At 69.2% G+C, this 115343-nt stretch carries 87 protein-coding genes and 2 riboswitches (1 of these 89 running past the window's edge); of the genes, 39 read left to right on the forward strand and 48 right to left on the reverse strand.

Annotated elements, in window-relative coordinates; all coding sequences use genetic code 11:
• Nucleotides 1-305: 305 nt before the first annotated feature.
• Nucleotides 306-2690 (forward strand): TonB-dependent receptor, encoded by a 2385-nt coding sequence (locus ACFFJC_RS15690; RefSeq protein WP_379488428.1) that lies wholly within the window; start codon nucleotides 306-308, stop codon nucleotides 2688-2690.
• 171 nt (nucleotides 2691-2861) lie between these two features.
• Nucleotides 2862-3194, forward strand: a complete 333-nt coding sequence (locus ACFFJC_RS15695) for an SWIB/MDM2 domain-containing protein (protein ID WP_379488429.1) — start codon at nucleotides 2862-2864, stop codon at nucleotides 3192-3194.
• Between the two features lie 55 nt (nucleotides 3195-3249).
• Here ACFFJC_RS15695 and ACFFJC_RS15700 read toward each other — a convergent pair whose 3' ends face one another.
• Entirely contained in the window at nucleotides 3250-3816 is a 567-nt protein-coding gene (locus tag ACFFJC_RS15700) for a PRC-barrel domain-containing protein (RefSeq protein ID WP_379488537.1), read from the reverse strand.
• A 186-nt stretch (nucleotides 3817-4002) separates the two neighbouring features.
• Between ACFFJC_RS15700 and ACFFJC_RS15705 the strand changes: the two genes are divergently transcribed.
• From ACFFJC_RS15705 to ACFFJC_RS15740, 8 genes are all read left to right on the forward strand, one after another.
• Nucleotides 4003-5148 carry a fumarylacetoacetate hydrolase family protein gene (locus ACFFJC_RS15705; RefSeq protein ID WP_379488430.1) on the forward strand — a complete coding sequence of 382 codons (1146 nt, stop codon included), beginning with the start codon at nucleotides 4003-4005 and terminating at the stop codon, nucleotides 5146-5148.
• Between the two features lie 11 nt (nucleotides 5149-5159).
• Nucleotides 5160-5921 carry a D-xylose 1-dehydrogenase gene (gene xylB, locus ACFFJC_RS15710; RefSeq protein WP_379488538.1) on the forward strand — a complete coding sequence of 254 codons (762 nt, stop codon included), beginning with the start codon at nucleotides 5160-5162 and terminating at the stop codon, nucleotides 5919-5921.
• Between the two features lie 19 nt (nucleotides 5922-5940).
• Nucleotides 5941-6318, forward strand: coding sequence for an SMP-30/gluconolactonase/LRE family protein (locus ACFFJC_RS15715; RefSeq protein WP_379488431.1), 378 nt, complete (start codon nucleotides 5941-5943; stop codon nucleotides 6316-6318).
• Nucleotides 6319-6351: 33 nt separating this feature from the next.
• Nucleotides 6352-7764, forward strand: coding sequence for a sugar porter family MFS transporter (locus ACFFJC_RS15720; RefSeq protein ID WP_379488432.1), 1413 nt, complete (start codon nucleotides 6352-6354; stop codon nucleotides 7762-7764).
• Entirely contained in the window at nucleotides 7764-8624 is an 861-nt protein-coding gene (locus ACFFJC_RS15725; RefSeq protein ID WP_379488433.1) for an aldose 1-epimerase, read from the forward strand. Before ACFFJC_RS15720 ends, ACFFJC_RS15725 begins: the two co-directional genes overlap by 1 nt.
• Nucleotides 8625-8708: 84 nt before the next feature.
• Nucleotides 8709-9893 carry an SGNH/GDSL hydrolase family protein gene (locus ACFFJC_RS15730; RefSeq protein WP_379488434.1) on the forward strand — a complete coding sequence of 395 codons (1185 nt, stop codon included), beginning with the start codon at nucleotides 8709-8711 and terminating at the stop codon, nucleotides 9891-9893.
• Nucleotides 9894-10146: 253 nt separating this feature from the next.
• The gene (locus ACFFJC_RS15735; RefSeq protein ID WP_379488435.1) at nucleotides 10147-10353 is read left to right on the forward strand and encodes a cold-shock protein; all 207 of its coding nucleotides are present in this window, start codon (nucleotides 10147-10149) and stop codon (nucleotides 10351-10353) included.
• A 108-nt stretch (nucleotides 10354-10461) separates the two neighbouring features.
• Nucleotides 10462-11133 (forward strand): spermidine synthase family protein, encoded by a 672-nt coding sequence (locus tag ACFFJC_RS15740; protein ID WP_379488436.1) that lies wholly within the window; start codon nucleotides 10462-10464, stop codon nucleotides 11131-11133.
• A 36-nt stretch (nucleotides 11134-11169) separates the two neighbouring features.
• On the opposite strand, the gene ACFFJC_RS15745 is transcribed toward ACFFJC_RS15740, so the two are convergent.
• Both ACFFJC_RS15745 and infA read right to left on the reverse strand, forming a co-directional pair.
• Nucleotides 11170-11352 carry a hypothetical protein gene (locus ACFFJC_RS15745; RefSeq protein ID WP_379488437.1) on the reverse strand — a complete coding sequence of 61 codons (183 nt, stop codon included), beginning with the start codon at nucleotides 11350-11352 and terminating at the stop codon, nucleotides 11170-11172.
• 254 nt (nucleotides 11353-11606) lie between these two features.
• Nucleotides 11607-11870 (reverse strand): translation initiation factor IF-1, encoded by a 264-nt coding sequence (gene infA / locus ACFFJC_RS15750; RefSeq protein WP_379488539.1) that lies wholly within the window; start codon nucleotides 11868-11870, stop codon nucleotides 11607-11609.
• 422 nt (nucleotides 11871-12292) lie between these two features.
• Between infA and ACFFJC_RS15755 the strand changes: the two genes are divergently transcribed.
• Entirely contained in the window at nucleotides 12293-12574 is a 282-nt protein-coding gene (locus ACFFJC_RS15755; RefSeq protein WP_379488438.1) for a hypothetical protein, read from the forward strand.
• 22 nt (nucleotides 12575-12596) lie between these two features.
• On the opposite strand, the gene ACFFJC_RS15760 is transcribed toward ACFFJC_RS15755, so the two are convergent.
• The gene (locus tag ACFFJC_RS15760; protein WP_379488540.1) at nucleotides 12597-12887 is read right to left on the reverse strand and encodes a WYL domain-containing protein; all 291 of its coding nucleotides are present in this window, start codon (nucleotides 12885-12887) and stop codon (nucleotides 12597-12599) included.
• Nucleotides 12888-13129: 242 nt separating this feature from the next.
• Here ACFFJC_RS15760 and ACFFJC_RS15765 point away from each other — a divergent pair, with 242 nt between their 5' ends.
• The 4 genes from ACFFJC_RS15765 (at nucleotide 13130) to fghA (ending at nucleotide 18627) form a co-directional block, all read left to right on the forward strand.
• Nucleotides 13130-14842: a hypothetical protein gene (locus ACFFJC_RS15765; protein WP_379488439.1), complete on the forward strand. Its 1713-nt coding sequence runs from the start codon at nucleotides 13130-13132 to the stop codon at nucleotides 14840-14842.
• A gap of 10 nt (nucleotides 14843-14852) precedes the next feature.
• The gene (locus ACFFJC_RS15770) at nucleotides 14853-16469 is read left to right on the forward strand and encodes a phospholipase D family protein (protein WP_379488440.1); all 1617 of its coding nucleotides are present in this window, start codon (nucleotides 14853-14855) and stop codon (nucleotides 16467-16469) included.
• Between the two features lie 212 nt (nucleotides 16470-16681).
• Nucleotides 16682-17794 carry an S-(hydroxymethyl)glutathione dehydrogenase/class III alcohol dehydrogenase gene (locus tag ACFFJC_RS15775; protein ID WP_379488441.1) on the forward strand — a complete coding sequence of 371 codons (1113 nt, stop codon included), beginning with the start codon at nucleotides 16682-16684 and terminating at the stop codon, nucleotides 17792-17794.
• Nucleotides 17794-18627 (forward strand): S-formylglutathione hydrolase, encoded by an 834-nt coding sequence (gene fghA, locus ACFFJC_RS15780; RefSeq protein WP_379488442.1) that lies wholly within the window; start codon nucleotides 17794-17796, stop codon nucleotides 18625-18627. Before ACFFJC_RS15775 ends, fghA begins: the two co-directional genes overlap by 1 nt.
• A gap of 28 nt (nucleotides 18628-18655) precedes the next feature.
• Here fghA and ACFFJC_RS15785 read toward each other — a convergent pair whose 3' ends face one another.
• From ACFFJC_RS15785 to ACFFJC_RS15795, 3 genes are read right to left on the reverse strand one after another with little or no spacing between them, the layout of a single operon-like run.
• Entirely contained in the window at nucleotides 18656-19693 is a 1038-nt protein-coding gene (locus ACFFJC_RS15785; protein ID WP_379488443.1) for a HoxN/HupN/NixA family nickel/cobalt transporter, read from the reverse strand.
• The gene (locus ACFFJC_RS15790) at nucleotides 19690-21201 is read right to left on the reverse strand and encodes a PepSY domain-containing protein (protein ID WP_379488444.1); all 1512 of its coding nucleotides are present in this window, start codon (nucleotides 21199-21201) and stop codon (nucleotides 19690-19692) included. Before ACFFJC_RS15790 ends, ACFFJC_RS15785 begins: the two co-directional genes overlap by 4 nt.
• A gap of 11 nt (nucleotides 21202-21212) precedes the next feature.
• Nucleotides 21213-23273 (reverse strand): TonB-dependent receptor plug domain-containing protein, encoded by a 2061-nt coding sequence (locus ACFFJC_RS15795; RefSeq protein ID WP_379488445.1) that lies wholly within the window; start codon nucleotides 23271-23273, stop codon nucleotides 21213-21215.
• A gap of 170 nt (nucleotides 23274-23443) precedes the next feature.
• Nucleotides 23444-23682, reverse strand: a riboswitch (cobalamin riboswitch).
• Between the two features lie 194 nt (nucleotides 23683-23876).
• A riboswitch (cobalamin riboswitch) is annotated at nucleotides 23877-24101 on the forward strand.
• Nucleotides 24102-24298: 197 nt separating this feature from the next.
• Here ACFFJC_RS15795 and cobW point away from each other — a divergent pair.
• Genes cobW through bluB form a run of 4 tightly spaced genes read left to right on the forward strand, consistent with a single transcriptional unit; the run spans nucleotide 24299 to nucleotide 30325 of the window.
• Nucleotides 24299-25351 carry a cobalamin biosynthesis protein CobW gene (cobW, locus tag ACFFJC_RS15800; RefSeq protein ID WP_379488446.1) on the forward strand — a complete coding sequence of 351 codons (1053 nt, stop codon included), beginning with the start codon at nucleotides 24299-24301 and terminating at the stop codon, nucleotides 25349-25351.
• The gene (cobN, locus tag ACFFJC_RS15805; protein ID WP_379488447.1) at nucleotides 25351-29073 is read left to right on the forward strand and encodes a cobaltochelatase subunit CobN; all 3723 of its coding nucleotides are present in this window, start codon (nucleotides 25351-25353) and stop codon (nucleotides 29071-29073) included. Before cobW ends, cobN begins: the two co-directional genes overlap by 1 nt.
• Before the next feature lie 2 nt (nucleotides 29074-29075).
• On the forward strand, nucleotides 29076-29684 hold the full coding sequence (cobO, locus tag ACFFJC_RS15810; RefSeq protein ID WP_379488448.1) for a cob(I)yrinic acid a,c-diamide adenosyltransferase: 609 nt from the start codon (nucleotides 29076-29078) through the stop codon (nucleotides 29682-29684).
• A complete protein-coding gene (gene bluB / locus ACFFJC_RS15815) occupies nucleotides 29684-30325 on the forward strand; it encodes a 5,6-dimethylbenzimidazole synthase (protein ID WP_379488541.1) in 642 nt (213 codons plus the stop codon). Before cobO ends, bluB begins: the two co-directional genes overlap by 1 nt.
• Here bluB and ACFFJC_RS15820 read toward each other — a convergent pair.
• On the reverse strand, nucleotides 30312-31163 hold the full coding sequence (locus ACFFJC_RS15820) for an ABC transporter substrate-binding protein (protein WP_379488449.1): 852 nt from the start codon (nucleotides 31161-31163) through the stop codon (nucleotides 30312-30314). The genes bluB and ACFFJC_RS15820 overlap by 14 nt on opposite strands.
• A gap of 140 nt (nucleotides 31164-31303) precedes the next feature.
• Here ACFFJC_RS15820 and ACFFJC_RS15825 point away from each other — a divergent pair, with 140 nt between their 5' ends.
• Both ACFFJC_RS15825 and ACFFJC_RS15830 read left to right on the forward strand, forming a co-directional pair.
• The gene (locus ACFFJC_RS15825; RefSeq protein ID WP_379488542.1) at nucleotides 31304-32275 is read left to right on the forward strand and encodes a FecCD family ABC transporter permease; all 972 of its coding nucleotides are present in this window, start codon (nucleotides 31304-31306) and stop codon (nucleotides 32273-32275) included.
• On the forward strand, nucleotides 32269-33045 hold the full coding sequence (locus tag ACFFJC_RS15830) for an ABC transporter ATP-binding protein (protein ID WP_379488450.1): 777 nt from the start codon (nucleotides 32269-32271) through the stop codon (nucleotides 33043-33045). Before ACFFJC_RS15825 ends, ACFFJC_RS15830 begins: the two co-directional genes overlap by 7 nt.
• A 49-nt stretch (nucleotides 33046-33094) precedes the next feature.
• Here ACFFJC_RS15830 and ACFFJC_RS15835 read toward each other — a convergent pair whose 3' ends face one another.
• The 3 genes from ACFFJC_RS15835 to ACFFJC_RS15845 form a co-directional block, all read right to left on the reverse strand.
• A complete protein-coding gene (locus ACFFJC_RS15835) occupies nucleotides 33095-34384 on the reverse strand; it encodes a metal-dependent hydrolase family protein (protein ID WP_379488451.1) in 1290 nt (429 codons plus the stop codon).
• Between the two features lie 67 nt (nucleotides 34385-34451).
• Nucleotides 34452-36758: a TonB-dependent receptor gene (locus ACFFJC_RS15840; RefSeq protein WP_379488452.1), complete on the reverse strand. Its 2307-nt coding sequence runs from the start codon at nucleotides 36756-36758 to the stop codon at nucleotides 34452-34454.
• Between the two features lie 217 nt (nucleotides 36759-36975).
• Entirely contained in the window at nucleotides 36976-37140 is a 165-nt protein-coding gene (locus ACFFJC_RS15845) for a hypothetical protein (protein ID WP_379488453.1), read from the reverse strand.
• Between the two features lie 150 nt (nucleotides 37141-37290).
• Here ACFFJC_RS15845 and ACFFJC_RS15850 point away from each other — a divergent pair, with 150 nt between their 5' ends.
• Nucleotides 37291-40050 (forward strand): M14 family zinc carboxypeptidase, encoded by a 2760-nt coding sequence (locus ACFFJC_RS15850; RefSeq protein WP_379488454.1) that lies wholly within the window; start codon nucleotides 37291-37293, stop codon nucleotides 40048-40050.
• Between the two features lie 70 nt (nucleotides 40051-40120).
• Here the strand turns inward: ACFFJC_RS15850 and ACFFJC_RS15855 are convergent, their stop codons facing one another.
• Entirely contained in the window at nucleotides 40121-41311 is a 1191-nt protein-coding gene (locus tag ACFFJC_RS15855) for an aromatic amino acid transaminase (RefSeq protein WP_379488455.1), read from the reverse strand.
• A 162-nt stretch (nucleotides 41312-41473) separates the two neighbouring features.
• On the opposite strand from ACFFJC_RS15855, the gene ACFFJC_RS15860 reads away from it, so the two are divergent.
• Nucleotides 41474-41950: an Lrp/AsnC family transcriptional regulator gene (locus tag ACFFJC_RS15860; protein WP_379488456.1), complete on the forward strand. Its 477-nt coding sequence runs from the start codon at nucleotides 41474-41476 to the stop codon at nucleotides 41948-41950.
• Between the two features lie 190 nt (nucleotides 41951-42140).
• Nucleotides 42141-43130: a ketopantoate reductase family protein gene (locus ACFFJC_RS15865; RefSeq protein ID WP_379488457.1), complete on the forward strand. Its 990-nt coding sequence runs from the start codon at nucleotides 42141-42143 to the stop codon at nucleotides 43128-43130.
• An 81-nt stretch (nucleotides 43131-43211) separates the two neighbouring features.
• Here ACFFJC_RS15865 and ACFFJC_RS15870 read toward each other — a convergent pair whose 3' ends face one another.
• From ACFFJC_RS15870 to ACFFJC_RS15900, 7 genes are read right to left on the reverse strand one after another with little or no spacing between them, the layout of a single operon-like run.
• Nucleotides 43212-43919 (reverse strand): response regulator, encoded by a 708-nt coding sequence (locus ACFFJC_RS15870; protein WP_379488458.1) that lies wholly within the window; start codon nucleotides 43917-43919, stop codon nucleotides 43212-43214.
• Nucleotides 43916-46600, reverse strand: a complete 2685-nt coding sequence (locus tag ACFFJC_RS15875) for a DUF4118 domain-containing protein (protein WP_379488459.1) — start codon at nucleotides 46598-46600, stop codon at nucleotides 43916-43918. Before ACFFJC_RS15875 ends, ACFFJC_RS15870 begins: the two co-directional genes overlap by 4 nt.
• On the reverse strand, nucleotides 46597-47187 hold the full coding sequence (kdpC, locus tag ACFFJC_RS15880; RefSeq protein ID WP_379488460.1) for a potassium-transporting ATPase subunit KdpC: 591 nt from the start codon (nucleotides 47185-47187) through the stop codon (nucleotides 46597-46599). Before kdpC ends, ACFFJC_RS15875 begins: the two co-directional genes overlap by 4 nt.
• A gap of 41 nt (nucleotides 47188-47228) precedes the next feature.
• The gene (kdpB, locus tag ACFFJC_RS15885) at nucleotides 47229-49277 is read right to left on the reverse strand and encodes a potassium-transporting ATPase subunit KdpB (protein WP_379488461.1); all 2049 of its coding nucleotides are present in this window, start codon (nucleotides 49275-49277) and stop codon (nucleotides 47229-47231) included.
• 13 nt (nucleotides 49278-49290) lie between these two features.
• Nucleotides 49291-50994 (reverse strand): potassium-transporting ATPase subunit KdpA, encoded by a 1704-nt coding sequence (gene kdpA, locus ACFFJC_RS15890; protein WP_379488462.1) that lies wholly within the window; start codon nucleotides 50992-50994, stop codon nucleotides 49291-49293.
• 12 nt (nucleotides 50995-51006) lie between these two features.
• Nucleotides 51007-51096: a K(+)-transporting ATPase subunit F gene (gene kdpF, locus ACFFJC_RS15895; protein WP_379488463.1), complete on the reverse strand. Its 90-nt coding sequence runs from the start codon at nucleotides 51094-51096 to the stop codon at nucleotides 51007-51009.
• Nucleotides 51097-51109: 13 nt separating this feature from the next.
• The gene (locus ACFFJC_RS15900) at nucleotides 51110-51253 is read right to left on the reverse strand and encodes a hypothetical protein (protein WP_379488464.1); all 144 of its coding nucleotides are present in this window, start codon (nucleotides 51251-51253) and stop codon (nucleotides 51110-51112) included.
• A 242-nt stretch (nucleotides 51254-51495) separates the two neighbouring features.
• On the opposite strand from ACFFJC_RS15900, the gene ACFFJC_RS15905 reads away from it, so the two are divergent.
• Entirely contained in the window at nucleotides 51496-52026 is a 531-nt protein-coding gene (locus ACFFJC_RS15905) for a (R)-mandelonitrile lyase (RefSeq protein ID WP_379488465.1), read from the forward strand.
• Between the two features lie 49 nt (nucleotides 52027-52075).
• Here the strand turns inward: ACFFJC_RS15905 and ACFFJC_RS15910 are convergent, their stop codons facing one another.
• Nucleotides 52076-52561 (reverse strand): VOC family protein, encoded by a 486-nt coding sequence (locus ACFFJC_RS15910; protein ID WP_379488466.1) that lies wholly within the window; start codon nucleotides 52559-52561, stop codon nucleotides 52076-52078.
• A 249-nt stretch (nucleotides 52562-52810) separates the two neighbouring features.
• Here ACFFJC_RS15910 and ACFFJC_RS15915 point away from each other — a divergent pair, with 249 nt between their 5' ends.
• From ACFFJC_RS15915 to ACFFJC_RS15930, 4 genes are all read left to right on the forward strand, one after another.
• Nucleotides 52811-53815, forward strand: coding sequence for an SDR family oxidoreductase (locus ACFFJC_RS15915; RefSeq protein ID WP_379488467.1), 1005 nt, complete (start codon nucleotides 52811-52813; stop codon nucleotides 53813-53815).
• Nucleotides 53816-54038: 223 nt separating this feature from the next.
• Complete coding sequence (locus ACFFJC_RS15920; RefSeq protein WP_379488468.1) at nucleotides 54039-55421, forward strand: putative O-glycosylation ligase, exosortase A system-associated; 1383 nt, start codon at nucleotides 54039-54041, stop codon at nucleotides 55419-55421.
• Nucleotides 55418-56527 carry an acyltransferase family protein gene (locus ACFFJC_RS15925; RefSeq protein WP_379488469.1) on the forward strand — a complete coding sequence of 370 codons (1110 nt, stop codon included), beginning with the start codon at nucleotides 55418-55420 and terminating at the stop codon, nucleotides 56525-56527. Before ACFFJC_RS15920 ends, ACFFJC_RS15925 begins: the two co-directional genes overlap by 4 nt.
• Nucleotides 56528-56636: 109 nt before the next feature.
• Nucleotides 56637-58772 (forward strand): TonB-dependent siderophore receptor, encoded by a 2136-nt coding sequence (locus ACFFJC_RS15930; protein WP_379488470.1) that lies wholly within the window; start codon nucleotides 56637-56639, stop codon nucleotides 58770-58772.
• 34 nt (nucleotides 58773-58806) lie between these two features.
• Here the strand turns inward: ACFFJC_RS15930 and ACFFJC_RS15935 are convergent, their stop codons facing one another.
• Entirely contained in the window at nucleotides 58807-59709 is a 903-nt protein-coding gene (locus ACFFJC_RS15935) for an IclR family transcriptional regulator (RefSeq protein WP_379488471.1), read from the reverse strand.
• Nucleotides 59710-59814: 105 nt separating this feature from the next.
• On the opposite strand from ACFFJC_RS15935, the gene ACFFJC_RS15940 reads away from it, so the two are divergent.
• Nucleotides 59815-60726, forward strand: a complete 912-nt coding sequence (locus ACFFJC_RS15940) for an SDR family NAD(P)-dependent oxidoreductase (RefSeq protein ID WP_379488472.1) — start codon at nucleotides 59815-59817, stop codon at nucleotides 60724-60726.
• 62 nt (nucleotides 60727-60788) lie between these two features.
• On the opposite strand, the gene ACFFJC_RS15945 is transcribed toward ACFFJC_RS15940, so the two are convergent.
• The 9 genes from ACFFJC_RS15945 to ACFFJC_RS15985 all read right to left on the reverse strand — a co-directional run bounded on the left by ACFFJC_RS15945 (nucleotide 60789) and on the right by ACFFJC_RS15985 (nucleotide 77803).
• On the reverse strand, nucleotides 60789-64049 hold the full coding sequence (locus tag ACFFJC_RS15945; RefSeq protein ID WP_379488473.1) for an error-prone DNA polymerase: 3261 nt from the start codon (nucleotides 64047-64049) through the stop codon (nucleotides 60789-60791).
• Entirely contained in the window at nucleotides 64049-65857 is a 1809-nt protein-coding gene (locus ACFFJC_RS15950; protein ID WP_379488474.1) for a DUF6504 family protein, read from the reverse strand. Before ACFFJC_RS15950 ends, ACFFJC_RS15945 begins: the two co-directional genes overlap by 1 nt.
• Complete coding sequence (locus tag ACFFJC_RS15955; protein ID WP_379488475.1) at nucleotides 65775-66509, reverse strand: ImuA family protein; 735 nt, start codon at nucleotides 66507-66509, stop codon at nucleotides 65775-65777. Before ACFFJC_RS15955 ends, ACFFJC_RS15950 begins: the two co-directional genes overlap by 83 nt.
• Nucleotides 66510-66726: 217 nt before the next feature.
• A complete protein-coding gene (locus ACFFJC_RS15960; protein ID WP_512700640.1) occupies nucleotides 66727-67665 on the reverse strand; it encodes a formylglycine-generating enzyme family protein in 939 nt (312 codons plus the stop codon).
• 208 nt (nucleotides 67666-67873) lie between these two features.
• The gene (locus tag ACFFJC_RS15965; protein ID WP_379488476.1) at nucleotides 67874-68974 is read right to left on the reverse strand and encodes a hypothetical protein; all 1101 of its coding nucleotides are present in this window, start codon (nucleotides 68972-68974) and stop codon (nucleotides 67874-67876) included.
• A complete protein-coding gene (locus ACFFJC_RS15970; protein WP_379488477.1) occupies nucleotides 68971-70602 on the reverse strand; it encodes an alkaline phosphatase D family protein in 1632 nt (543 codons plus the stop codon). The genes ACFFJC_RS15965 and ACFFJC_RS15970 overlap by 4 nt, the downstream gene beginning before the upstream one ends.
• A gap of 19 nt (nucleotides 70603-70621) precedes the next feature.
• The gene (locus ACFFJC_RS15975) at nucleotides 70622-73651 is read right to left on the reverse strand and encodes a TonB-dependent receptor domain-containing protein (protein ID WP_379488478.1); all 3030 of its coding nucleotides are present in this window, start codon (nucleotides 73649-73651) and stop codon (nucleotides 70622-70624) included.
• 73 nt (nucleotides 73652-73724) lie between these two features.
• Entirely contained in the window at nucleotides 73725-75170 is a 1446-nt protein-coding gene (locus ACFFJC_RS15980) for an alkaline phosphatase family protein (RefSeq protein ID WP_379488479.1), read from the reverse strand.
• An 11-nt stretch (nucleotides 75171-75181) separates the two neighbouring features.
• A complete protein-coding gene (locus ACFFJC_RS15985; RefSeq protein WP_379488480.1) occupies nucleotides 75182-77803 on the reverse strand; it encodes a TonB-dependent receptor in 2622 nt (873 codons plus the stop codon).
• Between the two features lie 226 nt (nucleotides 77804-78029).
• On the opposite strand from ACFFJC_RS15985, the gene ACFFJC_RS15990 reads away from it, so the two are divergent.
• From ACFFJC_RS15990 to ACFFJC_RS16000, 3 genes are read left to right on the forward strand one after another with little or no spacing between them, the layout of a single operon-like run.
• Complete coding sequence (locus tag ACFFJC_RS15990) at nucleotides 78030-78593, forward strand: RNA polymerase sigma factor (RefSeq protein ID WP_379488481.1); 564 nt, start codon at nucleotides 78030-78032, stop codon at nucleotides 78591-78593.
• Nucleotides 78580-79518 (forward strand): FecR family protein, encoded by a 939-nt coding sequence (locus ACFFJC_RS15995; protein WP_379488482.1) that lies wholly within the window; start codon nucleotides 78580-78582, stop codon nucleotides 79516-79518. The genes ACFFJC_RS15990 and ACFFJC_RS15995 overlap by 14 nt, the downstream gene beginning before the upstream one ends.
• Before the next feature lie 60 nt (nucleotides 79519-79578).
• Nucleotides 79579-82647: a TonB-dependent receptor domain-containing protein gene (locus tag ACFFJC_RS16000; RefSeq protein WP_379488483.1), complete on the forward strand. Its 3069-nt coding sequence runs from the start codon at nucleotides 79579-79581 to the stop codon at nucleotides 82645-82647.
• Nucleotides 82648-82710: 63 nt separating this feature from the next.
• Here ACFFJC_RS16000 and ACFFJC_RS16005 read toward each other — a convergent pair whose 3' ends face one another.
• From ACFFJC_RS16005 to ACFFJC_RS16015, 3 genes are read right to left on the reverse strand one after another with little or no spacing between them, the layout of a single operon-like run.
• Nucleotides 82711-83571: an SDR family oxidoreductase gene (locus ACFFJC_RS16005; protein WP_379488484.1), complete on the reverse strand. Its 861-nt coding sequence runs from the start codon at nucleotides 83569-83571 to the stop codon at nucleotides 82711-82713.
• A 5-nt stretch (nucleotides 83572-83576) separates the two neighbouring features.
• Nucleotides 83577-83795: a hypothetical protein gene (locus ACFFJC_RS16010; protein ID WP_379488485.1), complete on the reverse strand. Its 219-nt coding sequence runs from the start codon at nucleotides 83793-83795 to the stop codon at nucleotides 83577-83579.
• Nucleotide 83796: 1 nt separating this feature from the next.
• Nucleotides 83797-84633 (reverse strand): DUF4336 domain-containing protein, encoded by an 837-nt coding sequence (locus tag ACFFJC_RS16015; protein WP_379488486.1) that lies wholly within the window; start codon nucleotides 84631-84633, stop codon nucleotides 83797-83799.
• Between the two features lie 645 nt (nucleotides 84634-85278).
• On the opposite strand from ACFFJC_RS16015, the gene ACFFJC_RS16020 reads away from it, so the two are divergent.
• The 4 genes from ACFFJC_RS16020 to ACFFJC_RS16035 all read left to right on the forward strand — a co-directional run bounded on the left by ACFFJC_RS16020 (nucleotide 85279) and on the right by ACFFJC_RS16035 (nucleotide 92012).
• Complete coding sequence (locus ACFFJC_RS16020; protein WP_379488487.1) at nucleotides 85279-86235, forward strand: TauD/TfdA dioxygenase family protein; 957 nt, start codon at nucleotides 85279-85281, stop codon at nucleotides 86233-86235.
• Nucleotides 86236-86304: 69 nt separating this feature from the next.
• Nucleotides 86305-87705: an MFS transporter gene (locus ACFFJC_RS16025; RefSeq protein ID WP_379488488.1), complete on the forward strand. Its 1401-nt coding sequence runs from the start codon at nucleotides 86305-86307 to the stop codon at nucleotides 87703-87705.
• A 213-nt stretch (nucleotides 87706-87918) separates the two neighbouring features.
• Nucleotides 87919-90291 (forward strand): TonB-dependent receptor, encoded by a 2373-nt coding sequence (locus ACFFJC_RS16030; RefSeq protein WP_379488489.1) that lies wholly within the window; start codon nucleotides 87919-87921, stop codon nucleotides 90289-90291.
• A gap of 50 nt (nucleotides 90292-90341) precedes the next feature.
• The gene (locus ACFFJC_RS16035) at nucleotides 90342-92012 is read left to right on the forward strand and encodes an arylsulfatase (protein ID WP_379488490.1); all 1671 of its coding nucleotides are present in this window, start codon (nucleotides 90342-90344) and stop codon (nucleotides 92010-92012) included.
• Nucleotides 92013-92172: 160 nt separating this feature from the next.
• Here ACFFJC_RS16035 and ACFFJC_RS16040 read toward each other — a convergent pair whose 3' ends face one another.
• From ACFFJC_RS16040 to ACFFJC_RS16055, 4 genes are all read right to left on the reverse strand, one after another.
• Nucleotides 92173-93759 (reverse strand): carboxylesterase/lipase family protein, encoded by a 1587-nt coding sequence (locus tag ACFFJC_RS16040; protein WP_379488491.1) that lies wholly within the window; start codon nucleotides 93757-93759, stop codon nucleotides 92173-92175.
• 1028 nt (nucleotides 93760-94787) lie between these two features.
• Entirely contained in the window at nucleotides 94788-95861 is a 1074-nt protein-coding gene (locus ACFFJC_RS16045; RefSeq protein ID WP_379488492.1) for a TIGR03032 family protein, read from the reverse strand.
• Between the two features lie 37 nt (nucleotides 95862-95898).
• Nucleotides 95899-99999 carry a beta strand repeat-containing protein gene (locus tag ACFFJC_RS16050; RefSeq protein WP_379488493.1) on the reverse strand — a complete coding sequence of 1367 codons (4101 nt, stop codon included), beginning with the start codon at nucleotides 99997-99999 and terminating at the stop codon, nucleotides 95899-95901.
• Nucleotides 100000-100523: 524 nt separating this feature from the next.
• Nucleotides 100524-101276, reverse strand: coding sequence for an SDR family NAD(P)-dependent oxidoreductase (locus tag ACFFJC_RS16055; protein WP_379488494.1), 753 nt, complete (start codon nucleotides 101274-101276; stop codon nucleotides 100524-100526).
• 111 nt (nucleotides 101277-101387) lie between these two features.
• On the opposite strand from ACFFJC_RS16055, the gene ACFFJC_RS16060 reads away from it, so the two are divergent.
• Nucleotides 101388-102296, forward strand: coding sequence for a LysR family transcriptional regulator (locus tag ACFFJC_RS16060; protein WP_379488495.1), 909 nt, complete (start codon nucleotides 101388-101390; stop codon nucleotides 102294-102296).
• A gap of 244 nt (nucleotides 102297-102540) precedes the next feature.
• Here ACFFJC_RS16060 and ACFFJC_RS16065 read toward each other — a convergent pair whose 3' ends face one another.
• Nucleotides 102541-103275 carry a hypothetical protein gene (locus tag ACFFJC_RS16065; protein ID WP_379488496.1) on the reverse strand — a complete coding sequence of 245 codons (735 nt, stop codon included), beginning with the start codon at nucleotides 103273-103275 and terminating at the stop codon, nucleotides 102541-102543.
• Nucleotides 103276-103338: 63 nt separating this feature from the next.
• On the opposite strand from ACFFJC_RS16065, the gene ACFFJC_RS16070 reads away from it, so the two are divergent.
• Nucleotides 103339-104232 (forward strand): SEL1-like repeat protein, encoded by an 894-nt coding sequence (locus ACFFJC_RS16070; RefSeq protein WP_379488497.1) that lies wholly within the window; start codon nucleotides 103339-103341, stop codon nucleotides 104230-104232.
• 323 nt (nucleotides 104233-104555) lie between these two features.
• On the opposite strand, the gene ACFFJC_RS16075 is transcribed toward ACFFJC_RS16070, so the two are convergent.
• The 10 genes from ACFFJC_RS16075 to ACFFJC_RS16120 all read right to left on the reverse strand — a co-directional run.
• On the reverse strand, nucleotides 104556-105929 hold the full coding sequence (locus ACFFJC_RS16075) for a tyrosine-type recombinase/integrase (protein ID WP_379488498.1): 1374 nt from the start codon (nucleotides 105927-105929) through the stop codon (nucleotides 104556-104558).
• A 404-nt stretch (nucleotides 105930-106333) separates the two neighbouring features.
• Complete coding sequence (locus ACFFJC_RS16080; RefSeq protein WP_379488499.1) at nucleotides 106334-107812, reverse strand: aldehyde dehydrogenase; 1479 nt, start codon at nucleotides 107810-107812, stop codon at nucleotides 106334-106336.
• Nucleotides 107813-107858: 46 nt separating this feature from the next.
• Nucleotides 107859-108668, reverse strand: a complete 810-nt coding sequence (locus ACFFJC_RS16085; RefSeq protein ID WP_379488500.1) for an HpcH/HpaI aldolase/citrate lyase family protein — start codon at nucleotides 108666-108668, stop codon at nucleotides 107859-107861.
• Complete coding sequence (locus tag ACFFJC_RS16090; RefSeq protein ID WP_379488501.1) at nucleotides 108665-109498, reverse strand: HTD2 family dehydratase; 834 nt, start codon at nucleotides 109496-109498, stop codon at nucleotides 108665-108667. The genes ACFFJC_RS16085 and ACFFJC_RS16090 overlap by 4 nt, the downstream gene beginning before the upstream one ends.
• A complete protein-coding gene (locus ACFFJC_RS16095; protein WP_379488502.1) occupies nucleotides 109495-110796 on the reverse strand; it encodes an MFS transporter in 1302 nt (433 codons plus the stop codon). The genes ACFFJC_RS16090 and ACFFJC_RS16095 overlap by 4 nt, the downstream gene beginning before the upstream one ends.
• On the reverse strand, nucleotides 110793-111740 hold the full coding sequence (locus tag ACFFJC_RS16100; protein ID WP_379488503.1) for an SMP-30/gluconolactonase/LRE family protein: 948 nt from the start codon (nucleotides 111738-111740) through the stop codon (nucleotides 110793-110795). The genes ACFFJC_RS16095 and ACFFJC_RS16100 overlap by 4 nt, the downstream gene beginning before the upstream one ends.
• Nucleotides 111741-111768: 28 nt before the next feature.
• The gene (locus ACFFJC_RS16105; RefSeq protein WP_379488504.1) at nucleotides 111769-112656 is read right to left on the reverse strand and encodes an NAD(P)-dependent oxidoreductase; all 888 of its coding nucleotides are present in this window, start codon (nucleotides 112654-112656) and stop codon (nucleotides 111769-111771) included.
• A gap of 32 nt (nucleotides 112657-112688) precedes the next feature.
• The gene (locus ACFFJC_RS16110) at nucleotides 112689-113885 is read right to left on the reverse strand and encodes a CaiB/BaiF CoA transferase family protein (protein ID WP_379488505.1); all 1197 of its coding nucleotides are present in this window, start codon (nucleotides 113883-113885) and stop codon (nucleotides 112689-112691) included.
• A 4-nt stretch (nucleotides 113886-113889) separates the two neighbouring features.
• Complete coding sequence (locus tag ACFFJC_RS16115) at nucleotides 113890-115035, reverse strand: CoA transferase (RefSeq protein ID WP_379488506.1); 1146 nt, start codon at nucleotides 115033-115035, stop codon at nucleotides 113890-113892.
• 166 nt (nucleotides 115036-115201) lie between these two features.
• Nucleotides 115202-115343 carry the 3' end of an FAS1-like dehydratase domain-containing protein gene (locus ACFFJC_RS16120; protein ID WP_379488507.1) on the reverse strand. The gene runs 1067 nt beyond the window's last position, so the window shows 142 of its 1209 coding nt (coding positions 1068-1209); the start codon falls outside the window, past its right edge; it ends in the stop codon at nucleotides 115202-115204.

Here is a 115343-nt window from a genome sequence, read left to right on the forward strand (position 1 = left end):
CCTGCCCCCGCAACCATACACAACCCATTAACATGCCCCCGATACCCCATCGAAGGGCCGTTCGCCGTTTGGAGACCGGCGAAAAAAGGTCCGAGCGTTCAGGCCTTTGTGATCGGTTCGAGCACGAACCCGATCGAACCGCCGCATGCCGCGCAGCGGCGGCAACCGCCGGCCTTATCCAGCCCCCTTCCCCACGAATGTAGGCACAGGCGCGGATGCCTGAAAATGTCCGGGGCCCAGGCGCAGCGGTATCGACAAATATATCGCAAAGAATATAGAGAGTCGCTCTTCAACGGGGGGCTCACATGCACACAGACTGGCTGGCCATGCCGCTCATCGCGGCGGCTGCCCTTCTTTCCGGACAGGCGCAGGCGAGAGCACCCGTGGCGGACGAAGGGCCGAACACGACGGCTTCGTCCCTCTCGGAGAGCCTGGGCGTCATCACCGTGACCGCGCGGCGGCGCGACGAGGACGTGCAATCGGTGCCCGCTGCCATTTCCGTGGTCGCCAAAGATCTGCTGGACCGGTCCTACACCGTAAACACCGGGCTGCTGAGCCAGCTGGTGCCAAGCCTCAACTATAGCTCGGCCAACCCCCGCAACACCGCGTTCACGATCCGCGGGCTCGGCTCGAGCGTCGTCGCGGTGAGCCAGGCCAACGACGGCCTCGAACCCGGCGTGGGGTTCTATGTCGACCAGGTGTACCACGCCAGGCCGGCGACCGCGGCCTTCGACTTCACCGACATCGCGCAGATCGAGGTGCTTCGCGGGCCGCAGGGCACGCTGTTCGGGAAGAACACCACGGCCGGCGCCATCAGCATCACGACGCAGGCCCCCACGTTCACGCCGGAGGCACGGGAGGAGATCTCGGTGGGCGAGAAAGACTTCCTGCAGGTGAAGGCCTCGGGCTCGGGACCCATCGTCGATGGCCTACTGGCCGGGCGCATTTCGGGTCTCGTCACCAGCCGTAACGGGGTCATCCACAATGTCGTGACGGGGCAGGACCACAACGGGATCGGCAACCAGGCGGTACGAGGGCAACTGCTCCTCACCCCTTCGAGCATGCTCTCGGTCCGCCTCTCGGCGGATTTCGCGAACTTCGAAAGCGAGTGCTGCACGCAAGTGTTCCTGCGCGTGGGCGAAAGCCTGCGCGCGCCCGCGCGCCAGTACCCTGCCCTAGCCGCCGGGGTGGGCTACGCGCCGGCCAGCACCAATCCTTACGACCGCCTTACCGACATCGACGCGCACCTGGGCGTCGACACCAGCGAGGGCGGCGTCAGCGCGGTCGCCGAGTGGGACATGGGTGGAGCGACGCTGACGTCGGTCACGGCCTGGCGGTTCTGGAACTGGGACGCGGACAATGACCGCGACTACACCGGGCTGCCGATCCAGATGTCACAGCACATACCCTCGCGGCAGGACCAGTACAGCCAGGAGGTCCGCATCACCTCAAGCGGCGATCTCCGGCTGAACTACGTAGTCGGTCTGTACTACTTCCGGCAGACCATCACCGGCCGGCCGATCAGCATCTACGGCCCGCTGGCGGCGTACTGGCTGATCGGTCCGACGACCGGGGCGAACGGCATGCCCGTGCCGGGCAACCTGCTGGATGGCTATGGCACTGACGGCCACACTCGCTTCGCGACCGACAGCTACGCCGCATTCGGCGAAGCGAACTATGCGCTGACCGATCGGCTGACACTCACCGGAGGCCTGCGCTACACATACGAAGAGAAGGAAGGCGAGTACGCGAGCACCGTGTTCGGAGGCCTCGCGACGAGTGATCCGGCGCTCGTCGCCGCCAAGCTCTCCGTCCTTCGAGCGCAGAGCTACGCGGCGCGTGACAAGGATGGGAGCCTGTCCGGGCGCGCCAATCTCGCCTGGCATGTGGCCGACGACGTGCTGGGGTATGCCAGCTTCGCGCGAGGCTTCAAGTCGGGCGGCCTCAACATGTCCGGGTTGCCGCTGGACAACCAGAACCAGCCGGCTCTGGCGACGGCGGTGATCCGTCCGGAGAAGAACACGACCTACGAGATCGGCCTGAAGACCGACCTGCTCGACCGCCGCGTGACGTTCAATCTGGCGGCGTACTGGACCCGGGTCGAGGACTTCCAGGCGACGATCGTCGACAGCACGCAGACGGTCGCCCTGCGAGGCTACCTTTCGAACATCCCCGAAGTGACCGTGAAGGGCATCGAGGCGGACGCCACCGCCCTGCTCGCCCCCGGCCTGACGATCCGCCTCTCAGGCAGCTACGCACATGGCGAGTACACGGACTATCCTGCAGGTCCCTGCCCGCTGGAGTTGCAGGGGGCGGCCACGACGGCGTGCTCGCTGACTGGGCGCCGCCTGTCGGGGCTGCCGCGCTGGGCTGGATCGCTCGGGATCCACTACGAAGTTCCCGTGGGCACGGGCGGAAACTTCGTGCTGCATTCCGACACCACCGCGCGGACCGGCAGCTACGGCGATCCCAGCCTCTCCCGCTACACCTGGATCGAAGGCTACACGCTGACCAATGCCAGCGTGGGTTATCGGTCGTCACATGGGTGGGAAGTCGATGTCTTTGCGCGCAATCTCTTCGACAAGGACTACATCCAGAACCTGACGGTGCAGGCCGGCAACTCGGGCCTGATCCTGGGTACGCCGTCCGATCCGCAGATGTTCGGGCTGACCTTCAGGGCCTGGCAGTGAGCCGTGCAGCGGGGCGGCTTGCCTCCCCTTCCCCCAGGTCAGGCGCCACCTGAGAACGCCGGATCGGCGTGAACTGCCTTGTCGGGACGAAACTTCTGCGCTCCGCCGGACTTACGGTTCGGACAAGCGTCCGTGAATGTGGCGCCTGGGCCAGACAAAGAGGAGTGTCCGATGAGCCGTACGCGTGAGGAAAGGGGCGAACAGGAAACCAAGGCGGCAGCCGCCAAGGTCAAGAAGACCGGCAAGCCTGCGGGCGGCGCGCGCGGCGGCATCACCGCCCCGGTGACGCCCTCGCCCGAGCTCGCCGAGATCGTGGGAGCGGACAAGCTTCCCCGCAGCGAAGTGGTCAAGAAGGTCTGGGACTACATCAAGAAGAACGATCTGCAGAATCCCAAGGACAAGCGGGAAATCCTTGCGGATGACAAGCTGCAGAAGATCTTCGGCGGCAAGAAGGCAAGCATGTTCGAGATGAACAAGCACCTCGCCAAGCATCTCACCGCTTAACTGCCCGCGAGCATATCCGCGCTGTGCCCGCGTTGCGGCCAGCGCGGCCGTGTTCTCAGCTGGCTGCGGCGTTCACCGCCCTTCCCGCCTCCTCCGCCGAGGCGGGCCATTGACCGGCCTCGAGGACGGGCAAGGCCTCGAAGGCGTGCTGCGCCATGCGCAGGCGCATCGCCTCGCAGGCGAACTCGACCTGCGTCCGCGGCACTGCGCGCAGGCGCTCGTCCAGCCCGGCGACGCCACCCGTCGCCACCACGATGTAGCTGACCGAGCCTGTCGCGCACTCCACCAGCGCTTCCACCGCGTGGCCGAGCTCCTCCCCCCTCTCGTCAGTCACCTTCATCCCGGCGACTCCGGTGGCGGTGAACAGCGTCGGCGCTGTGGTGCGCCGGCTCGCGATCTGGGCCGATCGGGCACCGTCTTCATAGGCTGCCTGCCGACCCAGCCACCGCCATATGCCGACCAGGTTGACCAATGTCAGAAAGCCGTTGGAGGCCAGCAGGTTTGTTTGCCCGGAGGTAAGGCCGACGGTCGACCACGCGATCGAGCCCACCGTGAAGACGACGAAGCCCCATCCGGTGACGCGCGCGCCCAAGTTGGCAGCCGTCATCATGGCGGCCACCATGGTGGCTATCGGTGCGATCCAACCGGCGATTTCCTGCATGCCTCGATCAACGGAGCGAGACCCATGCAGTTCCTTGCGCCATACAAGGATATTGTTGGGAGGAGCCGCCGTGCACCGCTGCAAAGGCGGGATGGACAATGCTGATGTTATCGCTATCATGAACATTTAGACGATGGGAGTTGATGGATGCCGAGTACCCTTGCCTTGCGCGACTGCTTGCCTGCCGACTGGCGCTCGGGCCGGTTTCTCGGGCGGGTGCTGACCGCGCAAGGGCCCAGCCCGATACTGGTGGAAGGCGGTGTCGCGTACGACATGAGCGCGTTCGCGCCCACGCTTTCGCTGCTGGCTGACCGCATGCCTGTCCCCGCGAGCGCGGGCATCCCGCTCGGGCCGCTCGACGCGCTCGACCTGCCGATCCTCAGCCCGGTCGACCTGCAGTGCGTGAAGGCTTGCGGCGTCACGTTCGCCCTTTCGGCCATCGAGCGCGTGATCGAGGAGCGGGCGCGGGGCGATGCGACGGCTGCCGCCGGCATCCGTGAGCGGCTCGAGGAGCGTGTCGGAGGCTCGATCCGCGCCGTCGTACCGGGCTCTCCGGAGGCGGAGTCGCTCAAGCAGGCGCTGATTGAGGACGGGCTATGGTCCCAGTACCTGGAGGTTGCCATCGGCCCGGACGCGGAAGTCTTCACCAAGGCGCCGGTGCTTGCCACGGTGGGATGGGGTGCGCAGATCGGTGTGCGGTCGGACTCCACCTGGAACAACCCGGAGCCTGAGATCGTGCTGCTCGTCGATTCCAGAGGGACTGCCATCGGCGCCACTCTCGGCAACGACGTCAACCTGCGCGACTTCGAAGGACGCTCGGCGCTCCTCCTGGGCAAGGCCAAGGACAACAACGCCTCCTGCTCGCTCGGGCCCCTCGTCCGTCTGTTCGACGAGGACTTCACCATCGACGACGTGCGCCGTGCAGAAGTCGCACTCACCATCGAGGGTCCGGAGGGTTATCGCCTGGAGGGGTGCAGCAGCATGAGCCAGATCAGCCGGGATCCGCTTGAACTGGTGCGCCAGACGCTCAGTGAACACGATTACCCGGATGGCTTCGCGCTTTTCCTCGGCACGCTCTTCGCGCCCGTGCAGGATCGCGACGAGGCCGGCCGCGGCTTCACCCACAAGGTGGGCGATGTGGTGGAGATCTCTACGCCGCGGCTCGGGCGTCTGGTCAACACCGTGGTGACCTCGAAGGAGGCCGCGCCGTGGGACCTCGGGATCGGCGCGCTCCTGACCAACCTCGCCGGGCGCGGGCTCCTGGGCCAGCAGGTGACGGAGCAGGTGCGATGAGCGAGGACGCGATCGCGCGCGCGGTCTATCCCAGCCTGCGCGGCAAGAAGGTCTTCGTGAGCGGCGGCGGCAGCGGCATCGGTGAGGGTCTGGTGGAGGCGTTCGTCGGCCAGGGCGCCCGTGTCGCGTTTTGCGACATCCTGGAAGACGAGGGCCGCGCCTTGGCCGAGCGGCTGGCCATGGACGCCGAGTTCGCGCCTTCGTTCCATGCTTGCGACTTGCGTGACCTCGCGGCGCTGGAGGCGACGATCGGCCAGGCGCAGGGCGTCCTCGGCGGCATCGACGTGCTGGTCAACAACGCCGCACGCGACGATCGTCACACGGTGGAGGATGTCACCCCGGCGTTCTGGGACGAGAACATGGCGGTCAACCTGCGTCACCAGTTCTTTGCGGCGCGGGCGGCGATCCCGGCGCTGCGCCAGGCGGGGGGCGGCGTGATCCTGAACTTCGGCTCGATCAGCTGGCACCTGGCCCTCTCCGATCTGGTCCTGTACCAGACCGCGAAGGCTGCCATCGAGGGCCTCACGCGCGGGCTGGCACGCGAACTGGGACGGGACAACATTCGTGTGAACACGATCGTTCCGGGCAACGTGAAGACACCGCGGCAGATGCAGTGGTACACGCCCGAGGCGGAGGCGGAGATCGTGGCGGCGCAGTGCCTCGACGGACGCATACTGCCGGTGGACGTCGCGGCACTGGTGCTGTTCCTCGCCTCGGAGGATGCGCGGATGTGCACGGGGCACGAGTACTTCATCGATGCCGGCTGGCGTTGAGCGCATGAGCGATGGAGCCGTGCCTATCCCTGTCCTCGCCGTCGGCGCCACGCTGGGGGAGGGCCCGGTCTGGGTGGAGCGCGACGCGGCGCTGTGGTTCGTCGACATCAAGGCGCGCCGCATCCATCGCTTCGATCCGCTCGCAGCCTCGTCGCAGAGCTGGGACACGCCGGCGCAGGTCGGCTGGATCCTGCCTGACAACACCGGGCGCTTCGTGGTGGGCCTGCAGCATGGCCTGTACCGCTTCTTCGGCGGGCCGAGCCTCTCGACCCTCTACGCGACGAGCGCCCGCAAGGGCCTCAGCCCCGAACAGCTCCGCGACCAGCCGCTTGCCGGTCATCTCTTCGGCCTCGACGTCGGGGTGCGTGGCCAGCCGGGGCATCTCGCCGCGATCTAGCGGCACGACGATAAGCGAAAAAGGACAAGTGGGATGAGTGTGGGGAGTGCGGAAAGGGTGAACATGGCCTTCATCGCCGCGATCGTGGCGGTGGCGACGATCGGCGGCTTCATGTTCGGTTACGATTCCGGCGTCATCAACGGGACGCAGAAGGGCCTGGAGAGCGCCTTTGACCTGGGCAAGCTGGGCATAGGCATCAACGTGGGGGCTATCCTGGTCGGCTCCTCGATCGGCGCCTTCGTCGCCGGCCGCCTGTCGGACCGCATCGGTCGGCGCGGCGTGATGCTGCTCGCCGCGGTGCTGTTCCTCGGCAGCGCATTGCTGGCGGGCGCGGCGTCCTCCTCGGCGATCTTCATCATCGCGCGGATCATCGGCGGGCTCGGAGTGGGTGCGGCAAGCGTCATCTCGCCCGTGTACATCTCGGAGGTGACCCCGGCAGCCGTGCGCGGCCGGCTTTCGAGCATCCAGCAGGTCATGATCATCTCGGGACTGACCGGGGCTTTCGTCGCCAACTTCGCGCTGGCCCGCTACGCCGGCGGTTCGACCGCGGACTTCTGGCTCGGCTATCCCGCCTGGCGCTGGATGTTCTGGCTGCAGGCGATCCCGGCGGCGATCTACTTCCTCGCCCTGTTGATGATCCCGGAGAGCCCGCGCTACCTGGTGGCCCGCGGTCAGGACGACAGGGCGCTCGCGGTGCTGACCCGCCTCCTCGGCCCCACCGAGGCGCGCCGCAAGGTGAGCGAGATCCGTGCCAGCCTTGCCGCCGACCATCATCGGCCGCGGCTCTCGGATCTTGTCGACAAGACCACGGGCAAGCTGCGGCCGATCGTCTGGACCGGCATCGGCCTGGCCGTGTTCCAGCAGTTCGTCGGCATCAACGTCGTGTTCTACTACGGGGCCACGCTGTGGGAGGCGGTGGGCTTCTCCGAGGACTACGCGCTCCAGACGAATATCCTCTCCGGCGTGCTCTCGATCGGTGCGTGCCTGGCGACCATCGCGCTGGTCGACCGGGTTGGGCGCAAGCCGCTCCTCCTGGTGGGCTCGGCCGGCATGGCGGTATCGCTGGCGGTGGTCTCCTATGCCTTCTCGACCGCGCTGACCGATGCCAGCGGCGCGGTGAGCCTGCCCGGGAGCAACGGCGTCATCGCCCTGATCGCCGCCAACGCCTACGTCATCTTCTTCAATCTCAGCTGGGGTCCGATCATGTGGGTCATGCTGGGAGAGATGTTCCCGAACCAGATCCGCGGCTCCGGCCTTGCCGTGTCGGGCTTCGCGCAGTGGATCGCCAATGCCGCGATTTCGGTGAGCTTCCCGTCGCTGGCGATCTCGCCCGGACTGGCGGTGACGTATTCCGGCTATGCGTTCTTCGCGGCGATCTCGTTCTTCTTCGTCCGCGCGCTGGTGCATGAGACCCGCGGCCGTGAGCTGGAGGACATGGAGGGCTGATGGCCACGCACCGCATTGCGCGCGGGGATGTCGAGGCGGTGCTGTCCCCCGAACGGGGCGGCAGTGTCCTGTCCCTGCGCGTGGGCGGCGTCGACCTTCTGCGTCCCACGCCTGCGCATGTCGCCGAAGACCCGCGCGGTCCGCTGGAGACCGCCTGCTTTCCGCTGGTGCCCTACACCAACCGCATCGCGGCGGGCCGCTTCGATTTCGGTGGGCGCCGATGCCAGCTGCCGCTCAACTTCGGGGATCATCCGCATAGCCTCCACGGCTTCGGCTGGACCTCGCCCTGGCAGGTGGAGGATACGGGCGAAGACCACGTGGTCCTGTCGCACGAACGCCGCGGCGACGGTGCATGGCCGTGGGCCTATCGCGCCCAGCAGCGCGCGCGCGTGACGGACAACGGCATAGTCCTTTCTCTGAGCGTGGAGAACACGTCGGACGAGGGCATGCCGGCCGGCCTCGGCCTTCACCCCTATTTCCCGTCGCCGCCCGGAACGCACCTTCGCTTCCAGTCGCAAGGTGTCTGGCTCTCCACGCCCGACCTGCTGCCCGAGCGTCTGGCGCCGGCGGAGACCCTTGGAGACTGGAGCGCCGGGCGCCCGGTCGCAGGCGAGGCGCTGATCGATCACTGCTACGGCGAGTGGGACGGTCGCGCCACGGTCGCGCTCGCGTCCGGTCAGGAGCTGCGGATGACCGCGCGGGGTGCGCCGTTTCTCCACGTTTATCGGCCGCCGGACCAGGCCTTCTTCTGCCTGGAGCCGGTGACGCATATGCCCGATGCGATCAACCGCCCCAAGGGCATGGATGTGCTGCGACCCGGTTGCACGCTGGAGCTGGAGATGACGCTCGCGCTCGCGTGATCCGGGCTGCGAGGCAGGACTGCGCGGCGGGGCTGCGAAACTCGGGCTGGACAGCCGAAGGGTTGCTCGGGGAAAGAAACCGTCATGCGAATCCTGACGATCCTCGCCGCGCTCTGCGGCACCGCCCTCCTCAGCCAGCCGGCCCATGCAGCGCCGGTATGGGCAGGCGCCTGGGGCTATGCCGCAGCGGATGCCTCGGGCGCGGACGCGCAGACGCTGCCGCCCGGCACCTACCGCTATCGTGTCCGCCTGACGCAGGCCGGCGATGCCCTGCAGCTCACCTTCAGCAATGCCGAAGGCGACAGCGCGCTGGTGATCGCGTCCGCCTCGGTGGCCAGCCCTGCGGGCGGCAGCGGCACCGAGATCGCAGCCGGGACGGTTCACGCGCTGACCTTTTCCGGGCACCCCGGGGCGAACCTGCCACAGGGGCATGCGCTCATCAGCGACCCGCTGGCCGTGCCGGTCCGCAACGCGCAGGACCTGATCGTCAGCGTCACCTTCTCGACCGCCACGCGCATCGCGCGCACCAACCTGGGCATGGAGATGGCCTTCGCGCCGGCCGAAGCCGCGGGCGCCTTCACTCCGATCCGGGCGCGCTCGTACCTCTCGCTGGTGTCGGTGCGCACCGCGGCGGCGCCTTGCACGGTGGTCGCGTTCGGAGATTCGATCACCGACGGCTTCCTCAGCCTTTCGGCGCAGAGCCGCGGCTGGCCGGGCCGGCTGGCGGAACGCATGGCCGCGCTGCCCGCGGCGCGTCGCTGCGGCGTCGTCAACATGGGCATCAGCGGTAATCGCGTGCTCCGCCCGGGGCGCGCCACCTCCGCGCTGGACCGGTTCTGGCGCGACGTGGCGAGCGTGCCCAGCGTCACCCATGTCGTTTTCCTGGAGGGCATCAACGATATCGGCGCGGGCGCGTCCGAGGGGCCCGGCGCGGTTGCGGCCGAGGACCTGATCCACGGCTATCGTCAGTTCGTGGCGCGTGCGCACGCGCTGGGGATCACGGTCGTCGGCGGCACGATGACCCCGGCCTTGCGGGCCGGGTACATGTCCCCCGCGAAGGAACGGACCCGGGAGGCGGTCAACGCTGCGATCCGGACGGGGCACATCTTCGACGGTGTCGTCGATTTCGACGCCGCGGTGCGCAACCCCGCCGCTCCCTCGGAGCTGCGGCCCGAATTCGACCCGGGAGACCACCTGCACCCCAACGATGCCGGCCTGCGCGCGATGGGCGATGCCGTCGACCTGTCGCTGCTGGCACCGCGGCGCTGAACGCGGCTCCGAACCCTCCACCGGAACCGCATCGTCGCACCCGTGCGAGAATATCGCTGGGTTCGCCGCCTCCGGCATGCTACCGGCACCGTGCTTACGTCCGATTTTGCGACGGTTTTCGGCAGTACCGGCATGGTGCGGGAGCGAATCGATGCTCTGCAGCCCTGCCCGTCACGGCGATCTCCTTTCTCTTGACGACCTGACGCGCGACCCGGCACCGCACTTCCGCGGGCCGGCTTCGAAAGGACTTTCCATGCTGACCGGCACCGTCAAATTCTTCAATGCCGACAAGGGCTACGGCTTCATCGCTCCCGAGGGCGGCGGTGACGACGCGTTCGTCCACATCTCCGCTGTCGAGCGCGCCGGCATGCGCACGCTCGACAAGGCCCAGCGCGTTTCCTACGAGCTGGAGACCGACCGCCGCGGCAAGACCTCGGCCGTCAACCTTCAGCCCGCCTGACGGACTGGAAGGGCGGCGCGGCATGGCCGCGCCGCCCTTCTCATCGCCGGGCCATGCCCGGACGCTCTCATCGCCGGGCCATGCCCGGATGCGGGTTGCGGAGTGTCGATGATCGAAGACAAGCTCATTGGCATCGCCCATGTGCCCGATGGCGTGGAAATGCGCCTGGTGCAGCACGGCGATGACTTCACCATCCTGCTCGAAGACAACGAGCTGATGAGCACGCAGGCGAGCGCGTCCGAAGAGGCGCTCGCGACGATGACGTGCGAGCGGCTGTCTGGGCGGACCTCTCCGCAGTTGCTGATCGGCGGCTATGGAATGGGCTTCACGTTGCGCGCGGCGCTGTCCGTGCTGCCCCCGGATGCCGGGGTGACGGTGGCGGAGATCGTGCCCGAGATCATCGAGTGGGCGCTGGGCCCCATGCGCAGCCTGACCGCGCAGGGCCTTGCGGATCCCCGCGTCGTGCTCGTCGACGACGACGTCGCCATGCTGATCGACGCTGCCCGCGAGGGCTACGACGCGATCTTGCTGGACGTGGACAATGGCCCTGACGGCCTCACCCGCCGGGTCAACGACTGCCTCTATTCGCAATATGGCCTGGCGGCCGCGATGAAGGCGTTGAGACCGGGCGGGATCCTGGCTGTTTGGTCGGCCGAGCCGGACGAGCGCTTCGCCGTCCGCCTGCGCGAAGCCGGGTTCGACGTCTCCGAGGAGACCGTGCGCGCCCGTCCTGATAACAAGGGCTTTCGCCACGTCATCTGGTTCGCGCGCAAGCCCTGATTCCGGCGACCTCCGAACTTGCGGAGGAGAAGCGCCTCAGGTTTCGGCTTGCGCCTGCCGGGCGATGCGGGCGGCTTCCACCCGCCGCATCCTGGCGGCGATTTCCAGCCAGGCCGCGCGCGAGCGCAGCGCCTTCTCTCGAACGTTCTCCAGCGTCGCCACATCGGCGGCGACGCCGGCCTCCTCGGCACGGGCTTGGCAGTAGTCGTAGCTGAACATCGTGCTTGCGCTCCGTGATGCGGGCCCGGCGGGTCCGCGGGCTGTCTGAAACCCTTGCGGTCAGTCGACCATGTCGGCGACCAGGAGCTGGAGCTCCTTGCGGGTCAGTGCGGGTTCCCGGAAAGGAACCGACCAGAGGCGCGACGGGCTGCCGACCTCTGGGATAAAGGTGGTGTGATTTCGATATTCGGCCGAGCGGCCGCTGTACTTTGAATGCATGTAGTCCTGTAAATCGCGGCGAGTGCCGCTTCCTTCTATCGTCTGAACTGGCCGCGTCGCGCAGCTGGCCCCTGACCGGGCGTCCGCTCGCGGAAGACGATACGGCCCTTGCTCAGGTCGTAAGGCGTCATCTCGACGTGCACGCGATCGCCGACGACCGAGCGGATGCGAAACTTACGCATCTTGCCTGCGGTATAGGCGATGATCTTGTGCTCGTTGTCCAGCAGGACAGCGAAGCGGCCATCGGGGAGGATCTCCTCGATGCAGCCTTCCATGGTCAGCAGTTCTTCCTTGGCCAAATCGTACTCTTTCGAAATGAGCCGGCCCGCCCCCCGGCGCTGACGCAACGGAAGGCCTGTCGGGCCGGGCGGGTAGAAAAGGGAAATGGAGCCGCTTCGTGCGGCTCTGAAAAATCCCGTCGCATGCGACGCAGCACCACACATATAGGACATCGGCAGAAAATTGCAACTTTCGCGGCGCGCGAAGGAGCAATCCCCGCCCGTGCCCGAATTCGATGTCCAAGCCGGGCGCGGTGGTGTAGATCAGCGCCATCGCCGAAGGTCTTCCTGCACATCGGTGACTGGGAGACGCTTACGCTCTCGCAATCCGGAGAGCTGACGTCGGCCTCGATCGGTGATCTCGGCTTCGTCAGAGCGCAACATCCCGGCAGCGGCGACGCCACGTCGCCCCGCCTGCCGGCTTCCAGCACCAGGACTTACGCATGAGCAATGAGGATCCCGACCAGACCGCCCCCGCATCGAGGCGCCCTCACTTCCGCCGCGCCAACCAGCCCAAGCTGCCGCCCGATGCCGCGCTGAGGCAGGGACTGGTGACCAAGCTCGCGCTCCAGAGCCTCGGCAAGGACGAGGCGATCGCCTATCTCAACCGCGACAATGCGGCACTGGGAGGAAGGCCGCTCGACCTCGCGACCGCCTCCGCCGATGGATTCCGCCGGGTGGAGCTGGATCTTGCCCCGGCACAGGGGGACCGAACGGGCGATTGATCCTCGGTCGACTACGTGGCCCTCAGAGCGCCAGGATCAGCGTGTCGTCCGGCCGCGGGGCGGTGCCGTCGAACGAGGGCAGCGGGTCGAAGCTCTCCGCGCTGAGCTGCGGGTCGGTCAGCCCGGCCAGCTTGAACTGGCCGAGCCGAGGCTCCTCGTCCTCGCGCCAGGACTTGCCCATGTTGAGCGCGCTGACGAAAAGGTCGCCGTGCCGTTCGAACAGCAGGTGCGGCGCCAGCGTGATGACACCGCCGTTGTAGCGCGCACTGACCAGCCGCCGGCGGGTGATCGCCTCCATGAGGGTAAGACGCATGTCGCTCACGAAGGCTGTGCTCGGAAGGGGAACGGGGGTGTGTGCATGGCCGCGTCATCAGGAATTCCGGGCGGAAATGCAAGGTATCGCTGCGGATTGGCCGCGAGGCGAGGCCAGGCCAGAGGGCGGAAATGCGCCGCTTTCCCGCTCCGGCGCGGTCGCGGGGCGGGAGCCGATCGGCGGGCGGTGCGCTTAGAGGGGCAGGAAACGGCGCAATTCCGGCGAGGAACCGAAGCTCCGGCGTGAGACGAATCAAGATCTTCCTGCACTGGCTGCTGCGCCATGCGGTGCTGTACCTGGCCCTGGTGCTGGCCTTTGCGGTCGCCCCGCTGGTGGCGCAGGCGTGGCGCAGCGCCGCGCAGGAGGAGGCGACCTGGCGCGGCCTGGCCGGCATAGAGGCGCAGTTGCATGCCGATAGCGCCGCATTAGCGCGCAGGTTCGACGCCGCGACCGCCGGGCTCGAGGCGCGGGGAACCGCCGAAATCGACACGCGCCTGAGGCGCAGCCGGGCGGCACTGGCGGGGGAGAAGGCCGGCTTGGAGGAGGGTCGCGGGCCCCTGGCGCTCTACCGCGAGGGGCCTGCGGTGCTGCTGACGAACCAGCGCCGCCGCCTGCGGATCGTCCTCCTCGAACGCGAGGTGCGCACGCTGGAGGCCGCCCGCGCCCTGGCCGATCGCCGCGACGCCGAGACCCGGCACCGCGAGGCCGCCGCGCGGCACCGCCAGGCGCAGGATCGCTGCACGGCAGCGACCGGGCGGCTGCGCGCGCTGGAGCGGGAATGGTCCTACCGCTGGCGCAGCTGGGTCGAGAGCGCCGCGCACAAGGCGCTGGCCGAGGAGGCGCGGCAGCGCTGCGCGGAGCGGGACGCGGCGCGCGCCGCGGTGGAGGCGATCGGCTATGTCGAGGGCAGCCGCCAGCAGGCGGCGGCGGCCTACGCTGCGTCGCGCCGCGACGTCGCGGCCGCGCTCGACACGACGCTGGCGGCGCTCGGCCGCGAGCGGCGCGAGGCGGAGATCCGCTGGCAGGGCACCGCGGCGCAGAAGCTGCGGCTGTGGGCGCGGGAATGGCAGCTCGGCAGCCTGCTCACGAAGGCACTCTGGGCGCTGGCGGCGATCCTGGCGGTCCCCTACGCCATCCGCATGCTGTTCTGGTTCGTGCTGGCGCCGCTGGCCGAGCGCCGGCCGGCGATCCGGCTGCGCGTGCCGGGCCCGCCGGGGGAACCGGAGGGGGCGGGCGGCATCCAGCTCATCGCGCCGGGCGCGCCCAGCACGACCTCCGTCGCGGTGCGGCTGGGGGCGGGCGAGGAGCTGCTGGTCCGCCAGTCCTACCTCCAGACGAGTTCGCACGCGGGCGCCAAGGCCACGCAATGGCTGCTCGACTGGCGCCATCCGCTCGCCAGCCTGGTCAGCGGCCTGACGTTCCTCACCCGCATGCGCGGCGAGGGCGAGCTGACCACGGTCTCGGCGGTGCGCGATCCCTTCGCCGAAGTGGCCGTGCTCGCGCTGCCGGAGGGGGCATCCTGCGTTCTGCAGCCCCGCGCGCTCGCCGCCGTGGTCCAGCCGGTGGGCCGGCCGCTGCGGATCACTGCGCACTGGCGGCTCGGATCGCTGAACGCCTGGCTCACGCTCCAGCTGCGCTACCTCGTCTTCCACGGTCCCGGCCGGCTGGTGCTCAAGGGCGCGCGCGGGGTGCGGGTGGAGCGGGCCGAGCGCGGCCGCGTGTTCGGCCAGGCGCAACTGGTGGGTTTTTCTGCGGATCTTTCCTATTCCGTCACACGCACGGAGACCTTCTGGCCCTACCTCCTGGGCATCGAGCCGCTGTTCAAGGACAAGGTCGAGGCCGGCGAGGGCGTGCTGGTGATCGAGGAAGCGCCGCTGGCGGGCGTGGCGACCGGCCGCGCCGGGCACGGCCTGGAAGGGGCGTTCGACGTGATGACCAAGGCGCTGGGGATCTGAAGGAGGGACGATGAGGCGGGTACAGGCATGGAAGGCGGCGCTGGCGACGCTTGGCGGGGTGACTGTCGCGGGGCTGCTGCTGCGCGCCGCGAGCCGCCTGCCGCGGCGCTGCACGCCGGCGCCCGTGCCGCGCCCGCCGCGCGACACCGCCCTCGCCCGCGCGGTGCGCGCGCCGGCCGCTCGCCATCCCGGCCTCTCGGGCGTCCACATGCTGGCCGACGGCGTCGATGCCTTCGCCGCCCGCTACCTGCTCGCCAAGTCGGCCGAGAGCACGCTCGACCTGCAATACTACATCTGGCACGGCGACCGCACCGGCACCCTGCTGCTGGAAGCGGCGCACGACGCCGCCGAACGCGGGGTGCGCGTGCGGCTGCTGCTGGACGACAACGGCATCGCGGGGCTGGACCGCATCCTCGCCGCGCTCGATGCCCATCCGAACATCGAGGTCCGCCTCTTCAACCCCTTCCGCATCCGCTATCCCAAGGCGATCGGCTTCCTGGTCGAGTTCGGCCGGCTCAACCGGCGCATGCACAACAAGAGTTTCACCGTCGACGGCGCGGTGACGATCGTGGGTGGCCGCAACGTGGGCGACGAGTACTTCGGCGCGGGCGACGGCGCCCTGTTCGCCGATCTCGACGTGCTGGCGGTGGGCCCGGTGGTGGAGCAGGTGGAGCAGGACTTCCAGCGCTACTGGGACTGCGCCTCCGCCTATCCGGCGGTGCAGATCCTGCCGCACGTGGGCCGGCGCCAGCGCGCCCGGCTGCGCGCCCGCGCCTCGGTGGTGGAGCGCGACGCCTCGGCCCGGCGCTACGTCGAGCGCCTGCGCAGCCTGCCGCTGGTGCGCGACATCGCCGAGGACAGGCTGGAGCTCGAATGGGCCCGGGTGCAGATGATCAGCGACGATCCGGCAAAGGCGGTGGGGGAGATCGCCCACCAGGACCTGCTCGCCGGCAAGCTGGACGGCGCGATCGGGGTCCCGCAGCGCGAGCTCGGGATCGTCTCGGGCTACTTCGTGCCCGGTCCGGAAGGCACCGCCGATTTCACCGCCCTCGCGCGCAAGGGCGTGCGCGTGTCGATCCTCACCAACGGCTACTCGGCGACCGACGTGGGCCTGGTCCACGCCGGCTATGCCCCGGCGCGCAAGGCGTTGCTCGAGGCGGGAGTGCGCCTGTTCGAGACGGTGGCGGAAGTGCGCGATGCACCCTCCAAGAAGCAGCGGCGGCAGGGCCGGCGCCTCGGCATCGGCAGCAATCTCAGGCCCGGCGGCAGCGGCTCGTTCGCCGCGCTGCGCTCGGGCGCTTCGACGATCCACGCCAAGACCATCACCGCCGACCGCGAGCGGCTGTTCGTGGGCTCGTTCAACTTCGACCCGCGCTCGCTGCGGCTGAACACCGAGCTCGGCTTCGTGATCCACAGCCCGCTGCTGGCGGGCCAGGTGGCGGACGCCTTCGACACCATCATCCCGGCCGCCGCCTATGCGGTCGCGCTCGACGGCAAGGGCGGGCTGACCTGGAGCATCGCCGCCGAGGGGCAGGTCCGCGTCCTCGACCGCGAGCCGCAGATGCGCCTGCTCGACCGCGTGCTGATCGGCGTCGCCTCGCGCCTGCCGATCGCCTGGATGCTCTGACAAGGGCGCGGGCCAGTCCTTATGGCAGGCCCGGGATGACCCCTCGACAAGCTCAGGATGAGCGGGGTCGAGGGTCGCTCGCGGGGCGCAGGGATACCGCGGACCCCACGGCTTTTTCCGCAAAGGCGGTTAACGATGGCGGTGCGAGCCGCTAGAAGGCCCCCACCCCACCCCCCCTCCTCCACCCCTCTGCCCCACCAGGAGACATGCCGATGAAGACCCGCGCCGCCGTCGCATTCGAAGCCAAGAAGCCGCTGGAGATCGTCGAGGTCGACCTGGAAGGCCCCCGGCAGGGCGAAGTCCTGGTGGAGATCATGGCGACCGGCATCTGCCATACCGACGCCTATACCCTCGACGGGTTCGACAGCGAGGGCATCTTCCCCTCGATCCTCGGCCACGAGGGTGCGGGCGTGGTGCGCGAGGTGGGCCCGGGCGTCACCAGCGTGAAGCCGGGCGACCACGTCATCCCGCTCTACACCCCGGAATGCCGCCAGTGTAAGTCGTGCCTTTCGGGCAAGACTAACCTGTGTACGGCGATCCGCGCGACGCAGGGCCAGGGCCTGATGCCGGACGGCACCAGCCGCTTCAGCTACAAGGGGCAGTCGATCTTCCACTACATGGGCTGTTCGACCTTCTCCAACTTCACGGTCCTGCCCGAGATCGCCGTCGCCCGCATCCGCGAGGACGCGCCGTTCCAGACCTCGTGCTACGTCGGCTGCGGGGTGACCACGGGCGTCGGCGCGGTGGTCAACACGGCCAAGGTGCAGGTGGGCGACAACGTCGTCGTGTTCGGCCTGGGCGGCATCGGCCTCAACGTCATCCAGGGTGCGCGGCTGGCGGGCGCCGGCATGATCGTGGGCGTGGACATCAACCCCGACCGCGAGGACTGGGGCCGTCGTTTCGGCATGACCGCGTTCATCGACGCCAAGGGGAAGAGCCGCGAGGCCGTGATCGCCGAAGTGCTCGCGCTGACCGATGGCGGCGCGGACTACACCTTTGACTGCACCGGCAACACCGAGGTCATGCGCACCGCGCTCGAGGCCTGCCACCGCGGCTGGGGCACCTCGATCGTCATCGGCGTGGCCGAGGCCGGCAAGGAGATCAGCACCCGGCCGTTCCAGCTCGTCACCGGCCGCAACTGGCGCGGCACCGCCTTCGGCGGGGCCAAGGGCCGCACCGACGTGCCCAAGATCGTCGACTGGTACATGAACGGCAAGATCGAGATCGACCCGATGATTACCCACGTGCTGTCGCTGGAGGAGATCAACAAGGGCTTCGACCTGATGCACGCGGGCGAATCCATCCGGTCGGTCGTCGTCTTCTGATGGAGACCCTCTCCACCAACCGCAGCCACGGCGGCACGCAGGGCGTCTATCGGCACCAGAGCAGTGCCACGCGCACGGCGATGACGTTCTCCGTCTTCGTGCCGGACCATGCGCCCGGGGCCCGGCTGCCGGTGGTGTGGTATCTCTCCGGCCTCACCTGCACCCACGCCAACGTGACCGAAAAGGGCGAGTTCCGCGCCGCCTGCGTCGAGCATGGGGTGATCTTCGTCGCGCCCGACACCAGCCCGCGCGGCGCGGGCGTGCCCGACGACGCGGCCTATGACTTCGGGCAGGGCGCGGGCTTCTACGTCGATGCGACGCAGGAGCCCTGGGCCGCGCAGTTCCGCATGCGCACGTATGTGGAGGAAGAGCTGCCCGCCCTTCTCGCCGCGCGCTTCCCGGTCGACATGGACCGCCAGGGGATCACCGGGCACTCGATGGGCGGGCACGGCGCGCTCACCGTGGCGCTGCGCCAACCCGGACGGTTCCGTTCGGTCAGCGCCTTCGCGCCGATCGTGTCGCCGCTGGCCTGTCCCTGGGGCGAGAAGGCGCTGGGCGGCTACCTGGGCGCGGACCGCGAGGCCTGGCGCGCCTACGACGCCTGCGCCCTGATCGCCGACGGCGCGCGGCTGCCCGACCTGCTGGTGGACCAGGGCACCGCCGACGGCTTCCTGGAGGAGCAGCTCCGGACGCAGCTGCTGGCCGCGGCCTGCGAGGCGGCGGGCCAGCCCGCGACGATCCGCATGCAGGAGGGCTACGACCACTCCTACTACTTCATCTCCACCTTCATGCCCGAGCACGTCGCCTGGCACGCGGCGCGCCTGCGGGCCTGACGCTCGGTTCGGGCGCGCGGTTCGGGCCTCAGGGCGCGGCGCGCGGGGCCTCGATGTCGTCGAAGCGGCCGAGGCGATAGACGGCCCAGCTCGCCAGCCAGCACAGCACGAACAGGCCGATGATGAAGAAGCCGAGCGTGTTGAACTGCTCGGACAGGGCGCTCGCCTCGCGCCATATGCCGCCGCGCAGTCCGAACTTCTCGGACAGCAGCGCGGCGGTCTGGATCGAGCCGATCACCAGCGCCACCAGTGCCGAGATCGCGGTGATCGTGACGTTATAGTAGAGCTTGCGGATCGGCTTGACGAAGGCCCACTCGTAGGCGCCCAGCATGATGACGCCGTCGGCGGTGTCGACCAGCGCCATGCCCGCGGCGAACAGCACCGGGAACACCAGCAGCGTGCCCAGCGAGACGCCGTCCGCGGCATGGGCGCCCGAAAGGCCGAGGATCGCGACCTCGGTCGCGGTGTCGAAGCCGAGGCCGAACAGGAAGCCGAGCGGCGCCATGTGCCAGCTGCGGCTCACCAGCCGGAACAGCGGGCGCAGCACGCGCGACACCAGTCCGCCGCCGGCCAGCAGCATGTCGAGGTCCTCCTCCTGCGCGGGGGCGCCGCGCCGGACCTGCTGGAAGCGCGCCCAGACGCCGCGCAGGATCGCCAGGTTCATGATCGCGATGGCGAACAGGAATCCGGCCGAGACGATCGTCGCCACCACGCCGCCGGTCTCGCCGATGCTCTCGAAGTCCGCCAGGGTGCTCGCCGCCAGCGCGATGGTGGTGGCGGCGATCAGGACGATGGCGGAATGGCCGAGCGCGAACCACAGGCCCACCGTCACCGGCCGCTGCCCGTCCTGCATCAGCTTGCGGGTCACGTTGTCGATCGCCGCGATGTGGTCGGCGTCCACCGCGTGGCGCAGGCCCAGGCTCCACGCGAGCAGCGCGGTGCCCAGCATCACCGTGTTCGCCTGAAACGCGGTGAACGCCCAGGCCCAGGCGAGCAGGTTGGCGAGCGCCAGCGCGCAGAACAGGACGACGATGCGGCGGCGCAGGCCGGGTTCGGCAGCGGTCATGCGGGGAGTCCCTCGGTAGGCGCCGGAGCGCGGTCTTGGTGGCGGCGCCGTCGGCGGCGATTGCGGATGCGGCGCCCGTCGCGGCGCAGCTTGTGGACGCCCATCCAGGTTCCGGTGGCACAGACCAGCGTGACCATGGCGAGCAGCGGAAGCACCACGAGGTCCCACAGCGGACGGGTGCGCAGGCCCGGCAGGTCGAGGCTGTGGAGCCCGTTGCGCAGCCAGCGCTCGGCCCGGCGATTGGCGTCGTAGGCGCGGATCAGCCGCCCCGTCGCGGGATCGAGGTAGAGCCGCGTCGCCTGCCCGTCCGCCAGCACCGCGCGCCACACCGGCAGCGGCGCGGGGGTCTTGTGGGCGTAGTAGTAGGCGTCCTCGCGCGTCATCAGGTCGAGCGAGGCCAGGCGCGGCCCGGCCGCCAGCGCGCCGAGGAGTTCCGCGCGCTGCAGCGGTGCGCGGCGGCCTTGCGCGTCGAGGCGCGTGCGGGTCCCCGCGGCGTCGACGCGCGCGAGGTAGGTCCGGCCGCCGAGCGGGGCCGCCTCGATCCGCACGGTGCCGGGGGGAATCTCGGCCCGCGCCAGCGCGCCGCGCAGCTCGCCCCAGCGAAGCGGCCCGGCCAGCCGCTCGCGCTCGGCCAGCCCGGCCATGCTGTCGAGGAAGCCGAACGGGTTCATCGAGAACAGCCCGCTCGCCACCCAGGTCAGCGCCAGCACCCCGAACACCAGCCCGCTCATGTGGTGCCACCACCAGAGGCCGCGATAGGGCGAGCCCACTCGGCCCGCGCGATCCCGCCGCAGCCGGGAGAGGCCCACCCACAGCCCGGTGATGACGAGGAAACACCCCGCCAGCGACACCCAGATCACCACCTGCGACCACAGCGCCCCGTCCTGCCGCAGCAGGGTGGGGTAGAGCCAGTGCGGCACCGCCCCCAGCCAGCCCCAGAACCGCTCGGCGCGGGTGGTGTGCTGCACCACCTCCCCCGAACCGGCGACGTAGGCGGTGTCGCCGCCTTCGTAGTCGACGCGCCAGAGCGGCTGGTGCCGGCGGGCGGTCTGCACCGTCCACTGATCGATGGTCACCGCGCTGGCCCGCAAGGGCGCCCCTTGGATCCCGAGCTGCCGCCCGAAGCTGCGCCCGATCGCGAGCGCTTCCGCCTGCGAGGTGGGCGCGAGCGCCCGCCCCGTCGCCAGGTCAATGCCGAGCGGCGCCGCCCGCATCTGCGCGATCGGCCGCCCGGGATCGCGCGCGGGGGTCAGCCGCAGCACGGCCCGGCTCCCGCTCATCTCCACCGTCGCGGACGACAGCGGCGTGTCCGCGGGCAGGTCCACCCGCGCCCACTGCGTCGGCCCCGCCAGATGCAGCGGCGCAAGCCCGCGCAACTGCGCCTCGGGCGAGAGGCGCGGATAGGGCGAGTACATCATGACGAAGCCCGACAGGCACCATACCGTCATGACCAGGCCGACCACGATGCCCAGCCAGCGATGGAGGACGAGCAGGGAGCGCAGGATCATCGCGCCGCCTCTCAGAACGACACGCCGTAGCTGACGCGCAGCGTCCGAGGCACCCCGCGCGTGGCGTAGAGGAAGCGGCCGCTGCCATCGTCGCGCAGGGCCGAGCCGAGGCCGGTGGCATAGTCCTTGTCGAAGATGTTCTCCAGGTTGACGCTGAACCGGTGGCGCCGGGCGGCGCCGTCCGGATAGATCTGGAAGCCCGCATCGACGAGGACGTAGTCGCCGTAGTTGCGCCGGCCGAAGCCGGACACGGTGCGCCAGGTGTCCCCGACCCAGCTGACCGCGACATTGGCGCTGAAGGGAACGTCGGCCGGGCGGAAGGCCACCGACCCGCGCGCGAGCTGCTTCGGGGTGCGGTCGCGCTGCACGTCCGCCCCGGTATCGCGCGAGCGGGTGTAGGTGTAGCTGGCACCCAGCTCCCAGGCATCGGCGATCGTCGCGCCCAGCTGCAGTTCGGCGCCGCGCACCTTCACCCGCTGGTCGACGTTGACGTAGATGCCGTCGGGGTAGTCCGGATCGGTGTAGCTGATGTCGATCAGGTTATCGATGCGCCGCGCGAAGCCGGTGAGCTGCCAGGTGACCCGCCCCGCCAGCGTGCCGCCGACGCTGAGATTGAACCCCAGGCTCTCCTCGGGTCGCAGGTTCGGATTGCCCCGCTCGCAGCAGGGGTCGATCTGGTAGAGCTGGGAGGCGCTGGGCAGCAGGAACGAGGTGCCGCCGTTGGCCTCCAGGTAGAGCGCCTCGCTCGCGTCGAACCGGCCTGAGACGTTCCACACGGTCTTCTTCGACCCGCTGCCGTCGTTGTAGCGCAGCCCTGCCGCCAGCCGTGCGCGGTCGGAGATCTCGTCGGTGGTGCGCACTTGGGCGATGCCGGCGTGGACGCGCTCCTTAGTCTTGCCGATCAGCAGGACGTCGTCGCGACCCTTGAAGTTCTGGTAGTCGTAGCCGAGCAGGTACTCCAGCCCGCGATGCGGCCGCAGCTTGACCACCGCGCTGCCGCCGAAGTCCTTGTACCCCCAAAAGGTTCCCTCGGGGTAGACGACGATCGGCGGACCGCCGGCCAGGTCGTTGCGGATCTGGACGTAGGCGGTGCTCCAGTCGTGGTAGTAGCCCTTGAGGAAAAACTGCACGGCCTCGCTGCCGACGTAGTCGAGGCGGAGGCTGGCGATCTCCTCGTTGCGATCGTTGCGGCTCTCGCGGATGCGGGTGGGCGAGAGGTTGTCGAGATCCGCCTCGGTGTGCTGGTACTGGGCGTTGAGGAGCAGGTCGGACCCGAAGTCGAACTGGTACTTGCCGCCTACGGACCACAGGTCGTAGCCGTAGCGCCGGTCGGTCGCGCTCGGTTCGAGATGGCTGTAGGGGCGGTAGCCCTCCGAGCGGTTGTGCGAGGCCCAGGCGACGAAGCGGTGCCGCCCGGCGCTGCCGCGTACCCAGCCGTCGACGTTGGTGCCCGCGCGGCTGTCCACCTGCGCGTTCACCTGCCCGCCGAAGGTGTCTGCGAACGAGCGGGTCACCACGTTGATGACGCCCGCGGCGGCCTGGGTGCCGTAGAACAGGCTCTCCCCGCCCTTGAGCACCTCGATGCGCTCGACCATACTGGCCGGCAGGGTGTCGTTGGGCGAGGTGGAGCCGTAGAGGCGGTTGTTGATGCGGATGCCGTCCACGGTCCAGAGGACGTCCTGCGTGCGCGACCCCTGCAGCGACAGGTCCACGTAGCTGAAGGGGCCGCTGCGCGGCATGACGTAGAGCCCCGGCACCGCCTGCAGCGCGGCGGCGACATCGACCGCGCCCCGCTCGTCGATCTCCTGTTCGCTCACCTCGTGCAGGTCGCTGCCGTAGCGCGCGATCTCGCGCGGCAGCGTCTCCTCGACGCTCTGCCCGGTGACCACGATCGAGTCCCCGGTGTCCCCCGAGACCGCGTCTGCTGCGCCATCCGACGCGGCCCCAGCCTCTTCGGCCCCAGCCTCCCCGGCCCGAGCCTCCCCGGCCCGAACCTCGTCCGCCAGCGCCGGCCGGCAGGCGAGTAGAAGCACCACGGCCAACGCCGCGGGCGAAACCTTGTGCGTATTCATCTTCGATACCCCGCAGGCGTCAGCGAAACCTGGCGTGGGGCCTCTGCGCGCGGTCGGCGCACGTACCGGACGGACGCCTCGGCGCCCGGCACGTCAGCCGGTGCGGCCCCCGCCGCACGTGCGTCGCTCAGACGGAGTTTCCGTGCCTCGGCCATCCCCTGGACCACGGCAAGAGCGACCGGACGCCGGCAGGTCTCCTGGCTCGCGGGTCAGCACACGATGCATGGCCTTCCCAGGCCTCGCATGTCGCAGCGTCCGGCCCAGTGGCTGCCGGCGTCCATCGGTCGCCGGCTTATGCATCGCGCTCGCCACTTACAGTTGCAGGGACAGCCGCGGATTCGGGAGCCGAGCCCCCTCACCGCGTTCCCTATTAAGCCCCTTTCGGGACACCGGCGCGATCTGGCCGAAGCGCCCTTGCAGGACGTTCGGCTGCGCGGGTGCTTAGTCGCGCCGCGCCGGCGGTGCAAGAGCCCTCGGATCGCTGGCGCCACGATGCGCCGGCACGATGGCGCTCTCGGCTCACGGCGGCGGGCCCGCTGGCGACGGGCGCTGGCCGCTTGCGGGTGGGGAACGAAGGCCCTATGACGCGGGCCGGGCGGCTTGCCGTCCGAAGATCGCGCCGGTGCCTCGCAAGAGGCTTAAAACGGGAAGGCGGTGGGAATGGGCGACCATTCGATTCCGCAGCTGTCCCTGCAACTGTAAGCGGCGAGCGCGATGCACACGTTCTCCCGGCAGCGGGAGGCCAGCCACTGGGCCCGCAGGCCTGGGAAGGCGTGCATCGTGCCTTGACCCGCGAGCCAGGAGACCTGCCGGCGTCCGGTCGCTCTTGCCTTGGTCCAGGGGATGGCCACGGCACGGTATGGTCCGTCTGAGCGACATTCGTATCGCGGCGCAGGGCCGCATCGGTGCCGTGTGGCGGGCGTGTTCGCGCCTGCCCGTCCGCAGGCGCACCGGGCCGTCGGACGCGTCGCCGCGCCGCCGGTACGCCCCGCCCACCGAAGTCGCCGGCGCGGGAGAGCATGACCTTGAGCAAAGTACCCACCACCGTCATCACCGGCTTCCTCGGCGCGGGCAAGACCACGCTCATCCGGCATCTGCTGCAGAATGCCCGCGGCCGCCGGCTGGCACTGGTCATCAACGAGTTCGGCGACGTCGGCGTCGACGGCGAACTGGTGAAAGGCTGCAACGACGCCGCCTGCCCCGAGGAGGACATCCTCGAACTGGCGAACGGCTGCATCTGCTGCACCGTGGCGGACGACTTCCTGCCGACCATGGAGAAGCTGCTCGACCGGCCGAGCCCGCCGGACCACATCATCATCGAGACCTCGGGCCTGGCGCTGCCCAAGCCGCTGGTCAAGGCGTTCCAGTGGCCCGGCATCCGCACCCGCGCCACGGTGGACGGCGTAGTCGCGCTGATCGACGCCGATGCCGTGGCCGCCGGCCGTTTCGCCACCGATGCCGAGGCGCTCGCCGCCGCCCGCGCGGCCGACCCCAGCCTCGACCACGACAGCCCGCTGGAGGAGCTGTTCGAGGAGCAGCTCGGCTGCGCGGACATGGTGGTGCTCAACAAGACCGACCTCGTCGATGCCGAAACGCTCGCCCGGGTCGAGGCACAGGTTTCGGCCGAGACGCGTCCCGGCGTGAAGATCGTGCGGGCCGACCATGGCGCGGTGGACATCGCGGCCCTGCTCGGCATCACCGCGGCGGCCGAGGACGACCTCGATTCGCGCCCCTCCCACATCGACGGGCTCGACGACGACCACGACCATGACGACTTCGACACCTTCATCGTCGCGGGCGGCGAGGTCGTCGATCCGGACGCGCTGCTGGCGGCGGTCGCAGCGCAGATCGCCGCGCACGACGTGCTGCGCGTCAAGGGCATGGTGGCGGTGGCCGGCAAGCCCAGCCGCCTCGTGGTGCAGGCTGTCGGGCCGCGCATCCAGCACTTCTTCGACCGCGCCTGGAAGCCGGCCGAGCCGCGCCGCACGCAGCTGGTGGTGATCGGGCAGAAGGGCCTGGACCGCGCCGCGATCGAGGCCGCCCTGGCGCCCGCCCTCGACGGCGTGCCGCGCGGCTGATGCACCTCCTCTCCGCCACCCCGGGCGCGGTCTCCAACGGCGAGGAGGCGATCGACCTCGACCAGCCGCCGGGCGACATCGTGATCCTCACGGTGGCGGACAGCGAACTCGCCTGCTTCGCCGCAGCCGCCGCGCAGCTGCCCGAGGGCGGCCCCAGCGTGCGCCTGGCGAACCTGCTGCAGCTTCGCCACCCCTACTCGGTCGACCTCTACGTCGAGAAGGTGATCGCCCATGCGCGCTTCGTTTGCGTCGTGCTGCTGGGCGGCAAGAGCTATTGGCCCTACGGCGTCGACGAGATCGCGCTGGTGGCACGCGAGCGCGGGATCGCCTTCGCCGCGATCGCCAGCGGGCACGAGGACGACCCGGTGCTGGAGGCGGCCTCCACGGTGTCGCCCGACACCATCGAACGGTTGCGCGACTACCTGCGCCAGGGCGGGACCGCCAACGCGCTCGCCTTCCTGCAGCTGGCGGCGCGGGCGATCGGGCGGGACTGCGGGACGCCCGACGATCCGGTGCCGATTGCCGATGCCGGGCTCTACCTTCCCGGGCTCGCGCGGCCGACGCTGGCGGACCTGCAAGCCTCGTGGGCACCGGGCGCGCCTGTGGCGCTGCTGGTGTTCTACCGCGCGCTGATGGTGGCGGGCACGCTCGATGCCATCGACGCCATGGTCGAGGCGCTGCGCCGCGAGGGGTTCAATGTGGCGCCCGTCCACGTGCGCGCCTTGCGCGAACCGGCGGCGGTGCGCTGGCTGGGCGGCTTCATCCGCGAGATCGCGCCCGACGTCGTGGTCAACGCCACCAGCTTCGCGGCCTCGGGCTCGGGCGAACCGCGGGTGGGCAGCGTGCTGGAACAGGCCGACTGCCCGATCCTGCAGGTCGCCGTCGCCGCCGTCGAGGAGGCCGAGTGGCAGGCCTCGGCACGCGGGCTGCCGCCCCGCGACCTGGCGATGAACGTCGCGCTGCCCGAGGTGGACGGGCGCCTGTTCACCCGGGCCGTCGCCTTCAAGGCGGCGGAGCGCTTCGACGCGGTGACCCAGTGCGGCATCGTCGTGCCGCGGGTGGCCGAGGACCGGATGGCCTTCGTCGCCGCGCTCGCCGCGCGCTGGGCGGCGCTGCGCCGCACGCCGCCGGCGGAGCGCCGGGTGGCGCTGGTGCTGGCCAACTATCCCAACCGCGACGGCCGCATCGGTAATGGCGTGGGGCTGGACACGCCGGCCAGCGCCGCCTCCATCCTGACCGCGCTCGCGGCCGCGGGCTACGACGTCGGTGATGCGCCGGGGGACGGGCAGGCGCTCATGCAGGTGATGACCGGCGGGGTCACCAACGACCTCGCCTCCCTCGCACGACCCGGCGAGGCGGCGCTGCCCCTCGCCGAGTACGAGGCCGCCTTCGCCGCGGTGCCCGAGGGCGCGCGCGCCGCCATGACCGCGCGCTGGGGGGCGCCCGCCGACGATCCGTTCGTGCGCGACGGCGCCTTTCGCCTCGCGGTCCACCGCTTCGGCCATGTCTGCCTCGCGGTGCAGCCGGCGCGGGGTTACAACATCGACCCCAAGGCCAGCTACCACGACCCGGCGCTGCCGCCGCCGCATGCCTACCTCGCCTTCCACGTGTGGCTGGAGCGGCGGTTCGGCGCACAGGCGCTCGTCCATGTCGGCAAGCACGGCAACCTGGAGTGGCTGCCCGGCAAGGCGCTGTCGCTGTCGGCCGACTGCTTCCCCGAGGTTTGCGCCGGGCCGGTGCCGCAGCTCTACCCGTTCATCGTCAACGACCCGGGCGAAGGCACGCAGGCCAAGCGGCGCATCGGTGCGGTGATCGTCGACCACCTGACCCCGCCCCTGACCCGCGCCGAGAGCCATGGCCCGCTCAAGCACCTCGAAGCGCTGGTGGACGAATACTACCTCGCCGCCGGCATGGACCCGCGCCGGCTGGAGCGGCTGCGCCGCGACATCATCGACCTCGCCCGGTCGCAGGGGCTGGACAAGGACGCGGGCGCGACCGGCGACGGCGACGATGCGCTCTCGGCCATCGACAACTACCTGTGCGAGCTCAAGGAGCTGCAGATCCGCGACGGGCTGCACGTCTTCGGCCACTCGCCCCAAGGCCGGCTGCGGCGCGACCTGCTCGTCGCCCTGGCGCGGGCGCCGCGCGGCTACGACGGACCGGGGCAAGCCTCGCTGCTGCGCGCCATGGCGCAGGACTTCGCCCTCGCCTTCGACCCGCTCGACTGCCGCATGGCCGATCCCTGGTCGGGCCCGCGGCCGGCGGCGCTGGCCGCGGTGTCGGACGAGCCGTGGCGGACGCTGGGCGACACCGTCGAGCGGCTGGAGCTGCTCGCGGCGGCCTGGCTCGACCGTCCCCCGGCCGATCCCCTGCCCGCCAGCACCGCGGTGCTCGAGGCCATCGCCGCCGACCTCGCGCCGCGTGTGGACCGCTGCGGGGCCGCCGAGACGCAGGCGCTCCTGGCCGGGCTCGACGGGCGCTTCGTGGCGCCGGGGCCCTCGGGCGCGCCGACGCGCGGGCGGCCCGACGTGCTGCCCACCGGCCGCAACTTCTATTCGGTCGACACCCGCGCGGTGCCCACCGCGGTCGCCTGGGACCTCGGCCAGCGCTCGGCGCAGCTGCTGGTCGCGGACTATCTGCAGCGCGAGGGCGAGTACCCGCGCGCCATCGCGCTGTCCGCCTGGGGCACCGCGAACATGCGCACCGGTGGCGACGACATCGCCCAGGCCCTGGCGCTGATGGGCGTGCGCCCGCGCTGGGAATGGGCCTCCGGCCGCGTGACCGGGTTCGAGGTGATGACCCTGGCCGAGCTCGGCCGCCCGCGCGTGGACGTGACGCTGCGGGTCTCCGGGTTCTTCCGCGATGCCTTCCCCGAGCAGATGGCCCTGATCGACTGCGCCGCGCGCGCGGTGATGGCGCTGGACGAGGCCGACGCCGACAATCCCGCGGCCCAGCGCCACCGGCAGGAGAGCGCCGCGCTGGCCGCGTCCGGAGAGGATCCCGCGCTCGCCGCCCGCCGCGCCGGCGCCCGCGTGTTCGGATCGAAGCCGGGTGCCTATGGCGCGGGCCTGCAGGCGATGATCGACGAGCGGCTGTGGCACGAGCGCGGCGATCTCGCCGAGGTCTACCTCGAATGGGGCAGCTACGCCTATGGCGCCGGCGCCGAGGGGGAGGCCGAGCGCGCGCTGTTCACGGCCAGACTCGCCCATGCCGATGCCGTGGTGCAGAACCAGGACAACCGCGAGCACGACCTGCTCGACAGCGACGACTACTACCAGTTCGAGGGCGGCATCGCCGCGGCCGTGGAGCACATCCGGGGCCGCGCGCCGGTCAGCTACCACAACGATCACTCGCGCCCCGAGCGCCCGGTGATCCGCACGCTGGCGGACGAGATCGGCCGCATCGTGCGCGGGCGCGTCACCAACCCCAAGTGGATCGCAGGCGTCATGCGCCACGGCTACAAGGGCGCGTTCGAGATCGCCGCCACGGTCGACTACCTCTTCGCCTTCGCCGCCACCACGCATGCGGTGCAGGACCACCACTTCGATGCCGTCCACGCCGCCTTCATCGAGGACGAGGCGGTGCGCGCGTTCATGGCGCAGGCCAATCCCGCAGCGCTGCGCGAGACTGCCGCGCGCCTGGCCGAGGCGCTCGAGCGCGGCCTGTGGAAACCCCGGAGCAACAGCGCGGGCCTGCTGCTCGCCCGTATCGCAGGAGCATGACGATGGCAGAGCGCACCGACGAGCAGCACGCCGAGAAGATGAAGAAGAAGAAGGCCGTCCACGACCGGATCCTGGCCGGCAAGACGGTCGAGAAGGGGCTGCTGATCGTCCACACCGGCAAGGGCAAGGGCAAGACCACCGCGGCGCTCGGCATGGTGGTGCGCGCGATCGGGCATGGCCGCAAGGTCGGCGTCGTGCAGTTCGTCAAGGGCGCCATGGCGACCGGCGAGAAGGTGGTCTTCGATGCCTTTCCCGAGCAGGTCGAGTTCAAGCCGATGGGCGAAGGCTTCACCTGGAACACGCAGGACCGCGCCCGCGACGTCGCGCTGGCGCGCGAGGCTTGGGACGAGGTCAAGCGGATGGTCGCCGATCCTGCCTACGACATGGTGCTGGCTGACGAGCTCAACATCGTGCTGCGCTACGACTACCTGCCGATCGAGGAGGTGCTGGACGTGCTCACCGGGCGCGCCGCGATGAAGCACGTGCTCGTGACCGGCCGCAATGCGCCGCAGGCGCTGATCGACGCCGCGGACCTCGTCACCGAGATGACGCTGGTCAAGCACCCGTTCCGCGAGCAGGGCGTCAAGGCGCAACCGGGCATCGAGTTCTGATCTTGCCGCCGCTCTTCGCGCCTTCCTTCCACGACGATCTCGCGACGTTGCTGACATGGCGGCGGGATTCGCGGCACTTCCGCAGCGACCCGCTCGACGAGGCGCTGGTGGCCGAGTTGCTGGAGCTGGCGCAACGGGCACCCTCGGTCGGCAATTCGCAGCCCTGGCGCTTCGTGCGGGTGCGCTCCGAGGCCACGCGCGCGTCGCTGGCACGCCACGTCGATGCGGAGGCGGCGAAGGCCGGCGCGCGCATGCCGGCTGCGGACCGCCGTGCGGCCTATGGCGCGCTCAAGCTCCATGGCCTGGCCGACGCGCCCGAGGTGATCGCGGTGTTCTGCGACGATGCCACGCCGGCCGGCCTCGGCCTGGGTGCGGCGACGATGCCGCAGACGCGCGAATGGTCGGTGGTGCTCGCCATCCACACGCTCTGGCTCGCTGCCCGCGCCCGCGGCCTCGGCCTGGGCTGGGTCTCGATCGTGGAGCCTGCGTTCGTCACTGCGCTGCTGGAGGTGCCTGCTGCCTGGCGCTTCGTCGCCCTCCTGTGCCTGGGCCATCCGCAGGAGCCCGACGACGTGCCCGAGCTGGAGCGCCGCGGCTGGCAGGCCCGCATCGACTGGCGGGAGAACGTCAGTGAGCGGTGACGCCCTGCGCCAGCGCACGCGCCGCCTTGACGTAGGCCGGGCCGCCGCAGACGGTCCAGGCCTGCGGGATGCCGATGCGCGGGATGCCGTCCAGCACCGGATGATGCATCATCGCGGTGCCCTGGTCGACGACGCGGTCGGTGGCGGTGTCCACCACCAGGAAATCCGGGCGGGCGGCGGCCATTTCCTCCAGGCTCATCTGCGAGAGCGCCGGCTTTCCGAGCTTGGCCGCAAGGTTCGTCACCCCCACGCGATGCATCAGGTCATCGACGAGGGTGCCGGTCCCCGTCAGATAGCCGCGCCGCTGGTAGTAGGCGGCGACGAGACCCGGCCGCGCACGCGGCAGCCCGGCGAGGTCCCGGTCCATGCGCGCGACCAGCGCTTCCCCGCGCTCCGGGTGGCCGACCGCCTTCGCCACTTCGCGAATGGAGCCGACGATCGCGGCGTAGCTTTCGGCGGACTTGAGGTCGACTGCCGGGTACTTGCGCGACTTGAGCACGGCGATGGCGGGGCTGCGGCGGGCCGGCATGCCGATGACGAGGTCCGGCTCGATCGCCATGATCTCCTCGGCCGAGCCGCGCAGGACGCGCAGCCCGCGCGCGGAGGCCGCGGCCGCGGACATATGCGGGTCGGTGGCATTGCGCGTCAGCCCCGCGATCTGGCCCCGGTCGGCCAGCGCGAGCACCAGCTGGTCGGCGCACAGGTTGAGGGAGACGATCCGCCGCGGTGCCGGCACCGCAGGGCGGGCGGGGGGCGCAGGACTGCCGCTCGCACCCAGGAGCACCACCAGGGCGCCCAGCGCGAGCATTCCCGAACGAAGACAGATCGCGAGCCTCATCAGGGCCGCTCCATAGCAACACGACCCCGGGACACAAGCGTGACGGGGAACCGATCCAAGACGAGGTATTCGTGCCAGACCTTTCCCCTGACCCCCGCCGCGCGCTAGCGGACGGCCCTTCCCACAGCCGCCACCCGGCGCTGATACCGGTGCTTGTGGCGGCGCTGGTGCTGGCGGCCTGCGGCTCGATGGCGGTCGGCCCGGTGGCGATCGCCCCAAGCCGCATCCTGGCCGCGCTGGCCGGGCACGGCGACCCGGTGCTGCGCGCGATCCTGATCGAGCTGCGGCTGACGCGCACCGTGATCGCACTGCTGGTCGGCGCCATGCTCGGGCTGGCGGGCGCGGTGCTGCAGGGCTACTTGCGCAACCCGCTGGCCGAGCCTTCGGTGCTGGGCGCGTCCAACGCGGCGGCGCTGGGCGCGGTCGGCGCGATCTACTTCGGCATCGCCGAGTGGAACATCGTCATGCTGCCGCTCCTGTCGATCGGCGCAGGGCTGCTCTCGCTCCTGCTGCTGTTCGCGCTGGCGGGGCGATCCGCCAGCCCGCTGGCGCTGATCCTGGCCGGCATCGCCGTGTCCACCCTGGCCGGCGCCGGGATCAGCCTGGCCCTCAACCTCTCGTCCAACCCGTTCGCGGCGATGGAGATCATGGCCTGGCTGCTGGGCTCGATCGAGAACCGCACGACCGAGCACATCTGGATCGCCCTGCCCTGCATTGCGCTGGGCGCGGGACTGCTGCTCTACGACGGGCGGACGCTCGATGCGCTCTCGCTGGGCGAGGACGGCGCGCGGTCGCTGGGCGTGGACCTGACGCGGGCGCGGCGCCGGCTGCTGCTCGGCACCGCAGTCGGCGTGGGGGGCGCGGTGGCGGTGTCCGGCGCCATCGGCTTCGTCGGGTTGATCGTGCCGCACTTGGTCCGCCCGCTGACCGACCGCAGCCCTTCGGCGATCCTGCTGCCTTCGCTGCTGGGCGGCGCGGTGCTGCTGGCCGGCGCCGACATCCTGGTGCGGCTGATCGCGACCGCGAGCGAGCTCAAGCTGGGAGTGGTGACCGCTTTCCTGGGTGTGCCCGTGTTCCTTGTGCACCTGCTGCGGGAGCGCGGCGCATGGTGAGCCTTGCCATCGAAAGCCTCGGCGCGGACCTGGATCGCCGGCCGGTGCTGCACGCGGTGAGCGCACGGCTGGAGCCCGGCGTGCTCACCGGGGTGATCGGCCCCAACGGCGCCGGCAAGTCGACGCTGGTGCGCGCGATGCTCGGCCTCGTGCCGGCGCGGAGCGGAACGGTGCGGATCGACGGGCAGGACATCGCGGCCATCGCGCCGCGCGCGCTGGCGCGCACGATCGCCTACTTGCCGCAGGGCCAGACGCTGCACTGGCCGCTGACCGTCGCGCGGCTGGTCGAGCTGGGGCGGCTGCCGCATCTTGGGCCGCTGTCGCGGGTCGGCGCCGAGGACCGCCGCGCGGTGGAGGAGGCGATGGCGCGGGCCGACGTGCTGCACCTCGCCCATCGCATCGCCACCGAGCTGTCGGGCGGCGAGCGGGCGCGGGTGATGCTCGCGCGCGCGCTGGCGGTGGGCGCGCCCGGCCTGGTGGTGGACGAACCGCTGGCGGCGCTCGACCCGGGCCACCAGATCGACGTCATGGAGCTGCTTGCGCGCGAGGCGCGTGCCGGGGCGCTGGTCGTCGCCGTGCTGCACGACCTGACGATGGCGGCGCGCTACTGCGACCGGCTGCTGCTGCTCGACGGCGGCCGGCTCGTCGCGGAAGGGACGCCGGCCGAGGTGCTCAGCCCCGAGCGGCTGCGCCAGGTCTACGGCATCACGGCGCGGATCGACCTGGCGGGGCCGGCGCCGATGGTCGTCCCCACCGGGCGCCAGAGCTAGGGCATCGGCGAAGAGCGGACCGCCCCGGGGGGCTGCCCGCTCCGCCGGGTCACTTCACGACTTCGCCGCCCTTCATCACGAACTCGACGCTCTCCAGCCGGGTGACGTCGCGCAGCGGGTCGCCGCTGACGGCGATGAGGTCGGCATAGCGCCCCGGCTGGATCGAGCCGATCCGGTCGCTGGCGCCGAGCAGGTCCGCGGCATGGACGGTGGCCGCCTTGATCGCATCCAGCGGCGTCATGCCGGCCTGGACCATCAGCGCGAACTCGCGCGCGTTGCGGCCGTGCGGGGACAGGCCCTGGTCGGTCCCGAAGGCGATCTTGACGCCCGCCTTGTAGGCGCGGCCGAGGTTGCGCAGGACGATCGGGCCCACTTCCAGCGCCTTCGCCGCCGCGGAGGGGTTCAGCGTCTCGGGCCGCGTCTTGGCGATCTGGACCACGGTGTCGGCAACCAGCAGCGTGGGCACGAGGTAGGTGCCGTGGGCCTTCATGGCGCGGTCGGTCTCGGCATCGCCGAACGAGCCGTGCTCGATCGAATCGACGCCCAGTTCGGCGGCGTGCAGGATCGCCACCTTGCCGTGCGCGTGCGCGGCGACCTTGATGCCGAGGCCATGCGCGGTGTCGACCACGGCGCGGATCTCGTCGTCGGTCATGGTCTGGTGGCTGGGGTCGTCGCCGATCGAGAGCACGCCGCCGCTCGGCATGATCTTGATGAGGTCGACGCCGTCGCGCCGCATCGCGCGCACGACCCGGGCGGCCTCGTCCGGGCCGTCGATGACGCGGCCCTCGGAATGGAAGTCGAGCTCCGGGCTCATCCCGTTCTGCGGGTCGCCGTGCCCGCCGGTCGGCCCGAGCGGATAGCCGGCGGCCCAGATCCGCGGGCCCTCCACCTTGCCCTCGGCGATCGCCTTCTTGAGGCCGACGATCACCTTGGTCTCGCCGCCCACGTCGCGGATCGAGGTGAACCCGGCCTTGAGCGTGGCGCGCGCATAGCCGACGCCGGCATAGGCCTGGTCGATCGTGGTCTCCTGCACGCGCTCGGCCACCGGGTTCTTGCCGCTGTAGCCCATCAGGATGTGGTCGTGCGCGTCGATCAGGCCGGGCAGCACCGTCTTGGTCGACAGGTCGACCACCTCGGCACCGTCGCGGGTGACGAAGCCGTCCTCCACCGAGACGATCCGGTCGTCGTGGATGACGACGGATGCGCGGCTGCGCATCGCGGTGCCGTCGAACAGCTGGCCGGCATGGACCACGACGTCGCGCGCGATCGCGCCGCCGGAGACGCCGCACAGCAGCGCGGCGGCCAGGGGGAGGCATTTGGTGAAAGCGGAAAGGGTCATCTCGCGGGTCCGGACTGGGGAGGAACGGGGCGGCGCCGGCGGCAGTGCCGGCGCCGGGATCGGGTCGTCAAAAGTTGTAGCGGACGTTGACGCCCACCGTGCGCGGCGTGGCGCTGTTGACCAGGGTGCGGCCCACCGCGATGGCGCTGGAGGTGGCGCGGGTGATGGCGGTGGCGTTGAGCAGGTTGGTGGCGAACAGGTACGCCCCCCAGGCCTTCTCCGGCCCCTCGATCCCGATGCGCGCGTTGACCAGCGCATAGTCGTCCACCTCGCGCGCGTAGACGTAGGTGTGGCGGAAGTCCGACCACGATCCGCCGACGTAGCTCGCATCGACGCGCGCCATGCCGCCCAGGGTCTCGCTGAGCGGCCAGTCGTACTGCACCGAGCCGCCGGCCATCCACTTCGGCACGTAGGGGATGCGGTCCCCGTCGAGGCCCGAGGTCGCGGTCACGCCGGTGTTCTGGTCCTCGGTGAGCCGGGCGTCGATGTAGGTGACGTTGCCCTGGATCGACAGGCCGTAGAGCGGGCGCAGGCCCAGCTCGGCCTCCACGCCCTCGACCCGCGCCTTGCCGGCGTTGCCGAGGTAGGAGAACGCGCCGTTGGGCGTGCGCAGCGTGATCTGCATGTCGCTCCAGTCGATGCGGTAGACGTCGATGTTGAAGGTCGCCATCCGGTTGAGGAAGCTGGTCTTCAGGCCCACCTCGTAGTTCCACAAGCTGTCCGAATCGTACGCGGTCAGCGCGGCGTCGAGCCCGAGCACCTGGTTGGCGCCGCCCGGCCGGAAGCCCTGGGCGGCTTCGGCGTAGAGCATGATGTCGGGCGTGATCTTGTAGGAGCCGTTGAAGCGGAACACCCATCCGTTCTCGGACGAGGCGACGCGGGTGGGCGGCGTGACGCGCGCGCCGACCAGGATCGAGGGCACCGTCGTCTCGCCCACGATGTCCTTCTCGTAGTGGAAGTAGCGCGCGCCCGCCGTCAGGTTCAGCCCGTCGACGACATCCCACGACAGCTCGCCGAAGCCGGCCAGCTGCGTCAGCGTGTCGTCGATGTTCCGCACGGTCGCGATCTGCAGCGGGCGGATGATCTCGCCGGTCTCGGGATCGGCGTTCACCTGCGGGTTCTGCACGACGATGTTGCGATCCGAATAGAAGCCGCCGAGCGTCCAGTTCAGCGGCCCCGATCCGTCCGAGCTCAGCCGCAGCTCGGCCGTCCAGGCGTCCATCTCCTGCTGCGGGTAGAGCGCCGAGGTCGATTGCGAGTCCACCAGCGCATAGAACCCGGACAGCTGCGAGGGGCTGCAGGCCGCGCCGGCGCCGACCAGCGTGGCGCAGCGCGCAGGCGTGCGCTGGCCGCTGATGTAGCGCGAGACGTCGCCGACCGACGACAGGTCGCGGTGCATGTACGAGCCGGTCGCGGTGAAGGTCGCGAAGTCGAACTCGTAGTTGGAGGTGATGCTGTAGAGCTCGACGTCGTCGCGCACCGGCTGGCGGGTATAGGCGTCGGAGTTGTACTTGCCCGCGTTCAGCACCCAGCCCGGGGTGTCGGTGCGGGTGCGATTGAGGAAGGCCGCCACGTCGAAGGTCCAGCGCTCGGACGGCTTCATGCGCAGCATCAGGCGGCCGCCGTAGCTCTTGAGCACGTTGATGTCGTCGATCCCGAGCGCGGTGTTGTCGATGAAGCCGTCCTGCCGGCGATAGAAGCCCACCGCGCGCACGCCGACCTTGTCGGTCGCCAGCGGCACGTTCAGCATGGCGCTGCCTTCGTAGTTCCAGCCGCCATGGTCGGTGTTGGAGAGGCTGGCGTCGACAGTGCCCTCCACCTGGGTGAGGTCGGGCTTGCTGTAGATGATGCGCAGCGTGCCGCCCATCGATCCGGCGCCGTAGAGCGTGCCCTGCGGCCCGCGCAGCACTTCCACCCGGTCGACGTCGAACAGGCGCAGCTCGGGCGTGGAGCCGCCGGCGTCATTGCTGGCGCCGACCATGCCGGTCACCGGCGTCTCGTCGTAGTAGGTGCCGATCATCGGCTCGCCCGCGCCCTGGATGCCGCGGATCACCACGCGCCGCTGCGAGGGGCCGCCGTCGACCAGGTTGAGGCCCGGCGTGGTGGCCGAGAGATCGGCAATGCTCTGCACGCCCGACTGCGACAGGCTTTCGCCGGTGATCGCGGAGATCGAGATCGGCGTTTCCTGGATGGTCGTGCTGCGCTTGAGCGCGGTCACCACGATCTCGTTGCCGACCGGCGCGCCGGCAACATCCTGGGCGGCATCCTGGGCGGTGGCCTGCAGCGGCGCCATGCCGGCGGCGCCCGCTCCAAGGGCGAGGATGGTCGCCAGGGTGCGGCGTCCGCTCGCGGGACGGATCTTCAATCTCGACATCTACAACCCCTCATCGTTGTGGCGCCTGGCTTTTCGCAAGCGCAATATTCCCTGCCATCGCCGTGCTGCGACAGTCGCCTGGCGACCCTTCAGTGCCCTCGCGTTGCTGAACCGGATGGTTGCCCCCACAAGTGCCGCTGAACGATGCCGCGGCTTGGTCGAACCCTGTGCCCCCAAGGCTCCGACCCGGTCAGCGTGGAAGAAGAGGCAGGTGAGGTCAACAAAAGATTTCGGCATGCGTGGTGCAATTCGCACGCACGAAGCGTCCTCGCCGCCCGACATGGAATTTTGTTGCGCTCTCCTTCAAATCGGCGGGAAAGTGCAGCGTCCCGGAGCGCTGGAGACCGGCTTTTGCCGGCGAATTGCGCGGCAGATTGGCCAAGTCCGCGCGCCAAAACAGAAATATTGTTGCAACCCGGCGCCGGAGCGGAAAAGATGGCTGCGGGGATCACCATCACGAGCCGGCGGACCTCGGCGCAGGACCATGCGGTCCTGCGCGCCGTGCGGGCCTATGTCGAAAACAGGAGGACTGATGATCAGGAAGAGCTTCGCCGCCGCCACGATGGCAATGCTGTTGTGCGGCGCAGCATCGGCGCAGCAGATGGACCCGGACTATGCGGACACGGTCAAGAGCTGGACGACCAAGCCCGAGTTCATGAGCCCGCTCGTCGATCACCTTCCGGTTTCGAGCACGATCCCCTCGCCCAAGCAGGTCCTGGGCCAGCACATCGGCGCGCCCAATACGCTGCATTACTACGAGCAGATCATCGGGTACTATCGCGCGCTGGCCGCCGCCGCGCCCGACCGCGTACGCATCATCGAGATCGGCAAGTCCGAGGAAGGGCGCGAGAACGTCGTCGTGATGATCTCCGCGGCGAACAACATCGCCAACCTCGAGAGCTACCGCGCCAACCTGGCGCGGCTGGCCGACCCCCGCACGCTGCCGGCAGCCGAAGCGGCAGGCGTGATCGCCGCCACCAAGCCGATCTACCATATCTCCGGCGGCCTCCACAGCGCCGAGACCGGCCCGCCGGAGATGCTGATGGAGCTGGCCTACCGCCTGCTCACCGAAGACAGCACGCTGATGAAGACGATCAGCGAGAACCTGGTGGTCTCGATCACGCCGGTGCTCGAGGCCGACGGGCGCGACCGCTACGTCGACTGGTACTACCGCAACCTCGTGGACGAGCGCGACGACCGCACCAAGCCGGGCGGCCCGCCGTACTGGGGCAAGTACATCTACCATGACAACAACCGCGACATCAATTTCTCGGACGTCAGCGCGCGTCACCTGATGAAGTTCTACCTGGACTGGCACCCGCCGGTCATGCACGAACTGCATGAATCGGTGCCGTTCATGTACACCTATTCGGGGCAGGCGCCCCAGAACCCCGATCTCGACCCCATCCTGTTCGGTGAGCTGCCGTGGTTCGCCAACTTCGAGATGGCGCAGATGACCAAGTACGGCATGCCGGGCGTGTGGACGCACGGCTTCGTGGATGCGTGGACTCCCGGCTACCTCGCCTTCATGTCGTCGAACCACAACGGCATGCTGCGCATGTACGAGACCTTCGGCAACGCCGGCGCCACCACGATGCTGCGGCACGTGGCGCCCGAGGTGCAGACCGGCGTGCGCGGCGGCGACTGGACCAAGCGCGACTGGTATCGCCCGCTGCCTCCCTACAAGGAGGTCATGTGGTCGATGCGCAACAACACCAACTACATGGAAACCGGCATCCTCACCGCGCTGGATCTGGCATCGCGCTTCCCCAACGTGATCCTCGAGAACTTCTACAAGAAGAGCAGCAACGCCGTGGTCGCGGGCAGCAGCGAGGCGCCCTATGCCTACGTCATCCCTGCCGGCCAGGCGGACTCCGCGCGGATCAAGTTCGTCACCGACGTGCTGCGGATGCAGGGCATCGAGATCGGCCGGGCGACCCAGGCGGTGAAGGTGAAGGAAGGCTCCTATCCGGCCGGCTCGCTGATCGTGAAGCTGGACCAGCCCTATGGGCGGCTCGCCAAGATGCTGCTGCGCCTGCAGGACAACTATCCCGACGAGAAGCTGACCACCTACGACGACGCGGCCTGGACCATGGGGCTGATGACGCACACCAAGGTGGTCGAGGTGGCCGACAAGGCGATCCTGGAGACGCCGGTGACGAAGCTCGACAGCTTCGCGCTCTCCGGCTCGATCGACGGCGCCGGGGCCGGGACCTACGCGGTGCTCGACGAAGGCTCGGTCAACATGGCCACCTTGCGCTACAAGCTGAAGGACGTGGGCGTGCGCATCGTCGATGCGCCGTTCAAGGCCAAGGGGCAGACGGTGCCGGCCGGCTCGTTCCTGGTGCCGGGCAGCGCCTACGGCACGCTCAAGCCGCTGGTCGAGCAGCTCGGCCTCAAGGCCGTGGCGGTGTCCGGTTCGGGTGCCTCGGCGGCGCACGACAGCGCTCTCCCGCGCACGGCGGTGTTCAGCACCTGGGGCGGCACCGAGAAGGTGGGCTGGCTGCGCTACGCCTTCGACCAGCAGGGCATCGACTACGACCTGGTCTACAAGGAGCGGCTGCGCCAGGGGAACCTGCGCGCCGACTTCGACGTCATCATCCTGCCGAACCAGGGCCGGTCGACCAAGGACATCGTCTTCGACCTGCCGATGCAGGGCAAGCCGCTCCCTTACACCAAGACCGAGAAATACCGCTTCTCCGGAGACTACGGCGCGTCGGAGGACATTCGCGGGGGCATGGGCCTGGAAGGCCTGATGGCGCTGCGCCAGTTCGTGGAGCAGGGCGGCACGCTCATCACCACCGGCAACGCCAGCGCGGTGCCGGTGCAGTTCGGCCTCGTCGACGACATCACCACCAGCGCGCCGCCCAAGGACTTCTACGCCCCCGGCCCGATCGTCTCGGCCAAGGTCCTCAAGCCCGAAAGCCCGATCTTCTACGGCTACCAGGGCGACCTGGTCGACGCCAAGATGCCGGTGCGCTGGGCCGACAACACGCTCTACGCGGTGCCCGAGAGGCTCAAGGGCGAAGTGCTGATGGAGTTCCCCGGCGGCAAGGCCGGCGTGATGAGCGGCTTCATGCGCGAGGCCGAGGCGGTGAAGGACCGGCCGGCGATCATCAACGTTCCCCGCGGCAACGGGCGCATCCTGATGTTCGCCACCAACCCGATCTGGCGCTGGCAGAACTTCGGCGAGTTCCGGATGCTCTACAATGCGATGCTGAACTGGAAGCAGCTCGGCGCCACCGACGTCGCGCCCTCGGCGCCGGCGGAAGTGCCCGAGGCGCAGCGCTGACCGGCGCGTGACAAGGCCGGGAGCGGGGCCGTCCCGCTCCCGTCCCGTCCCGTCGCGCCGCCGCGCCGGCTCAGGTGGTGACGCGGGCCGTCACGTCGCCCAGGGCCTCGGCGAAGGCATCGACGCGGTGGAGCGGCAGTGCCGCCAGGTTCACGCGGCCGTCCGGGGCGATGAAGATCGCGAACTGCGACCTCAGCCGCGCGACTTGCGCGGCGTCGATGGGGAGCAGGCAGAACATCCCGTGCTGGCCCGCGATCGCACCGAGCCTGGGGTCGTTGGCGGCGAGCCTCGCCCCCAACGCCCGGCGGGTGGCTCGCAGGCGATGGCGCATGCGCGCCAGTTCGTCGCGCCACAGCTGCGTCAGCGCCCTGTCCTCCAGGATCGTTCGCACGACCGCGGCGCCGTGGTCCGGCGGCATCGAATAGGAGGAGCGGGCGATGGTGCGGGCGTTGGCCATCGCCACTTCCAGCGCGGCGGCGTCGTGGCCGCAGCAGACCAGCGCGCCGCCCCGGTCGCGGTAGAGCCCGAAGCTCTTGTTGCAGGACACCGCGACCAGCGCCTCGGGCACTTCGGCCAGCACCGTGCGCAGGCCCTGTGCGTCCTCCTCCAGCCCCTCGCCGAAGCCCTGGTAGGCGTCATCGAGCAGCGGGATGAGGCGCTTGCGCGCCAGCGTCCGCCCGATCGTCTCCCAGGCCTCGGGGTCGGGGTCGACGCCGGTCGGGTTGTGGCCGCACGCTTGCAGCAGGAACGCGTCGCCGGGCTGCGCCTGCTCGGCGGCGGCGAGGAAGGCGTCGAGCGCGAAGCCGCCGGTGGCCGGATCGACATGGGCGTAGGTGCGGATCGCCAGCCCCGCTGCGGCGAAGACCGGGACGTGGTTGCTCCAGGTGGGCGTCGCCAGCCAGATCGTGCGCGGCCCTCCTGCTGCCGCGAGCAGGCCGGCGGCGAGGCCCAGCGCGCCGGTGCCGCCCACCGTCTGCATCGCGCGGGCGCGGCTGCCCGCTTGCGCGCCGAGCACGAGGTCGGTGATCGCTTCGGCAAAGCCGCGGTCGCCGTCGGGGCCGAGGTACGACTTGGAGGCCTGCCCGTCGACCAGGCGCTGTTCGGCCTGCTTGACCGCCTGCATCACCGGGGTCCGGCCCTCGTCGTCGCGGTACACGCCGACCGAGAGGTCGAGCTTGTCGGCCCGGCCGTCGCGGGCGAATTCGCCGATGAGTGAAAGCAGGGGGTCTGGCGTCTGCGCGGCCAAGCAATCGAACAGCATGGTGGTCCCGGATAGTGGAGGATGCCCCGCCTTGTACCGGCAAGGTCCCGCGGCGGGTTTGCCTTTTTTGCGCATTGCGCTGATAGTTCGCACGCGCCGCCCACCTTCGTGGCGATCGGCGCAATCAATCTGCATGATCCCTCCCAGACCAGGAGAACCGCCATGGCCAAGGACCGCCTCGATCACTTCGACCGCAAGATCCTGGAGCTCATCCAGCAGGACGGGGACCTCGGGCCGAGCGAGCTGAGTGCGCGGATCTTCCTGTCGCCGTCGCAGTCTTCGCGGCGGTTGCAGCGGCTGCGCGACGAGGGTTACATCGAACGCACCGCGGCGATCCTCAATCCCGAGAAGCTGAACCTCGGGATCTCCGCCTATGTCTCGGTGCGCCTGCGCTCCCAGGCCAAGGAACACGTGCAATCGTTTCGCGAGCGGGTCGAGTCGCTGCCGGAGATCGTCTCGTGCGATTACACGACGGGCGAGATCGATTTCATGCTGCGGGTCCACACCAAGGACCTGCAGTCGTACAGCGAGTTCATCAATTCCAAGCTGTTCTCGGGCAACGAGGTGGACAACGTGCGCACCTTCATCATCATGAAGCAGCTAAAAAGCACCACCGCGCTCAGCCTGGAATACTGCTGAGCCGGTAGGACGGCGCACGGCGCGTGCACAAGGGCCGGTTAGCGCCGCGATAACGCGCGGACAGTGCGCGCGATCGGTCCTATGGCCGGCAGGTCCCTCTCCTCCTTCCCGGATGTGCCGTGCCCCCCTTCCCCGCCCGCCCGCTGCCCCGAAACCTTGCTGAAACGCCGCATCGCGGGACGCGCCGGGCATGAGCGCAAACCCACGCCTCTGCGTGTTCGGGGCCGGCGCGGTGGGCACGCTGGTGGCGGCCCGACTGGCCGATGCAGGGGGTCAGGTGACGGTCATTGCCCGGGGTGCGCGCCTGCGGCAGCTCGGCGAGCGGGGGTTGCAGCTGCGCAGCGCGAGCGGCGCGGCGGCGCGCCTGCCGGTCGCGGCGCGGGCGGCGGCGGAGGCGGGGCCGCAGGACGTCGTGTTCGTGGCGCTCAAGGGCGGCGACATTCCCGCCGCGCTGCCCGAGCTGCTGCAGGTGGTCGGGCCGCAGACGCGGCTGGTGCCGCTCGTGAACGGCATCCCCTGGTGGTATCGCCAGCCGCTCTCGTCCCGGCCGGTGGCCGCGGTCGACCCGCAAGGCGCGCTGGCCGCCGCCTTCGACCCGCGCCGGATCGTGGGCGCCGTGCTGTTCCTGACGAGCGCCATGGACGCCGAGGGCGTCGCCACCGTGCAGGGCGCGGAGCGCATCGTCCTGGGCCCTGTCGTGCCCGGGGCCGAAAACGATGCCGGGGACGATGCCGCGCAGGTGGGCGCGCTGTTCGCCGGCAGCGGCATCGACGCCGCGGTGGTGCCCGACATCCGCGCCGATCTGTGGGCCAAGGTCGCGCTCAACCTCGCCACCAATCCGCTGTCCGTGGTGGCCGACGCGACGCTGGAGCAGCAGTTCCGCTCCGACGCCCTGTTGCCGGTGGTGAGCGCCGTGCTCGACGAGACCGTCGCCGTCGCCCGCGCCCACGGCGTCGAGCCCCGCCTCACCCGCGAGCGCATGCTGGAGATCGGCGCCCGCGCGGGACCCTTCTACACCTCGATGGCCCAGGACCACCGCCGCGGCGTGCCGCTGGAACTGGGCGCGATCTGCCTGTCGGTGTTCGAGCTGGCGGCGGAGGCGGGCGTCGCCATGCCCGTGGCGCGCGCGGTGTACGACTTGTGCCGCTTCCGCGCGGCGGCCGGGGGCGCGGCCGCCTGAAGGGCGGCGCGCGGCTTTCTTGCTTCGACACGCTCAGCACGAGCGGTGGCGGGCTGGCTCGTGCCCCCCCTCCGCTGCCCCTCAGCCCGCCTCGGCTTCCGGGCTCAGGCGCAGGCGATAGCCGATGCCGGGCTCGTTGCAGATGAGGCGGGGGCGCTGCGGGTCTTCCTCCAGCTTCTGGCGCAGGCTGCGCACCAGCACGCGCAGGTACTCGACGTGGTGCTCGGCCACGTCCGGCCACACCTGCGCCATGATCTGCCGATGCGTGATGACCCGGCCCGGGAAGCGGGCGAGCTGGGCCAGGACGGTGTATTCCTTGGGCGTGAGGTGGATCTCCTGCCCGGCGCGGGTGACGGTGTGGGCCAGCAGGTCGACCCTGAGGTCGCCCGCGACCAGCGCGCTGGCGCCGCCGCCGCGGGTCATGCGGTTGCGCAGCGCGACGCGCACGCGGGCGAGCAGTTCGTCGGTGTCGAACGGCTTGGTCAGGTAGTCGTCGGCGCCGAGGTCCAGCGCGGCGACCTTCTCCTCGGTCGCATCGCGCGCCGAGACGACGATCAGCGTGGTGTCGGCGTGCTGCTTGAACAGCGGCACCAGTTCGAGCCCGTCGCGGTCCGGCAGGCCGAGGTCGAGCAGCGCGATGTCCGGCCGGTGCGCGCGCAGCGCCTCCAGCGCCGCGCGGGCGTCGGCGGCGTCCACCACCGCGTAGCCGGCGCGGGTGAGCGCCGCGGCCATGAGGCGGCGGATGTGCGGCTCATCATCGACGACGAGGATAGTGTGGCGGATCGTCATCCTCCTTCAGGGTCCTGGGGCCGGGCCATGATGAGCGCTTGCGGGATGCGCAGCGTGAAGCAGGCGCCCGGTGCGTCCGGATTGCCCGCGGCCTCCACCGACAGCCCCATGGCCTCGGCAAAGGCCTTGACGATGGCGAGGCCCAGCCCGGTGCCCTGGCGCACGCGGTCCGAGCCGTCGAGCCGGGTGAAGGTCTCGAACACGCGTTTCTCCTGGCCCGGGGGGATGCCGCGGCCCTGGTCCACCACCGACAGCAGCAGCGCATCGGGCCGGCGGCGGCAGCGCACCGTCACCGGGGTGCCGGGATCGGCGTAGCGGCCGGCGTTGTCGAGCAGGTTGATGAGGCAGTGGTGCAGCAGCACCGGGTCCAGCTTCACCAGCGGCACGTTGGGCGGGATGTCGACCTCCACGGCATGCCCGTGCAGCGCCGCCCGGGTGTCGTGGACGGCGCTGGCGACGGCGTCGAACAGGTCGGTCGCCTCGGGCTTCATCGGCAGCGCGCCCGCTTCAACCCGCGCCATGTCGAGCAGGTTGGAGACGAAGCGGTCGAGCCGGCGGGCCTCGGTGCCGATGGTCTCGGCCAGCTCCGGCGCGGGATGGCTCTGCATCTCCTGCGCGGCCGAGAGGATGGTGGTGAGCGGCGTGCGCAAGTCGTGGCTGACCGAGGAGAGAAGCGCCGAGCGCAGCCGGTCGCGCTCGCCCGCCGCCTGGGCGGCCAGGTTCTCCTCCTCCAGCATCATCCGGTCGAAGGCGATCGAGGCCTGGTCGAGCAGGCTCGTCAGCAGCGGCACCTCGTCGGAGCGGAGCGGCTCGCCGGCATCCGCGCGGGCGATGCCGAGCACGCCGAGAACCCCGCGGCCCGATCCTGCGCGGGCGGCGCGCAGCGGGTGGAACAGCCAGTCCGAGGCGGTGAGCGTGGCCGAGCCGCGCCCGGCCGGCTGCCCGTTGTCCATCGCCCACTGCGCGGCCGCCTGCTCGATCTGCTCGAGGCGGTCCTCGGGCGGGTAGGCCGCGCTCAGCACCGGCCCGTCGGCGGAGGGGAGCAGCAGCACCGTGCGCACGTCGAGCAGGCGGGCGACTTCGGCGCAGATCGCCTGCAACAGCTCCTCCCGGCCCGCCGCCACGGTGAGCTGGCGAGAGAAGCTGGCGAGCGCGGCGTTCTGCCGCGCACTCGTCGCGGCAAGGTCCGCCTGGGCCCGGACGCGCGCGGCGAACTGGCTGGTGACCAGCGCCACGCCCAAGAGGACGAGGATCGAGATCACGTTCTCCGGGTTGCTGACGCTCAGCGTGCCGGTCGGCGGCAGGAAGAAGAAGTTGTAGGCAAGGCTGGAGGCGAGCCCGGCGAAGAGGCCGGCGCGCACGCCGAAGGTGGCCGCCGCGAACATGACCGGCATCAGGAACAGCAAGGCCACGTTGCCCAGATCGAGCCGTTCCAGCAGCAGGCGGCCGAGCACTGTCACCGCCGCAACCGCCAGCAGCGCCCAGAGGTAGTGGGCTGGCCGGCCCCAGTCGATTCCCCGGCGCGAGGGGCGCCGCCGCGGCTCGGCGCTGGCCGGCGCGGCGGGCAGGACATGGATCGCGACGTCGCCCAGCGTGCGCACCAGCCGGTCCACCACGGAGCCGTGCCGCCGCTCGAACAGCCAGGACCGGGCCGACTTGCCGATGACGATCTGCGTGGCCCGCGCCTCGCGCGCGAAGCCGCGCAGGCCCTCGGCGACGTCCACGGCGGGGATGCTGGCGGTGGAGGCGCCGAGGCGCGAGGCGAGCGCCAGCGTGTCGGCCAGGCGGCGGCGGTCGTCGTCGTCGAACTGGCGGTCGCGCCGGGTCTCTATGTGGACGGCGGACCAGGGCGCCTTCAGCGCGTCCGCCATCCGCTTGCCCGCGCGCACCAGCCCGGCGGCGTGCGGTTGCTCGCTGACAGCGACGAGGATGCGCTCGCCCACCGCGAACGTGCCGGCCAGCGCGTTCGCGCGCAAGTGCTCCAGCATCTGCGCGTCCACCGCCTGCGCGGCGCGGCGCAGCGCCAGTTCGCGCAGCGCGGTGAGATTGGACTTGGAGAAGAAGTGCCCCAGCGCCCGGCTCGCCTCGTGCGGGACATAGACCTTGCCGTCCTTCAGCCGTTCGATCAGCTCGTCGGGCGGGATGTCCACCACCTCGATCTCGGCCTGCTCGAGCACGCCGTCGGGCACCGTCTCGCGCACGCGGACGCGGGTGAACGAGGCGACCACGTCGTTGAGGCTCTCGACGTGCTGGATGTTGAGCGTGGAATAGACGTCGATCCCGGCGCCGAGCAGCTCCTCGACATCCTGGTAGCGCTTGGGATGGCGGCTGCCCGGCGCGTTGGTGTGGGCCAGTTCGTCCACCAGGACCAGCGCGGGCCGGCGCTCCAGGATCGCGTCGATGTCCATCTCGCCCAGCGCGTGGCCGCGGTGGTCCACCGCGCGCCGGGGGATCACCTCGTGGCCGCCCACCAGCGCCTCGGTGTCGCGCCGGCCGTGGGTCTCGACCACGCCGACGACGACGTCGACCCCCGCCTCGCGCCGCTCGTGGCCTTCTGAGAGCATCTCCCAGGTCTTGCCGACCCCGGGCGCGGCGCCGAGGAACACCTTGAGGCGGCCGCGGCCCTCCTGCGCGGCGGCGCGCAGCAGGGCTTCGGGAGAGGGGCGGTCGGGCTCGGTCACTGCGCCGGCTTAGCGCCAAGTGCGTCCAGTCGTCGATTGAGTTCGAACACGTTGACGCGCGGTTCGCCGATGAAGCCCAGCGCCGGGCGCTCGATGCTCGCGGCCACGAGGCGGCGCAGCGCCTCGGGCTCGAGGGCGCGGACGCGGGCGACCCGCTCCACCTGGTACAAGGCCGCCTCGGGGCTGATATGGGGGTCGAGCCCCGAGGCGGAGGTGGTCACCAGGTCTGGCGGAACGGGTCGACCTGGTGCCGCAGTCTGCATGCGCTGGAGATCGGCCTTCACGCGGTCGTGAAGCGCCTGCGAGGCGGGGCCGAGGTTGGAGCCGGCGGAGGCGAGCCCGTCGTAGCCCTGCCCCGCGGCGGAGGGGCGCGTGTGGAAGTAGCGCTCCGACGCGAAGGCCTGCCCGACGACGGTGGAGCCGACCACCTTGCCGCCGTCGACCACGAGGCTGCCGTTGGCCTGGCTGGGGAACAGCGCCTGGCCGATGCCGGTGAGCGCCAGCGGGTAGGCGAGGCCCAGCAGCAGGGCGAACAGCAGCGTCATCACGAGCGCCGGGCGGAAGGACGAGAGGATATCGGTGTTCATGGTGTGTCTCCTGCGGGCTTGTGCCGGTTCCTGGCGAAGGGTCACGCCAGCCCCAGCGCCCCTACCGCGAGGTCGATGAGCTTGATGCCGACGAACGGCGCGACCAGGCCGCCCAGGCCATAGACGGCGAGGTTGCGGGCCAGCAGCGGGCCGGCGCCCAACGGCTTGTAGGCCACGCCCCGCAGCGCCAGCGGCACCAGGCAGGGGATGATGAGCGCGTTGAAGACGATCGCCGAGAGGATCGCGCTCTGCGGGGTGGCGAGGCCCATGACGTTGAGCACGCCGAGCCCGGGATACAGCGTCACGAACATGGCCGGGATGATCGCGAAGTACTTGGCCACGTCGTTCGCCACCGAGAACGTGGTCAGCGCGCCGCGCGTCATCAGCAGCTGCTTGCCCAGGCCCACCACCTCGATGAGCTTGGTCGGGTCGCTGTCGAGGTCGACCATGTTGCCCGCCTCGCGCGCCGCCTGGGTGCCGGTGTTCATGGCCACGCCCACGTCCGCCTGCGCCAGCGCCGGGGCGTCGTTGGTGCCGTCGCCGCACATGGCGACGAGGCGGCCGCCCTGCTGCTCCTTGCGGATCAGCGCCAGCTTGTCCTCGGGCGTGGCCTCGGCGAGGAAGTCGTCGACCCCCGCCTCGGCCGCGATCGAGGCCGCTGTCAGCGGGTTGTCGCCGGTGATCATCACCGTGCGGATGCCCATCGCGCGCAGCGCCCCGAAGCGCTCGCGGATGCCGGCCTTGACGATGTCCTTGAGGAAGATCGCGCCCAGCAGCCGCCCGTCGACGGCGACCGCCAGCGGCGTGCCCCCGGCGCGGGCGATCTCGTCGGTGACGCGCCGCAGCTCGGTGGCGGCGGCGGTCGCCTCGGCATCGGGGTTGGCCCTGAGGATCGCCTGCACGGCGCCCTTCTGGATCACTCGGCCGCCGGTCCGCACCCCGGAGATGCGCGTCTGCGCGGTGAACGGGATGACTTCGGCCCCCTGCGGCAGGGCGGCGGTGTCGAGCGCGAAGCCCTCGCGCGCCAGGACGACGATGGAGCGACCCTCGGGCGTCTCGTCGGCCAGGCTGGCGAGCAGCGCCGCTTCGGCCAGCTCGCCGGGGGTGACGCCGCCCACGGGGCGGAACTCGCTGGCCTGGCGGTCGCCGATGGTGATCGTGCCCGTCTTGTCGAGCAGCAGCACGTCGACGTCGCCCGCCGCCTCCACCGCGCGCCCGGACTTGGCGAGCACGTTGAAGCGCACCAGCCGGTCCATGCCGGCGATGCCGATGGCGGACAGCAGCGCGGCGATGGTGGTGGGGATCAGGGTGATGAGCAGCGCCGCGAGGATGGCGACCGGGATCGCGCCGCCGGCGTAGCGGGCGAAGCCGGGGATCGTGCCCACCGCGATCAGGAAGATGATCGTCAGCCCCACCAGCAGGATGGTCAGCGCGATCTCGTTGGGGGTCTTCTGCCGCTCGGCGCCTTCGACCAGCGCGATCATGCGGTCGAGGAAGCCCTCGCCCGGGTCGACCGTGACCCGGACCCGGATCTCGTCGGAGATGACGCGCGTGCCGGCGGTCACCGCCGAGCGGTCGCCCCCCGCCTCGCGGATCACCGGCGCGCTCTCGCCGGTGATCGCGGCCTCGTTGACCGAGGCGACGCCGGAGACGACCTCGCCGTCAGCCGGGATCAGGTCGCCGGCCTGCACCAGCACCACGTCGCCCTTGCGCAGCGTGCTGGCCGGCACCTCCTCGAAGCGCGCGCCGTCGCCCTTCAGCCGCCGGGCGGTGAGTTCGGCCTTGGCCGCGCGCAGCGACGCGGCCTGGGCCTTGCCGCGCCCTTCTGCCAGCGCCTCGGCGAACGTGCCGAACAGCACCGTCAGCCACAGCCATAGCACCAGCTGGATCTTGAAGCCGGGCTCCAGGCCGTCGCGCCCGACGATCAGCAGCACGGTCAGCAGCACCGCCACCACCGCAGTGGTGAACATCACCGGATTGCGGATCAACTGGCGCGGGTTGAGCTTGCGGAAGGCATCCCCGATCGCCGGAACGATCAGCTCTGCGGTGAAGAGGGACTTGGTTTCGGATGGTCGACCGGGACGGGCCATGGTGCGGGGTTCCTCAGAAGAGCTGGCCACGGATCATCGCGAGATGATCGGCGATGGGGCCAAGGGCGAGGCTGGGCAGGAAGGTGAGGCCGCCGACGATCAGCACGATGCCGATCAGCAGCCCGGTCCACAGCAGCCCGGTGGTGGGGAAGCTGCCGGCTGTCGCGGGCGTGTGGGTCTTGGCGGCGAGGCTGCCGGCGATCGCCAGCATCGGCACGATCACGAAGAAGCGCCCCAGCCACATGGCGACGCCCAGCATGGCGTTGTAGAACGGCGTGCCCGACGTGAGGCCGGCGAAGGCCGAGCCGTTGTTGCCCGCGGCGCTGGTGAAGCCGTAGAGGATCTCGGAGAAGCCGTGCGGTCCCTTGTTGAGCGGACCGGCAAGGCCGGCGGGCAGCACCGAGGCTACCGCCGTCATGCCGAGGATCACCAGCGGCAGCACGGCGATCGCCAGCACCGCGAGCTTCACCTCGCGGCTCTCGATCTTCTTGCCCACGTACTCGGGCGTGCGGCCGACCATCAGCCCGGCGACGAAGACCGCGAGGATGGCGAACAGCAGGAACCCGTAGATCCCCGCGCCGACGCCGCCGACCACCACTTCGCCGAGCTGGATGTTGAACAGCGGGATCATGCCGCCCAGCGCGGTGAAGCTGTCGTGCATCGCGTTGACCGCGCCGCACGAGGCGGCCGTGGTGACGACCGAGAACAGCGCGGAGCCGACCACGCCGAAGCGCACGTCCTTGCCTTCGAGGTTGCCCCCGCCCGCGCCCAGCTGGTGGAGGACCGGGTTGCCGGCGGCTTCCTGCCAGTAGACAACGGTGACGCCGGCCAGGAAGATGGTCATCATCGCCGCGAGGATCGCCCAGCCCTGCCGTGTGTTGCCCACCGCCTTGCCGAAGCACCAGGTGAGGCCGGTGCCGATCGCGAAGATCGAGATCATCTGCACCAGGTTGGTCACCGCGCTCGGGTTCTCGAACGGATGCGCGGAGTTGGCGTTGAAGAAGCCGCCGCCGTTGGTTCCGAGCATCTTGATCGCCTCCTGCGAGGCGACCGGGCCGAGCGCCAGCGTCTGGCGCGCGCCTTCCAGCGTGGCGACGTCGACCGAGGCGGCCAGCGTCTGCGGCACGCCGCTGGCGACGAGGTAGAGGGCATAGACGATGCAGGCCGGCAGCAGCAGGTACAGCGTCACGCGCGTGACGTCGGCCCAGAAGTTGCCGATCCCCGTCGCGCTCCGCCGGGCGAAGCCGCGGAAGAACGCGAAGGCGAGCGCGATGCCGGTCGCGGCCGAGAGGAAGTTGTGGATCGTGAGCGCCAGCATCTGGCTGAGGTTGCTCATCGCCGCCTCGCCCGAATACCACTGCCAGTTGGTGTTGGTGGCGAAGCTGACGGCGGTGTTGAACGCCCCGTCCGCGCCGATCCCGGCATAGCCGAGGCCGTTGAGCGGCAGCAGGCCCTGCAGGCGCAGCAGCCCGTAGGTCAGCAGCGTCAGCACCGCGTTGAACACCAGCATGTGGACCGCGTAGCGGCGCCAGGACTGGTCCTCGGCCGGGTCGATGCCGGACAGCCGGTAGAAGCCCCGCTCGACCGGTCCGAGGACGGCGTGGAGCGGCGTGCGGCGACCCTCGTAGAGCGCATGGAGCCACAGCCCCATCGGCTTGGCGAGCGCCAGCATCAGGCCGGTGAAGGCCGCGATGAGCAGCCATCCCTGGAAAGTCATGGGAGAGTGCTCCTAGAAGCGTTCGGGCCGCACGAGCACGGCCACGAGATAGACGAGGAGGCCGAGCGCGGTAAGCGCCGCCAGCCAGAGGTCGAGTGTCATGATCGCCCGGCCCTCACGCGCGGTCGCACAGCGCGACGTAGCCGAGGCTCGCCGCGAGGAGGCTGAGGGTAAGGCCGGTCCAGAGGATGTCCTGCATGTCGAAGCTCCTGCAGATCGCCGCCGCGGGGGCGGCGCGCGATCGGTGCAGGAGCCCCATTAGGACCATCCCCCGTTTGAAAGCGAGACGGGGACCCGGCGCGCCGCATAGTATTTGCGTATGATTTTCGAAGGGTTCCCCCGGCGATGGTGAAGCGGGCTCATCGCCCCGTCGCGCAGGCGGCGGGTGCCCGGGGCGCGGCGCGGGGGTTATGCCTGGAGGAACGCCGGGAAGCCGGGACCGAAGCGGGCCGGGCCCGCTGTCGCTTCGGGAGTCCCCTTCTTTCGAAAAGGTCAGAAACCATGCGCAGCGCACGTCACCGTCTGAGCCTGGCCGCCCTCGCCGCGGCCTGGCTGCTGATCGGCCCGGCCCATGCCGCCGGCCCGGAACCGGCTTCCCCTTCGAACCACAAGGAACGCATCATGAAGCTCTATCGCAACGGCTCCCGTCCCTCCCAGCGGGGCCCCGCCGAATGGTTCACCGGCGCGGTGCGCCTCGACCCGCTGAACAGCCCGGAGGGCCCGGCGCGGACTGGCTCCGCCCGCGTGACCTTCGAGCCGGGCGCGCGCACCGCCTGGCACACCCATCCCCTGGGCCAGACGCTGATCGTGACCGAGGGCGTCGGCTGGACGCAGTGCGAAGGCGGCCCGATCGTCGAACTGCGGGCGGGCGACGTGGTGTGGTGCCCGCCGGGTCACCGCCACTGGCACGGGGCGACCGCCACCACCGCGATGACGCACATCGCCATCCAGGAGGCGCTGGACGGCAAGATGGTGGAATGGATGGAGCACGTCACCGACGCGGAGTACCTCGCCGGACCCGCGCAGGACTGAGGGCAGCGAGCCGGCGGGGCGGCGGCGTTGGGACGGCGCCGGGAGGGCCTTACGCCGCCGGCGCCGCCTCGCGCACGTCGACGAAGCGGACGACGTCGTCGGCGTAGTCGATCTGGCTGAACACCATCCAGCTGCCCATCACGCTCGGCGCGAAGCGCTCGCGCAGGACGAGGCGGTCGTACCAGGGCTCGATCGGATCGCTCGCCATCGGCGGGCCGACGGCGAAGCCGGCCGCTTCCAGCCGCGCCGCCTCCGCCTCCAGGTCGGCCACGCCGTAGACCACGGCCAGCAGGCCCTCCCCGTGCGAGTCCAGCCGGTCGCAGAGCGCACCGTTGGCCGCGGTGCGCTCCGGCAGCGGGGCCACCACTTCGAGCCCGGCGGACCAGTCCACGCAGATCAGCGCGCCCATGTCGCGACGTTCGCAGCGCTCCAGCCTGGCGCCGGTCACCGCCTCGAGGCTGGCGATGTTGGCGTCGACGGTCTCCCACCGGGAGAGATAGACGACGTGGTCGACGTGGTTGACGAACTTCTTCATGGTCCTGGCTCCCGTGACCGCGCGGCCGCCTGCGGCCGGTTAGCCCCCCGATAGACCGTTGCGCGCGGCGATGCCCCGCCAAGCCGGGCTGCGATCCGCGACGAAACAGCCTGCCTGCCCGCCCGGGCAAGCGGGCCAGGCGTTGATGCCCGTTGGCAGGCGGAAACCAAGGCGGCGGCCCCGTGTTGGTCAGCCGTGTCCTCGCCCATCGCGACCCGCCGGCTGCGCCGGAACTCAGGAGATTCCAGCATGAACGACTTCCCCGCTTCCCGCCGCACGATACTCGGCGGCGCGGCCCTCGGCCTGGCCGCGGCCGGCGCGGCCGGGCCCGCCGTGGCGCAAGGTGCTTCGGGGGGTGCTTCGGGCGGCGCTGCGGCGTTGCGCGATCCGCGCGACAAGTATCGCCGCGAGCCGTTCCCCGAGCAGCGCCAGCCCTGGCCGGCGCTCGCCGGCAAGATGGACCCGCGGCCCGACCACGGCGAGAGCAGCTACCGCGGCTCGGGACGGCTGGCCGGGCGCAAGGCGCTGGTCACCGGCGGCGACAGCGGCATCGGCCGCGCCGCCGCCATCGCCTTCGCGCGCGAGGGGGCGGACGTCGCCATCAACTACCACCCGTCCGAGGAGCCCGATGCGCGCGAGGTGGTCGATCTCATCCGCCAGGCCGGCCGCAAGGCGGTGGCCCTTCCGGCGGACATCCGCACCCAGCAGGCTTGCGAGGACACCGTGCGCAAGGCGGTCTCGGCGCTGGGCGGGCTCGACATCCTGGTGAACAACGCCGCCTACCAGCAGAGCAAGGCCGACATCCTGGAGATCTCGGACGAGCAGTTCGTGCGGACCTTCGAGACCAACGTCTACCACGTGTTCCGCTTCAGCAAGGCGGCGATCCCCTCGCTGCCGCCGGGCTCGGTCATCATCAACACCGCCTCGGTCAACGCCTACGATCCGGGCGAGGAGCTGATCGACTACGCGGCGACCAAGGCGGCGATCCTGAACCTGACCAAGGGCATGGCCAAGCAGCTCGCCAAGAAGGGCATCCGCGTCAATGCCGTGGCGCCGGGCCCGATCTGGACGCCGCTGCAGGTTGCCGGCGGCCAGCTTCCCGGCAAGCTGGGCGAGTTCGGGCAGGACACACCGCTCGGCCGCGCCGGGCAGCCCGTCGAGGTGGCGCCGCTGTTCGTCATGCTGGCCTCGGACGAGGCGAGCTTTTCCACCGGCACCGCGGTGGGCGCCCACGGCGGCAAGGGCCAGCCCTGAGGGCCTGCGCCGGACCGCAAGTCGTAACCAGCGCGCTGGGGCAGGCTCGCGGGCGAACGGGCGCCCAGCCTTAAGATCGCATCAACCACAAGCTGCTAGCGCGGCGGCATGGTGACTGTCCCGGCCCTTGCTGACTGGCGCGGCGGCGCGCGCGCCGGTGCGTGCGGGAGTGCGTGCGGGAGTGCGTGGGGGGGTGCGTGCGGGCGCGCGGGGCGGGGTGCCGATGCTTGACCTCGGCCTGATCGCGGTCCTGGCCGGCCTGCTGGCGCTCGGGTTGCGCCGCCCGTTCCTATGGGTGCTCACCTACATCTACGTCGACATCGTCTCGCCGCAGAAGATCTCCTACGGTCTGCTGGCCTCGGTCCCGGTCTCGCTCGTCATGTTCGTCGCGGCGTTCGCCAGCTGGCTGGTGCTCGACGACAAGCGGGACTCGCGCTTCACGCTGCGACAGGGCCTCATGGTCCTGCTGCTGCTCTACTGCGGCCTGACCACCCTCCTCGCGCAGTTCCCGGCAGAGGCCGCGTCCAAGTGGTCGTGGGTGTGGAAGGCGCTGGTCTTCGCGATCTTCCTCCCGCTCACGCTGCGCACGCGCCTGCGGATCGAGGCGGCGGCGCTGTTCATGGTGCTGTCGCTCTCCGCCATCGTCATCGGCGGCGGCATCAAGACGCTGGGCGGCGGCGGCGGCTATGGCCAGCTTTCGCTGCTGGTGAACGACAATACGGGAATCTACGAGGGCTCGACGCTGTCGATGGTGGCGGTCGCGATGATCCCGCTCGTCGTCTGGCTGGCGAGGCACGGGACCATCTTCCGCCCCGACTGGCGCGTCACGCTGTTCGCCGCCGGGCTGGTCTTCGCCTGCGGCCTCATTCCGGTGGGGACGCAGACCCGCACCGGGCTGCTGTGCCTGGCGCTGCTCGCGGGGATGTCGCTGCGCTCGGCCAGGCGCCCGCTGCTGTACCTGGCGTCGATCGCCGCGGTGCTGGCCGTCGCCATCCCGTTCCTGCCCGCCAGCTACACCGGGCGGATGAGCACGATCGAGAACCACCAGTCGGACCAGTCCGCCTCCACCCGCCTGGCGGTCTGGGCCTGGACGCTCGACTATGCGAAGGACCGGCCGTTCGGGGGCGGGTTCAACAGCTTCCTGGCCAATCACATCCAGATGGAGATCGTCGACACCCGCACTTCGGGCTCCACCGTCACGGTCGAGACCACGATGGTGCAGGACGAGGCGCGGGCCTTCCATTCCAGCTACTTCGAGCTGCTGGGCGAGCAGGGCTGGCCGGGGCTGGGCCTGTGGCTGGCGCTCCAGGCGGCGGGGCTGTGGCAGATGGAGGTGCTGCGCCGCCGGTGGCGCAAGCGCACCGGCCCCGACGAGCAATGGCAGGCGCCGCTCGCCAATGCGCTGCAGCAGGCCCAGGTGATCTATCTCGTGGGCGGGGCCTTCGTGGGGATCGCCTACCAGCCGATGATCCTCACCATCATCGGGCTGCAGTGCGGCCTGTGGAGCTACCTGCAACGGATCGAGCGCGGGCGCGACGACGACGGGCCCGGCCAACTGTCCCGGCCGTCTCGCCGTCCCCGACGCCGCCCCATGGTGGCGGCGTGACGCGGGGCGCTCCGCCCGTCCAGCTCCATGCGCTGACCGGTATCAGGGGCGTCGCGGCGTGGCTGGTGGTGTTCTACCACCTGCGCCTGTCGCTGACAGCGCTGCTGCCGGCGCCGGTGATCGGCGTACTGGCCAAGGGCTACCTCGCGGTCGACATGTTCTTCGTCCTCTCCGGCTTCGTCATGTGGCACAGCTACGCGCCGCGCCTGGCGCAGGGCGGCCGGGGCGAGGTGGGCCGGTTCCTGTGGCGCCGCTTCGCGCGCGTCTGGCCGCTTCACGCCGCGGTGCTGGCCGCGTTCGTGGCCTTCGCGGGGCTGCTGGCGGCCACCGGGCGCGAGAGCGCCGACTATCCGTGGCGGGAGCTGCCGCTGCACGTCCTGCTGCTGCAGAACTGGGGCTTTACCGGGGACCTCGCGTGGAACGATCCGGCGTGGTCGATCAGCGCCGAGATGGCGGCCTACCTCGTGTTCCCCGGGCTCGTCGCGGTCCTGGCGCGCGTCGGCGGCGGCAGGGGGCGGCAGCTCGCGCTGGCCCCGCTGCTGGCCGCGCTCCTGGTCGGCGGCGTGGGAGCGCTGTTCGCCGCGCAGGGCCACCGCGTGCTCGGCGCGGACATCACCGGCCTCGGACTGTGGCGCTGCCTGTTCGAGTTCACGCTCGGCTGCGTGACCTGCCTTGCCTGGTCGGCACAGCGCGCGGCCGGAGGCGCGGGGGCGTGGCCGGCGTGGTGCGCCCTGGCGGCGGTCCTCGCGCTGGCATGGGCCACCGGCGCGCCCGAGACGCTCGCCGTGCCGGCGGCGCTCGCGTGCGGGTTGCTGGCGCTGGCGAGGGACTGCGGGCCGGTCGCGCGGATGCTCGGCAGCCGCCCGCTGCGCTGGCTGGGGGACATCAGCTACGCGACGTACCTGGCGCACGTGCTGCTGTTCATCCTGTTCAAGATCGCCTTCGTGGACGCCGGCCTGCAGCTCGGATGGGGTGAGCTCGGCGGTTTCGTGGCGCTGCTGCTCGCTGTCTCGACCGGGCTCTACCATGGCCTGGAGAAGCCCGCGCAGCGCTGGCTCAACCGCCACCCGCCGCTCTTCGCCGTGCCTGCGGAGCGGCCGCACTGACATCGCGCCGCCGCTCGGAAAGCGGGCGGCCGTCATTTACTAATGACAATCACTCGCAAGATGGCTAGGCGCCCCCGCAATCGTCGATTGCATTGAAGGGGAAAGCACGATGAACCGGACGACCTTGGCCGCATGCGGGCTGTGCCTGGCCGCACTCCACCCGGGCGCCGCCTGGGCCCAGCAGACGCGCGACGACGAGGGGCCGATCGTCGTCACCGGCGCGCTGGAGCGGGTGTCGGCGGGCACCAAGACCGACACGCCGGTGATCGAGACCCCGCAGCCGGTCACCATCATCGACGCCGAGACCTACATCTCGCAGGGCGCGATCTCGGTGGCGGACGCGTTCCGCTACGTTTCGGGCGTCCAGGCCAACACCTACGGCACCGACGGCCGCGTCGACAGCAACCGCATCCGCGGCACCAGCCCGCTCCAGTTCCGCGACGGCATGCGCGACGTCTACGACAGCTATGCCAGCATCCGCGCGGACCCCTACAACTTCTCGCGCATCGAAGTGGTGCGCGGCCCCGCCTCGGTGCTGTTCGGGCAGAGCTCGATCGGCGGCATCTTCAACCTGGTGTCGAAGACGCCGGAGTTCGAGACCCACGGCGATGCCGCGATCGTCTATGGCTCGTTCGACCGCAAGGAGGCGATGGCCGACCTCACCGGCCCGCTGACCGAGACTCTCGCCGCCCGCATCGTCGGCCGCGTGCGCGATTCCGGCACCCAGGTGGACCACGTCAGCGACGACCGCGTGATGGTCGCCCCTTCGATCCGCTGGCAGCCGGCCCCCTCGACCGAGGTCACCCTGCTCGGCCTCTACCAGGAGGACGACGGCGGCTCGCAGTCCACCTTCCTGCCGCTGATCGGCACCTTGTTCGAGAACCCGGTGGCGGGGCCGCTGCCGAACGACACCTTCCCCGGCACGCCGGGTTTCGACCGCTACGACGGCCGCCTGCTGCAGGGCACGGGCATCGTCGAGCACCGCTTCGGAGATGCGGTGAAGCTCAGCCTCAAGGCGCGCTACATCGACAGCCACGTCGACTACTTCTCGCAGTACGCCAACAGCTACTCGACCCCGCGCAATCCCTATGGCGCCGACGGACGCAGCGTGCGCCTGTCGGGCAACCAGACCTTCGCACGGATGAAGATCTTCAGCACCGACAACAACGTGCAGCTGAAGTTCGCCACCGGCGCCGCGGTGGAGCACCTGCTGCTGGCGGGCGTGGACTACAGCTGGAACCGGATCGACCGCGAAGCGCGCTCGCTGGTGGCCGGCACCTTCGCCAACGGCATCAACGTCATCGACCTTTACGACCCGACCGACCCGCGCCGCTACGATGCGCCCACCCTGGCGGCGACGAGCACCGTCACCCGCCCTGAGCAGAGCCAGCTGGGCTTCTACGCGCAGGACCAGATCCGCTTCTGGGACCGCGTCTCGCTGGTCGTCGGCCTGCGGCACGACGACGTCACCACGAAGGCACTCGGCCGCGCCGACGTGAAGGACAAGGCGACGACCTTCCGTGCCGGGATCATCGGCGAGCTGGCCTGGGGCATCTCGCCCTTCTTCAGCTATACCGAGAGCTTCCTGCCGATCACCGGCAACGACCCGCAGGGCAATCCCTATCGCCCGCAGACCGGCCGCCAGCTGGAAGGCGGCATCAAGTGGGTGCCGGACGCCTATACCCTGGTCAACGCCACCGCGTTCCACATCAAGGACAGCAACCGCCTCGTCACCAATCCCAACCCGAACCCCAGCGATCCCTTCCCCACCGCCTCGATCCAGGCGGGCGAGGTCATCTCCAAGGGCTTCGAGCTGGAGGGCAGCCGCGTGCTTCCCGAGAACTTCGAGCTGCGGGTGAACTACAGCTATACGAAGGCGCGTAACGCCAACGGCACGCCGGTGGACAACCTGGCCAAGCACATGGCCTCGGCATGGCTCGACAAGACGATCAAGGACCTGTCGGGCTGGCAGCTGCGCATCGGCGGCGGCGTGCGCTACGTGGGCGAGAGCCTGTCGTACGGCGCGGTCTGGCTCGGCAGCCCGCAGGCACCCGACGGCATGATCGTCACGCCCGACGTCACCCTGGTGGACGCCCTCGTCGAGATCAGCCGCGACCGCTGGTCGTTCGCGATCAACGCCAACAACCTGACGGACAAGAAGTTCTACGCCGCCTGCCTCGCCCGCGGGGACTGCTTCGTGGGTGCCGAGCGGAACGTGTTCGGCACGCTGCGCTACCACTTCTGAGCGGCCGGCAGGCAGTCCCCGGGAACGCCGCTTCCTAGGGCTGCCCTCCCGGCGCTCGCCCGTGGCTTTCGCTGGTGATCGCCGCTGCGGAGGCGCACAGCCGCTCGGCGTGGGACTGGATCTCCTGCGCGGTGAGGTCGGTCGGCATGCCGGTGAGCACGATCTGGAAAGCGACGGTGCCGGCGGCGGAGAACACCGGCGCCGCCATGGAGCTCACCCCGGCCGGGCCGATGCAGGCGAGATCGAGGACCTGCATTTCGTCGGGCTCGAATTGGCCGACCAGTTCGAACACCCCCGCCCAGTAATCGGCGTCGCGCATCCGGCCGCCCGGCAGCACCATGGCTTCGCGCGTCCGGCGCGAGGCGGGCCCGTTCGCCGCGATGGCGAAGCCGCGGCTCCGGATCAGGGCAAGGGCTGCGCGCAGGTGCGCCCGCAACGCCGGGCTGAGATGCGGATCGGCCTTCTCCACATAGGCGGCGATCGCCGGCTCGCCGGCCCAGGCCATCGGACAGAGCGCGACCGGAGGGACGAGCGGGCGGCGCTCGCCGACGCGGGTCAGGCCCAGGTGCGAGCGCGCCCTTCCCTCCTTGGCCAGGACCAGGACTTCGTCTTCCACGACGGCGCTGATGCTGCACTGGGCGTCGAGCTCCAGTGCCAGCCGTGCGATCTCGCGCCGCGCGATCTCGATGCCCCGATGCTTCTCGATCGCCGCCTGGCCGATGGCAACCAACGCCACCCCGAGCGAGTAGGTCCTGTGCTTCTCGTTGCGCGACAGGAACTGCGCCGCTGCCATCGTGGTGAGCAGTCGGTGCGCAGAGCCGTTGCTGAGGCCGACGTGCCGCGCGATTTCCGCCAGCGTGAAAGTATCCGTCCGATGCGCCGCGAGGAAGCCCAGCACGTCCATGACGCGAGTGGTCGGGTTGGAGGCCTCTGGCATATCGCTCCGGGATTGTGGGCATCGGTTGACAGGACTCGTTTCGTGCCACAATCTTCCATATGAAGCAAGTGGTGTTCCACTATTGGAACAATAGGGAGTGGAAGTATGAGCAATGTCGCCGAAAACCTCGCTTTCGCTTCCAGTGCAAGCGGACCCGTGGGCACGTCGGAGGAGGCCATGGTCCGGCAACGGGAGCTTGGCCTGACGGGCAAGGTCGTCGTCATCACGGGTGGCAGCCGGGGCGTGGGCAAGCAGGCGGCCATCGACTTCGCCCGGCGCGGCGCGCACGTGGTTCTGGCCGCGCGTACCGTCGAGGCCGATCCCGAGGTGCCGGGCACGATCGGCGAGACGCTCCGGCAGATCGAGGATCTTGGCGGCCAGGCGATCGCGGTGGCGACCGACCTCGCGAAGGTGGAGGATCTGGAGAACCTGATCGATGCGGCGGTTGGCCGCTTCGGCGGGGTCGACATCCTGATCAACAACGCCGCGGCGACTACCGGGGACATCTGGGGCAAGTCGTTTCTCGACCTGACGCGGGAGGAATGGCTTTACCAGTTCGCGGTCAATGTCCATGCGCCCTTCACGCTGACCCAGCTCGTGGTTCCCATCATGGAGGCCCGCGGCGGGGGGCGGATCATCAATCTCTCCACCGGCAGTGGTGAGGTGTTCCGTCGTCCGGAGGAGCTGCCGAAGCTGGGAGCCGTGGGTGGCTTCAGCCTCGCCGTTCCTGGCTACTATGCCAGCAAGCGGGCGCTCGACCGGTTCGGAAATTGCATGGCGCCGGAATTCTTCACCCGCAACATCGCCGTGATCGGCATGCACCCGGGGCTGGTGGCGACCGAGCTGGTGGCGATCCGGGTCAAGGAGCGCGGCCTTGATGACAGCGTCGCAGTGCCGATGACCGTGCCCTCGCGCATGCTCGTCTACTTCGCCTCCTGCGAGAATCCGTGGGAGTACACCGGCCGCCTGTTCTGGGCGGAGCGCGAGATGGAGGCGATGGGGATCACGCTCGACTGACGCGGGGGTGCTGAGCAGCGGGGCCTGCTCCGGCGGATCGGCCCTGCCGCTGGCGCATCACGTCAGTGAAAGTCGTGGCTGCGGATGGGGAGGATCTCGTCCCGTTCGGCGGCGGTGCCGAAGGGCGGGGACGCCAGGGTGCGGCCGCGTGGCAAGGAGGGATCGCGCGGGTCGGGGCCGCCGCCGTGGCTGGCCCCGTCCCCTCGCCCCGGGGCCACAGCGAAGGGGGTGCGTCCGATCGAACGCAGCATGGCGTCGTGGTCGGTGATGCGGTCGCAGATGAGGTGGATGATCTCCCCTTCCTTTTGCAGGCGCCCGCGCATCGCGATCATCGATGCGGACATCACCTGGCGGCGGTAGATCTCGAACGTGTTGGGCCAGAGGATGCCGTTGGCGATTCCCGTCTCGTCCTCGATCGTGATGAACAGCACGCCATTGGCCGAGCCGGGGCGCTGGCGGACGAGGATGACGCCGGCCACCTCGACATTGCGTCCGTCGCGGATGGTGGCGAGATCGGCGCATCGGACGATCCGCATGGCGTCGAGCTCCGCGCGCAGGAACTGCACCGGATGGCCGCGCAAGGACAACTGCAGCGAGCGATAGTCTTCCACGACCTCACGCCCGGCCGTCAGCGGCGCGAGGGACACCTCGGGCTCGCGGCCTTCGGGCGAGAAGCCGCGTTCGCGCGCATCGGCGGCCGCGAACAGCGGCAGCGGGGCCTCGCCAAGGCCCTTCACCTTCCACAGCCCCTGCCGCCGGTCTTGCGCGATGCCGTGGAAGGCGTCGGCTTCCGCCAGGCGCTCGATCGCGGCGCGGGGCACGCCGGCGCGCCGCCATACCTCCTCCACGCTGGCATAAGGCGCCTCGCCGCGCGCCACCGCGATCTGGGCGCCATGGATGTTGGCCAGGCCGCGCACCTGCCGCAAGCCCAGGCGGACGGCCATGAAGCGGCCCTCGGTCTGCTCCAGGGTGCAGTCCCAGTGGCTGTGGTTGATCGCGACGGGCCGCACCTCGACGCCGTGCCTGCGGGCGTCCTGCACGATCTGCGCGGGGGCGTAGAAGCCCATGGGCTGCGCGTTCAGCAGCGCGGCGCAGAACACGTCGGGATGATGATGCTTCACCCAGCAGCTGGCATAGGCGATCTTGGCGAAGCTGGCGGCGTGGCTTTCGGGGAAGCCGTAGCTGCCGAAGCCCTCGATCTGCTTGAAGGTGCGCTCGGCGAAATCCTTCGGGTAGCCGCGGGCGATCATGCCGCCCACCAGCTTCTCGTAGAAATGGCTGACGCCCCCCGTCAGCTTGAAGGTCGCCATGGCACGACGCAGCTGATCCGCTTCCACGGCCGTGAAGCCGGCGCCGACGATGGCGACCTTCATCGCCTGCTCCTGGAACAGCGGCACGCCCAGCGTCTTTTCCAGCACCGCGCGCAGCTCGGCCTTGGGGTATTCGGGCGTCTCCTTGCCCTCGCGCCGCCGGAGATAGGGATGGACCATGTCGCCCTGGATCGGACCGGGCCGCACGATCGCCACTTCGATCACCAGGTCGTAGAACTCCTTGGGCTTCATGCGCGGGAGCATCGACATCTGCGCCCGGCTCTCGATCTGGAACACGCCCAGGGTGTCGGCGCGCTGGATCATCCTGTAGACCTCGGGATCGTCGTCCTGCAGGTCGGCCATGCCGATCTTGATGCCCTTTTCCTGCTCCAGCAGGGTGAAGGCGCGGTTCATGCAGCCGAGCATGCCCAGGCCGAGGACGTCGACCTTCATGAACTTGAGGGCATCGATATCGTCCTTGTCCCATTCGATGATCTGCCGGTCTTCCATCCTGGCGGGCTCGATCGGCACCAGGTCGTCGAGCCGGTCCTGCGTCAGCACGAAGCCGCCGGGGTGCTGCGACAGGTGCCGCGGGGTGCCGATCAGCTGGCGCGCCAGGCGCAGCGTCAGCTTGAGCCGGTGGTCCTGGGCATTGAGGTTGAGGCTCTCGATCTGCGCGTCGCTGATCCCGTCCATCGACCAGCCCCAGACCAGGCCGGTCAGCATCTTGGTGAGATCGCGCGGCAGGCCGAGCGCCTTGCCCACTTCGGCCACGGCGCCGCGGGTGCGGTAGCGGGTGACGACGGCGGTCAGCGCCGACCGGTCACGCCCGTAAGTCTCGTAGATCCACTGGATGATCTCCTCGCGCCGTTCATGCTCGAAATCGACGTCGATGTCGGGCGGCTCCTTGCGCTCGCCCGACACGAAGCGCTCGAACAGCAGCTCATGCTGGATGGGGTCGATCGAGGTGATGCCCAGCAGGTAGCACACGCAGCTGTTGGCGGCCGAGCCGCGGCCCTGGCACAGGATGCCGCGGCGGCGGCTCTCGGCGACGATCGCGTTGACCGTCAGGAAGTAAGGCGCGTAGCCGAGCTGCGCGATCAGCGTGAGCTCATGGTCGATCTGGTCGCGATAGCGCTGCGGCACTCCGGCCGGAAACTTCGCCAGAGCCGCGCGCTCGGTCATCTCCGCCAGCGCCTGCTGCGCGGTGCGACCGGCGATCACCTGCTCGTAGGGGTACTGGTACTGGATCTCGCCCAGGTCGAAGCGGCAGGCGCGCGCGATGTCCGCGCTGGCCTGGATCGCGTCGGGGAACGCGCTGAAGCGCCGCTCCATCTCCGCCGGCGGCTGGAGGTGGCGGTCCATGAAGCGTTCGCGCCGATAGCCGAGCGCGTCCACCGTCGTCTTCTCGCGGATCGCGGTCACCACGTCCTGCAGCGGCCGCATCTGCGGATCGTGATAGAGCACGTCCCCGGTCGCGACCGCGCGCACGCGGTGGCGGGCGGACAGTGCGGCAAGCCGATGGAGCCGGATCGCATCGTCGGGCCGGCGCCGGAACGACAGCGCGCAAAACGCCCGGCCGGCGAAGGCCGCCGCCAGGTCGGCGAGCTGGCGCGCGGCCGTCTCGTCCGGGAGGTCGGGCAGCAGGATGCCCACCAGCCCTTCGGCATGCCGGGCGATGTCGGCCCAGTCGAGGATGCACGACCCCTTGCCGCCGCGGGTCTTGCCGATGGACAGCAGCCGTGTCAGCCGGCTCCAGGCGGCGCGGTCCTGCGGGTAGAGCAGGATCTCATGGCCTTCGACCGCCTGGACCCGGGCCCCGGGGATCATGCGCACGCCGGTGGCCTTCTGGCCATCCCACCCGCGCACGACGCCCGCGACGCTGCCCCGGTCGGCAAGCCCGAGCGCCGCGTGGCCCTGCATCGCCGCCCCCGCGAACAGCTCCTCCGGCGAACTGGCGCCGCGCAGGAACGAGAAGTGGCTCGTCACCTGGAGTTCGACGTAGGTCGCCATCAGCCGAACATCCCGTGGATGTACCAGCTGAGATCGCCGGTCTCGGGCGCCACGCCGTCACCGCGCCGGAACAGCCAAAAGCGCTCGCCGCTCTCGACCTCGACGCGGAAGTAGTCGCGCACCGCCCACAGTTCGGCATCGGTGCGCCACCATTCGCCATGCACCCGTTCCGGCCCGTCGCCGGCCGCGACGCGATAGGCGTGCCCTCGCCAGGTGAAGCGCCGCGGCGCATGGTCGGGGAGCAGCGCCACGACATGCGTCAGCGGCTCCGGGCGACGCAACATGCGGACCGGGCGCGTCCAGCGCGGCCAGCGGCCGGGGTCTTCCAGCGGGCCCACCCGGCGCACGGCCCGCTCCGGCACGTCGCTTTCGCTCGGCGCGACGCGGAACACGGCAGCCTCGCCCGCGCGGCCGACAAGCTGGTCGATCGCCGGTGCAAGATCCTTCGCCGCCCCTTCGCAAGCCACGAGGGAACCGGCGCTGCTCGCCCCCAGCGGTTCGCTGTGCGGCACCAGGAGGTGCATCGCCTCGATCCCGAGCCCCGGCTCGATGCGGTCGAGCTTGAGCGCGAACATGCGCTTGAGATGCCGCGCATCGCGCGTCGCCCGGGACGCGCCGATCCCGATCCGCTGGACGTCCCCATCCACCCTCTCCGCCCGCAGCAGCACGGTGCGCACGCCGAGGCCCCGCTGCTGCAGGACGCCGATCAGGTCGTCGACGAGATCGCTGATCACCTGGGTGATGCTCTCCGCGGTCCCGATCGGCTCGAGCAGCCGCCGCGTGACCTCCGGCGCCTCGAACGGCACCACCGGCTTGATCGGCTCTGCGGCATGGCCGAGCGCCTGGTCGAGCCGGGTGACGGCCTCGCGGCCGAGCCGCTTCGCCAGAGGCCCGCGCGGCAGCCGGATGAGGTCCGCCACCCGTTCCAGGCCGAAGCGCGCCGCCGCCGTCAGTGCCGCCGCCTCGAGCCGGAGCGCGGCCACCGGCAACGCGGCCAGCGCCGCCGCTTCGCCGCCGGGATCGAGCACGCGGATGTCCCTGCCGCCGTAGCGCGCCAGGGCATGCGCCGCGCCCGGCGTGCCGGCAATGGCGATGCGGGCGGTGAAGCCCAGCCGCTGGAGGAAGCGCAGCAGCCGGGCGCAAAAGCGCTCTTCTCCGCCGAAAAGGTGGGTCGTCCCCGAAAGATCGAGCCACAGGCCATCGCTGCCGGACACGCTCGCCGTCGGCGTCCAGTGGGCGACGCCGTGCAGCGCGAGCCGATCGAGCCAGGCCTGGTCGTCGGCCGGATCGGCATCGCGTAGGTCGAGGTCGGCGACGAGCGCGCGGGCGTGGGCGGCGACCATCCCCGGCACCAGGCCGAGCGAAAGCGCGACCGGGCAGGCGGAGCGGATCAGGTCGCGCTGGCCGACCCGCTCGATCAGCACCGTCGGCCGATCGTGCCGGAACCCGGGGGCGGGCATCGCCGCTGCGCCGCCGCGCGTGCCTTCGTCGGGTGGCATCGCCTTGAAGGGATGCTCGACCGCTTCCGAACGGCGCCCGAGCATCCGCATCGGTGGCCGCTGATGGGCCGGCAACTGCGCCATCTGGTCGAGGACCTGCGCCTTGGTCAGGTTGCCATCGCGAGCCCAGCGCGCGCCGGGACGCCAGCCTCCGCCGCGGGGGACGGAGCAGGCGCCGGGATCATCGTCAATAGGCGAAGCGAGCGGCGCTGCAGGCGCGCGAGGTTCAAGCGGCCTGGCTGGCCGCTCCGCCCGCCGCAGCCGCTCGATGGCGAGGTGCGGCAGGTAGAGCGAGGCGACCCGTGTCATCGCATGCCTCGAGCACAAGAGAGAAGGGATGGCCGTTGCGCTGCCGCACCAGTTCGACCGACCAGCAGGCGCGCCCGACTCCCGGCGCCGGCAAGCGGGCGGAAGGCGCGCAGCCGATGCGCCAGCGGGTCATCGCCGCGGACGGGCTTTCGAGGGGATCGCGCCTGCTCCTGGCCCAGCGGCGGAGCAGCAGCATCGGCGTGCGGCCATCGGCTGCGGCCAGCTGCAGGCGCCGGGTCGCGGTCCGGTCCGCGGACTTCACCTCGGTGACGACGGCGGCAAAGCTGCCCTCGCGCAGCGAATCCTCGGCGAGCGCCAGGGCCATGGTGTCGTTCTGGCCCTGGAGGTAGAGCAGCTTGGCCGCCGGCAGGCCGGCCTGCTCGAGGCCCGGGGCGTAGAGATCGAAGCGGGTGAGCGCCCAGGCGACATGGGCGCCGGCGGCAGCCGCAAACCGGGCTGCCAGACCCGCGACGAACAAGGTCGCGGCGGCATCGTCTCCCAGCGTGGGCGACGCGGCCGTGATTTCGTGCAGGCCGGCGCCGTCCATCCCGTTGGCGCCCAGCCGCCGGTCCACGTCATCGATGCCGAACGCAAGCGCAGCCACCGCGCTGCCCGCCGTGGTCGCTACCGCTTCGCGAAGGGTATCGAGCACATGCGCACGGTTGGGTTCGGTCAAGGCGGGGGCGTGGGACATCGGCAGGGAATCGACTCATCTGTTCGCTATATGTTCCAATTTCTCCCCGCTCCCGTCAAGCTGTTCGGGATGCCGCCCGGCAAAATGCCGGGGACAGCCGCCTGTTTGCGGACCATGCTTTCCGCACGATTTCTCCGAGATTTCCAGGGCTTGGCCTGCCCGGCCCCGGCCCGCGCTAGCGCCGCACGCAGCGAAACCCGATGTGCGAGGTCGAGGTGTCGATCATTTCGGGATGGCGCGCCGCGGGGCGGTAGCGCTGGCAGTAGTTCGCGGCGCACAGATGCGACCCGCCCTTGAGCACCTTGCGGCCGATGCGCACTTGCGGCTGGGCCGGATCGAAGCTGTCCTTGAGCCGGGCGCCGCGCGGATTGCTCAGCGCGCAGCACGAGCCGGACTTCTTCCTGGCGACCTCTGGCTTGTCGCTCCACCAGTCGCGGGTCCACTCCCAGGTGTTGCCGATCATGTCGAACAGACCGTAGCCGTTCGCCGGGTACGTGCCGACCGGCGAGGTCCGCTCCCACCCGTCGAGCATCTGGTTGGCGAAGGGGAACAGGCCCTGCCAGTAGTTGGCGAGCATCGCCCCGCCCGGCGCCAGTTCGTCGCCCCAGGCATAGTCGCGGTCCTCCAGCCCGCCCTTGGCGGCATATTCGAACTCGGCTTCGGTGGGCAGGTCCTTGCCTGCCCATTCGGCGTAGGCGAGCGCATCGCCAAAGGCGACATGCACCACCGGATGGTCCCACAGGTCCAGCGTGTCGACATCGCTGTCCGGCCCGAGCGGGTGGCGCCAGTCGGCACCATGGTCGAAGCGCCACCAGTTGGCCGGATTGCCGGTGTCCACCGGGGCGGCCGTCTTGTGGAAGACCAGCGATCCCGCGCGCGCCATCTCCGCAGCAAGGCCGGGATAGTCCTTGGGGTCGGGCGCCACTTGCGCCATCGTCACGTAGCCGGTCGCCTCGACGAAAGCGGCGAACTGGCGGTTGGTCACCGGCGTCGCATCGATCCAGAAGCCGTCCACCGAAACGCGGCGCAAAGGCGCCTCCTCGGGGTAGAACCGCTCCGATCCCATGGTGAAGGTGCCCGCCGGAATCCAGCGCATGCCGGGCGGGTTGTCCATGGGAGTGGGTGCGGGAGCGGGAACGGGAGCGGGAACGGGAACGGTCTGCGCGCTGGTCGGCATGGGACGGTCCTCGTGATGCGGGGCCAGACGTCGTCCCTGCGCCGGTGCGCCGGATCGACGTGTCGCCTCGTCTACGCCGCGAGCGGTCCGGTTTGAAGCCCCACGCTCACGATGATCCCCAGGCGCTGCCCGTTGCCGAGCCACTCTAGCGTCCCGCAGCCTCCTTCGCGCCGGTGATGGGGACCAGCGGCGCGTCGGCGCCCTCGGCCCATCGCATCAGGGTGACCCGCGCGCTCTGCGCTTGCGGACCGCCTTCGTTGACGGCCAGGAGGTACAGGCCCTCTCCCAGGGGTTGCAGTCCCACGTCTGCCTTCTGGTGCCAGCCGCGCACACCGCTGCGGGGATCCCCTCGGCCCTCGGGGGCAAGGGGCAGCAGCATGCCGCGTTCCCAGCGCCCGCCTCCGGGCGCGGCCACTCCGAGGAGGTCGCCCCGGGATGGCTTGGCGCGCGCTTCGACCGCGTAGAGGCCATAGTTCGGGAACGACGGCTTCGCGCCCTTGTAGACGCCCATCAGCCAGCGCTGCCGGCTCGGATCGTAAGCCAGGTTCTGGACGCCGTAGCGGGTGTTCCCGGTGCGCACGAAGACCTTGCTGCGCGGCTGCGGGCCGTCGCGATGCGGTTCCGCCTCATCCAGGTGCCGCGCGGTGCGGGACCAGTCGGCGGCATCGTACTGGAGCAGGACCTGGTGGTCGTTGTCGGCCCGCGCGGTGTCGCCATAGATGCCGTAAGCCACCGTCAGGTAGAGCTTGCCGCCGGTGCGGCCGAAGGCGGGGCCGAATGCCACGCCGTCGATCCCAGAGCAGCCGTAGCGATGACCCGGCGCGGCATAGTCGCGCGCGACCTCGGGCAGCGGGACGATGCGGATAAGGCCGCTTTCCTGCGCGCGGATGCCGATGCGGTCGATCTTCTCACCGTCGATCACGGCGATGTAGAAGGTGCTCTGCCTGCCGTATTCCAGCGACCCGTAGACGCGTCCGTCGGCATCGTTGAAGTCGAGATCGCCGAGGTGTCCGCTCCAGCCGACCAGCGTGCCCACCAGCCTGCCGTGAAAGTCGTATTTGGCGAGGAGATTGGTGAACGCATAGTAGATGTACCCTCGCTTGCGGTCCACGGCGATCCCCTGCACGTGGCCCGAGGCGAACGGCCCGGCGTGCTGGCTGCGCGGAAGCGATGCGGGGATCGGCTGCGCGGGCGCCGCGGCCATCGCGGCCAGGGCGAGGAGCGGCAGCAGCTTCACCGCGATCATGCGGCGAAGGCGCGGCGGCCGCGCTCCACATGCATGCGGTGGGTGCCCGCAAGCGCGATGTCACGCTCGCGCACCGTGCGCAGGAACAGCCACTCCCCGGTGACGCGCTGCGGCGTGACGTCGAGCATCATGTAGCCGCGGCGGCTGGTGTCGGCCCACTTGAGCTCGGGATTGGCCGCGACGAAGCCGGCGGCGGCGATCCGCGGATCGACGCCGAGGTCACCCTCGATGCCGCCCGACGTCACCGAGTGGCCGGCGAACTCGACCCCCGCCGGCTGGCCGTCCTCGACCAGGCCGTAAGCCCAGGCGTTGTGGCTGTCGCCCGCCAGCATGACGAGGTCGGCGTCGGCGGCCTGTGCGGCGCGCAGCAGGCGTGCACGGCCCTGCGGGTAGCCGTCCCAGCGGTCCATCCACAAGGGCAGCCCGATCGCCGCGCCGCGCAGGGCGTTGCGATAGCGTTCCACCGTTTGCGGCTTGGTGCCCGGCTTCAGCCAGTCGACCACGGCCTTGGGCATGAGCGTGCGGCCCATGATCGTGCCCATGCCGACCAGTTGCCAGGCGGTGGTGCGTGCGTTCGCCTGGAAGGCGTGGGCCAGCCAGCTTTCCTGCGTGGTGCCGAGCATGGTCAGCGAGCGGTCCTGCCAGGGTCCGTCGCGGAAGGCGCGCAAGGCGTCGGGATCGGTGGACTGGAAGGCCGCCTTCAGCGCATCGTCGAGCGGCTCGGTCCGCGCGAGCAGGCGCGATTCGGTGCGATAGAGCGTGGCCAGCGTGCCGATAGGGTAGGCCTTCCAGGGTTCGTCCGAGACCGGCATCCATTCGCGATAGACCTGGATCGCGGCCGCGCGGCGGGCGTTCCAGTCGCCTTCCTTGTCGCGCTGGTGATTGTCGGCACCGCCCTCCCAGCTGTCGTTGGAGGACTCGTGATCGTCCCAGAGCGCCACCATCGGCGCTTGCTGGTGAAGGCGCTGGAGGTCGGGGTCGGCGCGATAGCAGGCATAGCGCAGGCGGTAATCCGCAAGCGCCAGGATCTCGTGACCGGGCGCGAGCGTGCGATCGGCCACCGCCCTCGCCGCGTTCACCGTCGCCTGGCCGTTCTCGTAGATGTAGTCGCCGACGTGGAGCCAAAGGTCGAGATCGTCGCGCTGCGCCGCATGGGCGTAGGCGTTGAAGCGGCCGTAGGGCAGGTTGGAGCAGGAGAACACCGCCAGGCCGAAGCGCCTGGTGTCGCCGACCGGCAGGGTCTTCGTGCGGCCGACGGGGGACATGCTGCCGTCCGGTGCGACGAAGCGATACCAGTAGACGGTGCCCGGCTTCAGCCCGTCGACCGTGACCTTGGCGGTCCAGTCCCGCCAGGCGCCGGTGCGCACGCTGCCGGCCGCGATCGGGCGCGCGAAGTCGGGGTCGAGAGCGATTTCCGCGTCGAGGCGGACGCTCTCGGCCTGCGCTGCGGGTACGTAGCGGGTCCATAGCAGCATCGAGTCCGGCCCGGGTTCGCCGCTCGCCACGCTATGGGTGAAGCCCGGTGCCAGCAGTGCTTGCGCCAGCGCCTTGCCGGCGGGCAGCAGCAGCGCGCCGAGGCCCATGCCGGCGCCCAGCACCAGTCCGCGGCGATCCGTGGTGAAAGTCATGGGAAGGTCTCCGAAGTCGTCAGAAGGATGCCTTGATGCTGGCGTTCCACATCGAGCCGTAGACGGTGTACTGCCGCACGCGGCTGCGCACGTTCGAGTAGATGATGTCGGGCGAGTTGAAGATGTTGCGCCCCGCGACGAGCAGCTCGACGCCCTTGTTGATCTTGTAGCCCAGGCTGAAGTTCCAGAGCGCGCGATCGGTGTGATAGAGGACGCCGTTGTTCGCGGTGGTCGGCGTGTTGCTCAGCGCGCTGACGCGGTACTTGGACTGCCAGTTGCCGGTCAGCTGCAGGTCAAAGCCGGCATAGCTGTAGCGCAGCCCCCAGTTGGCGGACTGCTTGGGCAGGTTCACCCGCTCGCCGTCGGGATCGACGAAGGTGACCGAGCCGCGCAGGCCAAGGCCCTTGAGCGCGCCCGGCAGGAAGGTGAGCTGCTGGTCGTACTCCAGGATCACGCCGGTGTTGGTGCTGGTGCCCGGGACGTTCTGGGCGCTGCGGAAGACGTAGCCGGCATATTCGTCGGGATCGAAGCCGACCGCGGCCGGATCCACCTCGACGCCGGTGACCTGCATGTCCTTGAGGTCGAGGCGGTAGTACGAAACGCCCAGGATGCCCGAGGGCTCGAGGAAGCACTGCAGGCTGGCGAAGTACTTGGTCGAGTGTTCGGGCTTCAGGAGCGGATTGGGCACGGTGACGACCTGGGTGTCGTCGTTGACCGAGACCACGCCGCCGAGGTTGCCGTAGTCGGGGCGCAGGATCGACTGGCTGAAGGCGACCTGGCCGACGAGATTGTCGGTGAAGTCGTACTTCACGCCGCCACTCAGGAACCAGTCGTCGTAGCGTCCGCGGCGCGTCTGGCTGGCGCCGTCGTTGTACTGGTAGAGCAGGCCCGCAACAGTGTTGAGGCTGTACCCTGCGGCCGTCACCTCGTCCTCCGGGCGGATCTTGGCGACCCGCGCCCCGGTGCGGGTGTTCTCGTAGCGCAGGCCGAGGTCGAACTTGGCGCGGCCTGCCTGAGCCTGAACCTCGACGTAGCCGGAGTAGATGTCCTCTTTCACCCGCTTGTCGTTGTCGAGGTCGCGCTTCAGGTTGCCGACGGTGTCGGGCACGAAGTATTCCGGATGCGCCTTGTAGATGTCGTACATGCCGTAGTTGCTGTCGGCGCGCCAGTTCTGCGCATTCAGGTTGCCGGCATCGAAGCCGATGATCTCGAAATCGTAGTTCTGCGTCGCCGGGATCACCGCTTCCGGTGCGCGCTGGGTGAGGTCGCCGGTGGAGCCGACGTACTGGAACTGGTCGTAGGAGCCCTCGTCGGTCTTCCAGTCGTTCACCCGCGCACCGCCGCCGGCGTAGAAGGTGAAGGGCACCGAGCCGAACTCGACCTCCTTTGTGAGGTCGAGGTTGATGCCGTACATCTCGTTGCGCGCGTCGGACTCGGCGGTGCGGATGTTGTTGCCGATGTCATCGTCGCGGTTGAAGCTATTGGGATCGCCCCAGGGCCGGCCCGCGGTCTGGTTGAGCGTCCAGGCGTTCGAGTCCTCCGACGCCCGGTCGAGCGTGAAGCCGATGCGCGTCAGGTAGCTGTCGGTGCGCTGGAAAAAGCCCTTCGAGTTGTCGCGGAAGTTGAACTCGGAGGTGGAGTAGCTGCCGCGCAGCACCGCCTCGAAGGTATCGCCCTTGTACTCGATCTTGGGCGCCAGCAGCATCGCCGGCGTCCCGGCGTAGCGATGCGAATACTGCGTGTGCAGGCGCGTGTTGGTGCCGCTGGGATTGACCACGATGTGCGTGGATGTCGAATCCGGCGTGGCGTAGGAGCGCGTCGTGGTGCCGAAGATCAGGTAGGTGTACTGGTTGTAGTACTCCACCTCGTAGAACGAGTAGCTGCCGCGCAGCGAAAGGGTGAGTTCGTCGCTCGCCTTGAAGTCCAGGCTCACGTTCGCCGCGGTGCGGCTGGTCTCCTTGGGACCGGGGCGCCACATCACCTGGTAAGGGATCACCCGGCCGTCGGCGAGGTAGGACCAGTCGGTCTGGATGCGGTCCTGCTGGACGTAGTTGGCGTTGTAGCTGGCGCTGATCGCCACTCCCAGGCGCCCGTCGAGGAAGACGTCGCCGTAGCCGAAGGTGACCGAGGGCTTGATCGTCGCGTGCTTCTTGTCGTCGGGCAGGTAGATGCTGTTGAAGAAGCCCGAGTCCGATGTGCCGATGGCGCCCACCTGCAGGTGCAGCGCGCGGCTCTTGCGCTGGAAGGCGTACTTGCTGCGCAGGTTGATGGTGCCACCGGGCGCATCGGCGTCCATCCGCGCGGTCAGCGTGTTGTTGAGCTCGATCGACTCGATGCCGGTGATCGACATCTGCTCGAACGAGTTCTGGCGGCCGTTGTTGTTGTTCGAGGTGGCGGTCGCCATGCGCGCGCCGTCGGTGGTGAAGGTGGAGTACTTGGGATCGAGGCCGCCGATGCGCACCGCGGTGGCGTCGACCTCGGTGTAGTCGAGCGAGATGCCCGGCATCTGCTTCATGAACTCGCCCACGTCGCCCATCGTCAGCAGGCCGTAGTTGTCGGCCGCGACGACGGTCTTGGCATTGGTGGCGGCGCGGCGCTCCATGATCGCGGCGGCCTGGCCATCGCGAATGCCGCTGACGACGATCGCGGCGGCATCGTCGCCCTCGGTCACGCCCAGGCTTGCGGGCGCGAGGCGGACGTCCAGCTCGGTGGTGCGGCCCGGCGTCACCTCGGCGCTGAGCGCCTGCTCCTGGAGCCCGGAGTAGCGCACGACGATGCGGACGGGGCCGGCGGGCACGCTGTTGAGGCGGAAGGTGCCGCCCGCGTCCGAATAGACGACCGCGTTCGAGCCCTCGATCCGTACTTCGGCGTTGCGGACGTATTCGTTGGTCACGGTGTTGAGCACGCGTCCGCGGACGCTGCCCTCCCCGCGCGGCGCGGGCATCGCGGTGCTCGCGCTGTCGCTGGCGGTCTCCTGCGCGAAGGCCGGTCCCGCGTGGGCGAGAGCGATCGCCGCCGCGCCGCAGAGCAGGATGGATTGACGAGACATCATGGACTTACCCCCGAAGTGGCCGCGGCTTGGCGGCCGTCCTGAAAAAAAAGCGGTATGTGATCGAGCCGCGTCAGCCGACGCGGTGACGGGTTCCCGGATCCTGCACCGGCGGCAGCTGCTCCTCGGGCACCGGCGGCGCGGCGAGGTGGCTGCGGGCATGCCGGCCGCGGTGGAACAGCCCGGCGGTGCTCGGCAGCGAAGGCGGCGCGGCGGGCGCTTCGCCGAAGCGGAAGGCGGACGTGAGGTCGCCGAAGGTGCGGCGGCGCCAGGGCGAGATGTTCGGCTCGCGCACGCCGGTCACCTGCTCGAGGAACTGCAGCACCGACGTGTGGTCGAAAGTCTGGCTGCAGACCCAGCCGCCGGCGGTCCAGGGCGAGGCGATGATGCACGGCACGCGGAAGCCCGCCCCGATCGGCACCCCCCCGACGAACTCGTGCGCGGTGCCATCAGGCGCCACCGGGGGCGGCACATGGTCGAACAGGCCGTCGTTCTCGTCGTAGTTCAGGATGAAGGCGGTCTTGGCCCAGACGTCCGGATTGGCTGCGAGCGCGTCGAGCTTGCCGGCGATGAACTCGGCGCCGGCCGAGGGGATCGAATCGTGCGGGTGCTCGGACGCTTCCTTGGTCGGGCAGAGCCAGGTCACGGTGGGAAGCCGGTCGTGCTTGACGTCCCATTCGAACTCGCCGTCCGAGGCGGATGGCATCCCCTTCAGCCGCAGCGGTGAGCTTGGCCCGGCGTCCATGAAGCGGCTGAACAGGCGCAGGACGTTGAAGCCGGTGCCCTCGTCGTAGTGCTGGTACACCTTCCAGCTCACCCCGGCCTCTTCCAGCCGCTCGGCGTAGGTCTTCCAGCGCAGCCCTTCCGGCGGGGTCTTCTGGGTGGTGTGCGGGCCGCCGGCGAGACCCTCCGGGTCGATCGTGCCGCTCAGGTAGTAGAGCCGGTTCGGGCGGGTCGAGCTGAGTACCGAACAGTGGTAGCCGTCGCAGATGGTGAAGGCATCGGCCAGGGCGTGATGGAAAGGCACGTCCTCGCGCTTGAAATAGCCCATCGTATAAGGGCCGTGCTCGCCGTCGGCGGCACGATGGGCAGGCAGCCAGTTGTCCATCCGGCCGCCGTTCCACGCGGCGTGCTGGGTGGCCCAGGCGTGGCTGGTCGAGGGGATCAGCTCGGCATGGTCCGCGGTGTCGAGGTGAAACGGCAGCATGTAGCCGTCGGCATGCAGCGCGTCGGGCTGGTGGAACACGCTGCGCCCGGTCGAAAGCGTCATCGCGTTCGGATCGCCGAAGCCGCGCACGCCCGGCAGGGTGCCGAAGTAGTGGTCGAAGGAGCGGTTCTCCAGCATCAGCATGACGACATGCTTGATGTCCCGGATCGAGCCGGCGCGGCGGGGCCCTTGCGCCAGCAGCTTCTGCACGTTCGGCGGCATCAGCGTCGCACCCGCAGTGAAGGCCAGCGCCTGCGAGGACTTGCGCAGCAGGCGGCGGCGGGTGAGCCCGTGGGGGTCGAGGACGGTCACGATGCCGACCCTCAGTGCTTGAACACGATGTCGAGGAAGAAGCGGCGGTCCTGGCTCAGCGTGTAGCGCTCGGAATAGTAGCCGTGCATCATCGCGTAGTCGTCGCCGAGCAGGTTGTTGCCCTCCAGCTTGACGATGAGGTTGGGCGTGATCGGCAGGCGCACCGAGGCGTCCAGCTGGCTGCGCGCCTTGAGGACGTAGTCGGCGTAAGGCTGCGCGTTGACGGTGTTGAGGTTGCGGTCGGCCCACCGATAGGCGAGGCGCACTTCGCCCTCGCCGAAGATGCGGTAGAACACGCTGGCGTTGATTACCCAGTCCGGCTGGTACAGCAGGTTGTCGCGCTCGATCGTGTCTTCGCCCGAGATGTAGCTCATGTGCGCCCACATGCGCGCGACGTTGAACGAGACCCCCAGCTTGTCGCGGAAGGGATCGGGCAGCCAGGCGATCGCGTTGTCGACGATCTGGAACTCGATGCCCTTGAGCGAGGCGCTGGTGGCGTTGAGCGGGGTGGTGACGTCGTAGACCACGCCGTTGCGGGTTTCCTGCACCTGCAGCTCGAAGATCTCGTCCTGGATCTTCTTGTAGAACCCGCTGACCGAAACCAGGCCGTTGCCCTGGTTGAAGTACTGCTCGACCGCGAGATCGACGTTGTCCGACTGGCGCGGCTTGAGCTCGGGGTTGCCCTTCGAGATCGTCAGGCTCTCGTTGTTGACGAGCTCGGCCTGCGCGATGTCGCTGAACGCGGGGCGACCGAGCGACCGGGAATAGGCGGCGCGCAGGCGCAGGCCCTCGTTCAGGTCGTGGGTTAGGTTCACCGAGGGGAGCAGGTAGCGGTAATCGCCGTCGTAGACCTGGTTGGTGCCGTCATAGACGCTGCCCACCCGCTGCGGCACGTGCGCGCGATAGTCCACGTCGTCCAGCCGCACGCCGGCGATGACGCGGGTGCGTTCGGTCGCGAACATGGCGCTGGCGTAGGCCGCGAGGATGGTCTCGCGGTAGCGGTAGTCGCTGGCATAGGAGGCGCTGGCGCTGGACGCGGCATTGACCGTCAGCGACGGCTTCACCGCGGCGTTGAACCTGGCGAGGTCGACGTAGACGGTCTGGTACGGAAAGCCGAACGAGGTTTCCTCGGGGACGAAGCCGACGTCGCCGATCCCGCCCTTGAGGCCGGAGTAGTTGATGGTCGTCATGTCGCGCAGCGCATCGACGTTGCGGGCATCGAAGCCGGCGGCAAACCCCAGGCCGAGGCTGTCGGCAGCGTAGTTGTGCCGGAAGTCGGCGCGGCCTTCCCAGGATTCGAAGTCGGACTTGTTGTAGCTATCGGCCGCGGAATAGGCGGTGAAATTCGCCAGGTTGGTCATGTCCGCCGGGTTCTCGAACGTGAACTTCGGGGTCGGGTCGGTCATGTCGACGACGACGGTGTCGTTGCGCGGGCTGTAGGTGTACGCGGCACCCAGATCGGTGTTGCGGAACTTGCTCCGGCCGTAGCCGCCCCGCACCTCGATCGCGGTGACCGGCCCGACGTCCCACCGGCCCTTGACGATGCTGCCGCGGAACTCGGTCTCGAACCGGTCGTAGTTCACGAAAGGCCGGATCACGCCGATCTTCATCCGCGCCACGGTGGGGCTGAGGTATGTCGGGCTGGCGATCGAATCGACGCGATAGTCGTTCAGCGTCTGGTCTTCGTCCTGCTTGTAGTCGAACACCGATGCCGAGAGCGTCAGGTTGGGAGCAGCGCGGTACTCCAGCCCGAGATAGCCGCCGTAGAGCTTGCGGAACTTGGTGTAGTTCAGGGTACGGATGCGGTTGGGCATGGCGGCGTTGCCATCCCAGTCCGACAGGTCCGCCTTGGCCGTGCGGCCCGCGGCCGTCAGGTACGTGCGGGCATTGATGTTGGGCTTGGAGGCGGTCCACGATTCCTGCGTGTAGACGGCGCTCGCGACAACGCCGAACTGCCCCTCGGCGCCGAACCGCTTGACGTAGAGACCCCTGAGGCTGCCGTTGAACTTCGTGTCGACGTAATCGCCATACGCGTTCCGGGTGGAGACGTCGGTCGAGCTCGGCCGGTAGCCGAGCCGGGCATCGACGTACCACTGGTCGCGGCCGTCGAGCGCGCTGTAGGGGATGATGTTGGTCGAGCCACCGATGGCGCCGCCGTCGAGGTCGGCGGTGAAGGTCTTGAAGACTTGCGTGGTCTGCGCGACTTGCGTGGGAATCAGCGCGAGATCGACGCGGCGGCTGCCGGCACCGTCGTTCGAGGCCGAGAACATGCCGATGCCGTCGAACGACACGAAGTTGAGGTCGGGCGAGATGCCGCGGATCGACATGTACTTCGCCGTCTGCTCACCATAGAGCGTCTGCATGTCGTTGACGCCTGGCAGGCGCACGAGCGCTTCGGCGAGTGTCTCGTCCGCGAGGTCCCCGGTGTCGTCCTGGCTGATCGAATCGACGATGCCGAGCGCCTGGCGGCGGCTAGCGATAGCCTCCTGGTTGCGCAGGGCGGTACCGGTGACGACGATCTCCTCTCCATCCGCGCCGGAGGGCTGGCCGACCTCCTGGGCGCTGACCGGAGCCGCGGTGGCGAGCGTGATCGCGGCCAGGGAGACGAACGACAAGGGACGGTAGTGCGACACGAAAGACCTCCTGCTGCGGGTGCAGTCAGTCCCTCAGAGGCGGATCGGGAAAAGTTCCGTCACTGGAAAAATAATTATAGTTCAAAGTCACTTAGATGACATTTCGATGAAAGTTGCAGCACTTCTGCTGTCATGGAGATGTCATGCAAAGACGGCAGGGCGGCGGCGCGTGCCGCGGTTAGAGGACGGCGCGGTCCATCTTCCCGGAGTCCTGCGGCGACCCCTAATGACGGCTCAACGCGATACCATCGCCCGCTGGGTGGCATCCGAGATCCTGCCGCACGAGGTCGCGGTACGCCGCTGGCTGGCTCGAAGTTGGGGCGCCGCGCTCGACGTCGACGACGTGGTGCAGGAAGCCTACTGCCGCATCGCCGCGCTCGGGTCGATCGAGCACATCGAGAACGGCCGCGCCTACTTCTTCGCCACCGCGCGCTCGATTGCGGCCGACACGTTCCGCCGCAGCAAGGTCGCCGGTGCAAAGGCCATGACGGAAATCGAGCTCTGCGACGTCGAGGATGCAAGTCCCCGCGCCGACCGCTCCGCGGAGGCAAGACAGGAGCTGCTGCGCATCGACCGTTTCCTCTCCACCTTCTCGCTGACGTGTCGCCGCGTGATCGAGCTGCGCCGCCTGCAGGGCCTCTCGCAGCGCGAGACCGCCGAGCGGCTGGGCATCAGCGAGCACAGCGTGGAAAACCACGTGACGCGCGGCATTCGCCGGGTGATGAAGATGCTTGCCGACGAGGACGCGGCGATCGACAACCGGGAGGCCGCATCGCTTGACGGGAACTGAGACCAGGGCGCGCATCGACGAGCAGGCCGCCCGCTGGGCCGCCCGCCGCGCGCTTGCCGACGACAGCCAGGCGCAGGATGCGGACTTCGAGGCGTGGCTGGCGGCCGACCGTCGCCACCAGGGCGCCTACCTGCGCGCGCAGGCGGCCTACCTGGCCCTGCAGGACGCCGCGGTGGCCAACCCCGTCCCGGTCGCCAGCAACGATGACGATGTGGCGACGGCGCCTTTCGCCAGGCGGTGGGCGCGGCTTTCGAAGCCAGCGTGGGCGGCGGGTCTCGCGGTGGCCGCGTGCCTCGTCGCCGCCGTGCTCATCCGCGGACCGGGACTGCCGGGAACGCCGGCGGAGACCGGCCGGGAACAGCTCGCCGACGGATCCTCGGTGGTGCTGGGCGCGGACAGCCGGATTTCCGCTGCGATCGACGGCGCGGCGCGCCGCATCACGCTGGAGCAGGGCACGGCGACCTTCCACGTCGCCAAGGACCGCACGCGCCCCTTCATCGTGCGCTCGGGCAAGGTCTATGCCGAGGCGACAGGCACGGTCTACTCGGTCCGCCGCGTCGGCAGCGCCGGCGCCGCCGTGCGCGTCAGCGAAGGCACCGTTCGCGTCTGGGCCGAGGCCGCGCCGGGCGAGGCGGTCCTGCTCCACGCCGGGCAGGCGCTGACCCTCGACCCCGCAAAGCCGGTTGCCGCCGCGGCCGGCGCGTCGCCGTTCTGGTTCGACAACATCTCCATCGACGAGGCGGCGGCCCGCTTCAACCGGGTCAACGCCACGCGGATCGTCGTTGCCGACCGGGCCATCGGGCGGGTGACCATCGTCGGCGGCTTCCGTCCCGACCGCCCGGCCGAGTTCGCCAGGGCGGCGGCCGCGCTCACCGGCGCGCAAGTGACCGAGCGCGAAGGGACGCTCGTCATCGGGAAGAAATGAGCTGCGCATAGCAGCCTGCATGCCATGCCTTGCGGCGCTCGCGGATCCTTCCTGCCTCTTGTGGCGAGTATTGTCCTCGCCGGCATCTGCGTGCCTGCGCAAGCACGCCCGCCCGCGCCGGCGGTCCGCTTCGACGTTCCCGCGCAGCCCATGGCCACGTCGCTGCGCCTGTTCGCCCGCCAGGCTGGGATCCAGATCCTCGTCGCCAACGCGGCGGTGAAGGGACGCGTGGCGCGCGCGGTGCGCGGGCGCTCTCCCGTCCTTCCGGCGCTGCAACGCCTGCTGGCCGGGACCGGGGTCCGGGTGCTCTCGTTCGACGGCAGCGTGGCGGTGCTGGCCGCGGACCACGCGCCGCCGGCTCCCCCTCAGGCCACGGAGCCGGCGTCCGAGCCGATCGTGGTGACGGGAACGCGCATCCCCGGAGAGGAAGGACGGTCGGCCATGCCGGTGCGGGTCGTGCGCATGGAGCAGGCGGCGCGTGCCGGTCGCACCTCCGCCTACGATGCCCTGGTGGCCGAGCCGGCGATCGGCGCCGGGATCGGCTTGAACAATGCCTTCGGGCAGGCCTGGGATGCCGGCGTCTCCTCGATCTCGTTGCGCGGTCTGGGCACGAACCGCAGCCTCACGCTGATCGACGGGATGCGCCGGGTCTCCGGCTCGGCACGCTCTTCGGCGGTGGACCTGACGATGGTGCCGGCGGCGATGATCGACCGGATCGAGATCATCACGGGCGGAGCCACCGCCATCTATGGCGCGGATGCGGTGACCGGAGCCGTCAACGTCATCACCCGGCAGCATGTGCAGGGCGCGAGCCTCTCGGCCACGCAAGGCCTCTCGGACCGGGGCGATGCGCGAGAGAGCACGGTCTCCGCCGCGACCGGCACGCGCTTCGCCGGGTCGCGCGGCTCGCTGGCGCTGGGCGGCACCTACGCGCGCGTGACGCCGCTCGCCTACGCGCAGCGTTACCGCACCTACATCCGCAGCATCGCCAATCCCGCGAACACCGGCGCGGGCGACGGCATCCCCGACCAGATCACCGTCGAGGACTTCCGCCAGATCTACTTCGCCTACCAGCCCAGCTTCTATTTCAACGGGCAGTCCTACCTCGTGGAGAACGGCACTCCGCGCCCGGCGCGCTACGACCAGACCTACTATCCCGGGCAGTTCAGCTACGGTGACGGCGGCGATGGCCGCAACTTGCGCGATTCCGACCAGCTGCGCGGCGGTATCGAGGCGTTTTCCGCCATGGGCCGCCTAGACTACGATCTCGGCGACGATATCGCCTATCGCGGATACCTGGACTTCGGCCTCTCGACCTATCGCGGAACGGCCAGCTTCCCGCGGCACCGCGACGACAGCCGCGCGACCTGGTTCGACGGCGCCGGGGGGTCGGTCGCCCTGCTCGACAACCCGTTCCTGCCGCAAGGGCTGCGCGACTTCATGCTCGCGAACGGACTGGATCGGCTCGCCATCGACCGGACCTACGGGAACTTTCCGGTCATGCAGGAGATCCACCGCCGCCGCAGCGTGACCTTCGGTCACCAGCTGGAGGGCACCTTGAGCCCTACCCTGCGCTGGAGCGCGTTCCTCCAGTATGGCCGAACCCTCGACCGGGTGCGCACGACCCACGTCCCGTTCGCCTCGCACTGGCTCGCCGCGCGCGACGTGATCGTCGACCCGCAGACCGGCCAGCCCGCGTGCCGTGACCCGGAGGCGCGCGCGGACGGCTGCGTGCCGCTCGACATCTTCGGCAGCGCGCCGCCCTCAGCCGCGCTCACCGCATACGTGCTCGGGACCCGCAAGGAGAGCCGCCGGAACACCCAGGGCATCGCCGGCGCGCATGTCGAAGGCCGCGTGCTGGACTTGCCCCATGGCGCGCTGCAGGTGGTGCTCGGCGCGGAGCGGCGGGTGGAGACGCTGCGCACGCGCGACGACCCGCTGGCGGCGTCCGAGTACACTTATGGCGGCTCGGGCTACACCGTGCATCCCGATCTCCACGCCTCGATGCGGGCATGGGAGATCTACGGCGAGGCGAAAGCCCCGCTGCTGCGCGACCTGCCGCTGGCGCAGAGCCTCGACCTGGAAGGCGCCTACCGGTATTCGCGCTATAGTTCCGTCGGCAGCACCGGGACCTGGAAGCTGGGTGGGACGTGGTCTCCCGTGGCGGGTCTGCTGCTACGCGCGATGCGATCGCGCAGCGTGCGCGTGCCCAACTTCGGCGAGCTCTACGAGGTCCCGGTCTCGCGGCAAGCTGGGTCCATCACCGATCCGTGCGAGGCCGCGGACTATTATCAAAGCGCCACCCGATCGGCGAACTGCCGCGCGCTGGGCATCCTCGTCCCGCTTGGCGACATCAAGGTCGGTCCGGTCATCACCACCCAGGGCAATCCCGATCTCACACCGGAAACCTCGAACAGCTTCACCGTGGGCGCGGTGCTGCGCCCCGCCTCCGTGCCGGGCACCGAGCTGACGGTGGACCTGTGGAACATCGACATCCGCGACGCCATCACCCAGTTCGACTACACCACGATCCTGAACCTCTGCGTCGATCTTCCGACCACCGACAACCTCTTCTGCGGCCTCGTTCGCCGCGACCCCGCCGACGGCCGTGTCACCGCGATATCGACGAGCCAGGTCAATGCCGCACGGCTGACCGCCCGCGGCGTCGACATCGGCCTGGCCTATCGCCTGCCGCTCGGAACCGGCGCGCTCCGCATCGACGTCAAGGGCACCTACCTCATGCGCCACATGGTCGAGAGCACGCCCGGCATCGCCACCGGTGACGTCGCCTACGCCGGCGACTGGGAGCATCCGCGCTGGCGAGGCAACGCGATGCTCGATCTGGAAAGCGGCCGCTTCGGTGCGACGCTGAACCTGCGGATGCTGGGCGCGAGCCGCTACGACATCAGCGCCGAATCGGCCGAAGTGTTCGATCGCAACAAGCTGGCCATGCGCCTCTATGCCGATGCCTCCGTCAGGTGGAAGGTGGCCGCGGCCATGACCGCCACGCTGGGCATCCGCAATCTGACGGATCTGCGCCCGCCCCTGATCTATCCGGTCTACAAGGACACCACGATCTACGACCAGGTCGGCCGGTACATCTTCACGAGTATCGCCCTCGACCTGTGATCGGCAGCGGCGCCCCGATCACAGTCCGCAGGGCGAGATGTCGCCCGCTCCGCCGTCTGCGTCTCAGATCACCGGCTTGCCGCCGGTCACCGCGACCGTCGCGCCCGAGACGTAGCTGGCCTCGTCGCTGGCCAACATCACGTAGACGGGCGCCAGCTCCTTGGGCTGGGCGGGACGACCGATCGGATAGCTCTGCCCGAATTCCTTCACCTGCTCGGGCGGCATGGTGGAGGGGATGAGCGGCGTCCAGACCGGCCCCGGGGCGACGCAGTTCACGCGGATGTCCTTGCTCGCCAGCAACTGCGCCAGGCCACCCGTGAAGTTCTGGATCGCGCCCTTGGTGGTCGCGTAAGGCAGCAGCGTCTGCTTCGGCATGTCGGCGTTGACCGAGGTGGTGTTGATGATCGCACCGCCCTTCATGTGCGGAACCGCGGCTTTCGCCAGGAAGAACATCGCGTGGATGTTGGTGCGGAACGTCAGCTCCCACTCCTCGTCGGGGATGTCCTCCAGTGCCTCGAACGTCATCTGGTGGGCGGCGTTGTTGACGAGGATGTCGATCCGCCCGAACGCGTCGACGGCCTTGTCGATGATCGCGCGGCAGTGGTCCGCCGCGCTGATGTCGCCGGGGACGAGCACGGCCTTGCGCCCGGCCTGCTCGATCCAGCGGGCGGTATCCTGCGCGTCCTCGTCCTCGTTGAGGTAGGAAATCAGCACATCGGCGCCTTCGCGGGCGAAGGCGATGGCGACGGCGCGGCCGATGCCGCTGTCGCCGCCGGTGATGACCGCCTTCTTCCCCTCTAGTCTCCCGGAGCCGCGATAGCTCTCCTCCCCATGGTCGGGACGGGGGTTCATCTCGGCGGTGGTGCCGGGGACGTCCTGCTGCTGTTCGGGCAGAGGGGGCTTGATCTCTTCGGTGCTGTCCATTGTGCTTACTCCTTGTCGGCCGAGCCGGGTTCGCTGAGCGCGCGGTGTATCGCGGCGTCAATCGGGGCGGGGGTCACGTCGGCGATGCCCCCCATCAGCGCCTGGAACGCCGCGGTCGACAGCGACGGCAGCGCGCCCGCCTTGCAGAAGGCGGCGTGGACGGGGTTGACGAGGGGATGCAGCCGGGATCGGTGCCGCACCCGTCGCAGGTGTCGGTTCTCCACGTCAGGCGTACCCCAACAGCCACCGGAACGCGCGGCGCAGGCGGCGCGCGGCATCGGCTTCGAACGGAAACCCGTGCGCGAACAGCACGCGCCGGGGCTGGAGGTCGACCATGCGCCGGGCGGCCGCCTTCACCTGCGGACCGCCGAGGCGCAGTGCGGTGCGCACGTGGCGGGCCGTCGTGGCGCGCGTTCCGGAGGCGACCCGGGCGAGGAGACGGGTGACTGGCGGCAGCTTCGCGGGCTCCAGGTTCTGGATCGCGTCGCAGAGGATGAGCGTGCCGCTCGGGCGGTGGAAGAGGTACGCCTCGCAGAAGCCGCCCCCACCGCGCAGCAGGCCCTGCTCGATGGCGTCCTGCCAGGGCGCGGGTGCGTGCTCCTCCAGGTCGTGGTCGATCCGCAAGCCCGACAGGCGCACCTGCAGGCGATCGCGAAGGCCGGGGACACCCCAGGTGACCGCCTCGGGACAGGCCCGCTGCCACTCGGCAAGATGGGTCCAGTGCGCGGTCGTGGGCGCGACGAGGTGACGGACCGGGCCGAGCGTCTGCACGGCAGCGATGAGCGCGGGGGTCGAGGCGACCGGCGAATGCAGCAGCAGGCCGCCGTCTGCCAACCGGACCACCGTCATGCGGATGGGCAGCGGAAGGCCGCTGGCAACCATGGTGTCGTCGACGATCCACAGCCCCTCGTCGAGCGGCTTAAGAACGCCGAGCGGAGGATAGCCGACCTTGTGCGGGTCCGCCGCGCCGGACCGGGCAAGCCACAGCCGGTACACCGCGGCGAGCCCCAGGCCGCCGGCGAGGACTCCGGCCGCCACCCCGATCGGGCGATTGCGCTGCATCTCGTCGTTCCTCTTCGCGTGACCACCCGGGGGAGGCGTTCGTGTTCACTTGCTCCGCCAACGGATGCCGCAGCCCTTGGTTTCCCTTTTTCGCTCTCGTTGAAGGAACGGCTCGACCGAGCGCTTGACGGCAGGCGGCGAGCAGTGGGTTCCGAGGGACGAGCAGTGCTCCACAAAGCCAGCTACCCGCGCCAGAAGCAAAGCTTCACTTGACCCCTGCAATCTCTACGGCATAGATAGACATATACGCGGACTCGGACGGTCAGGCCTTCCGCGCATCATCGACCTGACCCGCGGCTTTTGATCGGGAAGCAGCTTGCTCCGCGTTACCAACCGCTAAAGCGCGCGATGCTCAGGCGACAGCGCCACGCTTCGTGTTCCCCTCCAAGACGAGGTGAGACGATGCCAACGTACCCCACCCTACCCCGCTGATCCCCTCGGGGTGCCGGCTCCCTGACATGCAGGCGCCGGCGCGAGCTGGACACGCAAGGCCGCTTTCCCGCCGCTCCGGCACGGGTGCGCGCGCCGCGCGCCGGCTCGCTGCAACCCCGTGACCTGCCCCTCCTCGCGAAGGAGGCCCTGCGCCCACGCCCCGTGCGTGCGGCCGATGATCCCCCGTACCTGCTCAACTGAAGGATATTCGACATGGCCACCGCAATCGACAGCTACCCCAACGCCAAGGACGGCTCCTCCCCGCTCGACATCGTCCCGATCACCGGCCGCATCGGCGCCGAGATCCGGGGCGTGCAGCTTTCCGGCGATCTCGACGCCGGGACCGTCCAGGCGATCGAAGCCGCGCTGGTGCGGCACAAGGTGATCTTCTTCCGCGGCCAGCAGCACCTCGACGATGCCGAGCACGAGAAGTTCGCCGCGCTGTTCGGTGATCCGGTCGCCCATCCGACGGTGCCGGTGGCGCAGGGGTCGAGCTACCTGCTCGAGCTCGACAGCAAGGAAGGCTACGCCGCCTCGAGCTGGCACACCGATGTGACCTTCGTCGATGCCTATCCCAAGGGCTCGATCCTGCGCGCGATCACCGTGCCCGAGGCGGGCGGCGACACGCTATGGGCGAACACCGAGACCGCTTACGAGGGCCTGCCCGAGCCGCTGCGCCAGCTGGCCAACACGCTCTGGGCGGTGCACACCAACGACTACGACTATGCGGCCCAGTTCGGCGTCACCAAGGACGCCCCGGCGGGCGCGCAGAGCCGTGAGGCCTTCCAGCGCCAGGTGTTCGCCTCGACGGTCTACGAGACCGAGCATCCGGTGGTGCGCGTCCACCCGGTGTCGGGGCAGCGCAACCTGCTGCTCGGCCACTTCGTGAAGAACTTCGTGGGGCTCACCCAGAAGGATTCGCAGGCGCTCTTCAACGTGCTGCAGGACCAGATCCTCAAGCCCGAGAACGTCGTGCGCTGGCGCTGGCAGGCGGGCGACGTGGCGTTCTGGGACAACCGCGCCACGCAGCACCGCGCGGTGGCGGACTTCGGCCTGCAGCGCCGCACCCTGCGCCGCGCCACTGTGAACGGCGATGTGCCGGTCGGCATCGACGGCCGCCGCAGCCACACCCGTCGCAAGGAGAAGCAGGCGGCCCCCGCGTCCGCCTGAACCAGGCCGGGATCGGCGGCAGGGTGCTGCCGATCCCCTCCTTCCCCGTCCAGCGCAAAGGCCCGGGTCATGGCAACGATATATGCTTCCGCACGCTCCCCCCAGAACGAGAGGGCGGAGCCCGTCCAGAGCGGATTGAGCGCGCGGCGGCTCGCCGCCTTCTCCACCCTGGCGATCCCGTTCACGGCGGCGCAGCTGCCGATCCTCAACTTCCTGCCGGCGATCTACGCGCAGCAGTTCGGGATCTCGCTGGGCGCGCTCGGCACGATCTTCCTTCTCGAGCGGCTCTGGGGGGTTTTCGCCGATCCCCTGGTCGGCACGCTGAGCGATCGCACGCGCAGCCGGCTGGGACGCCGCCGCCCCTGGATCGCCGCCGGCGTCATCGTCTTTGCCCTGGCCGCGGCGGCGCTGTTCTTCCCGCCGGCCGGCGTCTCCCCGCTTTACCTGGGCCTGGCGCTGTTCACGTTCTACCTCGGCTGCGCCATGATCCAGATCCCCTATCTCGCCTGGTCGGGAGAGATCAGCGGCCAGTATCACGAGCGCACCCGCGTCGCCACCTTCGCCACCGTCGCGTCGTCCTCGGCGCTCCTGCTGGTCATCCTGCTGCCTGCCCTGATCGACCATCTCCACCTGGGCGACGACAGGCTCAAGCTGGGAGCAATGGGCGGCTTCGTCCTGCTGGCGCTCCTGCCCGCCGCCTGGCTCACCCTCCGCGCCTTTCCGGAGGCGCCCGCGCGCGAGGCATCGCGCGCGAAGCCGCTCGGCCCCCTCGCCACGATCCGGGTGATCGCGCGGGAGAAGCTGCTCCTGCGCGTCATCCTCTCGGACCTGGCGGTGACCTTCGGGCAAGGCGTGCGCAACACCCTGCTGCTGTTCGTCGTCTCGATCTACATGGGCCTGCCCGAGTGGGGCGCGACGCTGATGCTCTCGCAGTACATCTTCGGCATCGCCGCCGGGCCGATCTGGATGCAGGTGGCGAGCCGCATCGGCAAGCATCGCGCGGCGATCACCGGCGAGCTGGTGCAAGTCGCGATCAACCTCGGCCTCCTCGCGCTGACCCCCGGCAACCTCGGGCTGCTGATCGCACTCACCGCGGCGCAGGGGCTCGCCCAGGGCTCCGGCAATCTCATGCTGCGGGCGATGGTCTCGGACATCGCCGACCAGCATCGTCTCAAGACCGGGCAGGACCGCACCGCCCTGTTCTTCTCCGCCTTCAGTATCTCGATGAAGGCCGGCATGGCGCTGGCGGTGGGCGTCGCGCTCCCGCTGGTCGGCGCGGCCGGGTTCGATCCGGCGGCGGCGCACAACAGCCCGACCGCGCTCACCGCCCTGCTGGTCACCTTTGCGGTGGGACCGGCGCTCGCCCACTTGTGCTCCGCGGCGCTGCTGCGCGGCTTCACCCTCGACGAGGCGGCCCATGCGCAGATCCGGCGCGAGCTCGATCGCCGTGCGGCAGGCGCCCATGCCTGATCGCGACCGGCCCTAGCGCCGCCCACAACCGAAAGGCCCGGCCGGACGCCCCCGCCGGGCGTCCGGAGCCGGCAGCAGCCTGGCCGTACGCCGCGGCCATCCTTGCACCGACAACCCCGATCTCCACGGCGCAGCACCCCGCTGCGCCCCCATCTCGCGCGCGCCGTACCTGCGGGCCAGGCGCCTTTGACGACACGTTCAGGAGGAGACGACATGAGGAATTTGGCACTGCGCGGCAGCGCCGCCGTGCTGGCGCTGGTGGCCGCGACACCGGCCCTGTCCGCCGAGGAGGCGGCCGGGGAGGCCGCCGGCAGCGAAGCGGCGGCCGAGGCCGAGGCCATCGGCGACCCGATCGTGGTCACCGCCCGCCGCCGCGAGGAGAACTCGCAGGACGTGCCCGTCGCCATCAGCGTGGTGGACGCCGGTACACTCGATCGCACCGGAAACTTCACCGTCAACCAGATCCAGCAGCTCGTCCCCAGCCTGCAGGTCGCGAGCTTCAACCCGCGCAACACCAACGTCAACATCCGCGGCCTGGGCGCCAACTCCTCGCTCGCGGTCGACGGCCTGGAGTACGGCGTCGGGTTCTATGTCGACGGCGTCTATTTCGGCCGGCCGGGCCAATCGCAGTTCGACCTCGTCGACATCGCCCAGGTCGAGGTGCTGCGCGGACCGCAAGGCACGCTGTTCGGCAAGAACACCACGGCGGGCGCGCTGAACGTCACCACCCGCGCGCCCAGCTTCGATCCCGACCTCACCGTCGAGGGATCGCTGGGCGACTACGGCTATCACCAGATCCGCGCCTCCGGCTCCGTGCCGATCATCGCCGACAAGGTGGCGGTGCGCCTGAGCGTGGCCGACACCCACCGCGACGGATTCCTGCTCAACCAGGCCGACCTGACCAAGGCACAGGACTACGACAACTTCACCGCGCGCGGGCAACTGCTGATCCTGCCGGCCGACGACGTGAAGATCCGGGTGATCGCCGACTACTCGAAGCAGACGCTGCACCACCAGCTCAACCTGATCGACGGCTACTTCTCGACCTTCGCCAACGGGACGGTGATCGCCAACAACATCTTCGACCGCGCCGCCCGCCTGAACTACGCGCTGCCCACCGAGAACGCGTTTTCGCGCGTGGGCGCTGCCGACGCGCACTACCAGGCCAACATGGAGAGCTACGGCGTTTCGGGCGAGATCGACTGGGACCTCGGCCCGGCATCGCTCACCTCTATCACCGCGTACCGGTGGTGGGACTGGTATCCGGCGAACGACGGCGACGGCACCTCGCTCTCGATCAACACGCTGGCACAGCAGCAGAACTTCCAGCGCCAGTTCAGCCAGGAGCTGCGGTTCGCCTCCAACGGCGAGAACACGATCGACTACCAGGTCGGGCTGTTCTATTTCTGGCAGATCATCCGCGGCTACGGCAAGACCGGCTACGGTGCCGATTTCGCCGAGTGGAACCTGCCGTCGAGCACGCCGCCCGCGGCGCTCGCCACGCTCGACCGGGCGCTCACCGGGCTGGTGACCGACAGCTATTCCGATCCGCGCACCAAGAGCTATGCGGCCTTCGGCCAGCTCGACTGGCACCTGACCGATGCGCTGACGCTGACCGCGGGCCTGCGCTACACGCACGAGGACAAGGACGGCTCCTTCAGCCGCTTCCTCGCGCCCGACAGCGGCGGCGACCGCAGCCTGCTCACGGCCGCGCAGCAGGCGCAGTTCCAGGTGACCGATGTCGCGTTCGAGGCCAAGCAGAAGTCGGATGCGCTCTCGGGGCTGGTGACGCTGGGCTACAAGGTGACGCCCGATGCCCTGCTCTACGCGACGTATTCGCACGGCAGCAAGTCGGGCGGCCTGAACGTCACCGCGGGCGGCGCCAGCCGGCCGGTGGTCGCGCCCGAGAAGGTCGATGCCTTCGAGATCGGCCTGAAGTCGCAGTTCCTGCAGAACCGCCTCACCTTCAACGCCGCCGCGTTCCTCACCAACGTCAAGGACTACCAGGGCAACGTGTCGGAGCAGGTGCCGGGCACCACCGCCTTCGTCCAGTACATCGACAACATCCCCAAGGTCCGCTCCAAGGGGCTGGAAGCCGATCTCGCCTTTTCCGCGACCTCGTGGCTGCGGCTGACCGCGTCCGGCGCCTACACCGACGCCAAGTTCGTCAGCTACGCCAACGCCCCCCAGCGCCCGGAGCTTGCCATCCCCGGCACGCCGCAGGTGCAGGATCTTTCCGGCACGCGCCTGCCGGGCGTCTCGAAGTTCGCCTATTCGCTGGGGGCCGACGCCTCGCAGCCGCTCGGGGGCGATGTCGAGGGCTACGTTCACGCGGACTTCCTGCACCGCTCCTCGTTCAACAGCACCGCCACCAACAGCATCTACGGCGTGGTGCCGGCCTATGGCGTGGTCAACGCCCGCGTCGGCCTGCGCTTCGGCGACGGCACATACGACCTCGCGTTCTGGGCCCGCAACCTGACGAACGAGGACTACTACGTCTCGCGATCGCCGGGCACCTTCGGCCTCATCACCGCGATCGTCGGAGAGCCGCGCACCGTGGGCGCCACCCTGCGCGCCAAGTGGTGACGCCCGTGCCCAACGCTACAACTTCGAAGGAACCGTCCAGGGAGATCCACATGATACGCAAGCTTGCCTATCTCACCACCGCGCTCGTCGCGCTTGCCGCCGGCCCGGCGCCAGCGCAGGAGGCGGCGACGCCGCAGCGGCCCAACTTCCTCATCATCGTCGCCGACGATCTCGGGTATTCCGACATCGGCGCCTTCGGCGGGGAGATCGCCACGCCCAACCTCGACGCGCTCGCCGCGCGCGGTCTGAAGCTGACCGGCTTCCATACCGCACCCACCTGCTCGCCGACGCGCTCGATGCTGCTGACCGGGCTCGACCACCACGAGGCGGGCGTGGGCAACATGGTCGAGGTCCTCGCGCCCAACCAGGTCGGCAAGCCGAACTACGAAGGCTCGCTCAGGGCCGATAACGCGACGCTCGCCGAGCTCCTCAAGGACAAGGGCTACCGCACCCACTACGCGGGCAAGTGGCACCTCGGCCTCACGCCGGAGCAGGACCCGCATGCCCGCGGGTTCGAGACCAGCTTCGCGCTGCTGCAAGGGGGGCACAACCACTTCGGCAAGGCCGTGGCCCAGGACCGCACCAGCTTCGGAGCGGCCTATACCAGGAACGGCCAGCAAGTGCTGACCTTGCCCGAGACGTTCTACTCGTCGGACTATTTCGCGGACAGCCTCGCCTCCCAGTTGAAGGCCGCCAAGGCGGGGACCGAGGGCGCCAAGCCGTTCTTCGCCTACCTGGCCTTCACGGCGCCGCACTTCCCCTTGCAGGCGCCGCCCGAAACCATCGCGAAGTACAAGGGACGCTACGACGCCGGCTACGACGCGCTGCGAGAGCAGCGGCTGAAGCGCCAGGTCGAACTGGGGCTGCTCGATCCCGAGGTGGCGGCGCACGATGCCGATCTCGCCCCCCGCTGGGCTGCGCTCACCCCCGCCGAAAAGGCGCGCGAGATCCGCCGCATGGAAGTCTACGCGGCGATGGTCGACCGGATGGACGAGGCGCTCGGGCGGGTAATCCGCACGCTCAAGGACACGGGCGAGTACGAGAACACCGTCATCCTGTTCCTGGCCGACAACGGCGCCGAAGGCTCCAACCTCGACGAGCCCAGCATGGGCATGCTGAACGCGGTCCATGCCCGCGCCGACAACCGGGTGGAGAACATCGGCCAGGCCTCGTCCTACGAGTCCGTCGGACCGGGCTGGGCGACGGCCGCCACCGCTCCCTCGTGGCGGGTGAAGGCCTATCCGACCGAGGGCGGCATCCGCGTCGTGTCGTTCCTCTCGGGCCCGGGCATCAAGCGGGGGATCGGCCGCGCCTACACCAACGTCGCGGACGTGGTGCCCACGGTGCTCGACCTGGCGCACGTCTCCCCGCCGGGATCGCGTTTCCAGGGGCGCGCGGTGCGCCCGATCCGGGGCAAGAGCTGGGCGGGCTGGCTGCAGGGCCGCTCGACCGAGGTCTACGGCGCCGACGATGCCGTGGGCGAGGAGCTGTTCGGCGGCCGCAGCCTGCGACAGGGCAACTGGAAGATCACCGATGCCGGGGATGGCACCTGGCGCTTGTTCGACGTGGCCGCCGACCCCGGCGAACTCCACGACCTCTCCCCCGGCGAGCCTGCCCGCAAGGCGCAACTCGTGGCCGCCTGGGAGGCCTATGCCCGCCAGGTCGGCGTGGTCCTGCCCAAGCCGCGCCAGGCCATCATCGACCGCCCGGTCCGCCGCTAAACCCGGGAGCGCGGGCCCTCGGGCCCGCGCCCGAAGACGGCCCTGACGCCGGCACGTCGCGACGAGCGCGAGCACGAGAGGCATGTGGAAAACGCGTCATCGTCGTCGGCTATGGCCCCCATCGGCCGCCTGGCTTGGTCAGCCGCCCACGGGCAGGAGATTACTTGTCTCCGTAGAGCGACCCTCGGCCAAGGCGATCACGCAGGAAATCAAGCTGCGCTTTCTTGTACTCCCGGACGATGCGTTGTCCGGAATTCGTGAACGCCAGCAGGATGTCCTCTTCGCGGGTAAGCTGCGGCCAGGCCGGAGATTCGACGACGCCGGGAAATCCGGTCTTTGCGAAGGCGATCCACCTCGCAGCCATCGCATCGGCCATCGCCTGATCGTCCTGCGTCCAGCCGGATTGCGCGTTCGGATTGGCAAAGACGAATTCGATCTCGTCGCCGTGTCCCGCACCGGGACGCGTGGCGCGCAGGGCCTCAGGCACATAGGAGAAGTGGTAGAGCCAAACCGGACCTCCCGCGGCGAGAGCCAGGCGGGCGGTCTGCCGCGCCGGCTCTACCATCGCAGCGTCCCCCCACATGCGGCTCAAGGCCGCATTCTCTCCGATGCGCGCTGCATCGTACAGTCGCAACCCTTCCGCGCGGTGGGCGCCGAGCCGCGCCGCGAGGGCCGGCAGCGCGTCCGGCATCCACCGCAGCAGGCTTTCCTCCCAGTCGTTCGCTCCGATCAGCACAGGCACCTTCGCCGCCTGTCCGCGCGCGAATGTGGCGGACGGGGGTTCGCACAGCAGATCACCGTCCTCCACCGGTTCGCTGACCGCGGTGACCGGAGCATCGAGCACGATCTGCGTGGAAAGGCGGCGCAAGGCAGCGGGGTCATCGTCCGCGATGCCCTTCGACAAGGCCCACGACAGCCCTGCCTGCTGGCTTTGCGCAAGAGGTGTGAGGATCCGGCGGGGAGAGCCGGACTGCATGATCGCCTGTCGGAACAGCCCCAGCGCCGGCTTCACCGCGAGCAGCGTGGCCACGGAGACGGCACCAGCCGATTCGCCGATGAGCGTGACCCGATCGGGATCGCCGCCGAAGCCCGCTGCATTGTCCCTTACCCAGCGCAGGGCCGCAATCTGGTCCATGAGCCAGAAGTTCGCCGCCGGTTCGCCGAACTTGACTTGCTGTTCGTACAATGCGGGCGTTGTGAAATTGCCGAAGCGGCCGAGCCGGTAATTGATGGTGACGATGATGGCGCCCCTTCGGGCCAGGGCTGATCCGTCGTAAGTCGACATCGCGCCCGAGCCCATGATGAACCCGCCGCCATGAATCCACACCATCACCGGAAGACGTTCGCCCGCCTTCGTTCCGGCCGGCCGCCAGACGTTGAGGTATAGGCAGTCTTCCGATGCTGGGACCGCATGCCCGGGTGGCAGCGGATTGGTCTTCGTGTCCTGCATGCAGTCGGCGCCGAACGCGAGGGCAGGCCGAGCCCCCTTCCAGGCCGGAGCCAGCTGCGGCGCCCGCCAACGCAGCTCGCCGACCGGGGGCGCCGCGTAGGGGATGCCTCGAAAGACCTCCACTTGGTCTTGTACGCTGCCTATGACGGTGCCGGAGCGTGTAACCGCCCGAGGCGTCGCCGACGTTTGCGATGGCAGTGCGGCGATCGCCCCCTCTGCGCCGGCAAGGCCGACCGCGATTGCCACGACCAGAGCGGCCAGAACAGCCCGGCGACGAAAGAAGCGAAGTGCATGCATGACATGGTGCTGCCAGATCGCCGTCGTTCGATCTTGTCGCCCAGCGGCCTGTCTCTGTGAGAAAGGTCGAATGGCAAGACCGGCCGCGTGTTTGCAGCACTCATCGACTATGATCTGCAGGAGGCAGGACTTCCGACATTGGAGGTCTGTCGCAAGCCCAAGCTTAGCACAAGGGTATGGAAGGTTCAGATGCCCGTCGGGCCTGCCCTATGCGGCTCTGAATTCGGTGGCGGTCAGCTTGCCCATGTCAGTTCCCCACATTTTAACGGGGCTGTAGGCGAATTTGAATGAACAGGAACGATTGACGGCAACCAGAATAACCGCGGAAATCCGGGCGTTCCGGCAGTTGTCTACGAACACTGGGGGATGGGTGAATGGCGGAGCGGGAGGGATTTTCCTGTACATCTAAAGTAATGAAATACAACTATAAAAATAGTTCCGTGACAATCAGTCCCACACTAAGCCCCACACCATTTTCGGACGCTGACGGCCACACGCTGGCCCGGTTCGAACCCGAATTTGGCCGTGAGGTGCCATCGCGACCGAGATCCCTGGCGGCGCCGCAGGACGCTCAGTTCGAAGTAGTGGTCCTCCATCGTTTCGACGATTAAGTGCCTGCCGAGCGCACTTTTTTCCCGTACGCTGAATGTAACTCGGATTGCGCCTCGTAACCGGTTTCGTCCGCTTCGACCCTTATCCGTCGTTCAGCCGTTAGCTTTCGAGCCCCAGGTCCGGACGTTCCGCTGTTCCATTGTGAAGGCCTTTTGCCGTGAGCCACCGGTCCGTTTTCGGGTTAGAGCTTTGAAGCCCGCCATTCGGCTTACGGTGATGAACTAGTCGGGTAGGCGAGATTTTGGCGGTCAACAACCGAGCATTCTTGCTATGCCAGCCTCCTGAAACGGAATCCTGCAATGGGACGTCATCGACGGAGCGCCAGAAGCCGGATGGCAATGCCCCGCGCTAGGCAAACTGAGATGCTTTCTTGGTTTGCATGGCAAATAGCGGTTGAAGATCGGCTTGCAATACCCTCACTCCAGCGGCCGCACAGTCTCGTCGAAGCTGATCGTCGAACGGATTTCCAGCGTCTCTGGCCCGATCGACATCGGACAGCGCACGCCGGGCAGTACGGTCACGTCAAACAGTTCGGTGATGAAGCCTTCCAGCCTGATCCATTCGACAATGCTGCCGCTGGAAAGCTCCACCACCAGCACGCCACACCACGGTTCGGCATCGCGCGCCTTGATCTCGCCGTCGAGCAGGAGGCCGGCGAACGTGCCGTTGCGCGGCTTGGAGATGGTGACAAGCGCATGGCCATTGTGCAGCGCCATGCCGCGCAGGAAGCCGGGGCAGAAGGCGATGTCGGTCTTTCGGCCGGTTTCGGGATCAATGCGGATGATCTGTCCGCGCCCGCTGTCGAGCGCCAGCACCGACGCGCCGTCGACGCGCGGGCTGTGCGGCATCGAGAGCTGGTCGGTGACGATACGGTCGGTGTCGACGTCGATCAGCACGCCGCCTTCGTGCCGCCGCTCGCGCCAGCCGTTGACGATGTCGCTGCGGCTGACAGCGGTGACGTAGCGCGGGCGGCCGTCCTGGATCGCCATGCCGTTGAGGTGGCAGCGGTCCTCAGGCGCCAGCTTCGAAATGAAGGGCGGCTTCCAGATCGGACGGAAGCTGTGGTTGAGGTCCAGCGTGGCGAGGCAGCTGTATTTCGTGTTGACGAACAGAACGCGGCCCGCCCGGTCGGTGCCGACCTCATGCACGTCGACGTCGCCCGTGGTCTGCGCGTTGCGCGGGACGAGCGCCATGTCGAACTGCTGGTTCGCCACCTGCCCGGGCTTCAGCATGTTCTCCAGCCGCCAGACCTGATGCAGCGAGCCGAGGTAGAGCCGCCCCGGCTGGTAGCAGACCCCCATCGCGCGGGTGAAGTTCTGCTGGTTGAACGAGATCGTCCCGTTCGCCAGCACCCCGGTCAGGAACAGCTGCCCGGTCTGGTACGAAGTGAACGCGAAGCTCGCGCGGTTGCGCAGCAGCCAGTCCGCCAGCCCACGCGAGACCGAGATGTTGGTCGGCCCGTTCGCGGGGGCCTTGCCCGTATCCGTCATTCGGTTTCCGTCATGATGTCCTGCTTGCCGGGATGCCTCAGAACGGGATCTTGATCCCGGCCCGGCCGCCCGCACCGCTGTAGTCGCCGCTGGCGTCGAGCGTGCCCTCGATGAAGCCGCTGATGCCGCCCGGAGTCGTCACGTTGAGGCCCAGCGTGCCCTGCCCGTACGTGCCGATGCGGCGGTTGCCGAGCGCGAGGGCGTAGGGACCGGACACGAAGGTCGCACCGTCCCGGCCCTTGAACTCCTTCACCGCCATGCCGCTGGCATAGAACGTGAGCATGTTGCCGCCGCCGATGGCCGTGGTGCCACCGAGGCGCAGGCCCGCCTTGCCACGCAACCCGTCGGCGCGGTCGTAGTCGAGCACCTGACCGAGCGCCTCCAGATCGTCGAGGCTGGTGCGCACGTAGGCGATGCTCGCCAGCGGTTCGGCGAAGAACCCGGTCGAGCCGAAGCGGAAGCCCGCCTCCGCCTGCGCGCCGATGGAATCGCCGCCGAGGCTGTCCTTGTACCCGGTCGAGCCGCCGTGCGCGTCGATCCAGTAATGGTCGTACTTGAGCAGCCCGTTGGCGAAGAACCCACCCGCCCGCAGCGATGCATAGGCGCCAGCGTTCAACGCGTCGTACTCGAACCGGGTCGCCTCCGCGAAGCGCAGGGTGGAGGAAAGGTAGCCGCCGGTCAGGCCGAAGACCACGCCGCCCTTCTCGCCCATGGTGCCGATGTCGAAGCCGAGCTGGCCGCCGAAGTAGTCCTGCCGGTAATCGAGGTCATAGCTGCGCGCGATGCCGAACTGGCTGACTGAGCGTGTCTCGTCCCGCTTGTCGACGCCGCCCGACATCTGCAGCCAGAAGCCGCCTGAGTCCGCACCGTTGGAAAACCGCCCGTCGCGCACGGCGGCAAGGTGCGCCGTCACCGCGTCGGCCGAACGATACCAGAGGCTCTGCGCCCCCTCGAGCGCCTTGGCCGCGCGATAGGCCCCCGCACCCGGCGTGCCGACGAGCTGGTAGGCGAACGTCGTCGGCCGGTAGACAAGATCGAGCGCGACGAAGCCTACTTCGGCAAGGTCCGGCGCCAGCGTGAAGGCCGTGGGCGAGGACGACGCCGAGGCCTGCACCAGCGTCAGCCCCGGCGTGACGTAGACGGTGCCGCCAAGGTCGAGCTGGATCTGCGTCGATCCCGCCGTCGTGCCGACGTTCAGCCGGTCAGCCGTCATCACGCCCGCCGCGCTGGAGGTGAGGTCGAGGCCCAGCCGGCTCGCGCCCGATCCGGTGAAGGAACCGCGCAGCGTCAGCTGGTCGCCCACGGTGCCGTTGCGCAAGTCCACGAGCCCCGAGTTAGCGAAGGCTTCCAGCCCGGTAAAGGTCACGCTGAGCGGCGCGGTGCCCGGTGCATCGACGAGCAGCGTGCCGGAGTTGGTGAACACGTCGCTGCCCGCGCCGAAGTCGCTGCTGGCGCTCGCGCGGAACAGGCCGGTATTGGTGAAGCGGTCATCGCCCGCCGACAGCAGCACGCGGCCACTGATGGTGCCCGCGTTGGCGATCACCGCCGGACCGCCCGCCACGACGATGGCATGGCCGCTACCAGTGTTGAGCGTCCCCCGGTTGGTGATCGTGGTGGTGCCCTCGGCATCGGTCTCGATACCGTCGATCGCTCCCGTCACTGACGCCGCCGTTCCGACAGCGACGGTCACGTCGCCCGCCGACTGGATCGTGATCGCCGTATCCTGCGCCGCCGTAACCGCGCCCGTCAGGTTGACCGCCACGTCGCCGCCGAAGCCGAGCGCGGTGATCGCATTGCTGTTCGCGCCCGCCGTGCTGAGCCTGCCCGCATCGATGGTGATTGTGCTGCCGGTGCCGAACGTTGCCGCGCGGATCGCATCGCTGTCGTCCCCGGCAGTGGAGACATGGCCTGCGGTCACGCTGACATCGCCGTAGCTGCCCGCCAGCACGCCCAGCGAGTTCGTACCCTCGGTCGAGACCGTACCAACGCTGACCGTCGTGCCCTGCGAGCCATAGGCGTTGATCGCCGTCGCCACTTCGCCGGTAGTCGCCACCGAGCCGATCGTGACCGACGCCGTACCGTAGATCGTCGATACGCCGATGCCCGCCGAATAATTGCCAGAGGTCGTCACTGAGCCCGAGCCCTGCACCACGACATCGTCGTAACCATCGACGATGATGCCCGCGCTGCTCTCTCCCGAGGTCGCGATCGTGCCGTTGTTCACCACCACGCCGGGGCCGTAGATCGCCTCGACGGTGACGCCGTTGGCGAAGTCGCCGCTGGTCGCGATGGCACCCGAATTGGTGACGGTCGCGCCGTAGTAGCCGCTCGCGAAGACGCCGGTGGCGTAATTGCCTGCAGTTGTCACCGAGCCGTTGATCGTGACCGTCGCGGTGCCGAACGAGCCCGTCGCCTGCACGCCGCCCGCGCCGAAGTAGAAGTCGCCGTCAGTGCCGCTTGTCGAAAGGTCGCCGTTGACGGTGACGCTGGCGTTGTAGCCATAGGCCTGCACGCCCACCGCGTCGTCGCCGGTCGTGGTCACGTCGTTGACCGTGATCGAGGCATCGCCGAGCAGGCTGAAGGCATAGGCGCCGAACGCCCCGTCTCCCGCCGTCGAGATCGCGCCGGTGGAGGTCACGTCGACATTGCCGGTCAATGAAAGGGCAGCGATGCCGTCCGATAGCGTGCCGCTCGTCGTGACCGACCCGACGTTCACCGTCACGTCGCTTCCACCGTAGAAGCTGGCCGCATAGGCGCGGATGCCCTGCGCGTACTCGCCGGTCGTAGTCACCGAACCTGCGGCGATGCTGATCCCGCCGTAGAGGCTGAACCCTTCGATGCCGACCGCGCCGTCGCCGCTCGTCTGCACGGATCCGGTGCCGCTTACCGAAACGTCGTAGTACGCGCCCGCATAGATGCCCGTCGAACCGTAGCCGCTGGTGCTGATCGAGCCGGTGTTGACGACATCGGCATTGCCCAGGAAGCCGACCGCCACGACGCCCTCGGACGCGTCTCCCTGCGTCGATACGGTGCCGGTCACGGTGACGGAGGTGTTGTAGCCCAAGGCCTCCACCGCCGGGGAATTGTCGCCCACGGTCGCTGCGTCATGGACCGTGATCGCCACGTCGCCCGCTTGCGAATAGCCGTAGACCGCCGTCGAGTTGTCGCCCTGCGTGGTGACGTTGGCGACGTCGATCACGGTGCTGCCGCCGTAGTACGACTTCACGAAGACGCCCATCGCGTCCTCGCCGCTGGTCGATACCGTCCCGGTCGAGGTGAAGCTCGCCGCGCCGACGCCGGTGCTGAACATGACCGCGCCATAGGCTCCATCGCCGCTGGTGCTGAGGTTCTCGACCGAGAGGTTGGCGGTGTCGCCCTGCATCAGCACGCCCAGCGAGGCGAAGCCCGCCGTGGTGATGGTGTCGGCGGTGATGTCCACCACGCCATCCCCGGCGAAGGACACTGCGGTGACGCCGTTCGAATAGTCCGCCTCGGTCGACACGGTGCCAAGGTCCATGCCGATGGAACCCCCATAGGCCCGCGCCTCGATTGCCGTCGAACCGTAGTTGTAGAAGCTGCCGCCCGTCGTGCTGACTTCGTCCGCCGTGATCGAGATGTCGCCATGCCCGGCATAGGCATTGATGCCGCCGACATAGTAACCGGAGGACGATACGGTACCAACGTCGATGTTCACGTCGCCGCGGTAGGAATTGGCGCTGATCCCCATCCCGCTGTTGCCGGTCACCGTGATGGTGTTGGCGGTGATCGTGATGTCGCCCTGGTTGGAATTGGCGTTGATCCCGCCCGACGCGCGCTCGCTGGCGACGATGCTGTCGGCGTTGATGGTCAGGTCACCGTAATTGGTGAGGCCAAGCACGCCGAGCGATCCGGTGCCGCTCACCTCGATCGCGGTGTCGCCCCCGCCGTCAAGCGTCACCGCGCCGTCGTTGAACCCGATCACCGCGACGCCCGGCACGCTGCTCGTTGGCGCGATGCGCACGCCCGGTTCCAGCACGACGGTCAGGTCGACCACCGGCGCTGCAGGGTCGAGGCCCGGATCAAGCGCCGGATCGGCGGCGGGAGAGTAGTACTCGATCCCGTCCGGATAGGAATTGCCCGCCCGAGTGCAGGTCACCACGCCATGGACGTGAGTCCCGCAGGCGTCCTGCGCATGTGCGGGCAAGGCAAGGCCGACGGCCGTGCTGGCCAGAGCGGATCCGAGAAACAACTTCGTCGTCCGCCGGTTCGACGGTCCACCCTGCGACATGACGCGCTTATCCATTTTGTTGCCCCTCAATATGGATATTTGCGTAAGCTACGGAAGAATCGCATCAAAGCAAGCGCGGATGCGACAAGCAGAGCGAACCTCCATCGCGCTGGCCGCCACGCGTCCGAGAAATTCGCTCATTGGCTTGAAGCTATTTGCGATGGAATACGGCGGCCTCGCAGTTCATATAATATTACTTACGCTTACCGAAGGTCGGAGCGAGAAAACTGAATTTCTAAGGGTAGCAGTTGCCTCTGCGATCGACCCTTTGTCGCCGTTCAGCCGCCCATTTCTCCTTCCCGATTTCGGTCGGTCCGGTTTTCTCTCCGCGACGGCCAAGCGGCCAGATGGTTTGCCACCCGAGGCGACATGCCATCGGCCTTCGAGCGTGGTGATCAGATCTGCACCTGGCCGCCATCGACGAAGAGTTCGACGCCGTTGACGAAGCTCGCGTCGTCGGAGGCGAGGAACAGCACGGCCTTGGCGATTTCCTCGGGCTGACCGATCCGGCCCGCGGGGATCAGGCTGGCGAGATAGTCCTTGGTGCCCGCCGCCTGCTCGCTGCCGCCGAAGAGCTGGTCGAGCCCGGCGGTCTCAGTCACGCCGGGGCTGACGGCGTTGACACGGATGCGGCGATCCTTGAGGTCGAGTATCCAGTTGCGCGCGAAGTTGCGCACCGCCGCCTTGGTCGCCGAGTACACGCTGAAGGCAGGTGTGCCCGAAATGCTCGTGGTCGAACTCGTGAGGATCACCGAGGCTCCGTCCTTGAGCAGCGGCAGTGCCTTCTGGACGGTGAACAGCACCCCCTTCACGTTGGTGTCGAAAGTGCTCTGGTAGTGCTCCTCGGTGATCGCCCCGAGCATCATCATCTCGCCGCCGCCGGCATTGGCGAAAACCACGTCGATCTGCGCATGCTGCTGCTGGATCGCGTCGTAGAGCCGGTCGATGTCGGCGAGTTTGGCCATGTCGCCCTGGACGCCGGTTACGCGCCCGCCGATCGCCTTCACTGCGGCATCGAGTGTGTCCTGCCGCCGCCCGGTGATGAACACCGATGCGCCCTCATCGGCAAAAGCCTTTGCCGTCGCCAGACCGATCCCGCTGGTGCCACCGGTCACCACCACCACCTTGTGATTGAACTTCTTCGTCATCGTCTTTCTCCTTCGTGTTCCGGCGAACCGCCGTTGCCTGAACGAGATGCCCTCAGAACGATGATGCGTGTAGACAGCAGATATGGCACTTAGCGTTCCCCTGGAGGAACGATGATGCGGATCGACCTGAATGACTATGTCTATTTTGCCGAAGTGGTGGCGCACGGCGGCTTTGCTGCGGCGGGGCGCGCGCTCCGGGAACCCAAGTCCAAGCTGAGCCGCCGCATCGCCGGGCTGGAGGAGCGCCTCGGCTTGCGTCTTATCGAGCGCTCGAGCCGGCGCTTCCGCGTGACCGACACCGGCCTTGCCTTCTACGAGCGGTGCCGAGCCATATTGGCCGAGGCCGAGCAGGCCGAGGCGCTGGTGCTCGAGGCACATGCCGAACCCCATGGCCGCATCCGCTTCAGCTGTCCCACCGGCATGGTCGAGCCCATCTCGGGGCTGATATCCACGTTCCTTGCCCGCTATCCCAAGGTGCGCCTGCAGCTCGTGGCGACCGACCGCGCAGTAGACCTGATCGAGGAGCGGATCGATCTTGCCTTGCGCGTGCGCGCCGCGCCGACCAGCGACGCCGCGCTCACCATGCGCTCGCTAGGTAGATCGACGCGTATCCTCGTCGCCTGCCCCGAACTGGCAGGCCAGATCAAGCAGGTGGAGCAGCTCGCAAACCTGCCGACGCTCGCCACCGATGACGCCGCCGACGATCTCGAATGGCACCTGGAGAGCGAGGATGGCCGCAGACATGCCATCCGCACCGCGCCGCGCATGGGCTGCACCGACATGGCCGCGGTACGCAACGCCGCCATCGACGGCCTCGGCATCGCGATACTGCCCGACCACGTTTGCCGCGAGGCGCTGCTCGCCGGCAAGCTGGCCCACGTGCTGCCCGACTGGCGCGGACTCCAGGGCATCGTGCACCTCGTTTTCACCACCCGCCGGGGCCTGCCGCCAGCCGTGCGGGCGTTGATCGATCATCTCGCGGCAGGGTTCCCCCGCGAGGTCGTGGTGCGGATGCCCTGAGTTCAAGTTCAGGCACGCCGCAAGACCATGGCCGGCCGTTCGCGGTCACTCAGCGTCGAAATTGCGCTCCTGGATGCGAACCGTCCGCTATTCCGCCGGGTGTTGACCAATTAAGCCGTTCGCCGATCGGGCTCTGAACAGCTACTTTTGCCAAAGCCGGTCATTCGCTCGGCGCGTTGTCGTTTGACAGCGATGCGCCCCAATCCCAGCCGTTCTCTTACCGGTTGTCCGAGCACGAGAGCTTTCATTCGTTCCCCGGAGGTGTGCGGTCGGATCGAGGAGCCGCCAGCGCTTCGGTCTCTGCGACATCCGATGTCCGCTCGGGGCGTTCGAAAGTGATCGTTCCTTCCGGCCGCGTTAGTACAAGGTTTTCCCCGTTCTGCTCAAGATACGCGCCGGTCAGGTCGACGACGCCGAAATCGTTCGGCGTCAGCACAAAGATCGCGACCGTGCCGGCATCGGCGCTCAGCGACAGCGGTCCAGAATCGATCCGATAGGCTTTCTTGCTGAAAGTCACGAAGCGCGGTTGGCGCTTTTCGTTTGTCGGCAAGATCCACGGACCTCCTGCCAAATGGGACTCCAGTGGCTGCCCGGTATCGAAATCAATACGCAAATCGACTCCCGGAATGTCGAGGCCGTTCGGTGCGACAAGCCGGATCGAAAATTCTTGGCCAGGCGCATCTTCGATCCTGCTTGCAGAGATCGCGGGCGCAACCGGTCGCGGATCGCTCGTCAGCTCGATCCGGCCACCAACGCGCTTCCAGCGACCCTGCGCCCGCTCATCGAGCGATCCGACACTCAAGCCATACTCGAAAGTGCCGTCGGAATTGATGCGAAGGCCCGCCGCCAGTTCCATCTCCAAGCTGGAATATGTTCCCACCACGGAATCGGCAGCCATTTCCTGGGCCGGACCGGGGATTTGTTGGGCATGAACTGGCTGGATCAGGAAAAGCACGGTGGCATTGCACAGGGTTGCCATGCATCGGTAAAGGGAACTCGACATCGCAAACTCGTATACAGGCGTGTTGGTGGAGTTCAACGGGTGTATGAAATCGTTCTGTTGCTGCACATGCAGGGAAATGTCCTTTTAAAGTGCAAGGCGGCTCTGAGCAGGGGCTGGGAGAAGGATATGAAATCGTTATGGGCGGTCTTGATCCTGATGATCAGTTCGGCGGCAGTTTCAGCCCCAGCCAACTCAAGGTCGGTGCGAAGTGATGAAATGACGAGTGCCGGCTGCTCACAGGATGCGAATGTCGACACTTGCTGGCGAGCTGGCGTCCAGGCGGAAAAACTTGGCAATGCCGAGGCGGCGCTCGCAGCATACGAAGCTTCTTGCACCGCGGGCTTTCAGGTTGGCGGCTGCTACGAAGCGGGCAAGATTTATTTTCTGAATCCAAGGCTGCGCGACTACGGCCGATCGAAGGCGAAGATGGCGCAGGTCTGTGAATCGGATGATGTTGGGGTCGCCCCATATGCCTGCAAATATCTTGGTATAATCTATCAGAAGGGCCTTTCGGTCACTCCCCGGCCGGAACGCGCTTTCGGCTATTTCGCAAAGGCATGCTTTCCCCGAGGCGAACCGTTTATCGATGGGAGTGGTTGCGAGCTGCTCGGCAACCATATTCCGGACGCGAATGCGATGGGTGTGGTCGGCGATCTCTGGCAGCCCGACTATATCGCTTATCTTGCTTTTGCGATGGGTTGCAGCGACAGAATGCCGGCGCAGTGCAATCAGGCAGGCGTGATACACCGACGAGCCGTCGCGCAGTCCGCCGACTGGCTCGCGCGCTGCGCAGAGGATGCAGCAGCGGTCCAATCTCTGGAAAGGTGCGAAGATATCGTTCGTCTGGCTCTTGCCGACGACTATGACACACGCCAAGCCTTTCGCCGTGGCATGGTGCGGATGTTTCATCGTGCCACCGATTATGCCGGATGAACCGAAAACTGCTTCACTAAGCAGCAGTTTTCGAAGTCGTCCGCCAAAGCTCGACAGTCTGCACCTGCCCAGTTTTTGCCCTCTCCCCTTAGGCCACTTTGGTGATCGCCGAATGTCAGCTGGCGGCAGAACCCGCCGTTCAGCACATTGCCGATGCGCGGCGGCTAAGTCCCAGCGCGGGTCAATCGGATCGGGCGCTATTCGCTTTTTTGCCAGCGAAAGCCTGGATGGTGTTGCCCATGAATATGGCCGTGCCGCATGCTTGTCGTAAGCCGATGCAGTGGATCACGGCGGATCCACGAACCGGCAGCACCCCGTACGAACTAGGTCGCCAGATCTGGAAAGCGGAAATCCGCCGGCACCTGAGGTAGTCTCTTTCGGCGAGACTCCTTCATGAGCTCCTTGGCCGGCAGATCGACGAGCAGTTCGAGCGACGGCAGCCCCTTGGTCAGAAGGTCGGCCCAGGTCACCGCAAGTTCGCGGCGGCGCTCCAGATAGGCCGCCCGGTTGTATGCGCCCTCGACCTTGCCGGTAGGCACATGGGCCAGCATCAGGTCGATCACCTTGCGGTCGTGCTTCTTGCCATGACGCTCAGCCCATTCGTTCATGATCGTCGAGAATGCCGCCCGGAACCCGTGGGGCACATGCCGGCCATGATAACCGGCCCGGTTGAGGAGATATCCGATGGCATTCTCACTCATCGGCCGGTGCCCGTGACGGTTGCCGGGGAACACCAGTCCCCCTCCCCCGGTCAACGGCCATAGGACACGTAGCACGTCGATGCTTTGCGGGGCCAGCGGAACCAGGTGATCGCCGCCGATCTCCTCCTTGCGGTCGAGATCGCCTTTCATACGCGAGGCGGGAATTCGCCACAGGGGCTCGCCGCCGTTGAGATCGTGGAACTCCTCCCACAGCGCGCCGCGAAGCTCGCTGGGCCGCACCGCCGTGAGAGCAAGCAGACGCAGTGCCAGTCGGGTGATCGGCCTGGCATAGTCCTGCTCGGCCTCGCCGATCATCTTCTTGAGGGCCTTGAGGTCGGTGATGGCCGGCTGGCGCCCCTTGCGCAGGGGCTTGAGGACTGCGGCGAGCTTCTCGGCCGAATCCTTCTCTGCGATGCCTTTGGCGATCGCAAAAACGAACACGGAGGAGATCCGCTGCCGCAGGCGCCTGGCCGATTCGATGGCGCCACGCTGCTCGATCGCCTGCAGCACCTCGAGGACCTTGGGCGGCGTCAGCTGCGAAACCGGCAGATCGCCGATGAAGGGAAAGGCGTCGCGCTCAAGGCTGCGCAGGACGTCTTCGGCATGGACCCTGGCCCACTGCGCCTTGACCGTCTCATACCATTCGCGCGCCACCAGCTCGAAGGTGTTGCGGGCCATCTCGAAATTTGCTTCGATCCGCAGCTTCTTCTGGATCGCGGGGTCCTTGCCGTCGAGCAGCATGGCCCTGCCCTCGTCGCGTTTCGTCCTCGCCTCGGCGAGAGTGACCACTGGATAGCTCCCGAAGGCCATGGTCTTCTGCTTGCCGTCGTAGGCGTAGTTCCACTTCCACAGCTTCGATCCGCCAGGGGTCACCAGCAGGTAGAGCCGGTGGCTGTCGGTCAGCTTGTAGGCCTTGTCGCGCGGCTTGACCCCGCGGACTTTTGCGTCGCTCAACATCGTCATCTCCGAGACCACGTTTTTCAGCGCCGAGACCACGAATCAGAACCACATGCGTATTGGAGGCCTGTGGACGACTGTGGTCGCCTGAGCCTGCTAAACGTCAGATTTCAGAGGGAAAATGTCTATCCGAGTGGGCATTTGGAGACCCCTGTGGAGGGGTCCCTGGCGGAGAGGATGGGATTCGAATAGCTGATCCAACCCTTTCACCATATGACGAATTTTTTAAAGTAGACGGTAAAAATACCTTACTCTGAACCCCTTACAAATTTTCTTTCATTTTTCTATACCATCTTCAACGGGTGGGATTCCGCGCTTCTCATTCGAACTCACGAGTACGCGAATGCCAAATTTGACCAATTATGTGGGTGGCGGATGACGGAATGTAGCGCAGGTGGCAATTCACAAGGTCGAGTTCATTCATGCTGCTCGTGGGCAGCCTGTCAGAATTTCATTGAGAACGGATCGCGCCGGTCGCCCGAGAAGTCGATGAACACGGTCTTGGTCTGCGTGAACTCCAGGATGCCCGCCTCGCCCCGCACGCGGCCGAAGCCGGAGTCCTTCATGCCGCCGAACGGCGCCTGCGGGGCTGCGACGCGGTAGGTGTTGACCCAGACGACGCCGCTGTCGATCGCGCGCATCATCCGCATGCAGCGCGTGATGCTTTCCGACCAGACGCCGCTGGCGAGGCCGTAGGGCGTGTCGTTGGCGATCTGCACCGCTTCCTCTTCCTCGTCAAAGGGGATGATCGATAGGACCGGACCGAAGATTTCCTCGGCCGCGACCTTCATGTCGTTGCGCACGTCGGCGAAGATTGTCGGCTCGATGAAGAAGCCCTTCTCCAGCCCCGGGCCGTCCGCCCGCTTGCCGCCGGCCACGAGGCGCGCGCCGTCGCCTTTCGCCACATCGATGAACGAGAGAATCTTGTCGAACTGCGGCGCGTTGGCGGCGGTGCCCATCTCGGTTTCGGGCAGGCGGGGGTCGCCCATGCGGATCATCGCCGCGCGGCTCGCCAGGCCCTCCACCATGCGGTCGTAGATGCCGCGCTGGACCAGCAGCCGCGAGCCGGCGATGCAGGTTTGGCCGGTCGCGCCGAAAATGCCCGCGAGCGCGCCAATCAGCGCGCGGTCGAAATCGGCATCGTCGAACACGATGTTGGGCGACTTGCCGCCCAGCTCCATCGTCACCGGCTTGAGATTGCCGCCCGCGATCTCCGCGATTCTGCGGCCCACGCCCGGGCTGCCGGTGAAGCTGATCTTGTCCACCTTGCGGCTGGAGGTGAGCCACCGGCCAACGTCCGCCGCCCCGGTCACCACCTGGACGACGCCGGCCGGGAAGCCCGCGGCCTCACAGATCTTCACGATCTCGATCGTGGTGGTGGAGGCGTGCTCGCTGGGCTTGAGGATCACGCAGTTGCCCGCGGCCAGCGCCGCCGGCAGCGTGTTGGTCAGGATCGCGACCGGGGAGTTCCATGCGGTAACGCAGGCGACTACGCCGAACGGCACCCGGATCGTCAGGTCGAGCGTGTCCTTCTGGTCCAGCGGCACGACATCGCCATGCATCTTGTCGGCCCATGCAGCGTAGTAGCGGAAGATGCGCGCGGCATAGCCCATCTGGTTGTGGGTCTCGCGGATGACCTTGCCGTTGTCGGTGGTCTCCAGCAGCGCCAGGCGGTCCGCGTTGGCATCGATCATGTCCGCCGCCTTGTTGAGCAGCCTGGCGCGCTCACCGGGAGAGGTCTTGCGCCAGGTGCCGTCGAACGCGCGGCGCGCCGCATCGATCGCGTCTTCCACGTCCTGCTGCGTCGCGACCGGAACCCGGCCGTGCACCTCCTGATCGTAGGGGTTGACGGCATCCATGACCGCGCCCTCGGACGCATCGCGCCAGGCGCCGTCGATGAACAGTTGGTAGTTGGCAGTCATCTTCGTCTCCAGATTGGGAGGAATGGCAGTTGCGAGCGCCTGAGCCTCAATCGATGCGCCTGGCCCAGCGGACCATCGCGATGTCGACCATCTCGCCGTCGAGCACGCCCACGCCATCGGTCGCGGCATCCAGAATGCGCCGGGCGCGGGCGCGTTCTTCCTCGCGCGGCGTGTAGCTCGCGTTGATCGCCTCGATCTGTGACGGGTGGATCGCGGCCTTACCGTGGAAGCCCAGGGCGCGCCCGCCCGTGCAATCTTCGACCAGCGCATCGGGGCCGTCGATAGCGAAGAACGGGGAATCGATAGCGACGATGCCGCCGGCCGCGGCGGCGTTGACGATCGCCGCCCGCGCATGGTCGGGACGATAGATCGCGACGTCCTGCCCCAGGTCCGCCGCATAGTCGGCTGCGCCGAACATGACAAACGCCAGGCGCGCGTCCGCTTCGGCCAGTTCCGCAGCGCGAGCGACGCCGCGCGCCGATTCCACCAGCGCGCCGATGCGGGCCTGCGAGCCGGCGCCTTCCAGGACCTGTGCCAGTAGCCGGACCTGCTCGGCGCTTTCCGCCTTGGGCAGCAGCACGAACTCGGGGGCGGCGGCCGAGCGGGCGATCATCGCCAGGTCGAGCAGCCCGGCCACGCTCGAAAGTGGGTTTATCCGCACCGTCACCTGCTGGCGCACCGCTCCCCGATGGGAGAGGAACGCGGCGACATGCTCGCGGGCGCTGTCCTTGTCCGCCGCGGCCACCGCATCCTCCAGATCGAGGATCAGCCCCTCGGTCGCCGTCGCGCCTGCTTTTGCGAAGCGGTCCGGCCGTGATCCGGGGGTGAACAGCAGGCTGCGCGGAACTGCGCTCACGACAGGGCCGCCGTGCTGACGCTCGCCACCATGTTCTTGGCCTCGCCCTGCTGCGTCCACACCTCGGCCCCGCCTTCGCCGGGACCGCCGCAGACGTGCAGCGGCACGCCATCGAACGCCGGCTGCTGCCCGCGGAAGCTGAAGCCGGTGATCGGCGCGTGGAGGTTACGCTCGGCAATGGCGATCAGCAGTGTCGCCTGCAGCGGACCATGAACGACAAGACCCGGGTAGGCCTCTTCGCCGATCGCATAAGGCCGGTCGTAGTGGATGCGGTGCCCGTTCATGGTCAGCGCCGAGTAACGGAACAGCAGCACCGGATCGGGATCGACCTGCTCCAGCCAGGCCGCTCGCGGCGCCGGGGCGGCGACGGGCATCGGCAGGCTGGCGCCGGCCGGTTCGCGGTAGACCAAGTCCTGCTCCTCGCTCACGGCGACGCCGTCCCCGCCATCCAGCTCGTGGCGGACGGTCACGAAGACGAGCGTGCCGGTCCGCCCGGTCTTCTCGTTGACCGACAGGATCGTCGAGGTCTTCGTCACCTGCGCGCCCAGCAGCAGCGGCTTGTGGAACGTCAGGCGCCCGCCCGCCCACATGCGGCGCGGCAGCGGCACCGGCGGCAGGAAGCCGCCTTTCGCCGGATGACCGTCCTGGCCAAGGCCGGCAGGCGGCTTCACGTCCCAGAAGTAGAGCCAGTGGTGCAGCAGTGGCAGGGCGTCACCCGCCTGCAGCGTGCCCTCGCCGCCCAGTGCGACGCTCAGCGCGTTGCTGCGGGCGCAATCCAGCGTGTCGGTGGTGGCCTGGCTGCGGCCCACCCAGTCGTCGAAGTCGCTCAATGGACTGTTCCTTCAATGGTATGTCGGATACGTGCGGGGCGGGCAAAGGCCGTTCCCGCGAGGGTTGCGAGGCCAGCCAGCAGCAGCAGCACGCCGGTGGTGCGCGACAGTCCCCGCACTACCAGCAGCTGCGCGACGAACGGCACCACCGCGCCGCCCAGGATGCCGCCCGCATTGAAGGCGAGCGACACGCCCGTGTAGCGCGACCGCACCGGGAACAGGCTGGCGAGCCAGCTCCCGAGCGGCCCGTTGTTGAAGCCCAGCACCAGCATCGCCGCGCACAAGGTCGCGCCCAGCAGCAGCAGCGATCCCGAGCGCATGCCCGCCTCGAAGATCAGCCCGACGAGCGCCGTCGCGATCGCGCCGCCGGCCAGCACGCGCGCGGGTCCGGTGCGGTCGGCAAGGTGTCCCGCCATCAGGATGCCAGCGATGTAGAAGCAGTTGGCGATCATCTGCACCACCAGGATCGCCTGCCGATCGTAGCCGAGTTCCGCCACCGCGAGCGCGAGCGCGAACGAGGTCGCGATGTAGAACACCGCAAAGGTCGCCACGACGCCGGCGGCCCCGGCGACCAGGTGTCCGCCATGGCGCGAGACGATCTCGACGAAGGGCACGCGCACCACGTCCTCGCGTTCCAGCGCGGCGCGAAACTGCGGGGTCTCCTCGATCCGCAAGCGCACGTAGAGGCCGATGGCGACCAGCACGGCACTGGCGATGAACGGGATGCGCCAGCCCCACGCCATGAACTGCGCGTCGCTCAGCAAGGCGCCGAGCAGCAGGAACACGCCGTTCGCGGCGAAAAATCCGATCGGCGAGCCAAGCTGCATGACCGAGACGAAGCGGCTCTCCCACCCGGCCGGCGCATGCTCGGCGGTGAGCAGCGCCGCGCCGCCCCACTCGCCGCCAAGCCCGAAGCCCTGGCCGAAGCGCATCAGGCATAGCAGCGCCGGCGCGATCCAGCCGGCGACGGCATAAGTCGGCAGCAGGGCGATGGCGAAGGTCGACAGCCCCATCGTCAGCAGGGAGGCGACCAGCGTCGACTTGCGGCCGATGCGGTCCCCGAAATGGCCGAACACCACCGCGCCGACCGGCCGCGCCAGGAAGGCGATGCCGAAGCTGGCAAAGGCGAGCAGCGTCTGCGCCGCGGCCGAGGCCGCCGGAAAGAACAGCGGCCCGAACACCAGCGCGGCGGCGGTGCCGTAGATGAAGAAGTCGTAGAACTCGACCGCCGTGCCCATCAGCGCGGCGAGCAGCACGCGGCTCTTGCCGCGCATCGGATGCGGCTTGGGTGCGTTCATCGCTGGTGGAGCAGCGGCAGGCCGGGGCGCGGCCAGTCCACCGCGATCAGCAGCCCGTGGCCCGAGACGGTGATGTAGGCGGTGCGCAGGTCCGGGCCGCCGAAGCAGATGTTGGTGCAGTAGGGCTCTGGCCCCTCCCAGTATTCCAGCTTCTCGCCAGCGGGAGAGAACACGGTGATGCCGCCCGTCACCAGCGTGGCGACGCAGATGTTGCCGTTCGCCTCCAGCGCCATGGAATCAAAGCGCTGGTAGCCGGTCGCCTGCCCCAGCATGGTGCCGCCGTTGGGCGAAGGCCAGGCGACCTTGCCCACTTCGCCGCGGCCGGTGATCGGCCATTGCCACAGTCGCCCGGTCTCCGTCTCCGAGGCGTAGAGCGTGCGCTCGTCGGGCGAGAGGCCGCAGCCGTTGGGCGTGACCATCGGGAACACCGCGCGCCGGATCCACGATCCGTCCGCCGCCGCATGGTAGAGCGCGCCCTGGTCCATGACGCCGTCGTAGGTCTTGCCATGGTCCGTGAACCACATGTCACCGCTCGCATCGAAGACGATGTCGTTCGGCCCGTTGATCGCGATGCCGTCGCACTCGGTGTAGAGCGTCGTCACCGCGCCGGTGGCGAGGTCGACGCGCTGGATCGAGCCGCCGGCGTAATTGTGGGCGCGGCCGTGCGGGCGATTGTAGCCCTGGACGCCGAAGATGTCCTCCTGCAGCCAGTGGAAACCGCCGTTCTGCGCCACGTAGCAGGCGCCGTCCGGGCCGATGGCGGCGCCGTTGGGACCGCCGCCCAGCTCGGCCACGACCTCCTTGGCGCCATCGGGACGTACGCGAATCAAGCGGCCGCCCTTGATCTCCACCACCAGCACCGAGCCGTCCGCCATCGCGATCGGCCCTTCGGGAAAGATCAACCCGTCGGTAACGACGCGGTACTCGAGCTTGTGGTGCTGCATGGATCCTCTCTTCCGGGGAAGGCCGCCGCTATTTGCGGTCGACCAGTTCGATAATGGCGGGGAAGTACTTCTCGCCGATGCCGGCATCGACCGCCGCCTGGTAGTACGTGGCGGCGAGCCGGCCCATTCTCGGCTCGACGCCCATCTGCTCGGCCAGTTCGAGCGTGTAGCCCAGGTCCTTGAGCGCGTAGGGCGCCGGGAACGCCTTGGCCGGGAAGTCGCGCGGCGCCATCGCCTTCCTGGCGTGGTTCTGCAGCGCGAAAGAGTTGCCCGATCCCAGCCCCACCGCCTCGATCAGCTTGTCGCCGGTGACGCCGGCGCGCTCGGCGACGACCATCAGCTCGGCAATGGCGGCGACCTGCTCGAACAGCAGCGTGTTGTTGATCAGCTTGACCACCTGCCCGCAGCCCACTTCGCCGCACAGCGTCACGTCGGAGCCCATGTAGCCCAGCAGCGGCGCGACTTGCGCGAACAAGTCCGCGCTGGCGCCGACCATGATCGACAAGGTGCCGTCGATCGCCGCCTGGCGGGTGCGTGCGACCGGTGCGTCGGCAAAGGCCATGCCCTTGTCGGCGAGCATGGCGGCGACTTCGCGCGCCTCGGCAACGCTGGTGGTGGACAAGTCGACGACGATGGTGCCCGGCTCGGCATGGGCGGCGATCTCCTCGCAGACCGCCTTCACCTGCTTGCCGCCGGGTAGCGAGAGGAAGATCACGCGCGCGGCCCGGGCGACATCCGCCACCGACTGCGCGACGACCGCGCCGTTCGCCACTTGCACCGCAAGCGCATCGGCGCTCATGTCGAAGGCGTGGAGCGGGGCGGCGTGCTTCTTCACCGCGTTGGCGCACATGCCGCTGCCCATCACGCCCAGGCCGATGAACCCCAGTGCCGGTGCTGCCGCCGTCTCGTCTGCCACGTCTCTCTCCGTCTTATTCCTATGCCGAAGGATCAGTAGATCACTTCGGCCTCTTCCAGCGCGCGCCGTTCGTCGCGGCCCATGCCGAGGAGCTCGCCATAGACGTGGTCCTCGTGCTCGCCGAGCTTGGGCGTGCCGCGGTCGATGCCGATCTGCGCTCCCTTCGACAGGCGCATCGGCACGCCGACCGCCGCGCGCAGCTTGCCGTCCGGTTCGGCGACCTCGACGATCGCGCGCCGTTCGCGCAAGTGCGCGTCGCCGGCGATCTCGGGCGTGGTCCAAGAGGCGTGCGCACCGATGCCGGCGTGCTGCAGCAGCGCGGCCGCTTCGTTGGCGTCCTGCTGCACCGTCCACTCGACCACGATGGCGTCGAGCGCCTGGGCATTGCTTTTGCGCGCAGCTTCCGTAGCAAAGCGGGCGTCGTCGGCCAGATCCTCACGGTCCATCGCCGCAGCGAGCCCCCGCCATTCGGCATCGTCCGTCACCGCCAGCGCCAGCCAGCGGTCGTCACCGCGTGCGGGATAGACCCCGTGCGGCGCCATGCGCGCATGGGCATTGCCCTGCCGCGCCGGCGAGCCGCCCGCCGCGGCGAGCAGCAGCATGTCCCCCACCAGCGAGGCCGCGACTTCGCGCGCGGCGACGTCGACATGGCCGCCCTGCCCCGTAGCCCGGCGGCGATGGAGCGCGGCCATCACCGCCGTCGCCGCGTTCATGCCGACGGTGTGGTCCATGACATGGCGGATCTCGACCGGCGGGCCATCGGCATAGCCGGTCAACTCGCCCAGCCCGCCCCAGGCGCCGAATAGCGGCGCGTAGCCCGCAAAGTGCGAGTCCGGCCCGCTCTGCCCCGAGGACGAGACCGACAGCATGACGATGTCGTCCTTGACCGCCTTCAATGCCTCGTAGCCCAGACCGAGGCGGTCCATCACGCCCGGCCGGAAGCTCTCGGCGGCGATGTCGCTGACCGTGACGATCCGCTTGGCGAGCGCGATGCCGTCCGCCTTCTTGAGGTTGATGCGCACAGACAGCTTGGTCGATGCCACCTGGTCGAAGGTGGCCGGACCCATGCGGCCGTAGACCGGATGCGGCTTGCGAAACGCGTCGGGCCGCATCGCGCTCTCGATCTTGATGACTTCGGCGCCGAGTTGCGACAGCAGGTTGGTGCAGAACGGGCCAGCGTTGTGCACGGTGAAGTCGGCGATGCGAATGCCGGCGAGTGGCTTGGTCATGATGTCAGCCCTGCGCCCGCGCCAGTTCCGGCCCATCCGCCAGCGCGGGCGGCCCGCCGGCCAGCACCAGCGGCGCGGCGTCGAAGTGAAAGGGCGAGACCAGCACCTCGACCTCGCCTGCGTCCCCAGCCCTGACCTTCTGGAACACACCGCGATGGCGCTCCTGCGGGTCGGCGAGGATCTGCGCGGGCGTCTTGTAGCGCGCCAGCGGCACGCCGAGCTTCTGGCCGGCGCCGACGATATCGTCGACCTTGCGCACCGCCGCCCAGGCGCGGATGTGCGCATTGATCTCCGGCCCGCGGCGGCTGCGCTCCAGCGAGTCCTTCAGCGCGGGGTCCGTCGCCCAGGCGGGGCTGCCGAGCAGCTCGACGAGACCGACCCACTGGCGCTGTTCCAGGGTCAGCAGTTCGAGGTAGCCGTCCTCGCACGGGATCACGCCGCCGTATCGGAAGCTACGCTCCACCCGATGCTCGATCGATCCGTCGCCCAGACGCTGGATGGCGAAGGCGCCCACCGCGAGGTTGGCGTCCTGGCACGAGACGTCGACATATTGCCCACCGCTCTCGGGGCGCGCCCACAGCGCCGAGAGGGCGCCGAGCGCCGCGGCGATGCCGCCCTGCATGGCGCCGAAGTGCCCGCCGATCTTGAGCGGGGCACGGTCGGGAAACATCTCGACCGCGAGGCCGTTGGGCAGCAGGTTGCCCTCGCCGCCGGCGTGCTGGACGACGATGTCCTCGCCCTTCCAGCAAGCCTTGGGACCGGTGGCGCCGAACGGCAGCACCGAGACGTGGACGAGGTCCGGGTGGCGCTCTGCGATGGTGCCCTCGTCGAGGCCGAGCGCGGTACGGTCAGCCACCGGGGTGTCGTCGATGAAGATGTCGGCGGCGGCCAGCAGTTCCGCCAGCCGTTCGGGCGCGTCCACCACTTCGCCATCCATTCCGGCAGCGAGATAGGCGAACAGCGCGCTGGTCTCGCCCGGGGTGCCGTCCTCGCGCGGGAGGAACGGCGGCTCGCGGCGCAGCGGCGTGCCGCCCACTGGCTCTGCCAGCAGCACACGCGCGCCCATGGTGCCGAGCATGCGGGCGGCATAGGCGGCCGCGACGCCCGATGCGCGCACGACGATGAAGATGTCGCAAAGAGGTGCGGTCATGCCGGTTCCTCCCCGGAACGGGGAGGGGGACCGCCCGCGCAGCGGGTGGTGGAGGGGTCGAGAGCTTTCCGGCAAAGATCACCATGGTGGAGAGGTCCCGACCCCTCCACCATCCTACGGATGGTCCCCCTCCCCGTTCCGGGGAGGAACTGAACCATCCTCAGGCTCACCGCACCACCGGCAGTTCGAGATCGAGGCCGGCGCCGTCGACGAACACCTTGGTGTTCGGATCGAGCGAAGGCAGGATCACCGTGGCCAGGCCCGGCGTGGTCAGTTCGCCGCGCTGGTTCTCGCCCTTGATCTCGATG

The sequence above is a fragment of the Novosphingobium soli genome, from assembly GCF_042432915.1.
GTDB lineage: Bacteria > Pseudomonadota > Alphaproteobacteria > Sphingomonadales > Sphingomonadaceae > Novosphingobium > Novosphingobium soli.

Excerpts from the sequence above, each read along its gene's own strand:
- ACFFJC_RS15840 (WP_379488452.1), bottom strand. The coding sequence starts at position 36,758 with ATGTCGAGATTGAAGATCCGTCCCGCGAGCGGACGCCGCACCCTGGCG.
- ACFFJC_RS16065 (WP_379488496.1), bottom strand. The coding sequence starts at position 103,275 with ATGGCAACCCTGTGCAATGCCACCGTGCTTTTCCTGATCCAGCCAGTT.
- ACFFJC_RS16030 (WP_379488489.1), top strand. The coding sequence starts at position 87,919 with ATGAGGAATTTGGCACTGCGCGGCAGCGCCGCCGTGCTGGCGCTGGTG.
- ACFFJC_RS15860 (WP_379488456.1), top strand. The coding sequence starts at position 41,474 with ATGGCCAAGGACCGCCTCGATCACTTCGACCGCAAGATCCTGGAGCTC.
- ACFFJC_RS16110 (WP_379488505.1), bottom strand. The coding sequence starts at position 113,885 with ATGACCAAGCCACTCGCCGGCATTCGCATCGCCGACTTCACCGTGCAC.
- ACFFJC_RS15745 (WP_379488437.1), bottom strand. The coding sequence starts at position 11,352 with ATGTTCAGCTACGACTACTGCCAAGCCCGTGCCGAGGAGGCCGGCGTC.
- ACFFJC_RS15970 (WP_379488477.1), bottom strand. The coding sequence starts at position 70,602 with ATGACTTTCACCACGGATCGCCGCGGACTGGTGCTGGGCGCCGGCATG.
- ACFFJC_RS15775 (WP_379488441.1), top strand. The coding sequence starts at position 16,682 with ATGAAGACCCGCGCCGCCGTCGCATTCGAAGCCAAGAAGCCGCTGGAG.
- ACFFJC_RS15850 (WP_379488454.1), top strand. The coding sequence starts at position 37,291 with ATGATCAGGAAGAGCTTCGCCGCCGCCACGATGGCAATGCTGTTGTGC.
- ACFFJC_RS15990 (WP_379488481.1), top strand. The coding sequence starts at position 78,030 with ATGACGGCTCAACGCGATACCATCGCCCGCTGGGTGGCATCCGAGATC.
- kdpA (WP_379488462.1), bottom strand. The coding sequence starts at position 50,994 with ATGACTTTCCAGGGATGGCTGCTCATCGCGGCCTTCACCGGCCTGATG.
- cobN (WP_379488447.1), top strand. The coding sequence starts at position 25,351 with ATGCACCTCCTCTCCGCCACCCCGGGCGCGGTCTCCAACGGCGAGGAG.
- ACFFJC_RS15770 (WP_379488440.1), top strand. The coding sequence starts at position 14,853 with ATGAGGCGGGTACAGGCATGGAAGGCGGCGCTGGCGACGCTTGGCGGG.
- kdpC (WP_379488460.1), bottom strand. The coding sequence starts at position 47,187 with ATGAACACCGATATCCTCTCGTCCTTCCGCCCGGCGCTCGTGATGACG.
- ACFFJC_RS15725 (WP_379488433.1), top strand. The coding sequence starts at position 7,764 with ATGGCCACGCACCGCATTGCGCGCGGGGATGTCGAGGCGGTGCTGTCC.
- ACFFJC_RS15930 (WP_379488470.1), top strand. The coding sequence starts at position 56,637 with ATGAACCGGACGACCTTGGCCGCATGCGGGCTGTGCCTGGCCGCACTC.
- ACFFJC_RS15785 (WP_379488443.1), bottom strand. The coding sequence starts at position 19,693 with ATGACCGCTGCCGAACCCGGCCTGCGCCGCCGCATCGTCGTCCTGTTC.
- ACFFJC_RS16115 (WP_379488506.1), bottom strand. The coding sequence starts at position 115,035 with ATGACCGCACCTCTTTGCGACATCTTCATCGTCGTGCGCGCATCGGGC.
- ACFFJC_RS15700 (WP_379488537.1), bottom strand. The coding sequence starts at position 3,816 with ATGGTGGCCGCCATGATGACGGCTGCCAACTTGGGCGCGCGCGTCACC.
- ACFFJC_RS15965 (WP_379488476.1), bottom strand. The coding sequence starts at position 68,974 with ATGATCGCGGTGAAGCTGCTGCCGCTCCTCGCCCTGGCCGCGATGGCC.
- ACFFJC_RS16080 (WP_379488499.1), bottom strand. The coding sequence starts at position 107,812 with ATGACTGCCAACTACCAACTGTTCATCGACGGCGCCTGGCGCGATGCG.
- ACFFJC_RS16095 (WP_379488502.1), bottom strand. The coding sequence starts at position 110,796 with ATGAACGCACCCAAGCCGCATCCGATGCGCGGCAAGAGCCGCGTGCTG.
- ACFFJC_RS16020 (WP_379488487.1), top strand. The coding sequence starts at position 85,279 with ATGGCCACCGCAATCGACAGCTACCCCAACGCCAAGGACGGCTCCTCC.
- ACFFJC_RS16045 (WP_379488492.1), bottom strand. The coding sequence starts at position 95,861 with ATGACGGATACGGGCAAGGCCCCCGCGAACGGGCCGACCAACATCTCG.
- ACFFJC_RS15960 (WP_512700640.1), bottom strand. The coding sequence starts at position 67,665 with ATGGACAACCCGCCCGGCATGCGCTGGATTCCGGCGGGCACCTTCACC.
- ACFFJC_RS15690 (WP_379488428.1), top strand. The coding sequence starts at position 306 with ATGCACACAGACTGGCTGGCCATGCCGCTCATCGCGGCGGCTGCCCTT.
- ACFFJC_RS15950 (WP_379488474.1), bottom strand. The coding sequence starts at position 65,857 with ATGACACGGGTCGCCTCGCTCTACCTGCCGCACCTCGCCATCGAGCGG.
- ACFFJC_RS15720 (WP_379488432.1), top strand. The coding sequence starts at position 6,352 with ATGAGTGTGGGGAGTGCGGAAAGGGTGAACATGGCCTTCATCGCCGCG.
- ACFFJC_RS16005 (WP_379488484.1), bottom strand. The coding sequence starts at position 83,571 with ATGGACAGCACCGAAGAGATCAAGCCCCCTCTGCCCGAACAGCAGCAG.
- kdpB (WP_379488461.1), bottom strand. The coding sequence starts at position 49,277 with ATGGCCCGTCCCGGTCGACCATCCGAAACCAAGTCCCTCTTCACCGCA.
- ACFFJC_RS15730 (WP_379488434.1), top strand. The coding sequence starts at position 8,709 with ATGCGAATCCTGACGATCCTCGCCGCGCTCTGCGGCACCGCCCTCCTC.
- ACFFJC_RS16055 (WP_379488494.1), bottom strand. The coding sequence starts at position 101,276 with ATGACGAAGAAGTTCAATCACAAGGTGGTGGTGGTGACCGGTGGCACC.
- ACFFJC_RS16040 (WP_379488491.1), bottom strand. The coding sequence starts at position 93,759 with ATGCATGCACTTCGCTTCTTTCGTCGCCGGGCTGTTCTGGCCGCTCTG.
- ACFFJC_RS16035 (WP_379488490.1), top strand. The coding sequence starts at position 90,342 with ATGATACGCAAGCTTGCCTATCTCACCACCGCGCTCGTCGCGCTTGCC.
- ACFFJC_RS15940 (WP_379488472.1), top strand. The coding sequence starts at position 59,815 with ATGAGCAATGTCGCCGAAAACCTCGCTTTCGCTTCCAGTGCAAGCGGA.
- ACFFJC_RS15935 (WP_379488471.1), bottom strand. The coding sequence starts at position 59,709 with ATGCCAGAGGCCTCCAACCCGACCACTCGCGTCATGGACGTGCTGGGC.
- ACFFJC_RS15900 (WP_379488464.1), bottom strand. The coding sequence starts at position 51,253 with ATGGGGCTCCTGCACCGATCGCGCGCCGCCCCCGCGGCGGCGATCTGC.
- ACFFJC_RS15740 (WP_379488436.1), top strand. The coding sequence starts at position 10,462 with ATGATCGAAGACAAGCTCATTGGCATCGCCCATGTGCCCGATGGCGTG.
- kdpF (WP_379488463.1), bottom strand. The coding sequence starts at position 51,096 with ATGACACTCGACCTCTGGCTGGCGGCGCTTACCGCGCTCGGCCTCCTC.
- ACFFJC_RS15735 (WP_379488435.1), top strand. The coding sequence starts at position 10,147 with ATGCTGACCGGCACCGTCAAATTCTTCAATGCCGACAAGGGCTACGGC.
- ACFFJC_RS15855 (WP_379488455.1), bottom strand. The coding sequence starts at position 41,311 with ATGCTGTTCGATTGCTTGGCCGCGCAGACGCCAGACCCCCTGCTTTCA.
- ACFFJC_RS15695 (WP_379488429.1), top strand. The coding sequence starts at position 2,862 with ATGAGCCGTACGCGTGAGGAAAGGGGCGAACAGGAAACCAAGGCGGCA.
- ACFFJC_RS15870 (WP_379488458.1), bottom strand. The coding sequence starts at position 43,919 with ATGACGATCCGCCACACTATCCTCGTCGTCGATGATGAGCCGCACATC.
- ACFFJC_RS15705 (WP_379488430.1), top strand. The coding sequence starts at position 4,003 with ATGCCGAGTACCCTTGCCTTGCGCGACTGCTTGCCTGCCGACTGGCGC.
- ACFFJC_RS15835 (WP_379488451.1), bottom strand. The coding sequence starts at position 34,384 with ATGACCCTTTCCGCTTTCACCAAATGCCTCCCCCTGGCCGCCGCGCTG.
- ACFFJC_RS15760 (WP_379488540.1), bottom strand. The coding sequence starts at position 12,887 with ATGCGTCTTACCCTCATGGAGGCGATCACCCGCCGGCGGCTGGTCAGT.
- ACFFJC_RS16060 (WP_379488495.1), top strand. The coding sequence starts at position 101,388 with ATGATGCGGATCGACCTGAATGACTATGTCTATTTTGCCGAAGTGGTG.
- ACFFJC_RS15910 (WP_379488466.1), bottom strand. The coding sequence starts at position 52,561 with ATGAAGAAGTTCGTCAACCACGTCGACCACGTCGTCTATCTCTCCCGG.
- cobO (WP_379488448.1), top strand. The coding sequence starts at position 29,076 with ATGGCAGAGCGCACCGACGAGCAGCACGCCGAGAAGATGAAGAAGAAG.
- ACFFJC_RS15790 (WP_379488444.1), bottom strand. The coding sequence starts at position 21,201 with ATGATCCTGCGCTCCCTGCTCGTCCTCCATCGCTGGCTGGGCATCGTG.
- ACFFJC_RS15795 (WP_379488445.1), bottom strand. The coding sequence starts at position 23,273 with ATGAATACGCACAAGGTTTCGCCCGCGGCGTTGGCCGTGGTGCTTCTA.
- ACFFJC_RS15905 (WP_379488465.1), top strand. The coding sequence starts at position 51,496 with ATGCGCAGCGCACGTCACCGTCTGAGCCTGGCCGCCCTCGCCGCGGCC.
- ACFFJC_RS15915 (WP_379488467.1), top strand. The coding sequence starts at position 52,811 with ATGAACGACTTCCCCGCTTCCCGCCGCACGATACTCGGCGGCGCGGCC.
- ACFFJC_RS16015 (WP_379488486.1), bottom strand. The coding sequence starts at position 84,633 with ATGCAGCGCAATCGCCCGATCGGGGTGGCGGCCGGAGTCCTCGCCGGC.
- ACFFJC_RS15865 (WP_379488457.1), top strand. The coding sequence starts at position 42,141 with ATGAGCGCAAACCCACGCCTCTGCGTGTTCGGGGCCGGCGCGGTGGGC.
- ACFFJC_RS16025 (WP_379488488.1), top strand. The coding sequence starts at position 86,305 with ATGGCAACGATATATGCTTCCGCACGCTCCCCCCAGAACGAGAGGGCG.
- ACFFJC_RS15975 (WP_379488478.1), bottom strand. The coding sequence starts at position 73,651 with ATGTCTCGTCAATCCATCCTGCTCTGCGGCGCGGCGGCGATCGCTCTC.
- ACFFJC_RS15820 (WP_379488449.1), bottom strand. The coding sequence starts at position 31,163 with ATGAGGCTCGCGATCTGTCTTCGTTCGGGAATGCTCGCGCTGGGCGCC.
- ACFFJC_RS16100 (WP_379488503.1), bottom strand. The coding sequence starts at position 111,740 with ATGCAGCACCACAAGCTCGAGTACCGCGTCGTTACCGACGGGTTGATC.
- ACFFJC_RS15920 (WP_379488468.1), top strand. The coding sequence starts at position 54,039 with ATGCTTGACCTCGGCCTGATCGCGGTCCTGGCCGGCCTGCTGGCGCTC.
- fghA (WP_379488442.1), top strand. The coding sequence starts at position 17,794 with ATGGAGACCCTCTCCACCAACCGCAGCCACGGCGGCACGCAGGGCGTC.
- ACFFJC_RS15755 (WP_379488438.1), top strand. The coding sequence starts at position 12,293 with ATGAGCAATGAGGATCCCGACCAGACCGCCCCCGCATCGAGGCGCCCT.
- ACFFJC_RS15830 (WP_379488450.1), top strand. The coding sequence starts at position 32,269 with ATGGTGAGCCTTGCCATCGAAAGCCTCGGCGCGGACCTGGATCGCCGG.
- ACFFJC_RS15945 (WP_379488473.1), bottom strand. The coding sequence starts at position 64,049 with ATGGCGACCTACGTCGAACTCCAGGTGACGAGCCACTTCTCGTTCCTG.